General features: G+C 60.9%; 89 protein-coding genes, 1 tRNA gene and 1 pseudogene (1 of these 91 only partly in view). 50 read left to right on the forward strand and 41 right to left on the reverse strand.

The window, feature by feature from the left end; translation table 11 throughout:
* The 4 genes from pyk to TSA66_RS14415 form a co-directional block, all read right to left on the reverse strand.
* Nucleotides 1–1,198, reverse strand: the 5' portion of a protein-coding gene (gene pyk / locus TSA66_RS14400; protein WP_040040472.1) for a pyruvate kinase. It extends 236 nt beyond the left edge of the window; only the first 1,198 of its 1,434 coding nucleotides appear in the window; the start codon lies at nt 1,196–1,198; the stop codon falls past the left edge of the window.
* A gap of 62 nt (nt 1,199–1,260) precedes the next feature.
* Nucleotides 1,261–2,451 (reverse strand): phosphoglycerate kinase, encoded by a 1,191-nt coding sequence (locus TSA66_RS14405; protein WP_040040473.1) that lies wholly within the window; start codon nt 2,449–2,451, stop codon nt 1,261–1,263.
* Between the two features lie 75 nt (nt 2,452–2,526).
* Complete coding sequence (locus TSA66_RS14410) at nt 2,527–2,853, reverse strand: AzlD domain-containing protein (protein ID WP_040040474.1); 327 nt, start codon at nt 2,851–2,853, stop codon at nt 2,527–2,529.
* Complete coding sequence (locus tag TSA66_RS14415) at nt 2,850–3,593, reverse strand: AzlC family ABC transporter permease (RefSeq protein ID WP_040040475.1); 744 nt, start codon at nt 3,591–3,593, stop codon at nt 2,850–2,852. Before TSA66_RS14415 ends, TSA66_RS14410 begins: the two co-directional genes overlap by 4 nt.
* A gap of 180 nt (nt 3,594–3,773) precedes the next feature.
* On the opposite strand from TSA66_RS14415, the gene TSA66_RS14420 reads away from it, so the two are divergent.
* The 5 genes from TSA66_RS14420 to TSA66_RS14440 all read left to right on the forward strand — a co-directional run bounded on the left by TSA66_RS14420 (nt 3,774) and on the right by TSA66_RS14440 (nt 7,247).
* The gene (locus tag TSA66_RS14420; RefSeq protein WP_040040476.1) at nt 3,774–4,694 is read left to right on the forward strand and encodes a branched-chain amino acid transaminase; all 921 of its coding nucleotides are present in this window, start codon (nt 3,774–3,776) and stop codon (nt 4,692–4,694) included.
* 19 nt (nt 4,695–4,713) lie between these two features.
* On the forward strand, nt 4,714–4,914 hold the full coding sequence (locus TSA66_RS14425) for a zinc-finger domain-containing protein (protein WP_040040477.1): 201 nt from the start codon (nt 4,714–4,716) through the stop codon (nt 4,912–4,914).
* Between the two features lie 209 nt (nt 4,915–5,123).
* Entirely contained in the window at nt 5,124–5,555 is a 432-nt protein-coding gene (locus tag TSA66_RS14430) for a YybH family protein (protein WP_040040478.1), read from the forward strand.
* A 105-nt stretch (nt 5,556–5,660) separates the two neighbouring features.
* Nucleotides 5,661–6,611: a YheT family hydrolase gene (locus TSA66_RS14435; protein WP_040040479.1), complete on the forward strand. Its 951-nt coding sequence runs from the start codon at nt 5,661–5,663 to the stop codon at nt 6,609–6,611.
* Nucleotides 6,612–6,632: 21 nt separating this feature from the next.
* Nucleotides 6,633–7,247: a DUF2946 family protein gene (locus TSA66_RS14440; protein WP_040040480.1), complete on the forward strand. Its 615-nt coding sequence runs from the start codon at nt 6,633–6,635 to the stop codon at nt 7,245–7,247.
* Here TSA66_RS14440 and TSA66_RS14445 read toward each other — a convergent pair.
* A complete protein-coding gene (locus TSA66_RS14445) occupies nt 7,244–8,740 on the reverse strand; it encodes a beta-barrel assembly-enhancing protease (RefSeq protein WP_040040481.1) in 1,497 nt (498 codons plus the stop codon). The two genes, TSA66_RS14440 and TSA66_RS14445, sit on opposite strands and share 4 nt — an antisense overlap.
* Nucleotides 8,741–8,841: 101 nt before the next feature.
* On the opposite strand from TSA66_RS14445, the gene moaC reads away from it, so the two are divergent.
* Nucleotides 8,842–9,378 (forward strand): cyclic pyranopterin monophosphate synthase MoaC, encoded by a 537-nt coding sequence (gene moaC, locus TSA66_RS14450; protein WP_052452336.1) that lies wholly within the window; start codon nt 8,842–8,844, stop codon nt 9,376–9,378.
* Nucleotides 9,379–9,501: 123 nt separating this feature from the next.
* On the opposite strand, the gene TSA66_RS14455 is transcribed toward moaC, so the two are convergent.
* From TSA66_RS14455 to recA, 10 genes are all read right to left on the reverse strand, one after another.
* On the reverse strand, nt 9,502–10,263 hold the full coding sequence (locus TSA66_RS14455; protein WP_040040482.1) for a hypothetical protein: 762 nt from the start codon (nt 10,261–10,263) through the stop codon (nt 9,502–9,504).
* Nucleotides 10,264–10,465: 202 nt separating this feature from the next.
* Complete coding sequence (locus TSA66_RS28015; RefSeq protein WP_094299010.1) at nt 10,466–10,939, reverse strand: pilin; 474 nt, start codon at nt 10,937–10,939, stop codon at nt 10,466–10,468.
* A 219-nt stretch (nt 10,940–11,158) separates the two neighbouring features.
* On the reverse strand, nt 11,159–11,767 hold the full coding sequence (locus TSA66_RS14465; RefSeq protein ID WP_040040483.1) for an FHA domain-containing protein: 609 nt from the start codon (nt 11,765–11,767) through the stop codon (nt 11,159–11,161).
* Nucleotides 11,768–11,803: 36 nt separating this feature from the next.
* On the reverse strand, nt 11,804–12,628 hold the full coding sequence (locus TSA66_RS14470) for a Stp1/IreP family PP2C-type Ser/Thr phosphatase (protein WP_040040484.1): 825 nt from the start codon (nt 12,626–12,628) through the stop codon (nt 11,804–11,806).
* A gap of 21 nt (nt 12,629–12,649) precedes the next feature.
* Nucleotides 12,650–13,384, reverse strand: a complete 735-nt coding sequence (locus TSA66_RS14475) for a TerC family protein (protein ID WP_040040485.1) — start codon at nt 13,382–13,384, stop codon at nt 12,650–12,652.
* 99 nt (nt 13,385–13,483) lie between these two features.
* A complete protein-coding gene (gene sucD / locus TSA66_RS14480) occupies nt 13,484–14,365 on the reverse strand; it encodes a succinate--CoA ligase subunit alpha (RefSeq protein WP_040040486.1) in 882 nt (293 codons plus the stop codon).
* 14 nt (nt 14,366–14,379) lie between these two features.
* Entirely contained in the window at nt 14,380–15,546 is a 1,167-nt protein-coding gene (gene sucC / locus TSA66_RS14485) for an ADP-forming succinate--CoA ligase subunit beta (RefSeq protein ID WP_040040487.1), read from the reverse strand.
* 45 nt (nt 15,547–15,591) lie between these two features.
* Nucleotides 15,592–16,173, reverse strand: coding sequence for a DUF2889 domain-containing protein (locus TSA66_RS14490; protein WP_040040488.1), 582 nt, complete (start codon nt 16,171–16,173; stop codon nt 15,592–15,594).
* A 374-nt stretch (nt 16,174–16,547) separates the two neighbouring features.
* The gene (gene recX / locus TSA66_RS14495) at nt 16,548–17,003 is read right to left on the reverse strand and encodes a recombination regulator RecX (protein ID WP_040040489.1); all 456 of its coding nucleotides are present in this window, start codon (nt 17,001–17,003) and stop codon (nt 16,548–16,550) included.
* 56 nt (nt 17,004–17,059) lie between these two features.
* Nucleotides 17,060–18,103, reverse strand: coding sequence for a recombinase RecA (gene recA, locus TSA66_RS14500; protein ID WP_040040490.1), 1,044 nt, complete (start codon nt 18,101–18,103; stop codon nt 17,060–17,062).
* A gap of 240 nt (nt 18,104–18,343) precedes the next feature.
* On the opposite strand from recA, the gene TSA66_RS14505 reads away from it, so the two are divergent.
* Genes TSA66_RS14505 through TSA66_RS14540 form a run of 8 tightly spaced genes read left to right on the forward strand, consistent with a single transcriptional unit; the run spans nt 18,344 to nt 27,104 of the window.
* Nucleotides 18,344–19,051 carry a response regulator transcription factor gene (locus tag TSA66_RS14505; protein WP_040040491.1) on the forward strand — a complete coding sequence of 236 codons (708 nt, stop codon included), beginning with the start codon at nt 18,344–18,346 and terminating at the stop codon, nt 19,049–19,051.
* Nucleotides 19,048–20,601 (forward strand): sensor histidine kinase, encoded by a 1,554-nt coding sequence (locus TSA66_RS14510; protein WP_040040492.1) that lies wholly within the window; start codon nt 19,048–19,050, stop codon nt 20,599–20,601. Before TSA66_RS14505 ends, TSA66_RS14510 begins: the two co-directional genes overlap by 4 nt.
* A gap of 1 nt (nt 20,602) precedes the next feature.
* On the forward strand, nt 20,603–20,884 hold the full coding sequence (locus TSA66_RS14515) for a DUF4212 domain-containing protein (protein WP_040040493.1): 282 nt from the start codon (nt 20,603–20,605) through the stop codon (nt 20,882–20,884).
* On the forward strand, nt 20,874–22,910 hold the full coding sequence (locus TSA66_RS14520; RefSeq protein WP_040042608.1) for a sodium:solute symporter family protein: 2,037 nt from the start codon (nt 20,874–20,876) through the stop codon (nt 22,908–22,910). Before TSA66_RS14515 ends, TSA66_RS14520 begins: the two co-directional genes overlap by 11 nt.
* Before the next feature lie 60 nt (nt 22,911–22,970).
* Nucleotides 22,971–24,386, forward strand: coding sequence for a circularly permuted type 2 ATP-grasp protein (locus tag TSA66_RS14525; RefSeq protein ID WP_040040494.1), 1,416 nt, complete (start codon nt 22,971–22,973; stop codon nt 24,384–24,386).
* Between the two features lies 1 nt (nt 24,387).
* Nucleotides 24,388–25,350: an alpha-E domain-containing protein gene (locus tag TSA66_RS14530; protein WP_040040495.1), complete on the forward strand. Its 963-nt coding sequence runs from the start codon at nt 24,388–24,390 to the stop codon at nt 25,348–25,350.
* 11 nt (nt 25,351–25,361) lie between these two features.
* Nucleotides 25,362–26,165 carry a transglutaminase family protein gene (locus tag TSA66_RS14535; RefSeq protein ID WP_040040496.1) on the forward strand — a complete coding sequence of 268 codons (804 nt, stop codon included), beginning with the start codon at nt 25,362–25,364 and terminating at the stop codon, nt 26,163–26,165.
* Nucleotides 26,166–26,225: 60 nt separating this feature from the next.
* Nucleotides 26,226–27,104 (forward strand): peptidase, encoded by an 879-nt coding sequence (locus tag TSA66_RS14540; RefSeq protein ID WP_040040497.1) that lies wholly within the window; start codon nt 26,226–26,228, stop codon nt 27,102–27,104.
* Nucleotides 27,105–27,208: 104 nt separating this feature from the next.
* Here TSA66_RS14540 and purM read toward each other — a convergent pair whose 3' ends face one another.
* Nucleotides 27,209–28,252 (reverse strand): phosphoribosylformylglycinamidine cyclo-ligase, encoded by a 1,044-nt coding sequence (gene purM / locus TSA66_RS14545; protein ID WP_040040498.1) that lies wholly within the window; start codon nt 28,250–28,252, stop codon nt 27,209–27,211.
* A 101-nt stretch (nt 28,253–28,353) separates the two neighbouring features.
* On the opposite strand from purM, the gene TSA66_RS14550 reads away from it, so the two are divergent.
* The 8 genes from TSA66_RS14550 to panB are packed head-to-tail and all read left to right on the forward strand — an operon-like array spanning nt 28,354 to nt 34,448.
* Entirely contained in the window at nt 28,354–29,439 is a 1,086-nt protein-coding gene (locus TSA66_RS14550; protein WP_040040499.1) for an AI-2E family transporter, read from the forward strand.
* A complete protein-coding gene (gene hda / locus TSA66_RS14555; RefSeq protein ID WP_040040500.1) occupies nt 29,436–30,113 on the forward strand; it encodes a DnaA regulatory inactivator Hda in 678 nt (225 codons plus the stop codon). The genes TSA66_RS14550 and hda overlap by 4 nt, the downstream gene beginning before the upstream one ends.
* Nucleotides 30,110–30,781, forward strand: coding sequence for a histidinol-phosphatase (locus TSA66_RS14560; protein ID WP_040040501.1), 672 nt, complete (start codon nt 30,110–30,112; stop codon nt 30,779–30,781). Before hda ends, TSA66_RS14560 begins: the two co-directional genes overlap by 4 nt.
* Nucleotides 30,774–32,150, forward strand: coding sequence for a polynucleotide adenylyltransferase PcnB (gene pcnB / locus TSA66_RS14565; protein ID WP_040040502.1), 1,377 nt, complete (start codon nt 30,774–30,776; stop codon nt 32,148–32,150). Before TSA66_RS14560 ends, pcnB begins: the two co-directional genes overlap by 8 nt.
* A gap of 2 nt (nt 32,151–32,152) precedes the next feature.
* Nucleotides 32,153–32,626, forward strand: a complete 474-nt coding sequence (folK, locus tag TSA66_RS14570; RefSeq protein ID WP_408639506.1) for a 2-amino-4-hydroxy-6-hydroxymethyldihydropteridine diphosphokinase — start codon at nt 32,153–32,155, stop codon at nt 32,624–32,626.
* Between the two features lie 3 nt (nt 32,627–32,629).
* Nucleotides 32,630–32,977 carry a DMT family protein gene (locus TSA66_RS14575; RefSeq protein ID WP_040040504.1) on the forward strand — a complete coding sequence of 116 codons (348 nt, stop codon included), beginning with the start codon at nt 32,630–32,632 and terminating at the stop codon, nt 32,975–32,977.
* The gene (locus tag TSA66_RS14580) at nt 32,974–33,615 is read left to right on the forward strand and encodes a deoxynucleoside kinase (protein ID WP_040040505.1); all 642 of its coding nucleotides are present in this window, start codon (nt 32,974–32,976) and stop codon (nt 33,613–33,615) included. Before TSA66_RS14575 ends, TSA66_RS14580 begins: the two co-directional genes overlap by 4 nt.
* 2 nt (nt 33,616–33,617) lie before the next feature.
* Nucleotides 33,618–34,448, forward strand: a complete 831-nt coding sequence (gene panB / locus TSA66_RS14585) for a 3-methyl-2-oxobutanoate hydroxymethyltransferase (protein ID WP_040042609.1) — start codon at nt 33,618–33,620, stop codon at nt 34,446–34,448.
* 77 nt (nt 34,449–34,525) lie between these two features.
* Here the strand turns inward: panB and can are convergent, their stop codons facing one another.
* The 7 genes from can to TSA66_RS14620 all read right to left on the reverse strand — a co-directional run bounded on the left by can (nt 34,526) and on the right by TSA66_RS14620 (nt 43,542).
* Nucleotides 34,526–35,191, reverse strand: coding sequence for a carbonate dehydratase (gene can / locus TSA66_RS14590; protein WP_040040506.1), 666 nt, complete (start codon nt 35,189–35,191; stop codon nt 34,526–34,528).
* Between the two features lie 207 nt (nt 35,192–35,398).
* Nucleotides 35,399–36,535, reverse strand: coding sequence for a molecular chaperone DnaJ (gene dnaJ / locus TSA66_RS14595; protein ID WP_040040507.1), 1,137 nt, complete (start codon nt 36,533–36,535; stop codon nt 35,399–35,401).
* A 199-nt stretch (nt 36,536–36,734) separates the two neighbouring features.
* A complete protein-coding gene (gene dnaK, locus TSA66_RS14600; RefSeq protein WP_040040508.1) occupies nt 36,735–38,681 on the reverse strand; it encodes a molecular chaperone DnaK in 1,947 nt (648 codons plus the stop codon).
* An 87-nt stretch (nt 38,682–38,768) separates the two neighbouring features.
* Nucleotides 38,769–39,353, reverse strand: coding sequence for a nucleotide exchange factor GrpE (gene grpE, locus TSA66_RS14605; RefSeq protein ID WP_084200008.1), 585 nt, complete (start codon nt 39,351–39,353; stop codon nt 38,769–38,771).
* Between the two features lie 420 nt (nt 39,354–39,773).
* Entirely contained in the window at nt 39,774–40,871 is a 1,098-nt protein-coding gene (gene hemH / locus TSA66_RS14610) for a ferrochelatase (RefSeq protein ID WP_408639485.1), read from the reverse strand.
* A 73-nt stretch (nt 40,872–40,944) separates the two neighbouring features.
* Nucleotides 40,945–42,591 carry a DNA repair protein RecN gene (gene recN, locus TSA66_RS14615; RefSeq protein ID WP_040040510.1) on the reverse strand — a complete coding sequence of 549 codons (1,647 nt, stop codon included), beginning with the start codon at nt 42,589–42,591 and terminating at the stop codon, nt 40,945–40,947.
* 36 nt (nt 42,592–42,627) lie between these two features.
* Complete coding sequence (locus TSA66_RS14620) at nt 42,628–43,542, reverse strand: NAD kinase (protein WP_040040511.1); 915 nt, start codon at nt 43,540–43,542, stop codon at nt 42,628–42,630.
* Nucleotides 43,543–43,624: 82 nt separating this feature from the next.
* On the opposite strand from TSA66_RS14620, the gene TSA66_RS14625 reads away from it, so the two are divergent.
* The gene (locus TSA66_RS14625; protein WP_084200010.1) at nt 43,625–44,335 is read left to right on the forward strand and encodes an HAD family hydrolase; all 711 of its coding nucleotides are present in this window, start codon (nt 43,625–43,627) and stop codon (nt 44,333–44,335) included.
* Between the two features lie 74 nt (nt 44,336–44,409).
* Nucleotides 44,410–45,432, forward strand: coding sequence for a heat-inducible transcriptional repressor HrcA (gene hrcA / locus TSA66_RS14630; protein WP_040040513.1), 1,023 nt, complete (start codon nt 44,410–44,412; stop codon nt 45,430–45,432).
* A gap of 5 nt (nt 45,433–45,437) precedes the next feature.
* On the opposite strand, the gene TSA66_RS14635 is transcribed toward hrcA, so the two are convergent.
* Both TSA66_RS14635 and fur read right to left on the reverse strand, forming a co-directional pair.
* Nucleotides 45,438–45,809, reverse strand: coding sequence for a PilZ domain-containing protein (locus TSA66_RS14635; protein ID WP_157691701.1), 372 nt, complete (start codon nt 45,807–45,809; stop codon nt 45,438–45,440).
* Nucleotides 45,810–45,900: 91 nt separating this feature from the next.
* Entirely contained in the window at nt 45,901–46,332 is a 432-nt protein-coding gene (fur, locus tag TSA66_RS14640; RefSeq protein WP_040040515.1) for a ferric iron uptake transcriptional regulator, read from the reverse strand.
* Nucleotides 46,333–46,415: 83 nt separating this feature from the next.
* Here fur and TSA66_RS14645 point away from each other — a divergent pair, with 83 nt between their 5' ends.
* From TSA66_RS14645 to TSA66_RS14715, 15 genes are all read left to right on the forward strand, one after another.
* Nucleotides 46,416–46,979: an outer membrane protein assembly factor BamE gene (locus TSA66_RS14645; protein ID WP_040040516.1), complete on the forward strand. Its 564-nt coding sequence runs from the start codon at nt 46,416–46,418 to the stop codon at nt 46,977–46,979.
* A gap of 15 nt (nt 46,980–46,994) precedes the next feature.
* Nucleotides 46,995–47,801: a 4-hydroxy-tetrahydrodipicolinate reductase gene (gene dapB, locus TSA66_RS14650; RefSeq protein WP_040040517.1), complete on the forward strand. Its 807-nt coding sequence runs from the start codon at nt 46,995–46,997 to the stop codon at nt 47,799–47,801.
* Between the two features lie 44 nt (nt 47,802–47,845).
* A complete protein-coding gene (locus tag TSA66_RS28020) occupies nt 47,846–48,541 on the forward strand; it encodes an energy transducer TonB (RefSeq protein WP_052452337.1) in 696 nt (231 codons plus the stop codon).
* A 19-nt stretch (nt 48,542–48,560) separates the two neighbouring features.
* Entirely contained in the window at nt 48,561–49,238 is a 678-nt protein-coding gene (locus TSA66_RS14660; protein WP_040040518.1) for a MotA/TolQ/ExbB proton channel family protein, read from the forward strand.
* 18 nt (nt 49,239–49,256) lie between these two features.
* On the forward strand, nt 49,257–49,685 hold the full coding sequence (locus TSA66_RS14665; RefSeq protein WP_040040519.1) for an ExbD/TolR family protein: 429 nt from the start codon (nt 49,257–49,259) through the stop codon (nt 49,683–49,685).
* A gap of 3 nt (nt 49,686–49,688) precedes the next feature.
* The gene (locus TSA66_RS14670; RefSeq protein ID WP_040040520.1) at nt 49,689–50,015 is read left to right on the forward strand and encodes a barstar family protein; all 327 of its coding nucleotides are present in this window, start codon (nt 49,689–49,691) and stop codon (nt 50,013–50,015) included.
* Nucleotides 50,016–50,110: 95 nt separating this feature from the next.
* Entirely contained in the window at nt 50,111–52,750 is a 2,640-nt protein-coding gene (leuS, locus tag TSA66_RS14675) for a leucine--tRNA ligase (protein WP_040040521.1), read from the forward strand.
* A gap of 16 nt (nt 52,751–52,766) precedes the next feature.
* Nucleotides 52,767–53,267 (forward strand): LPS-assembly lipoprotein LptE, encoded by a 501-nt coding sequence (locus tag TSA66_RS14680; protein ID WP_040040522.1) that lies wholly within the window; start codon nt 52,767–52,769, stop codon nt 53,265–53,267.
* 24 nt (nt 53,268–53,291) lie between these two features.
* Nucleotides 53,292–54,305 carry a DNA polymerase III subunit delta gene (gene holA, locus TSA66_RS14685; protein WP_040040523.1) on the forward strand — a complete coding sequence of 338 codons (1,014 nt, stop codon included), beginning with the start codon at nt 53,292–53,294 and terminating at the stop codon, nt 54,303–54,305.
* 36 nt (nt 54,306–54,341) lie between these two features.
* Nucleotides 54,342–55,607 (forward strand): glutamate-5-semialdehyde dehydrogenase, encoded by a 1,266-nt coding sequence (locus TSA66_RS14690; protein WP_040040524.1) that lies wholly within the window; start codon nt 54,342–54,344, stop codon nt 55,605–55,607.
* Nucleotides 55,608–55,630: 23 nt separating this feature from the next.
* Nucleotides 55,631–56,056 (forward strand): CopD family protein, encoded by a 426-nt coding sequence (locus tag TSA66_RS14695; RefSeq protein ID WP_040040525.1) that lies wholly within the window; start codon nt 55,631–55,633, stop codon nt 56,054–56,056.
* A gap of 58 nt (nt 56,057–56,114) precedes the next feature.
* On the forward strand, nt 56,115–57,320 hold the full coding sequence (locus TSA66_RS14700) for a THUMP domain-containing class I SAM-dependent RNA methyltransferase (protein WP_040040526.1): 1,206 nt from the start codon (nt 56,115–56,117) through the stop codon (nt 57,318–57,320).
* 91 nt (nt 57,321–57,411) lie between these two features.
* Nucleotides 57,412–57,780 carry a VOC family protein gene (locus tag TSA66_RS14705; RefSeq protein ID WP_040042612.1) on the forward strand — a complete coding sequence of 123 codons (369 nt, stop codon included), beginning with the start codon at nt 57,412–57,414 and terminating at the stop codon, nt 57,778–57,780.
* 105 nt (nt 57,781–57,885) lie between these two features.
* Nucleotides 57,886–58,575 (forward strand): helix-turn-helix transcriptional regulator, encoded by a 690-nt coding sequence (locus TSA66_RS14710; RefSeq protein ID WP_040040527.1) that lies wholly within the window; start codon nt 57,886–57,888, stop codon nt 58,573–58,575.
* Between the two features lie 79 nt (nt 58,576–58,654).
* Nucleotides 58,655–60,133 (forward strand): NAD-dependent succinate-semialdehyde dehydrogenase, encoded by a 1,479-nt coding sequence (locus TSA66_RS14715; protein ID WP_040040528.1) that lies wholly within the window; start codon nt 58,655–58,657, stop codon nt 60,131–60,133.
* Between the two features lie 47 nt (nt 60,134–60,180).
* Here the strand turns inward: TSA66_RS14715 and TSA66_RS14720 are convergent, their stop codons facing one another.
* The gene (locus tag TSA66_RS14720) at nt 60,181–61,812 is read right to left on the reverse strand and encodes a DUF342 domain-containing protein (RefSeq protein WP_040040529.1); all 1,632 of its coding nucleotides are present in this window, start codon (nt 61,810–61,812) and stop codon (nt 60,181–60,183) included.
* 276 nt (nt 61,813–62,088) lie between these two features.
* Here TSA66_RS14720 and TSA66_RS14725 point away from each other — a divergent pair.
* Nucleotides 62,089–62,162: transfer RNA gene (locus TSA66_RS14725), tRNA-Gly, on the forward strand.
* A gap of 103 nt (nt 62,163–62,265) precedes the next feature.
* The gene (trmB, locus tag TSA66_RS14730; RefSeq protein WP_040042613.1) at nt 62,266–62,946 is read left to right on the forward strand and encodes a tRNA (guanosine(46)-N7)-methyltransferase TrmB; all 681 of its coding nucleotides are present in this window, start codon (nt 62,266–62,268) and stop codon (nt 62,944–62,946) included.
* Between the two features lie 38 nt (nt 62,947–62,984).
* Here the strand turns inward: trmB and recQ are convergent, their stop codons facing one another.
* From recQ to TSA66_RS25645, 7 genes are all read right to left on the reverse strand, one after another.
* Nucleotides 62,985–64,805 carry a DNA helicase RecQ gene (gene recQ, locus TSA66_RS14735; protein WP_040040530.1) on the reverse strand — a complete coding sequence of 607 codons (1,821 nt, stop codon included), beginning with the start codon at nt 64,803–64,805 and terminating at the stop codon, nt 62,985–62,987.
* Nucleotides 64,806–64,814: 9 nt separating this feature from the next.
* Nucleotides 64,815–65,648 (reverse strand): undecaprenyl-diphosphate phosphatase, encoded by an 834-nt coding sequence (locus tag TSA66_RS14740; RefSeq protein WP_040040531.1) that lies wholly within the window; start codon nt 65,646–65,648, stop codon nt 64,815–64,817.
* A gap of 77 nt (nt 65,649–65,725) precedes the next feature.
* Nucleotides 65,726–66,277, reverse strand: coding sequence for a DUF1439 domain-containing protein (locus TSA66_RS14745; protein ID WP_040042614.1), 552 nt, complete (start codon nt 66,275–66,277; stop codon nt 65,726–65,728).
* A 17-nt stretch (nt 66,278–66,294) separates the two neighbouring features.
* Entirely contained in the window at nt 66,295–66,552 is a 258-nt protein-coding gene (locus TSA66_RS14750; protein ID WP_040040532.1) for a YkgJ family cysteine cluster protein, read from the reverse strand.
* Nucleotides 66,545–67,777, reverse strand: a complete 1,233-nt coding sequence (locus TSA66_RS14755; RefSeq protein ID WP_040040533.1) for an ABC transporter permease — start codon at nt 67,775–67,777, stop codon at nt 66,545–66,547. The genes TSA66_RS14750 and TSA66_RS14755 overlap by 8 nt, the downstream gene beginning before the upstream one ends.
* Entirely contained in the window at nt 67,774–68,511 is a 738-nt protein-coding gene (locus TSA66_RS14760; RefSeq protein WP_040040534.1) for an ABC transporter ATP-binding protein, read from the reverse strand. The genes TSA66_RS14755 and TSA66_RS14760 overlap by 4 nt, the downstream gene beginning before the upstream one ends.
* Entirely contained in the window at nt 68,511–70,079 is a 1,569-nt protein-coding gene (locus tag TSA66_RS25645; RefSeq protein ID WP_052452339.1) for an efflux RND transporter periplasmic adaptor subunit, read from the reverse strand. Before TSA66_RS25645 ends, TSA66_RS14760 begins: the two co-directional genes overlap by 1 nt.
* A gap of 186 nt (nt 70,080–70,265) precedes the next feature.
* On the opposite strand from TSA66_RS25645, the gene TSA66_RS14770 reads away from it, so the two are divergent.
* The 6 genes from TSA66_RS14770 (at nt 70,266) to TSA66_RS14795 (ending at nt 77,823) form a co-directional block, all read left to right on the forward strand.
* Nucleotides 70,266–70,937, forward strand: coding sequence for a TetR/AcrR family transcriptional regulator (locus TSA66_RS14770; RefSeq protein ID WP_040040535.1), 672 nt, complete (start codon nt 70,266–70,268; stop codon nt 70,935–70,937).
* A 3-nt stretch (nt 70,938–70,940) separates the two neighbouring features.
* Entirely contained in the window at nt 70,941–72,116 is a 1,176-nt protein-coding gene (locus TSA66_RS14775) for an efflux RND transporter periplasmic adaptor subunit (RefSeq protein WP_052452340.1), read from the forward strand.
* Between the two features lie 83 nt (nt 72,117–72,199).
* Nucleotides 72,200–75,436 (forward strand): efflux RND transporter permease subunit, encoded by a 3,237-nt coding sequence (locus TSA66_RS14780; protein ID WP_040040536.1) that lies wholly within the window; start codon nt 72,200–72,202, stop codon nt 75,434–75,436.
* Between the two features lie 41 nt (nt 75,437–75,477).
* Nucleotides 75,478–76,140: a protein-L-isoaspartate O-methyltransferase family protein gene (locus tag TSA66_RS14785; protein WP_040040537.1), complete on the forward strand. Its 663-nt coding sequence runs from the start codon at nt 75,478–75,480 to the stop codon at nt 76,138–76,140.
* Between the two features lie 9 nt (nt 76,141–76,149).
* Nucleotides 76,150–76,473: a rhodanese-like domain-containing protein gene (locus TSA66_RS14790; protein ID WP_040040538.1), complete on the forward strand. Its 324-nt coding sequence runs from the start codon at nt 76,150–76,152 to the stop codon at nt 76,471–76,473.
* A 33-nt stretch (nt 76,474–76,506) separates the two neighbouring features.
* Nucleotides 76,507–77,823 carry a TolC family outer membrane protein gene (locus tag TSA66_RS14795; RefSeq protein ID WP_040040539.1) on the forward strand — a complete coding sequence of 439 codons (1,317 nt, stop codon included), beginning with the start codon at nt 76,507–76,509 and terminating at the stop codon, nt 77,821–77,823.
* Here the strand turns inward: TSA66_RS14795 and TSA66_RS14800 are convergent.
* From TSA66_RS14800 to TSA66_RS14815, 4 genes are all read right to left on the reverse strand, one after another.
* The gene (locus tag TSA66_RS14800) at nt 77,813–79,717 is read right to left on the reverse strand and encodes a putative bifunctional diguanylate cyclase/phosphodiesterase (RefSeq protein WP_052452341.1); all 1,905 of its coding nucleotides are present in this window, start codon (nt 79,715–79,717) and stop codon (nt 77,813–77,815) included. The genes TSA66_RS14795 and TSA66_RS14800 overlap by 11 nt on opposite strands.
* Nucleotides 79,714–80,208, reverse strand: a complete 495-nt coding sequence (locus TSA66_RS14805; protein WP_052452342.1) for a YfiR family protein — start codon at nt 80,206–80,208, stop codon at nt 79,714–79,716. Before TSA66_RS14805 ends, TSA66_RS14800 begins: the two co-directional genes overlap by 4 nt.
* 44 nt (nt 80,209–80,252) lie before the next feature.
* A complete protein-coding gene (locus TSA66_RS14810; protein ID WP_052452343.1) occupies nt 80,253–82,271 on the reverse strand; it encodes a TonB-dependent receptor plug domain-containing protein in 2,019 nt (672 codons plus the stop codon).
* 177 nt (nt 82,272–82,448) lie between these two features.
* Complete coding sequence (locus tag TSA66_RS14815) at nt 82,449–83,108, reverse strand: TetR family transcriptional regulator (protein ID WP_040040540.1); 660 nt, start codon at nt 83,106–83,108, stop codon at nt 82,449–82,451.
* Between the two features lie 224 nt (nt 83,109–83,332).
* On the opposite strand from TSA66_RS14815, the gene TSA66_RS14820 reads away from it, so the two are divergent.
* The 3 genes from TSA66_RS14820 to TSA66_RS14830 are packed head-to-tail and all read left to right on the forward strand — an operon-like array spanning nt 83,333 to nt 89,115.
* Nucleotides 83,333–84,535, forward strand: a complete 1,203-nt coding sequence (locus TSA66_RS14820) for an efflux RND transporter periplasmic adaptor subunit (protein ID WP_040040541.1) — start codon at nt 83,333–83,335, stop codon at nt 84,533–84,535.
* Nucleotides 84,536–84,551: 16 nt separating this feature from the next.
* Nucleotides 84,552–87,704 carry an efflux RND transporter permease subunit gene (locus TSA66_RS14825; protein ID WP_040040542.1) on the forward strand — a complete coding sequence of 1,051 codons (3,153 nt, stop codon included), beginning with the start codon at nt 84,552–84,554 and terminating at the stop codon, nt 87,702–87,704.
* Nucleotides 87,697–89,115 carry an efflux transporter outer membrane subunit gene (locus tag TSA66_RS14830; RefSeq protein WP_040040543.1) on the forward strand — a complete coding sequence of 473 codons (1,419 nt, stop codon included), beginning with the start codon at nt 87,697–87,699 and terminating at the stop codon, nt 89,113–89,115. Before TSA66_RS14825 ends, TSA66_RS14830 begins: the two co-directional genes overlap by 8 nt.
* Nucleotides 89,116–89,167: 52 nt before the next feature.
* On the opposite strand, the gene waaA is transcribed toward TSA66_RS14830, so the two are convergent.
* The 4 genes and pseudogenes from waaA to TSA66_RS27000 all read right to left on the reverse strand — a co-directional run.
* Nucleotides 89,168–90,433, reverse strand: a complete 1,266-nt coding sequence (gene waaA, locus TSA66_RS14835) for a lipid IV(A) 3-deoxy-D-manno-octulosonic acid transferase (RefSeq protein WP_040040544.1) — start codon at nt 90,431–90,433, stop codon at nt 89,168–89,170.
* Entirely contained in the window at nt 90,433–91,302 is an 870-nt protein-coding gene (locus TSA66_RS14840) for a Kdo hydroxylase family protein (RefSeq protein ID WP_040040545.1), read from the reverse strand. The genes waaA and TSA66_RS14840 overlap by 1 nt, the downstream gene beginning before the upstream one ends.
* Before the next feature lie 8 nt (nt 91,303–91,310).
* Nucleotides 91,311–92,321 (reverse strand): lipopolysaccharide heptosyltransferase I, encoded by a 1,011-nt coding sequence (gene waaC / locus TSA66_RS14845; RefSeq protein WP_040040546.1) that lies wholly within the window; start codon nt 92,319–92,321, stop codon nt 91,311–91,313.
* A 26-nt stretch (nt 92,322–92,347) separates the two neighbouring features.
* Nucleotides 92,348–92,499, reverse strand: a pseudogene (locus TSA66_RS27000) (phosphomannomutase/phosphoglucomutase); the annotation flags it as partial.

Genomic DNA, 92,499 nt, shown 5'->3' on the forward strand with positions numbered 1-92,499 from the left:
AGATCGGGATATCGATGTTGTGGCGGCTCATCCACAGCGCGGTCGAGCCGGACTCGGTAAGCGCAACGATCGCCTTGACGCGCAAGTGGTGGGCAGTGAATAACGCGCCGTATGCGATCGACTGGTCGATACGGGTAAAGGTCGCGTTGAGGAAATCCGCGTCCAGCTTCACCACGTCTGATTTTTCCGCTTCCAGGCAGATTGCCGCCATGGCTTCAACCGTTTCGACCGGATATTTACCGGAAGCGGTTTCCGCCGACGTCATCACCGCGTCGGTACCATCGAGAACCGCGTTGGCGACATCCGACACTTCGGCACGGGTCGGCACTGCATTGACGATCATCGACTCCATCATCTGGGTCGCGGTGATCGTCAGCTTGTTGGAGGCACGCGCCATCTTGATCATGCGCTTCTGCAAGGCCGGCACCGCCGCATTGCCGACTTCCACCGCCAAGTCGCCGCGCGCCACCATGATGCCGTCGGAAACGTCGAGGATTTCCTGCAATGCCGGAATCGCCTCTGCGCGCTCGATCTTCGCGATCATCTGCGGCTTGTGCCCGGTTTGCTCGCCAGCGATATTGGCTAGCTGACGCGCCATGATCATGTCGGACGCGTTCTTCGGGAACGACACCGCCACGTAATCGGCCTGGAAGCTCATCGCCGTCTTGATGTCTTCCATGTCCTTTGCCGTGAGCGCCGGCGCCGACAGGCCGCCACCTAAGCGGTTGATACCCTTGTTGTTCGACAGTTCGCCGCCGATCTTCACAGTCGTGTGAATCGCGCTGCCCACTACCTGGTCGACTACCAGCACGATCAGTCCGTCATTGAGCAGCAGCACGTCACGCGGCTTCAGGTCGCGCGGCAATTCCTTGTAGTCGAGCCCGACTTGCGCCTGGTTGCCGAGTTCACATGCTGCATCGAGCACGAACTTGCTGCCGCTTTCGAGGAAGATCTTGCCGTTTTCGAACTTGCCGATGCGGATCTTCGGTCCCTGCAAATCCGCCATGATCGCCACTTCGCGTCCGCACTTGGCTGCAGCCTGGCGCACGAGTGTGGCGCGGTCGATATGGTCTTGCGCCTTACCGTGCGAAAAATTCAACCGCACCACATTGACGCCCGCCTGAATCATGCGCGTGAGCGTATCCAGGTCGCTGGAAGCGGGGCCAATGGTGGAAACGATTTTTGTAGCTCTTTGCATGATCGAGAATCCTAGAGGAGCAATGCGGCGACACGCATTCCCTGCGTGTCGCCGCTCCGGCATTACTGTGCGCGTTGCATCAGAATGTCCACCGCAGGCAAGGTCTTCCCTTCCAGGAATTCCAGGAAAGCGCCGCCGCCGGTCGAAATATAGCCGACCTTGTCAGCAATATGGTACTTGGCGATGGCTGCGAGCGTATCGCCGCCGCCGGCAATCGAAAACGCCTTGGAATTTGCGATTGCCATTGCCAGCGTCTTGGTGCCTTCGCCGAACTGGTCGAATTCAAACACGCCCACCGGGCCGTTCCAGACGACCGTGCCGGCTTGCGCGATCTGCTGCGCCAGCTGTGCCGCCGTCTTCGGGCCGATGTCGAGGATCATGTCGTCGTCCGCCACGTCCTTCACGTCCTTGACGGTGGCAACGGCAGTGGCGGAAAACTCTTTCGCACACACCACGTCGACCGGGATCGGCACCGATGCGCCGCGCTTGGCCATCATATCGATGATGGCTTTCGCTTCGCTGACGAGGTCCGCTTCCGCGAGCGACTTGCCAATCTTCAGGCCGGCTGCCAGCATGAAGGTATTGGCGATGCCGCCGCCGACGATCAGGTTATCGACCTTCTCGGCCAGCGACTTCAGGATGGTCAGCTTGGTCGACACCTTGGAGCCGGCAACGATGGCGGCCAGCGGACGCGCGGGATCGCCCAGCGCCTTGCCCAGCGCATCGAGTTCCGCCGCGAGCAGCGGGCCGGCGCAGGCGATCGGCGCAAATTTTGCCAAGCCGTGGGTGGTCGCTTCGGCGCGGTGCGCGGTGCCGAAGGCGTCGTTCACATACACGTCGCACAGCTTCGCCATCTTCTGGGCGAGCTCGTCACTGTTCTTTTTCTCGCCCTTGTTGACACGGCAGTTTTCCAGCAACACGACCTGGCCCGGCTTCACGTCGACGCCATCGACCCAGTTCTGCTTCAGTTCGACCGGCTGGCCGAGCAATTCGGACAGGCGCTTGGCGATCGGCGCCAGCGAGTCTTCCGGCTTGAATTCGCCTTCGGTCGGACGGCCGAGATGCGACGTCACCATCACTGCGGCGCCGGCCTGCAGCGCCTGCTGGATCGCCGGCACGGAGGCACGGATGCGGGTGTCTTCGGTGATGTTGCCGGCGTCGTCTTGCGGCACATTGAGATCGGCGCGAATGAATACGCGTTTGCCCTGGAGTTGACTGCGTGCGATGAGGTCGCTCAAGCGGTTGAATTGCATGGCTGCCTGACAATTATAAGAATGGAAAAACGGCTATTTTACCGCAGCACACACCCCTGAAAAACCGTTTTCTGATTACAAGGTGATACGTAGCAAAGTGAACAAGAGCATGCCTGCGATGATCGTTCCAAGCAGATGCCGTGTTGTCAAAAACACCAAAACCGCGCCAAGCCCCGCCATCAGTTTCGGATTGCTCCAGGACATGGCAAGCTCGCCGTTCGCCAGCAGCAAGTCAGGCGCAACAATTGCCGCCAGTGCGGCAGCCGGCGCATAGCGCAACGCATGCTGCAGCTTCGGCGGCAGCCGCACCGCATGCCGCCCTAATAAAAAGAATGAACAACGCGTCAGGATTGTCGCCAGCGTCAGCCACAGGATGGCAAGCCAGGTATCAGCCGCATTCATGTTTTTTCCTTGTCGAGAAAGGTATCGACGATCATGGCCGCCGCCATGCCGAGGATTACGGCAAGCAGCAGCCCCAATCGGTACGGCAATCCGGCAGCGGCGACGGCGACCATGCTTGCGACGATCACCCCAACTAGCGCGGCACGATTGATGACGAGCGGTATCATCACGGCCAGCAAGGCGAGCGTGCCGGCAAAACCGATTCCCCAGTTCTGCGGAATCTGGCTGGCGAGCAGGATGCCGGCAACCGAACCTGCCTGCCAGGCACACCAGTTTGGATAGCCGATACCACTGAAAAAGCCGACCTTGCCTTCGCCGCGGAAAATCGTCTCGGCCGGGAAGCGCTGCGGGAACAGGCCCATCGTGATATCGGCATTGAAGTAGCCGAACCAGAGCCGCTTGTACCATGGCAGGTGCGCGAAATGCGGGCCGACCGCTGCGGCAAAAATGACAAAGCGCAGGTTCACCACCAGCGCCGTCAAAAACACCATCCAGATCGGCACGTTGGCCGCCATCAGCGGCACAGCCGCCAGTTGCGCCGAGCCGGCGAACACCAGAAAGGTCATGCCCAGCGCCTGCCACAGGGTCAGCCCCGATTTCATCATCGCCATGCCGGTAACCATGCCCCATGCAAAAATACCGGGCATGGTCGGCGCGCAGGCCTTCAATCCTTCGCTGAACGCACGCTTTTCCGGATCGACGGCAGCGCGGTCCAGCGCCTTGGAATCTGTATTGCTCATGTGTTCACAAAATGATGGATGCGACGAATGTCGGCGACGGGAAAGTGACAGATCGGAAAGAAAGGGCGCTGTGCGTGGAACGCCCATGAAAATGTGAACCCGATATTCTACCGATCAATTTTCTCCCTTGTTGGAGTGGGTTAAAATCGAGGCTTTGCGACAATTTTTGGAGAGCTCAACATGTCCATGGCCGACCGCGACGGAAAAATCTGGAAAGACGGCGAACTCATCGATTGGCGTGATGCCAAGGTCCACGTGCTCACCCACACGCTGCATTACGGCATGGGCGTGTTCGAAGGCGTGCGTGCTTACAAGACGCCGAAGGGAACCGCGATTTTCCGCCTGAAGGAACACACGCAGCGCCTGTTCAATTCGGCCAAGATATTCCAGATGCAAATCCCGTTCGACATGGAAACGGTGATGCAAGCGCAGCGCCAGGTCGTGCGCGAAAACAAGCTGGAATCGTGCTACATCCGCCCGCTGGTCTGGATCGGTTCTGAAAAGCTCGGCGTATCCGCCAAGGGCAACACGATCCACGTCGCCATCGCCGCCTGGCCGTGGGGCGCGTATCTCGGCGAAGATGGCCTGGCCAAGGGTATTCGCGTCAAGACTTCGTCATTCACGCGCCATCATGTGAATGTGTCGCTGGTGCGCGCCAAGGCATGCGGCTACTACATCAATTCGATCCTCGCAAATCAGGAAGCGACCGCCGACGGCTACGACGAAGCGCTGCTGCTCGACACCGACGGCTATGTCTCCGAAGGCTCCGGCGAAAACGTCTTTGTCGTCAAGAACGGCAAGATCTACACGCCCGATCTGGCTTCCTGCCTGGACGGCATCACGCGCGACGCGGTACTGACCATGGCGCGCGACCTCGGCATCGCCGTGATCGAAAAGCGCATTACACGCGACGAAATGTACTGCTGCGACGAAGCATTCTTTACCGGCACCGCTGCCGAGATCACGCCGATTCGCGAACTGGACAACCGCGTCATCGGCGAAGGCAAGCGCGGTCCGATCACGGAAAAACTGCAGACGCTGTTCTTTGACGTGGTTGCCGGCAAGGCGCCGCAGTATGAACACTGGCTCACCCTGGTTTAATCACCCTCACAAAGACATCATGACCCAAGCAAAACAAACGATGAGCTACGTCGAACTGGACGGCAAGGACTTGCCAGCGTTCTGCCCCAACCCGGCCATGCCGATCTGGTCGTCGCATCCGCGCGTCTATCTCGACCTCGGCCACGATGGCGAGGGCAAGTGCCCGTACTGCGGCACGATCTATCGCCTCAAGCCCGGCACCGTAGTCAAAGGCCATTGAACGCATAGGCCGCAAGCCGGCCTGAGCGACTTGCCAGCGCCGGCCATCCATTTCGGCAACGTCGTCGAACCCGCTCTTTGCAGCGGCTCGACGACGCCATCTCCCCGCTGCGCCAGGTGCATTGCACTATACTGTTCCATTCTTGCCAGGGCAGGCCACCAACAGGTCGGTCTGTGACTGTTCTGCATGGAAAGGAGATTCGACACACCATGCCCAAACTAAGCAAAATACTGGAAACACCCGAAGAGACCGAGGCGGCCTTCTATGATGCCATCAGCCGCGCCGATGTCGAGGGCGTAATGGCTTTGTGGGCGGACGAGGAAGAGATCGTCTGCATCCATCCCGGCGCGCCGCGGCTGGTGGGCCACGCGGCGATTCGCGCCGCATGGGAGTCGATTTTCGAACAAGGCGGCGTGCAAATCCGGCCGGTACAGCTGCATGTCACGCAGAACGTCATGACCTCGATACACAACATCATCGAGGAAGTGCACCGCAAGGTATCGCGTCAGCAAGACATTCATATTCTTGCCACCAATGTCTACATGAAAACGGCTGCAGGCTGGCGCATCGTCACGCATCACGCCTCGGTGGTCCCGGGAGAGGCGCCGCCGGAAACATCGGTCGCGACACTCCTGCATTGATTGCCGTTGCATTCCTGACTGCTGCCTCGATTCGCGGCAATGTTTCATCGGTCGATTTTGAGTTCACTCAATCAGCATCCCGAGGCTGCATAAGAAGATAGATTCATGAACTACCCAGCACCTCCATGGCTCCCCGGCGGGCACCTGCAGACCATTTATCCGGCGACCTGCATCGCCAAGCCGAAAGTTGCCTACCGCCGTGAACGCTGGGCCACGCCTGATGGCGATTTCATCGATGTCGATTTCGTCGATGGCAAGCCGGGGCGGCCTTTCATCGTGCTGTTCCACGGGCTGGAAGGCTCGTCCGACAGCCACTACGCGCGCGCCTTGATGGCGCATCTCGCGTCGCTCGGCTGGTCGGGCGCGGTGCCGCATTTTCGTGGCTGTTCCGGCGAGATGAACCAGGCGCCGCGCTTCTATCATTCGGGAGATGCGCAGGAAGTCGACTGGGTCATCCGGCGCCTGGTCGCTCAGGGGAAAAAGAACACTGCCTCGAAGTTTTATGCGGCCGGCGTTTCGCTCGGCGGCAACGCGCTGCTGCGCTGGCTCGGCGAATCGCAGCACGAGGCGGACATCGTCGACGCCGCATGCGCGATATCCGCGCCGCTGGACTTGGCCGGTGGCGGCGCGGCCTTGTCGCGCGGGCTGAACATGATCTATACGCGGGTGTTTTTGCAAACGCTGAAGCCGAAATGCCTGCAAAAGCTCAAGCAGTTTCCCGGACTGTTTGACTGCGACACCATGCTGCGCTCGCGTACCCTGTACGAGTTCGACAATATCGTCACCGCGCCCCTGCACGGTTATCGCAATACCGATGATTACTGGCACCGCGCCAGCGCCAAGCACGTGCTCAACGATATCACCGTGCGCACGCTGGTACTCAACGCCAGGAACGACCCCTTCCTGCCGCCCCACCACTTGCCGGCAACCGCATCGCGCCATGTCACGCTCGATTACCCCGCGCAAGGCGGCCATGTCGGCTTTGCCGTCGGCGGCCCGCCCGGGAAGATCGACTGGCTGCCCCAGCGCATACTCGGCTTCCTGGAAGCGAATTAACGTTCAGGCGATACTGTTCTCATGGATGACATAGTCAAACAAGCGATGGCCAAGTGGCCCAATGTGCCGCACTGCTACGGCTGGCTCGCGCTGGACGCACGCGGCGGCTGGCGCATGCGCGACGAACGCGCCCAAGCATTGAAGCTTGCCGGCGACAAGATCAGCAATCCGGCGCTGCTGTCGTTCATCAACCGCAATTACACCCGCGATGAAAAAGGCTGCTGGTATTTCCAGAACGGACCGCAACGGGTGTACGTCACGCTCGAAGTGGCTCCCTATGTGGCACACACTGATCCTGTGCAAGGCTTTGTGCTGCATACCGGCGAGCCGCTGGCCGGAATCGACGGTGCGTGGATGACCGATGCCGGTCAACTGCTGCTGAAGGATGGAGAAAAAATCGCGCTGGTCGACGATCGCGACATGGCGCAATGCCTGTCACAGCTCTACTTCGGCAACGAAGAAGCCGGCGACGAGCGGCTGATCGGCTGGCTCAGCCAGCCGGGCGGCAATGCAACCTTGAGCTTGGAACACGCCGGACGCCGGATTGAAGTGCAGCATATCGTGCGCGAGAAAATCGCGGATCAGTTCGGCTTCGTCGCCGAGCCGCACGCCGATGCCGACCGGGTAAACGCTTAACGGTTTTTCTGCGTTTCCTTCAGCTCATCCTGCCAGCGCGACTTGAGCTCGCGCTCGCGCGCATCGATTACCGCCTGATCATAAAACGACGCGTCCGGCGAGCGTCGGGCGATGCCCAGCTGATCGAGCGCCGCCGGCAGGCTGCCGTTCAAGGCATAGGATTCCGCCAGCGCCAGATGCTGTAACGCCTGCTTGCCTTGTACGGCATAAGCCTTGGCGAGCAAATCCTGCAGCTGCGGCTCTTGGCGGTACAGCCGTACCTGATCGCGCAAATAGGCCACCGCATCGTCATTGCGTCCCACCGCCAGCAAGCTCTCCGCATATTGCCTCGCGATGCCACGCGAAACCGGGAACTTTGCACGCGCCGCCTCTGCCTCCTTCAACGCTTCGGCCGCATGTCCGGCTGCCAGCTTGATGTCGATGCCCAGACTCGCCAGCACCGCATCCTGAATCGGTGGCGATGCGCCTTGCGCCGCTGCATATGCTTCCTGCAGCAACCCCTGCGCCTTGGCCGGAGAACCCTCCTTGAGCGCGATCAGCGCCAGCCCGTACTTCGCTGCCGCAGTCTGGACGCGCGACTTTTGCTCCAGCTGGTTTTCAAACGCGGTAGCCGCTTCCCGCAGCCCCATTTGCGTCGGATCCTGCATCAGTCGCACGCGTGCACGAATCAGGTGAAAATCGAGGCTGTCCGCGCGCTGCTTGTAGCGCTGGTCGCGCGTGCGCGCCTGAATGTCGGCAATCCGCTCGGTCGTCAGCGGGTGCGACCGCAAATAAACCGGTGCCGCATCCGTATAGGACCGGGTTGCCGCCTGCATGCGATTGAAGAACGAAATCATGCCGGTCGTGTCGTAGCCGGCATCCTTCAGGATCTGCAGTCCGACCCGGTCCGCCTCGCGTTCGGCATCGCGGCTGAAGTTGAGCTGCCGCTGCACGGCGGCGCCCTGCCCGCCCATGAGCAAGGCGCCTGCCGCATCCGAACTTGACCGCGCCGCCAATGCAGCCAGCACCATCGCTGCCAGTGGAATCAACGAATCCTGGCGCTGCTGGCCCAGCATGCGTGCGATGTGGCGCTGCGCCACGTGCCCGATTTCGTGCGCCATCACCGACGCCAATTCCGATTCGTTCTGCGCTGCCAGGATCAGCGCCGAATGCACACCGACGAAGCCGCCCGGAAGCGCAAACGCATTGAGCATCGGGTCGCGCACTGCAAAGAAGAAAAAGTCGTATCCCGCCTCGCCGCGCGCCTCCGGCCGCGCTGCCAGCAAGGTAGCGCCGAAATTGTTCAGATACTCAGTCAGCGGCGCATCGTCGAGATAGTCGCGGTCGCGCCGGATATCGCGCATGATCTGCTCGCCGAGCTTGCGCTCCATCAGTGGCGACAATTCTTCGCGATCGGTGTCGCCGAGGCTGGGCAGATTCTGGGCGGCAGCCAGCGACGGCGTAACAGCGGCCTGAACAACGGCGAGAGCCGAAAGAACGGCAGCAGCTATCAAGCGCTTTGCTGAATCACGGCGGAATAGGGGCGATTTCGATTTCACGGTGCTATGATAACCGGACCCTTGAATCGATCAAGACTTCATGGAATTTGTTACTGATGAGTACGAAGAAAATAAATGAAAACACGCCACAAGGACAAGGCGAACTCACTCACTTCGACGAGGCGGGCCAAGCGCATATGGTCGACGTCGGCACAAAGAGCGAAACGCATCGCATCGCTGTCGCCTGCGGAACGATCCGAATGAAGCCGGAAACTCTTGCGATCATCCAGTCGGGCACAGCGAAAAAGGGGGACGTGCTCGGAATTGCACGGATTGCGGCGATCATGGCCGCGAAGCGGACCGGTGACTTGATACCACTTTGTCATCCTCTCGCACTGACGCGTGTGGTGGTCAATTTTAATATTGATACATCAATATCAAGCGTTACCTGCACAGCACAAGTCGAAACATATGGGAAAACCGGAGTGGAAATGGAAGCATTGACGGCAGTACAGGTTGGATTACTGACGATTTACGACATGTGCAAGGCGGTGGATCGGAGGATGGTTATAATGAATGTGAAAGTCATGGAAAAATACGGTGGAAAATCCGGAGATTGGATTGCAGAACAAATTGAGTCATCCCCAGACTAGCGGCTTGACTGCCCCTCCAGCATTTCAACACTCCTGCCTGCTCTTCTGTTGGAAGTTACCGCGCATATTTGACACTGATGAGCTAGTTTTTGCATATTTTTGTACTCATTAATTGAAAAGTGTTTAGTTCGCGAACGGGTCAATGGGCAATACGCTCACAACGCTTGCGTTATCACGTCGAACAAGGACTGTCAAATTCGAATCTCGCTCCACCATTGGAATAACCGCAAGCTCATCATAGCGAAATCCGCTACGGACGACAGCATCATCAAGTATCGCTTTTGCTTCCACCGATTTTTCAGGTGGCAGACGCTTGAGCAACAAACCAAGAGGCCGCATTTTAGACTTGACGTCATTAACCATGGACTCATAAGGCACATGGTATTGCATCATTCGCGGCAAGTCCACGTGAGCATCAATCACTTCATCAATGTATTTTCTTCGCAGTTCCTTATCTTCAGGAATACGTGCTCCAACAAGTTTCGGCCCTGTTATGGGCAAGGACGGATCGTGCATCTTTTTCAATGCTGTTTCCGGAATCTGATATGCGGAGACAAGTGTAAAACCATTCTCATCAAAGACAATATAAACAGGGCGACCGACGAATATCGTCGTCGTACCGTATGCCAATGCAGATAATTGAAGGATTCCGATCAACATCAATTCGTATTTCAGCCACTTCTTAGCCGGATTGAATATAACAAGCGTTATGAGTGGACCAAGACATATATCGACCAATGCCAGTATGAATAGCAGTTTGTGAACCCCCATGATCTTGTAATAAGGATTGGGGTAACAGATCAACAAGACAAAAGCCAATACGCTCGAAACAAGGAAAAGGCTAATCAGCAAGTGCACCAAGCTTGCACGAAGTCTCTTTTGCATTGTTTAACGTTATAACAAATTAGGATTTATCTGCATGGGAACGACGGGTATGACAATTTAAGTATCACTTCTGTCGTCAACCGCAATAACAAGCAAACACGCACATCTTTCTTCAATATAAAAATAGGGCATCCAATGGATGCCCTATTTTTCAGCAGAATTCAGCACCTCTCAAGACACTGAATTTAGTGCAACAACCACATTATGGGCAATCACCTTGACCAGGCTTCATACCACGATTTGCATCACAAATCGTTCCAGTATTTGCCCAAGTGATAACTGCTGCACCGACAGTAGGAGTATCGGTAACGGTCAGGGCAGTGCCAGTACCAGAAGCAGTTGCTTTACTTGTCGTCGTAATTACGCCAGCACCCGAGACAGTTACACCACCTACCAAGTTAGCCGTAGTTTGAGAGGCCGGAACACCATTCTGACCATTAGCACAGTTTGTTACAGCAACTCCTGGTGCAATACCTTGCCCACTTATACAGTCATTAACTGCGGATTTATACGCAGCGACCTCACCCATCGTGGATGCCGCATAGGAGCGCGATGTGTAATTGCTATATTGAGGAATTGCAACAGCTGCCAAAATACCAACAATTGCCACCACGATCATCAATTCAATCAGAGTAAAACCCCTCTGCGTATGCTGAATCATTTTCATCGATTTCATCTTGATTCTCCCATTTGAAATTAGGCAGACCATCTGCCATACAGAATGTCTTGCAATGATCATGCCAATTGGAAATATTTAAAATCGACAGCTAATTGTTGCCAAATAAGCAGTTATTTTTGGCGACAGTGACAAGATTCGTCACTTGAATACGATTCCCAAAGGCCAGAAATCGTCAATCAACAAAAATTGTCAGCTTTCGGCTAAAAACCATCATTACTACAAGATAAATTGGGTCTGTATGCCAGCAACATCAATAATGTCGCCATGGAAAAGTGCTTGTGTGCTTGCGTCAATAGCATGATCATTTACCCGTGCCGGGATATCGCCTTCCACATGAGTAATGTAATACCCCTCGCAACGCCGGATGATGACAGCCACTTGTACGCCGGGGCGCCCTATTGTCGTGAGCGATTTGGACAAGAGTGTTTGCTTACCCGCATTCGCGCCATTGAGAATTTTGATCGACGCATGTCCCTCAATTCTGCCGGAAGGTTGGGGCATATTCTGAATTATGGGGTCGGGCATATTATCGATACCGGTATCCGGAAAATACTGGATCCGGTACTGCGCCAACTCAATGACGTCATTTTCCTGCAAAAAGTGCTTTTTAATCGGCTGGCCATTCACTTGGGTGCCGTTGGTGCTATTCAAATCTTCAAGAAACGAGTCATTGTTAATAGTGACAATGACGGCGTGCTCGGCGCTGACCGCTCGGTTGTCGATGACGAGGTCGTTGTGAGGGCTGCGCCCTATCCTAATCCGCTCTTTGGACAGCGCGACCTCCCGCAAAACCTCGTTATTCCTCGCAAGAATAATCTTCGCCATTTTCCCTCCGGTCACCTTCGCATTTTTATATAGCTGTTACGCGAACCAGTGCAAAACTCGATCAAGCAGGCTGCCTGCTTGCGGCGAGTCCAACAGAACGTTAATCAGAATGACAGAGATATTGTCACGGCCACCATTGTCATTCGCCTTCTGCACCAACATCCCGCAAGCGTTGTTGAGCGGTTGCCGTTTATTTTCCAATAAAATTTCGGATATTTCCTGCTCCGCCAGCATGTCTGACAACCCATCCGAACACAGCAGATAAAGATCTCCTGCTTCGACGTGGTGGTCACGCATTTCGACTTCCATATCGGGACCGACACCCACTGCCCGCGTTACCAGGTTCTTGATGGCCGAAAACCGAGCCCATTCCGGACTGATCAGGCCGGCGTCGAGCTGCTCCTGCAGCAGTGAGTGATCCTTGGTGATCTGCAGCAGATCGCCTTGCCGCAGTCGGTAAGCTCGCGAGTCGCCAACATGTGCAATCGTAACCGTATCGCCGCGAAACAATGCAGCTACTAGAGTCGTTCCCATGCCCTCGTAACGCGATTCGGTACGGGCCGCCTCGAGAATCGCGTTATTGGCCCTGTGGATGGCCTCATCCATCAACTGATGGACTTGCCCACTCCCTTGCAGATGTGGCCACTTGTCCGAAAGCCGCGCCAGCCCCTCTTCCAGCGACTTCTTCAGCACCGCTGTGGCAATCCCGCTCGCCACCTCTCCCGCTTGGTACCCACCCATGCCGTCGGCAAGAATGGCAAAACCATGCTCCGGACTGATCGCAACACAATCCTCGTTATGCGACCGGACCAGTCCGGTATCGGTTTTGGCAGCAAATTCAAGCCGGAGGTGATGTGCCATGCGACGGATTATAGGTGGAGATCAGGATTTTTCATGACGCGCTTCTTCCCGTTTCGCCATCCAGTTACCAACGATGATGACGACTGCGGCCGTAAGCAATCCAGGAATGCTCATGTGCACATCCAACACAGGCACGTCGATATCGAGCAGCGGCAGATGCGCGTCGACCCAGGGCGCGACACCGACATCGGTGACGACCATGCCGCCTGCCAGATAGCCAAGCAATCCCGCACCGAAGGTGACGATCCAGGGAAAGTGCTCCATCAATTTGAGAATCACGGTACTGCCCCAGATGATGATCGGGATGCTGACCAGAATACCGAAGGTCACCAGGACCAGTTGATTGTCGCCCCCGGTTTGTTCGGCCGCGCTGGCGACTGCAATGACATTGTCGATGCTCATGACCAAGTCAGCCATGATGATGGTTTTGATCGCAGTGAGCAGCCGTTCGCTGGCGTGCACGTCATCGTGCCCGTCGTCGCCTTCCGCAAGCAGCTTAATGCCAATCCAGAACAGCAGGATTCCGCCCACGATCTTCAGATACGGCACCTGCAACATCGTGACGGCGAAGGCGATCAGGATGATGCGTATTCCGATTGCACCGAACGTGCCCCACAGGATTCCCCGGATGCGATGCCGGCGCGGCAGGTTGCGGCACGCCATGGCGATCACGATCGCATTGTCGCCACCGAGCAGAATATCGATCAGGATGATCTGCCCAACGGCCAGCCAATTCAGGTTCAGGAGGAAATCCATAAAATTTCAGAATGGTAACGCATAAAACAAGACGGGGAGCCGAAGCTCCCCGTCTATGATGCCTGATCCGTCAGTTAATGACGAATCCATCCTGCCAAATTACAGCATCGCCTTGAGCAAACGCGCCATTTCCGACGGGTTCTTGGTCACTTTGATGCCGCAGGCTTCCATGATTTCCAGCTTGGCTTGCGCGGTGTCGGCACCGCCGGAGATCAACGCGCCGGCGTGGCCCATGCGCTTGCCCGGAGGCGCGGTGACGCCAGCGATGAAGCCGACCACCGGCTTCTTCATGTTGTCCTTGATCCAGTGAGCGGCATTGGCTTCGTCCGGACCGCCGATCTCGCCGATCATGATGACGGCATCGGTATCGGGATCGTCGTTGAACATCTTCATGACGTCGATGTGCTTCAGGCCGTTGATCGGGTCGCCGCCGATGCCGACTGCAGAAGATTGGCCCAGGCCAAGCGCGGTCAGCTGCGCCACGGCTTCATAGGTCAGCGTGCCGGAACGCGACACGACGCCGATGCGGCCTTTGCGGTGGATGTGACCCGGCATGATGCCGATCTTGATTTCGTCCGGCGTGATCAGGCCCGGGCAGTTCGGTCCGAGCAACAGGGTCTTGCTGCCGGCCTTCTTCATCTTGTCCTTCACTTCCAGCATGTCGCGAACCGGAATACCTTCAGTGATGCAGATCGCCAGGTCGAGCTCGGCTTCGACGGCTTCCCAGATTGCGGCGGCAGCGCCTGCGGGCGGCACGTAGATCACGGAAACGGTGGCGCCAGTCTTTTCCTTAGCGTCCTTCACGTTTGCGAAAATCGGAATGCCTTCGAAATCCTCGCCTGCCTTCTTCGGGTTCACGCCGGCGACGAAACAGTTCTTGCCGTTGGCGTAGTCGCGGCACATGCGGGTGTGGAACTGGCCGGTCTTACCGGTGATGCCTTGGGTGATGACTTTGGTGTCTTTATTGATCAGAATCGACATGTTTGTTTCCTCGATTATTTACCGTTGGCCGCGGCCACGACCTTTTGTGCTGCTTCTTCCATCGTATCGGCTGCGATGATCGGCAGGCCGGATTCGGCCAGCATCTTCTTGCCGAGGTCTTCGTTGGTGCCCTTCATGCGGACAACCAGCGGCACGGAGAGCGACACTGCCTTGGAGGCAGCGATCACGCCTTCGGCGATCACGTCGCAACGCATGATGCCGCCGAAGATGTTGACCAGGATGGCCTTCAGGTTCGGGTTCTTCAGCATCAGCTTGAAGGCTTCGGTCACTTTCTCGGTGGTGGCGCCGCCGCCGACGTCGAGGAAGTTGGCCGGTTCGCCGCCGAACAGCTTGATCGTGTCCATGGTCGCCATCGCCAAGCCGGCGCCATTCACCAGGCAACCGATGTTGCCGTCGAGGGAGATATAGGCGAGGTCGAACTTGGAAGCTTCGATTTCAGCCGGATCTTCTTCATCCAGGTCGCGCATCGCCACGATTTCCGGGTGACGGAACAGTGCGTTGGCGTCGAAGTTGAACTTGGCGTCGAGCGCAATCACCTTGCCGTCGCCAGTCAGGATCAGCGGGTTGATTTCGGCCAGCGATGCATCGGTTTCCCAGTACGCCTTGTACAGGCCTTGCAGATTCTTGCGTGCGTCAACTACGGATGCGGCCGGAATGCCGATCTTGGCGGCGATCGAATCGGCATCGGCGTCGGTCAGGCCGGTAGCCGGATCGATGATCACTTTGTGGATGAGTTCAGGATGCTTTTCGGCGACTTCTTCGATGTCCATGCCACCTTCGCTGGAAGCCATCAGCACGACGCGCTGGCTCAAACGGTCGGTGACGAAACTGACATACAGTTCCTTCTTGATGTCGGCGCCGTCTTCGATCAAGAGGCGGCGTACTTTCTGGCCTTCCGGGCCAGTCTGGTGCGTGACGAGCTGCATGCCCATGATGGCAGTTGCGTACTCCTTGACCTGGTCGAGCGATTTGGCGACTTTCACGCCGCCACCCTTGCCGCGACCACCAGCGTGGATCTGAGCCTTGACGACCCAGACCGGGCCTCCAAGAGTCTCGGCCGCCTTGACCGCTTCTTCAACGGAAAAGCACGGGATACCGCGCGGAACCGTCACTCCGAACTTACGGAGGATTTCTTTGCCCTGATACTCATGGATTTTCATGCGAGCTTCCCTTCAGACGCTTATTGAAAAAAACAAACTTGATAATTAACTGGATTCTGATACTGCTTGCGACTTAACCGCCCAGCGCGGGTAATACTTGGCGACCGCCGCGCCTTCGGAACGCAAGGCATGACAGCGGTCGAGTTGAAACGGTTTATGGGTTTGCTGTTCATCGTTCGCGCCGTCTCGCGTATCGAGCACGTCGCCGGCAAACGCCTGGATGACTGCGGTCGGCAGCACCATCGCCATTTCGGAAAGATGGGTACAGCCATTGATGCCGGACAGGCGCTGTTTGACGCCGTCGCGAAAGCCTTTGAGCAAATTGAGTCCGGCGAGCTTCTTGTAGGCGGGACCGATGGTGTCGCAATATCCTGGATAAGGGACGGCATCGGATGCCGCTTCCGCGTCAATGACATTCAGTTGGGTATCGACTGTCAGACGCAGCCAGAGATTGTGCAGCGCTTCGCCCGCCGGCCGTACGCCGGAAGCGAGCCTGGTGTCGCGGGTTTTGACGTCCGTAATGCGCGCGTCGATATCCCACAAGCCGTCATCGCGAGCAAATGCTTCGATCTGGATTGAGCGAGTGTGCTTGAGCGCACGGCGGGAAGTCGGCGGTGATAAGGGCATACGAAAAAATGCCGGTGAAGCGGCAAAAATAAAGCCGCATTTGCGTGTCGTCGCCGCAGCTTCTACGGCAACAGCCGCTCATGCGGCGCTGCAAAAACCCTAAAAGTGTAGCACAGGTAAGTACTGGATAACTACGGCGTTTCTTTTTCCACTGTTGGCGGGGGATGAAAAGGGCAAATTCCATCCGATCTATCCAGCCTTTTTGGAGGCGTTATCACCAGAAAAAATAACTGATATTGATTTCAGTGCCGTGACGTGCCGCAGGCGCGATCAATAACGGTCGTCACAAGTCTACGGAGGGGAAGTCGGGGATAAAGAATGCGTGCGCGAGGGGCACTGCCGTTGCGCCAGGGAGAAGTGGACAAGGAAGAATTTCAGTCTTCCACCTGATCGATCATACGCATGGCGCCTTGAATGGCACGCATTGAAAAGCCGCGTTGTTGTAAAAAACGCATTTGCTTTGCACGCTCGGCAGCGTCGGCGGGAGCTTGCCTGAATTTCTTTTTCCAGACTTCACGTGCGCGCGCGGTCTCATCCTGCCCGAGGTTCGCCTTAATTTCATCGAGTGCCTCGCCTTCAATACCATGGCTGAGCAGTTCAGACAGGATGCGACTGTTGCCGAAACGTGCGGCACGTCGGTGCACCAGCGACTCGGAAAAGCGTGACTGAGACAACAGCTTGGCCGCTTCCAATGAATCGAGCAAGGCTTCGATGTCATCGGCTTCCTGGGCATAGCGCGCAAGCTTGCGTGCCAATTCCAGCCGGCTATGTTCGCGGGCGGATAAATACTTCAGAGCCCGCGCCTTCAGACTTATTTGCAGCTTAGCCATCGAGCGCGGGCTCCCTCACGTGAAGTATTCGGGATGAAGGATTAAATAAAAGCGATTTACTCGGCTTCGGCAGCGACCGGCGGCAACTGGGGCACGCCGAGCGCGGCGCGTACCTTGTTTTCGATTTCGCGCGCGAGCTCCGGATGCTCTTTCAGGTAATTGCGGGCGTTGTCCTTGCCCTGGCCGATGCGTTCGCCGTTGTAGCTGTACCAAGCGCCGGATTTCTCGACGATCTTGGCGTCCGAACCGAGGTCGAGGATTTCACCTTCGCGCGAAGTGCCCTCGCCATACAGGATGTCGAAGTGCGCTTCCCTGAACGGGGGTGCTACCTTGTTCTTCACGACCTTGACCTTGGTTTCGTTGCCAATTACTTCTTCGCCCGACTTGATGGAGCCGGTGCGGCGGATATCGAGGCGAACCGATGCATAGAACTTGAGCGCATTGCCGCCGGTGGTCGTTTCGGGGTTGCCGAACATGACGCCGATCTTCATGCGAATCTGGTTAATGAAGATCACCAGCGTATTGGTGCGATTGATGCTGCCAGTCAGCTTGCGCAGCGCCTGCGACATCAGGCGCGCCTGCAGGCCGGGCAACGAGTCGCCCATGTCGCCTTCAATTTCGGCTTTCGGTGTCAACGCGGCGACCGAGTCGACCACCACCAGGTCGACGCTGCCGGAACGCACCAGCGCGTCGCAGATTTCGAGTGCCTGCTCGCCGGTATCGGGCTGGGAAACCAGCAAATCCGACAGATTGACGCCCAGTTTCTGGGCATACACCACGTCGAGTGCGTGTTCGGCGTCGATAAAGGCACAGGTGCCGCCCAGTTTTTGCATTTCTGCAATCGCTTGCAGGGTCAGCGTGGTTTTACCGGATGATTCCGGGCCGTAAATTTCCACCACACGACCACGCGGCAAGCCACCCACGCCCAGCGCGATGTCCAGTCCGAGCGAACCAGTCGATACCGTCTGCACCTCTTCGGCAACGGCGCCGTCAGCCATGCGCATCACGGAGCCCTTGCCGAACTGCTTTTCGATTTGCGCCAGCGCGGCCGCCAGTGCCTTGGCCTTGTCTGGGTTTTGCGCGGATTTCTTGTCGTCCATATCCAAATTCTTTCGACAGTTAGGTTATGCAGAGTCCAAAATAGGAAGTGCCGGACCCCGTACTGAATACTGCTTTCGACGTCACAGTGCATACTGTATAAAAAACCAGTGCTTTATGCAAGCCCGAATTTTACTTCTCGCGAAAAGTCTGCCGGTACGATGTCATGGCCTTGTTATCGTGTCTTGTGGTGGTTAATAAAAGACAATAGACTACCGTCCATCCGATTGCAGAGTCTGACAATGCGTATTTTGCTCGCCGAAGACGATAGTGTACTAGCCGATGGCCTGACCCGCTCGTTGCGGCAATCGGGTTATGCGACCGATTGCGTGAAGAACGGATTGGAGGCGGACACGGCGCTTTCGACCCAGGACTTCGATTTGCTGATCCTGGACCTGGGCCTGCCCAAGATGTCGGGATTGGAAGTGCTGCGGCGCCTGCGCGCACGCAACTCGCGCCTGCCGGTATTGATCTTGACCGCCAGCGACTCGGTCGAGCAGCGCGTCAAGGGTCTCGACCTGGGCGCAGACGACTACATGGCCAAGCCATTCGCGCTGTCCGAACTGGAAGCGCGGGTGCGCGCCCTGACCCGGCGCGGCGTCGGCGGCGGTCCCACCGTGATCAAGCACGGGCCGCTGTCCTATGATCAGGTGGGACGGATCGCCTACATGAATGACCAGATGCTGGACTTGTCGGCGCGCGAACTCGGCTTGCTCGAGGTGCTGCTGCAGCGTACCGGCCGTCTGGTGTCGAAGGAACAGCTGGTCGACCACTTGTGCGAATGGGGCGAGGAAGTCAGCAATAACGCGATCGAAGTCTATGTGCATCGCCTGCGCAAGAAGATCGAGGTCGGCGGCGTGCGCATCGCTACCGTGCGCGGCCTCGGATATTGCCTCGAGAAGTTTCCCGATAGTGCAGCCAGCAGCACTCCCCCTTCGACCAATCCATGAGTGATGCGCGCCACCCGGATGCAGATTCGTCCGCATCCGACCCTTCTCCCTCCCACATCACCTTCGATACCGTAGACACCCAGCCCGAGGAGCGCATCCAGCGCTCGCTGTTCGGCGAAATCCTGGACTGGATGCTGGTGCCGCTGCTGCTGCTGTGGCCGATGAGCATCGCGATCACCTACCTGGTGGCGAAGTCGATCGCCAACCATCCTTTCGATCGCGCGCTGGACGACAAGGTCACGGTGCTGGCGCAGCAAGTCAGGGAGGTCAACGGCAAGGTGGTGGCGCCAGTGCCCGGTGCGGCGCGCGACATCTTGCGCGCCGACGATGTCGACAATGTGTATTTCCAAGTGCTCGGCACCCGCGGCGAATTCATCGAAGGCGACCGCGATCTGCCGCCGCCGTCCGACGAGGATAAATTGCCGACGAACGCGGTGCAGTTTCACAATGAAACGGTCCACGGCAATGATGCCCGGATTGCCTATATCTATGTCGACCTGCGGCCCTACCGGCACGGCAAGGATGTATTGCGGGAGCCCTATCTGGCGCTGGTCCAGGTGGGCGAGACACTGGACAAGCGCGCGCATCTGGCCAACGAGATCATCAAGGGCGTGATCCTGCCGCAGTTCATCATCCTGCCGATTGCGCTGGCACTGGTCTGGTTTGCGCTCTCGCGCGGCTTGTCGCCGCTGGCCGAGCTGCAGCGCCGCATCCGGGCGCGCCGGCCGGACGACCTGAGCCCGATCGAGTCGGGCCAAGTGCCGGAAGAAATCTCGCCGCTGGTGCGCTCCTTCAACGACATGCTGGAGCGCCTGGCGCAAACCATCCAGATGCAGAAACGCTTCATCGCCGACGCGGCGCACCAGATGAAGACGCCGCTGGCGGGCATGCGCATGCAGTCCGAGCTCGCCCTGCGCGAGACCAACCAGGAAGAGATCCACCGCTCGCTGGAACAGCTCTCGAAAAGCTCCGAATCGGCCACGCGCCTGGTCAACCAGTTGCTGGCGCTGGCGCGCGCCGAAAACCAGACGCCGGAAGCCAAGCCCTTCGTGCCGCTGGAATTGACGGAGCTGGCGCGCAACGTGGTGCAGGACTGGGTGCAGGCATCGTTCACGCACCGCATCGACCTCGGCTTCGAACAGCCGGGGCATCCGATCATGGTCATCGGCAATCCGATGATGCTGCGCGAACTGCTGAGCAACCTGATCGACAACGCGCTGCACTATACGCCCGAAGGCGGCAGTGTCACGGTTCGGGTGCGCGCTGATGCCATGTCCGGCAAGGCGATCCTGGAAGTGGAAGACACCGGCCCCGGGATTCCGCCGGCCGAGCGACCTCATGTGTTCGAACGCTTCTACCGCATCCTTGGCAGCAACGCGGAAGGCAGCGGCCTGGGCCTGGCGATCGTGCGCGAGATCGCGCAACAGCACAATGCCGAGGTCGAGATCCTCAACAACCCGCACTGCCACGATCCGAAGCACCCGGGGTGCCTGTTCCGCGTCAGCCTGCGCATGGAGCATCGCCCCGAATTCATTGAAGACATAGGCTGACATGTCCCAAGAACCCCTATCGATCCGGCATCCGCGCGATGCCTACTGGCGGCGGGTGCGCCGGCTCACCGCCGCGTTGCTGGCCTCGTGGTTCCTGCTGACGTTCGGCGTGATTTTCTTCGCGCGCGAGCTGTCCGGCTTCACCCTGTTCGGCTGGCCGTTCCCGTTTTACATGGCGGCGCAAGGCCTCACGCTGCTGTACCTGGCGATTGTGGCCATTTACCTGATCCGCATGCGGCACCTGGACCGGCAACTGAAGAGCGATGCAACCGATGCCCGATAAATCCTTTTCCCGGCGCCTGGCCGGTTATTACAGCTGGTATACGGTCGGCTTCATCGTTTTCCTGCTGTCTCTCGCCGTTCTCGAGCGCGAGGGCTTCCCGCGCCTGTGGATCGGGTACATGTTCATGTTTTCGACCATCGTGCTCTATGCCGGCATCGGCGTCGTCAGCCGCACCTCGGACGTGCCGGAATATTACGTCGCCGGACGGCGCGTGCCGGCCCTGTTCAACGGCATGGCGACCGCCGCCGACTGGATGTCGGCAGCCAGCTTCATCAGCCTGGCTGGTGGCCTGTACCTGATGGGATTTGACGGGCTGGCCTACATCATCGGCTGGACTGGCGGCTTTTGCCTGGTGGCGCTGCTGATCGCGCCCTTCCTCAACAAATTCGGCCAGTACACCATTCCGGACTACCTCGCGATGCGCTATGCCGGGCCGAAGGGCTGCAACGCGGTGCGTCTGCTGGCGGTGATCGCTACCGTGCTGATTTCCTTCACTTATGTGGTGGCGCAGATCTATGGCGTCGGGCTGATCACCTCGCGCTTTACCGGCGTCGATTTTTCGGTCGGCATCTTCCTCGGGCTGGCCAGCATCCTGGTGTGCTCCTTCCTCGGCGGCATGCGTGCCATTACCTGGACCCAGGTAGCGCAATACATCATCATCATCATCGCCTACATGATTCCGGTGACGTGGCTGTCGGCCAAGCACACCGATTTCCCGATTCCGCAGATCGCGTACGGATCGGCCCTGTCCAAGCTGGGCGAGCGCGAGAAAGAGTTGAACAAGGACCCGAAGGAGCAGCAGGTGCGCGCGCTCTTCCGGCAACGTGCGGAGGAATACGACGTCAAGCTGAAGACGCTGCCGAAATCGTGGGAAGACGGCCGCATCGAGATGCGCCGTCAGGTCGACGAGCTCAAACGCGGCAACGCCTCGCTCATCGAGATCAAGGCCGCCATGCGCGAGATGGCAGCGTATCCACAGGATGCCGACGAGGCGCAGCGCAAGTGGACCGAGGCCAAGGCGCTCAACCTGACGCGCGCCGAACCGGTGACGCCGCACGCCGAGCCCTTCCCGGGCAAGGACAAGGCCACGTCCGACGCCAAGCGCAACAACTTCCTGGCACTGGCGTTCTGCCTGATGCTCGGCACCGCCGCCCTGCCGCACATCCTGGTGCGCTTCTACACCACGCCCGGCGTGAGGGAAACCAGGAAGTCGGTGTTCTGGACGCTGTTTTTCATCATGCTGCTCTACATCACCGTTCCGGCGCTGGCGGTGCTGGTGAAATACGACATCTACACGTCGCTGGTCGGCACGCCATTCTCCAAGCTGCCGGCATGGGTGTCGTACTGGGCCAGCGTCGACAAGATCAATCCGCTGGTCTCCATCACAGACCTCAACAAGGACGGCATCGTGCAGCTGGCCGAAATCGCGCTCGACGGCGATATCGTGGTGCTGGCCACGCCCGAGATCGCCGGCCTGCCGTACGTGATTTCCGGCCTGATCGCCGCCGGCGGGCTGGCCGCGGCATTGTCGACGGCCGACGGGCTGCTGCTGACGATTTCCAATGCGCTGTCGCACGACGTCTACTACAAGATCGTCGATCCGAGGGCCTCGACGCAAAAGCGGGTGACGATCTCCAAGCTGCTGCTGCTGGTGGTCGCGCTGGTCGCTGCCTACGCCGCCTCGCTCAAGCCCGGCGATATCCTGTCGATGGTGGGTGCGGCATTCTCGCTGGCGTCGTCGACGCTGTTCCCTGCACTGGTATTGGGCGTTTTCTGGAAGCGCGCGAACCAGCAAGGTGCAATCGCCGGCATGCTGGTCGGATTCGGCATGTGCATCTACTACATGCTGCGCACCAACCCGACGCTGGGCGGAACGGCCGTTAACCAGTGGTTCAGCATCGCGCCGATCTCGGCGGGCGTGTTCGGCGTGCCTGCCGGACTGCTGGCCATCGTCGTGGTCAGCCTGCTGACGGCTCCGCCGCAACAGCGCTCCTCGGCCCTGGTCGACCATATTCGGACACCCTGACTTACCGGTTGGCATGTTTCTTGATAGCCAGCAAAACGCCAACCTCGACAAGCCACTGCCATGCCTGACTTTTTCGACGAGATGTATGCGGATGCATCGTCCTCCGTGCGCGGACACTACCGGCAGTTTGCCGCCTGGCTGGAGACGCAGCCGCCGGAAGTCATCAATCGCAAGCGCGCCGAGTCCGACCTGATTTTTCGCCGGGTCGGCATCACCTTCGCGGTCTACGGCAACGATGCCGGAACCGAGCGCCTGATCCCGTTCGACATCATCCCGCGTATCATCCACGCCGCCGAATGGGCGCAACTGGAAGCCGGCCTGGTGCAGCGCGTACAGGCGCTGAACATGTTCATCCACGATGTCTACCATGAACAGGCGATCGTGAAAGCGGGAGTGATTCCGGCTGAGCAAATCTTCCGCAATGCCCAGTACCGCCCGGAGATGCAAGGCATCGCCGTCGCCTCCAATATCTATGCGCATATTGCTGGCGTCGATATCGTGCGCGCCGGCGAAGGCGATTTCTATGTACTCGAGGACAATCTTCGCGTGCCGTCCGGCGTGTCCTACATGCTGGAAAACCGCAAGATGATGATGCGGCTGTTTCCCGACTTGTTTGCCCGGCACAAGATCGCGCCGGTAGCGCATTATCCGGATTTACTGCTCGACAATCTGCGCTCTGTCGCTCCCTTGGGCATCGACGATCCCACGGTGGTTGTCATGACGCCTGGCATGTACAACTCGGCCTATTTCGAGCATGCATTCCTGGCGCAACAAATGGGCGTGGAACTGGTCGAAGGACAGGACCTGTTCGTCAACGACAACGCGGTATACATGCGCACCACGCGCGGCCCGAAGCGCGTCGACGTGATCTACCGCCGCATCGACGACGATTTTCTCGACCCGCTCGCATTCCGGGCCGATTCGTCGCTGGGCGTGCCGGGGCTGCTGTCGGTGTACCGCGCCGGCCGCGTCACATTGGCCAATGCGATCGGCACCGGCGTGGCCGACGACAAGTCGATCTATCCGTACGTGCCGGACATGATCAGGTTCTACCTGTCAGAGCAGCCCATCCTCAACAACGTGCCGACCTGGCAGTGCCGCAAGAAAGAGGATCTCGAGTACACGCTGGCGAATTTGTCGCAACTGGTGGTCAAGGAAGTGCACGGCGCGGGCGGCTACGGCATGCTGGTCGGGCCGGCGTCAAGCAAGGAAGAAATCGCGTTGTTCCGGCAGCGCGTGCTGGCTAGGCCCGACGGCTACATCGCGCAGCCGACGCTGGCCTTGTCCGCCTGCCCGACCTATGTCGAATCGGGCATTGCGCCGCGCCATATCGACCTGCGCCCCTTCGTGCTGTCGGGGAAAACGATTTCGATGGTGCGCGGTGGCCTGACGCGCGTGGCGCTGCAGGAAGGCTCGCTGGTGGTGAACTCGTCGCAGGGCGGCGGAACCAAAGACACTTGGGTATTGGAGAAATAGCATGCTCAGCCGCACCGCCGACCACTTGTTCTGGATGGCCCGCTATACCGAGCGCGCCGAAAACACTGCGCGCATGCTCGACGTGAACGTGCAGACCGCGCTGCTGCCGCAGTCCGCGCATGCCGCCGAACAAGGCTGGCGCGCGATGCTGGGCATTTCCGAACTGCTGGACGCCTTCGATGACAAGTATGGCTTGCTGGCCGCAAAAGACGTCATCGATTTCATGGTGCGCGATCCCGACAATCCGTCGTCGATCGCGGCCTGCCTCACCCAGGCGCGCGAAAATGCGCGTGCGGTGCGCGGCACGCTGACCACCGAAGTATGGGAAACGCACAATGCAACCTGGCTCGACTTGCAGGGCAAGCTCGACAGCGGCTTGCTGGAACGCGATCCGAGCGAATTCTTCGAATGGGTCAAGTACCGCTCCCACCTGTCGCGCGGCGTCACCATCGGCACCATGCTCAGGGATGAAGCGTTTTACTTCATCCGCCTCGGCACCCACCTGGAACGCGCCGACAACACCGCACGCATCCTCGATGTGAAGTTCCACGGCGCGGCCGTTTCCCCACATACGGACATCAATCCGGACAAGGAGCTGCAGCGCGACTTTTACTATTGGGCGGCGCTGCTGCGCTCGGTATCCGGCTTCGAAAACTACCGCAAGGTGTACCGCGACGTGATCACGCCGGAGCGCGTGGCGGAACTGCTGATCCTGCGCGCCGACATGCCACGCTCGCTGCTGGCGTGCGTGGAAGAAGTGGTTGCGAACTTGCAGCAGGTCCGCAACGACGTCTCCGCCGACACCGAACGCTTCGCCGGCAAGCTGCTCGCCGAACTCAAGTTCGGCAGCATCGAGGAAATCCTCGATGACGGCTTGCACGGCTTTCTGACGCAATTCTTCGAACGCATTTTTGAACTCGGCAATCGCGTCAGCCGCGACTTCCTGGTGCCGCTGGCGGCGTAGAAGAACTAGTCATGCAACTGTTCATTCGCCACGAAACGGTGTATCGCTACACCGCACCGCTGTCCTACACGATCCAGCAGCTGCGGCTGTCGCCGCGCGTGGAGGCGCATCAGCGTCCGGTGTCGTGGCAGATCGGCACGCCCGGGCGGCGCCATGAATTTGTCGATGCCTTCGGCAATATCAGCCACATGCTGACCATCACCGGCATGCATGACGAGGTGCGCATCGTCGCGACCGGCACCGTGGACGTGGCACCGCTCGAACGCGGCCGGCTGGCGGAGGCCGGTGTCCTGTCGCCGCTGGTGTTTACGGTGCCCACCCGGCTGGCGCAAGCCGATGCCGCGCTGGGCGAATTCGCGAACAGGCACCTGCGGCCGGGCGCGCGCAGCACAGGCCTGCTGGAGCTGGCCGACGCCATCCGCGGCACCGTCGCCTATCGCAGCGGTGCAACCGCCGTCACCACGCCCGCCGCCGACGCCTTGCGCCTCGGCCAGGGCGTCTGCCAGGATCACGCCCACCTGTTCATTGCCTGCTGCCATGTGCATGGCATCCCCGCTCGCTACGTCTCCGGCTATATCGATCCGGGCAACACCGCGCACGCCGAGAGCCACGCGTGGATCGATGCCTGGGTCGACGAGGCCGGCTTCTGCGGCTGGGTCAGCGTCGACGTGACCCATGGCAGATTTGCGAACGACTCGCACTGCCGGCTGGCCGTCGGACGCGACTACGATTCGGCCGCGCCGGTGCGCGGCGTGCGGCACGGCGGCGGCACCGAATCGCTCACCGTCGAGGTCGAGGTCGCGCAGGCCGGATAAGCGCGCCATGCCGCGAGCACCATCCTGTAGAATCGCCCTTTTGCATCCGGTATTGCGATCATGACTTACTGCGTCGCCATGCGCCTCGACACGGGGCTGGTTTTTCTGTCCGATTCGCGCACCAATGCCGGTGTCGATCAGGTCGGCACCTTCCGCAAAATGGCGGTGTACGAAAACCCGGGCGACCGCATGATGGTCCTGATGACCTCGGGAAATCTGTCGATTTCACAATCGATCCGGCAGATCATCGGCGAACGCACCGCAGCCAGCGGCAAGAGCGTGTGGACGGCGAACTCGATGTACGAAGCAGCCCAGATAGTCGGCGAAGCAATCCGCACGGTATACGAACGCGATGCGAAATCCTTGCGCGACTTCGGCATCGATTTCAACGTCAGCCTCATCTTCGGCGGCCAGATCAAGGGCGAGCGCTGTCGCCTGTTCCAGCTTTACGCCGCGGGCAATTTCATCGAAGCGCACAATGAGAACACGTATTTCCAGATCGGCGAGGCGAAATACGGCAAGCCGATCATCGACCGCGTGATCACGCCGGCCACGGCGCTTGACGAAGCCGCCAAGTGTGCCCTGATCTCGATGGATTCGACCCTGCGCTCGAACATCTCGGTCGGCTTGCCGCTCGACCTGCTGGTCTACGAAAGCGACAGGCTGGCCGTCACGCGCTTCGTGACGATCGATGAAAAGAACCGGTATTTCCAGATGATCCGCAATACCTGGGGCCAGCAATTGAAGAGCGTGTTCGAGAACCTGTCCGACCCGATCTGGAATGCGGTCCCCGATGTCGCAGCCAATGCCCTGTCAACTGCCGCCACGGCCAGCCAGCCAGTGCGCGTGCCACCGCCGCATAGCGTGGCCAACACTGTTCCGAATCCAGCGCCGATGCAGACAGTCGCGCAGCAACACGGCGGCAATGTCCAGCATTGAGTCTTTCTGACGGACCGCTTCACGCATTCCGCAAATCCCCAAAAAGACGAAAAAAATGGCTGCAGGAATCTGATCCTGCAGCCATTGTTCAGCAGCGCGACGACTTAAACGACGATCGTCTGCGCTTCGTTTCCTTGACGCTCGCGGATCTCGCCGATGCGACTGACCGTCTCGCCGGCCGCCTGCAATTGTGCGATTGCCGCATCCGCATTTTCCTTCGCCACGACCACCACCATGCCGATGCCGCAGTTGAACACGCGGTGCATTTCGGCGTCGGCCACGCCGCCGTGCTGCTGCAGCCAGGTAAACAGCGGCGGCATGGTCCACGCGTCGCGCTGCAGCACTGCCGTCAGGTTGTCGCGCAACACGCGCGGCACGTTTTCGACCAGGCCGCCGCCGGTGATGTGCGCCATGCCCTTGACTTCCAGCTTGTCGATCAAGGCCAGCAGCGGTTTCACATAAATATGGGTCGGCTCCAGCAGCACGTCGGCCAGGCGGCGGCCATGGAAGTCGGCGTTCAGGTCGGGCTGGGCGACCGAGATGATCTTGCGCACCAGCGAGTAGCCGTTGGAATGCGCGCCGGAAGATGCCAAGCCCAGCACCACGTCGCCCGGCACAATCTTGCTGCCGTCGATAATCTTCGATTTTTCGACCGCGCCGACGGCGAAACCGGCCAGGTCGTATTCGCCGTCCGGGTACATGCTCGGCATCTCGGCGGTTTCACCGCCGATCAGCGCACAGCCGGCCAGCTCGCAACCTTTGGCGACGCCCTTGATCACGTCAGTGGCCGACGCCACATCGAGCTTGCCACAGGCAAAATAATCGAGGAAGAACAGCGGCTCTGCGCCCTGCACCAGGATGTCGTTGACGCTCATGGCGACCAAGTCGATGCCGACCGTGTCGTGCTTGTTCAGGTGAAAAGCCAGCTTGAGCTTGGTGCCCACGCCGTCGGTGCCCGACACCAGCACCGGTTCCTTGTACTTCTTGCTGACCTCGAACAGGGCGCCGAAGCCGCCGATTCCGCCCAGCACGCCTTCGCGCATGGTGCGTTTGGCAAACGGCTTGATCGCTTCGACCAGGGCATCGCCTGCGTCGATGTCGACACCGGCATCGCGGTAGGAAAGGGAGACGTTAGAAGTGGAACTCATGATGTGATCGGTGATAGAGGCGGTAAAATAGGCAGTTTGAACCGAAAAAGTTCAAGCAAACCGCTATTTTAACAAACCGATCAGATCGCCCCAGCCTTTCCATGCCATTTTCTTTCAGTTCCGAGCAAAAACAGACGGTTTTATGGCTTGCGCTCGGGCTCGGCGTGGTTGCCTTATTGATAAAACTGGGGCCGATCCTGGCGCCGTTCGTTGCCGCAGCCATCATGGCGTATGCGCTCAACCCGGTCGTCGACTGGCTGTCGACCAAAGGCGTCAAGAAACTGGCGCTGCCGCGCCAGTTGGCAGTGCTAGCCGTGATCCTGCTGGTATTTGCAGTCCTGCTGGTCCTGGCGCTGATCGTGATTCCGGTCGTACAAAAGGAAATTCCGCTGCTGCAGGAACAGATTCCCAGCTTCCTCGCCAAGATCAACGCGGTCGTCGCCCCGAAGCTGCGCGAACTGGGCATCCATGTGCGGCTGGACGGCACCGGAGTCAAACGCATCCTGTCCCAGTATTTCAGTGCCAGCGGCGATGAAACCTGGAGCAAGCTGCTCGCATCGGTAAAGGTCGGCGGCGTTGCCCTGCTGGGCTGGCTGGTGACGCTGGCGCTGGTGCCGATTGCGCTGTTTTATCTGTTGCTGGATTGGCACGCCATCCTGCGACGGGTCGAAAACATGATTCCGCGCCGCTGGGCTACCCGGTCTGTCGGGCTGGCGCACGAAGTGGACCAGTTGCTGGCGCAATATTTGCGCGGGCAACTGGCGGTGATGCTGGTGCTGTGCATCTATTATTCGGTGTCGCTCGGCATTGCAGGCCTCGAAGTCGCCCTGCCGGTCGGGATCATCACCGGCCTGCTGATCTTCATTCCCTACATCGGTTTCGGCCTGGGCATGATCCTGGCGCTGATCGCCGCCGTGCTCCAGTTCGACGGCTTGCACGGGCTGGTGGTGGTGGCTACCGTCTATGGCATCGGCCAGGTCATCGAAGGCTTTTTCCTGACGCCGCGCCTGGTCGGCGAGCGCATCGGCCTGCATCCGCTGACCGTGATTTTCGCACTGCTCGCCTTCGGCCAGTTGTTCGGCTTTGTCGGCATCCTGCTCGCCCTGCCGGCGTCCGCCATTCTGGCGGTCGCATTCAAGCATGTGCGCATTCACTATTTCAACAGCAGCTTTTATCGTCAGTCATGAGGCAATTACTGCTCGACCTGGGCGCGGAAAAACCGCCGACCCTGGATTCCTTCGTCACCGGACAAAATGAAGAGCTGCTGCAGCTGCTGCGCCAGTTCAAGCAGCGCCACGACGCCATGCCGCGCGAGCGTTTCGTCTATCTGTGGGGCGAATCGGGCGCCGGGAAAACACACCTGCTGCGCGCGCTGGCCGGCACGCCGAACGCGCGCCTCGTTGCAGCCGACGCGCCCGATGCCGCATTTAACTACGATGCGCGCACCACGCTCTACCTGATCGACGATTGCGACCGCCTGCCGCCCGAATCACAGGTTTCGGCCTTCAACCTGTTCAACCAGGTGCGTGAAAACGGCGGCTTGCTGGTCACCGCCGGTTCCCTGCCGCCGGCCCGCCTGTCGCTGCGCGAAGACTTGCGCACGCGCCTCGGCTGGGGCCTGATCTATCAGGTACACGGCTTGACCGACGACGAGAAGATCGCCGCGCTTACCAAGGCCGCGCAGGGGCGCGGTTTATCGCTGTCGCCCGGCGTGTTACCCTATCTGATCACACATTACCGTCGGGACATGCAATCCTTGTCGACCATGCTCGACGCACTCGACCAATATTCGCTGGAGACCCAACGCCCGATCACGCTGCCGCTGCTGCGCAGCCTGTTGCAACTCGAAACCAAAGAATGAATCTCGCCTTATTCGATCTAGACCATACCTTATTGCCGCTCGATTCCGATTACGAGTGGGGCCAGTTCCTGGTGCGCATCGGTGCTGTGGATGGCGACGCGTTCGCCAGACGCAATGCCGACTTTTACGCACAATATGAAGCGGGCACGCTCGACCCGGTGGAATACCTGGAATTCGCGCTCGGCACGCTGGCGCAATTCCCGCGCAAGCAGCTCGACGACTGGCGCCTGCAGTTCATGGAGGAAGTCATCCAGCCGGCCATCCGCCCGGTGGCGCAGGACCTCGTCAAACGCCACCAGGATGCCGACGATCTCGTGGCCATCATCACTGCCACCAACAAGTTCGTCACCGCACCGATCGCGCAGGCATTCGGTGTGGCCAACCTGATCGCCGCCGAACCGGACGAGACCGGGGACGGCGAGATCACCGGCAAGCTGCGCGGCATTCCCACGTCGGGGCCGGGCAAGGTCATCCATACGCAGCAATGGCTCGCCGACAAGGGAAGGTCGCTGGACAGTTTTGCACGCAGCTACTTCTATAGCGACTCGCAAAACGACATCCCGCTTTTGTCCGTCGTCACCAACCCGATCGCCACCAATCCTAATGCCAAGCTGAAAGCCCATGCGCAGGCGCACGGCTGGCCCATCCTCACGCTATTTGATGATTAAAAAGTTCATTCGCCGCATTTTCGGCAGCAGCAAAAAGACGGATAGTCGCAACGAGCCCGTGATCCTCGGGCCGAAGGAACACGGCATCAATCCGCAACTGTTATCCCCCAACGCCGTGCGCGTCACGCAGACGCTACAGGAAGCCGGCTTCAAGGCATTCGTCGTCGGCGGCGCGGTGCGCGACCTGCTGCTCGGCGTGAAGCCGAAGGATTTCGACGTCGCCACCAACGCCACGCCGGAACAGGTCAAGCGCTTGTTCCGGCGCGCCTTCATCATCGGCAGGCGCTTCCAGATCGTGCACGTGATGTTTGGACAGGAACTGATCGAAGTCACCACCTTCCGCGGCGCGTCGGCGGACAGCGCCCCGAAGGACGAGCACGGCCGCGTATTGCGCGACAATACCTTCGGCGAGCAGCACGAAGACGCGGAGCGGCGCGACTTCACCATCAATGCGATGTACTACGATCCGGCCAGCCAGACCGTGCTCGACTACCACAACGGTATTGCCGACATCCGCAACAAGACGCTGCGCATCATTGGCGTGCCGGAAGCCCGGTTTCGCGAGGATCCGGTTCGCCTGTTGCGCGTGGTGCGCTTTGCCGCGAAGCTGAACTTCACCATCGATCCGGCTACCCGCGAACCTATCCAGGTGATGGCGCCACTGATCAACAACGTGCCGGCAGCGCGCGTGTTCGACGAGATGTTGAAGCTCCTGCTGTCCGGCCATGCTCTGGCCTGCCTGCGTCAATTGCGCCACGAAGGTCTGCATCATGGCTTGCTGCCGCTGCTCGACGTGGTTCTGGAGCAGCCGCTGGGCGCAAAATTCGTGACGCTAGCGCTGTCCGGCACCGACGAGCGGGTAAAGCACGGCAAGCCGGTATCGCCGGGATTCCTGTTCGCCTCGCTGCTATGGCACCAGGTACTGGAAAAATGGAACGCCTACAAGGCCGCCGGCGAATATCCGATCCCCGCACTGCATCTGGCGGCCGATGATGTGCTCAATGCCCAGACCGAGAAACTGGCGCTGCAGCGCAAGATCGCCTCCGACATGCGCGACATCTGGGCCATGCAGCCGCGCTTCGAGCGGCGCTCCGGCAAGTCGCCCTACAAGCTGCTGGAACACGTGCGCCTGCGCGCCGGCTACGACTTCCTGCTGTTGCGCTGCGCATCGGGTGAAATCGAGGCAGAAGTCGGCGAATGGTGGACCGCCTTCATCAATGGCGACGGCGCCGCCCGCGAAGAACTGCTGGCGAAAAAAATCAAGACAGAAGGCGAAAGCCACGCGCCGAAAAAGCGCCGCCGCCGCAGCGGACGCAGCAAGCATAAGGACGCATCGGCGGGCGCTCCGGCCGAGCGCAGCAACACATGAGCATGATCGCCTGCTACATCGGCATCGGCTCCAACCTGGGCGATGCGCAAGCGCAGGTGGAACGCGCCATCGCGCGCCTGGGACAATTGGATGACACCCGGCTGACGGCGCAGTCGAGCCTGTTTCGCACCGCGCCGGTCGATGCCGGCGGCGATGACTACATCAATGCGGTGGCGCGCATCGACACCCAGCTTGCGCCCGAACAGCTGCTGCGGGAACTGCAGGCCATCGAGCAGGACTTCGGCCGCGAGCGGCCTTATCGGAACGCGCCGCGTACGCTCGACCTCGACATCCTGCTGTACGGCGCGCAAGTCATCTCGTCCGCCGCGCTGCAGATCCCGCATCCGCGCATGACGCAACGCGCGTTCGTGCTGATCCCGCTGCTGCAGCTCGACCCGTTTCTCACCATACCCGGCCAGGGTCCGGCCCACGCCTTCGTGCCATCGGTAGCCGGTCAGGCCATCCGGAAACTCTGATTCATGCAAATTCCAGTCGTATATCAAACGGTCGGCTTGCTGACCTTGTCCAACGTGTTCATGACGGTTGCCTGGTACGGCCACCTGAAAAACCTGGCCGGCAAGGCGTGGTGGATCGCCGCACTGGTAAGCTGGTCGATCGCGCTGTTCGAATACCTGCTGCAGGTGCCGGCCAATCGCATCGGCTACACTGAATTGAGCCTGGCGCAGCTGAAGATCATGCAGGAAGCGATTACACTGGCCGTCTTCGTGCCGTTCGCGATGATTTACATGAACCAGCCATTCAAGCTCGACTACATCTGGGCCGGCTTGTGCCTGGTCGGCGCCGTCTATTTCATTTTCCGCACATGAGCCTTGATAAGTACAAATACGTGGTTGTCGAAGGCCCGATCGGCGTCGGCAAAACCACGCTGGCGCAGAAGCTGGCCGCGAACCTGCAGGCGCAACCGCTACTGGAACAGCCGCAGGAAAACCCGTTCCTCGAGAAGTTCTATCGCGATGCGACGCGCTACGCGCTGCCGACCCAGATGTTTTTCCTGTTCCAGCGCGTAAACCAGTTGCGCGACCTGGCGCAAACCGACCTGTTCGACGCACGTGTGGTATCGGATTTCTTGCTCGACAAGGATCCGCTCTTTGCGCGCCTGACCCTGGATGACGATGAACTGAATTTGTACCAGCAGCTGTATGCCCAGCTGCGCCCGCAGAGCGCAGTGCCGGACCTGGTGATTTACCTGCAGGCGCAGCCCGAAACCCTGATAGAGCGTGTCAGGAAGCGTGGCCTGTCGATGGAGTCCGGTCTGTCCGAGGTGTACCTTTACCGGTTGTGTGAAAGTTACAGCCGTTTCTTTTATCATTACGACGCTTCGCCGCTGCTGATCGTCAATACCGAACACCTGAACCCGATCGAGCGCGACGACGACTTCACCCTGCTGCTGAACCATATCGGCAACATGCGCGGCAAGCGGGAATTTTTTAATCTTGGGGAATGACCATGGCGGGATATTTGCAAGAAAGCGAACCAACGATTCGCACCAAGGCAGTCACCGTGACATCGCTACAAGCGATGCGCAACAGCGGTGAAAAAATCGCGATGCTCACCTGCTACGACGCCAGCTTCGCGGCGCTGATGGACCGCTGCGGCGTGGAAGTGCTGCTGATCGGCGATTCGCTCGGCATGGTGTGTCAGGGGCACGATTCGACTCTGCCGGTAACGCTCGACGACATCGCCTATCACACGGCAAGCGTTGCGCGCGGCAACCAGACGGCGTTTCTTGTGGCCGACATGCCATTCGGCAGCTATGCAACCAGAGAAGATGCGTTCAGGAACGCCGTCAAGCTGATGCAGGCCGGTGCCCAGATGGTCAAGCTCGAAGGCGGTACCTGGCTTGCGGAGACGGTACGCTTCCTGACCGAGCGCGCGATTCCGGTGTGCGCCCACATCGGGCTGACACCGCAATCGGTACACCAGTTCGGCGGCTACAAAGTACAGGGAAAGACCGTCGAAGCGGCTGACCAGCTGAAGGCCGATGCATTGGCGCTGCAGGCGGCCGGCGCGGCGCTGGTCGTGCTGGAAGCGATTCCTTCGGCGCTGGGCAAGGAAGTCACCGAACTGCTGACGATGCCGACCATCGGCATCGGTGCCGGCCCGGATTGCGCCGGCCAGGTACTGGTCATGCACGACATGCTCGGTGTTTTCCCTGGACGCAAGGCGCGCTTCGTGAAGAATTTCATGGAAGGCCAAAACAGCATCGAGGCGGCCATACGCGCCTACGTAGCCGAGGTCAAGAAACAATCGTTCCCGGGCCCGGAGCACTGCTTCTAAAGGTGGGTGCGCCCTGCACGGGGCGCGGTGCTTTCATAGCGCAATCAGACAGCGTGCGTTCCGCGCACGCTGACAGCTCACTCATATCGCGCAAAGCAGACTGGCAACTTGGCAGCCAGTTCCTCGGCATTGCGTACCGTAAGCCCGAGGTCGGTCAACATGCCATCCTTCAAGCCGTAAATCCAGCTGTGAATGGTTAGTGCCTGGCCGCGTTCCCACGCGTCCTGCACGATCGTGGTCTGGCATACGTTCACCACCTGCTCCAGCACGTTCAGTTCGCACAGGCGGTCCTGCTTGAGCTTGGTCGGCAGCGTGTCGCCCAGATAACGCTCATGCTTGCTATGCACGTCCTGCACATGGCGCAACCAGTTGTCGGCCAGGCCAATACGGCGGCGCGCCAAGGCCGCGTGTACGCCCGAGCATCCGTAATGCCCGCACACGATTACGTGTTTGACGCCGAGAACGTCGATGGCGAACTGCAATACGGACAGGCAGTTCAGATCGGTATGCACCACGACATTGGCGATATTGCGATGAACAAACAGCTCGCCGGGCAGCAGGTTGACAATTTCATTGGCCGGCACGCGGCTGTCGGCGCAGCCGATCCACAGATATTCGGGCGACTGCTGGGCGGCGAGTTTTTTAAAGAAGCCGGCGTCCTGCGCCACCATGGATGCCGCCCACTCGCGGTTATTCTGGAACAGTTGCTCCAGCATTGCGCCGTCTTTGTTTTGCTCAGTCATATTCTTTAGTCCGGAAAAACGCTCCCTGGCATGTGCCTCCATCGAGCAGCAATGCCACCGCCCGCAATTCTATAGAATCCGGGCGCACTTATTTCTGCATGAATAACTTTCAACCGACATCGCGGAAATAAAAAAGCCGTCGACCTTGCAGGCCGGCGGCTTTTCCTCATTCCATTGGAACCTGCACAGCGGGGCCCCCGATTCACATTACTCGAAAAACTCCTTGACCTTGTCCTTCCAGGACTTGCTGTGCGGGCTATGCTTGGAACCGCCCGCCGTGGTCAGCTGTTCGAATTCCTGCAGCAATTCCTTCTGACGATCGGTCAGCTTGACCGGCGTCTCGACCACCACATGGCAGAACAGATCGCCAGCGTAGCCCGAACGCACGCCCTTGATGCCCTTGCTGCGCAAACGGAAGGTCTTGCCGGACTGCGTCCCTTCGGGAAGCGTGAAGGATGCCTTGCCATTCAGCGTCGGCACTTCAACCTCGCCACCCAGCGCCGCCTTCGCAAACGAAATCGGAATTTCGCAATGCAGGTCGTCGCCATCGCGCTGGAACACCGGATGCTGCTTGATGCGCACCTCGACATACAAATCGCCCGGCGGCCCGCCATTCATGCCCGGTTCGCCATTGCCGGACGAACGGATGCGCATGCCGTCGTCGATACCAGCCGGGATCTTGACTTCCAGCGTCTTGTTTTTCTTGATCCGCCCGGTGCCGCTGCACGAGGTGCAGGGCGTCGGAATGATCTTGCCGGTGCCGTGGCACTTCGGGCAGGTTTGCTGAATGCTGAAGAAACCCTGCTGCATGCGCACTTGGCCATGCCCGCCGCAGGTGCCGCAAGTCGTCGGCGAAGTGCCGGGCTTGGCGCCGGAACCGTGGCAGGTTTCGCACTCGCTCCATGACGGCACGCGGATGGTCGTATCGAAACCGTGCGCCGCCTGTTCCAGCGTGATCTCGAGGTTGTAGCGCAAATCGGCACCGCGGTACACCTGCGGTCCGCCGCGTCCACCGCGCGCGCTCTGTCCGAAGATGTCGCCGAAGATATCGCCGAACGCATCGGAAAAGCCGCCGAAGCCGCCGGCGCCCGCGCCGAAACCGCCCCCTCCCATGTTCGGGTCCACCCCTGCATGGCCGTAGCGGTCATAGGCTTCGCGCTTGCCCGCATCGGACAGCATTTCGTAAGCTTCCTTGACTTCCTTGAACTTTTCTTCCGCACCTTTGCTGTCCGGGTTGCGGTCCGGATGGTATTTCATCGCGAGCTTGCGATACGCCTTCTTGATCTCTTCATCAGAAGCGTTTTTCGCTACGCCCAGTATTTCGTAAAAGTCACGCTTTGCCATCTTCTCGGCATCCTGTCCGCTGTTATTACAGTCCGATCAATCATTTTCAACCGGCCTCTGTTCTCATCCCTCCCTCGGGAGAGAGGGCCGATGTGGCGATGCGGCTTGCCGCATCATAAACACAAACGCCGAGCGAGGATCGCATAACGATCGCAGCGGCTCGGCGGATCATCGCGGCGAATGCCGCGATGCAGGCATGTTACTTGTCTTTGACTTCCTTGAAGTCGGCGTCGACGACGTCCTCTTCCTTCGGCTTGGATTCGGATGCGCCCGCACCGCCTGCGGCACCGGCAGCCGCACCCGCAGCGCCTGCCTGCTGCGCCTGCATGTCGGCATACATCTTCTCGCCAAGCTTCTGCGAAGCAGTCGACAGCGCGGCGACCTTGGCGTCGATGTCGGCCTTGTCGTTGCCCTTCAGGGCTTCTTCCAGGTCCTTGATCGATGCTTCGATCTTTTCCTTCTCGCCGGAGTCCAGCTTGTCGCCGTACTCGGTCAGCGCCTTGCGGGTCGAGTGCACCAGCGCGTCACCCTGGTTGCGGGCATCGGCCAGTTCCTTCAGTTTCTTGTCCTCGTCCGCGTACAGCTCGGCGTCCTTCACCATCTTCTGGATTTCCTCTTCGGTCAGACCGGAGTTGGCCTTGATGGTGATCTTGTTTTCCTTGCCGGATGCCTTGTCCTTCGCGCCGACGTGCAGGATACCGTTGGCGTCGATGTCAAAGGTCACCTCGATCTGCGGCACGCCGCGCGGCGACGGCGGAATGCCTTCGAGGTTGAACTCGCCCAGCAGCTTGTTACCGGAAGCCATTTCACGCTCGCCCTGGTAAACCTTGATGGTCACGGCCGGCTGATTGTCGTCGGCAGTCGAGAACACCTGGCTGAACTTGGTCGGAATCGTGGTGTTCTTCTGGATCATCTTGGTCATCACGCCGCCCAGGGTTTCGATACCCAGCGACAGCGGAGTCACGTCCAACAACAGCAAGTCCTTGCGGTCGCCCGACAGCACAGAACCCTGGATTGCGGCGCCGACGGCCACGGCTTCATCCGGGTTGACGTCCTTGCGCGGATCGCGGCCGAAGAATTCCTTCACCTTTTCTTGTACCTTCGGCATGCGGGTCATACCGCCGACCAGGATCACGTCCTGAATGTCGGAGACCTTGACGCCGGCGTCCTTGATCGCGATGCGGCACGGCTCGATGGTGCGCGTGATCAGCTCCTCGACCAGCGATTCCAGCTTGGCACGGGTGATCTTCATGTTCAGGTGCACCGGAGCGCCATTGGCCATCGCGATGTACGGCTCGTTGATCTCAGTTTGCTGCGACGACGACAGCTCGATCTTGGCGCGCTCGGCGGATGCCTTGATGCGCTGCAGCGCGATCGCGTCCTTCGACAGGTCGAGGCCGTTGATCTTCTTGAACTCGTCAATGATGTAATCGATGATGCGCTGGTCGAAGTCTTCGCCGCCGAGGAAGGTGTCGCCGTTGGTCGACAGCACTTCGAACTGCATTTCGCCTTCGACGTCGGCGATTTCGATGATCGAGATATCGAAGGTGCCGCCGCCCAGATCATACACAGCAATCTTGCGGTCGCCCTTGCCACTCTTGTCCAGGCCGAAGGCGAGAGCCGCCGCGGTCGGCTCATTGATGATGCGCTTCACATCGAGGCCAGCGATACGGCCGGCATCCTTGGTTGCCTGGCGCTGCGCGTCGTTGAAGTATGCCGGAACGGTAATGACGGCTTCGGTCACTTCCTCGCCGAGGTAATCTTCGGCGGTCTTCTTCATCTTGCGCAGCACTTCTGCCGACACCTGCTGTGCCGCCAGCTTCTTGTCGCGCACCTGCACCCAGGCGTCGCCGTTGTCGGCCTTGACGATCTGGTACGGCATCAGGTTGATATCCTTCTGCACTTCCTTCTCGTCGAACTTGCGGCCGATCAGGCGCTTGACTGCGTACAGCGTGTTCTTCGGGTTAGTGACCGCCTGGCGCTTGGCCGGCGCGCCGACCAGGATCTCGCCGTCATCCTGATAGGCGACGACGGAAGGCGTAGTGCGCGAACCTTCGGAGTTTTCGATAACCTTCGGCTGGCCGCCTTCCATGATGGCGACGCAGGAGTTGGTGGTACCCAAGTCAATGCCAATGATCTTGCCCATGTTTGTATTCCTTTAAATAAGCTGGATGTCTGATGTGTTGTATATGTGGAACAAAGCGCCGGTTTCAAGCACTTTCAAACCTTATTTTTATTGCGCTACCGTGACCAAGGCTGGACGCAACAGACGGTCGGCAATCGTGTACCCCTTCTGTAGCACATTGACGATGGTGTTCGCTTCCTGCTGGGCCGGCACCATGGAGATCGCCTGGTGCTTCATCGGGTCCAGCTTCTCGCCGGGCGTCGGATTAATTTCAAGCAGGCGGTTGCGTTCGAACGCGGTCGACAGCTGCTTGAGCGTCATCTCCACGCCTTCTTTCAGCGATTCCACGGACGGCGTGTCGAGCTTGAGCGCCATTTCCAGGCTGTCCTTGACAGGCACCAGGGCTTCGGCGAAGTTTTCAATTGCGAACTTGTGCGCCTTAGCAATATCGTCCTGCGCGCGACGGCGGATATTTTCAGTATCGGCCTTGGCGCGCAAATAGGCATCCTGCATTTCAGCTGCCTTTGCTTCAGCGGCTGCCAGCTTCTCTTCCCAGCTGGAACCGGACGACGGCTGCGCGCCCCCCTCGGTATCGCCCTGCTTCGGCTGCTCGGTTTTCTGTTGTTCAGCCTGTGGCTGTGCAGTCTGTTCCTGCGCCTGCTGTGCTTGCGCCTGATCAACTTGATCCTGCATTTTCTCTTGGTCTTGCATCACAAAAAATCCCCCAGCAATCAATAACTTAGCGTTAACTAACGCCTCAAATGGGGTTACTCCTCTCTTTTTCAAGGGGAATAATGTATTTATTGGCAGGATTTTGGCCCGTGCCGGGTCGACCGGAAGCGTAAATTCTTGTTACATCCTTTACGCGTTCCGGGGATCGCATTCTGCTTGGAACGAACTAAGATGTACTTAACAGGGCGGCAATTTTTTATTGCTCTGTAGCAAGGAGTGCATCATGCGGCTACATCTTATCGCGGCGTCGATCGTCGCCTATACCTTGCTCGCCACCGCCTGGATTTGCCAAGCCAATCTGGTACCGCTGTACTGAAGAAGCAGGCGCGTGTTCATCCGGGCACAAAGACATTCGTGAGGCGCGATGCGCGCCCGGACTGTCTATTTGCCTGCGCCCAGCAGCCTAGCCCGCTCGCGCGACGCTTCCGCCGCCATCTTTGCCTCTTCGCGCATCATCGGCGTCAGCATGGTTGGCCATCCGACGAGGTGCTGCTCGGCGATTTCCGCCAGGGCCGTGATCCACGCGGGCGTCTCGTTCAGGCAAGGAATGTAGTGAAATTCCTTGCCGCCGGCGGTCAGGAAGTCCTGCTTGGCTTCCATCGCAATTTCTTCCAGTGTTTCCAGGCAGTCGCTGGTAAATCCGGGGCACAGCACATCGACGCGCCGCACGCCATCCTTCGCCAGCTTGACGAGCGTCGGCGCGGTATACGGTTGCAGCCACTCCGCCTTGCCGAAGCGCGACTGGAACGTCACGATGTACTGGTCCAGGCCCAGCTTCAATTCGGCCGCAAGCAAGCGGGCCGTTTTGTGGCACTCGCAATGATACGGGTCGCCCAGCATCAGGGTCCGCTTCGGCACGCCGTGAAAGCTCATCACCAGCTTGTCCGGGCGCGCGTGCATCTCCCAGTAGGCGAGCACCGACTTCTTGAGCGCCTGGATATAAGCTTCGTGGTCGTGGTAATGCTTCACCAGGCGCAGCTCAGGGATATTCCGGATGTTCGTGTAGTGGCTGAATACCGCGTCGAAGATGGATGCCGTAGTCGTGCCCGAATATTGCGGATAGGCCGGCAGGATCAGTATGCGGTCGCAGCCATCGGCCTTCAGTTTTGCCAGCACATCCGGCAGCGCCGGAGTGCCGTAACGCATCGCATATGCAACCTGCACGTCGTGGCCGCGCTCGCCCATGTAGCCGCGCAACAGCACGGCCTGTTTTTCGGTGTGGAGCTTGAGCGGCGATCCTTCGCTGGTCCAGATCGATGCATATTTTGCTGCGGATTTGCGCGAGCGCAGCGGCAAGATGATGCCATTGAGGATGAACCACCAAGCCGCCCTGGGAATTTCAACCACGCGGGGGTCGGACAGGAATTGCTTCAGGTAGCGCCGCACGGCCGAGGCGGTCGGCGCATCCGGGGTGCCGAGATTGACCAGCACGACCGCGGTCTTGGCCACGGCGCCGTGGGTATACGTGGGTTCCTGCATGGGACGCATTGCGTTTGCCTATCCTTTCCTGCCGATATATCGAATCATGAAGCCGGTAGGCTTCCTGCGTGGTTTAGGATGCCAGCAACTCCCGCGCATGCTTGCGCGTGGTCGCCGTGATTTCGAGGCCGCCGAGCATGCGCGCAATCTCTTCGATGCGCTCCTTGCTGTCCAACGGTTCGATGCTCGATACCGTGCGGCCGTCGACGTTGCGCTTGGCAACTTGGAAATGCTGATTTGCCTGGCTCGCCACCTGCGGCAAGTGCGTCACGCACAATACCTGCCGTTCCTGCCCCAGCCTTTTCAGCAAACGTCCAACGACTTCCGCGACGCCGCCGCCGATGCCGCTGTCGACCTCGTCGAAAATCAGGGTCGGCGTGGTGGTCGCGCTGGAAGTAATTACGGAAATGGCCAGGGAAATCCGTGCCAGTTCACCGCCCGAGGCAATCTTCGCCAGCGGACGCGCACTGGTGCCGGCGTGCCCGGCCACCATGAACTCCACCTGTTCCAGCCCATGAGCGGCAGGCTCGCAATGGTTGAGCGCGACTTCGAAGCGCCCGCCCGCCATGCTCAACTCCTGCATGGCGGCTGTCACCGCATCGCTCAATGTCCTAGCTGCCGCGGCACGCGCCTTGGACAATTTTTGCGCGGCAGTCATGTAAGCCGCCTTGAGCTTGTCTTCCTGAACACGCATAGCGTCCAGATCGCTGGCGTCGGCCAGTTGCCGCAACTGCGCCGACAGCGTTGCAAATTCCTGCGGCAAGTCGTCAGGGGCGACACGGAACTTGCGGGCGGTGGAATGAATCGCTTCCAGGCGCGCCTCCACTGCCTGCAGGCGTTCCGGATCGAGCTCGACGCGGCCGAGATAATCGTTGAGCGAATACACCGCTTCCTGCAGCTGGATGCGCGCCGGCTCCAGCGCTTCGAGCACCGGCTTGAGCGCCGCATCGACATCGGCCAGCTTGCCCAGCTTCTGGGTCAGCGCGGACAACTGCGACAGCATCGGGTTGTCGGCTTCGGAGATCGCGTTCAGCGCTTCCTGCGCGCCCTCGATCAGGCTGGCGGCATGCGACAGGCGGCTGTGTTCGTTGCTGATGTCGGTCCACTCGCCCGGCTTGACCGCGAGCTTTTCCAGCTCGCCGACCTGCCACTCGAGGCGCTCGCGCTCCAGCATGACATTCCTGGCATTGACCTCGAATTCTTCGCGCTGCTTGGCCAGCGCGCGCCATGCCTTGTACGCGGTGCCGACGGCCTTTGCCTCATCCAGCAGACCGGCCTGGCTGTCGAGCAGCACGCGCTGCGCATCGGCTTTGAGCAGCGACTGGTGGGCGTGCTGACCATGGATATCGACCAGCATTTCGCCCAGCTCGCGCAATTGCGCCGCCGTGGCGCTGATGCCGTTGATGAAGGCCTTGGAGCGGCCGGAATTGTCGATCACGCGGCGCAGCAGCACGCCGCCGTCGTCGTTGCCGAATTCATTGTCGGCGAGCCAGGAGTCGACTTCTCCGTGCGTGGAAAACTCGGCGGTGATGTCGGCTTTCGCTGCGCCTTCTCGCACCACGCTGGCATCGCCGCGGCCGCCCAATGTGAGTGCAAGCGCATCGATCAGGATCGATTTGCCGGCGCCGGTCTCGCCGGTGAGAACCGTGAATCCGGGCGCGAACTCAAGCTCGAGGGAATCGACGATCACAAAATCGCGAATGGAAAGTGTGCGCAGCATGTGGAGTGCTTATTCGATGTGGCGAAAACAAACCCGCTATTTTAACTGCCCTGCCACGGACGGGTACTCGTTCCAGTGAAGCTTTTCCCGTAGGGTATGGTAATAACTCCAGCCTTGCGGATGCAGGAAGGTAATGGTGTGAGCCGAACGCCGCACCACGATGCGATCGTGGTGCTGCAGGCTGGCGAGCGACTGCATGTCGAAATTAACACTGATGTCGCGCCCTCCCATGATCTCGATCACGATCGAACTGGAGTCGGGCACGACGATGGGACGATTGGACAAGGCATGCGGCGCAATCGGCACCAGCACGATGCCGGAAAGACTGGGATGCAGCAAGGGGCCGCCGGCCGACAATGCATAAGCGGTGGAACCGGTTGGCGTGGAAACAATCAGGCCATCCGAACGCTGGTTGTACATGAAGCGTCCATCGACCTCGACTTGCAATTCCGCCATGCCGGAAGTGGCGCCGCGCGACACGACGACATCATTGAACGCCAGCGCATGAAAAATCATTTCACCATTGCGCAGCACGGAGCCTTCCAGCAAGGCGCGCTGCTCCGACTCCAGCTTACCTTCAAGCATATCGGCCAGCAGCGGGATCATGCCTTCCTGGGAAATATCGGTCATGAAGCCAAGCCTGCCCTGATTAATGCCGATCAAGGGCACATTGTATGGCGCAAGCTGGCGCGCGATGCCGAGCATGGTACCGTCGCCACCGAGCACGATGGCCACATCCGCGTGTTTCCCAATCTCGGCAGGCGTCATCGCGACGGCATTGCTCAGCCCGACAGTTTGTGCGGTAGCAGCCTCAAAAACAACATCGTGTCCCGATGCAACGAGAAAGGCGGCAACCTCCGACAAGGATTCGGCAATACCTGCCATATACTTGCCGACGATGGCGATGGTCTTGAAGGCAGCAGGCGGAGCAAGTGGCTTGGAAGGCAACATGCAGCAGATTAGACCATAAATTGGCTGACTGTTACACAAGCCTCTCGTTGAAACGAATCATTTAGTACCAATATGGATGCATATGCCTGCTATCAAAGCCGTTCTGTTTGATCTCGACGATACGCTGTGGCCGATCGTTCCGGTCATCGAGCGCGCGGAGCACATCCTGTTCGATTGGCTGGCCGATCATGCCCCCGCCATCGCCAGCCAGTTTTCGATCGAGAGCCTGCGTGCGCGACGCCAGCAACTGATGGCAACCGACCCGGTTTACCAACTGGATTTGCGCCGCCTGCGCCATGCCGGATTAACCGAAGCATTTCTGAATGCCGGCGAGGATGTGGCACTGGTCGACAAGGCGATGGAAATCTTCTCGCACGCGCGAAATCAGGTGACGCCGTTCGACGACGTCCTGCCGACGCTGGCGCGACTGCGCGGCTTGGTGCCGCTGGGATCGGTGTCGAATGGGGTGGCCGACCTCGAAGCGATCGGTATTGCGCATTATTTCCATGCATCTCTGGCAGCGTACCGGATTGGCTGCGCCAAGCCCGACACCGCCATTTTTCACGCAGCCTGCGAAGCGATGGGCGTGGCACCGCAGGAAGCGGTGTACGTGGGCGACGATCCCTTGCTTGACGTACAAGGCGCACAACAAGCCGGGTTGCAAGGCATCTGGATTAACCGCCCGGAACTGGCACCGGCGCGAAAGCTACCCGCCCATGTGTGCCCGGACGCCATCTGCAATAGCTTTATTGAGCTGGAACAATGGATATACAAGCGGATAATAGAAGTCTAACAACAATCGAGCCTGAATCAGGCTTGATTGCAACAACACTGGTTCCCACTGCAGCGGCTCGCTAAAATAACGATATGCAACTCGATTCTCGTGCACAAACATTACTTAAGGCATTGGTTGAACGGTATATTGCCGACGGCCAGCCGGTCGGTTCGCGTGCGCTATCGAAAATCTCCGGCCTAGACCTGTCGCCGGCCACGATTCGCAACATCATGGCGGATCTGGAAGAAATGGGATTCGTCGCCAGTCCGCACACGTCCGCCGGCCGCGTGCCGACTCCGCGCGGCTACCGGGTGTTCGTCGACACCCTGCTGACCGTGCAGCAGATCGATGAAACCACCGTCGAATCGAAGCTGCAGCCGCGCCTGCATACCGCCTCGCAGCAAAAGATCATTGCCAATGCCGCGCAGGTCCTGTCATCGCTGTCCCAGTTCGCCGGCGTCGTGATGACGCCACGCCATGAATCGGTGTTCCAGCAGATCGAATTCCTGCGCCTGTCCGAAAAGCGCATCCTGCTGGTGATCGTCGCCCCCAACGGCGATGTGCAGAACCGACTGCTGCTGACCGACGTCGACTACACGCCGGCACAGCTGGTTCAGGCAGCCAACTACATCAACCAGCACTACGCCGGGGCCAGCTTCGACGACGTGCGCGCCCGCCTCCAAGGCGAGCTGCGCCAGCTGCGCGACGACATGACGCGCCTGATGCAGGCTGCAGTCGAGGCCGGCAGTGACGCGATGGCTGAGAGTTCCGACGACGTGGTGATTTCCGGCGAACGCAATCTATTGAGCGTGACGGATCTCGCATCCAACATGACATCGCTGCGCAAGCTGTTCGACCTGTTCGAGCAAAAAACCAGCCTGATGCAGTTGCTCGACGTATCGAGCAAGGCAAGCGGCGTGCAGATTTTCATCGGTGGCGAATCCCAGCTGGTGCCGGTCGATGAAATGAGCGTGGTGACGGCACCGTATGAGGTGAACGGCAGGATCGTCGGCACGCTTGGCGTGATCGGGCCGACCCGCATGGCGTACGAGCGCGTGATCCCGATCGTCGATATCACGGCCAAACTTCTGTCGAGCGCGCTAAGCCACTCCTAGAAGTGTTACGCCATCAGTTCGGCAATGATCTTTTCATTTGCCGCATCAAGCTGCATGAACTGAACTCCCGTTCTGAAGCCGTCCGTGCCGCTCAAGATACTGTAGATAACTTTTGCGCCTAACACGACCGGCACGTGCTTTCCAGTCAACGGCGCTTCAAACGCCACGGTACATGCCTGCCCCGCCTTCAGCTGCTCGGAAAAGAACAGGCTCAAGCCGCTGAGCGAAAGATCCATGGTGCGGCATGACAGCGGCGACCGCCCCGGCAGGATGAGCTTGGCGTGGCACCGGAATATCTTGCGCGGCAAACTTCTTGCTTCGATTTTCATTATCAAATTGCAAATATTATTTTTGTTCGGGACGCGCGAGCCCTTCAATACTACCGCCTAGCATCGGTGCAATGCCGGATGGAGCGCTGGCGAGGCCTTTGGCTGAACACCGTTGGAAAACGGCGAGTAAAGCGAGCGCTTAACGGTTGCGATGCGGGCAGTCAGTCTTGATGCAATGCCCGTACAGCGCCAATGCATGTTCGGCGATGTCAAAGCCGCGTTCCTTGGCTACGCGCTGCTGGCGCTTTTCGATTTCGTCGTCGAAGAATTCTTCGACGCGGCCGCAGTCCAGGCAAACCAGATGGTCGTGGTGCGAGCCTTCATTCAGTTCAAACACCGCCTTGCCGGTTTCAAAGTGATTTCGATGTAACAAACCCGCCTGTTCGAACTGGGTAAGCACGCGATAAACCGTCGCCAGGCCGACGTCCATATTTTCGGTCAACAAGATCTTGTAAACGTCTTCGGCGCTCAGATGACGTACCTGACTGTTCTGGAATATCTCAAGAATCTTCAGTCTCGGAAGGGTCGCCTTGAGGCCACTGGCTTTCAGCTCGGAAGGATTGCTAGGCATGTTGTTGGTCGGATTTCAGATATCTGCTTTATCATATAGTGTTTTGGCCCAATTGCTCAACGAATTGAGAATCCTTTAGAAGAATGAATTTCTCCCGCATTGATCGTACACCAGCCCTCGCCGGCGCGCTTTGCCTGGTTGCCGCCTGCCTGGCCGGGTGCGCATCGAAAAATCCCTTGATCGATGAGCCGGCCATTGCCAGCAAGGCGCCCGAACAGCAAGCGCAGAAAACCGAGGCAAAACCTGCCGACGACACTGCCGCCGTGACTACCGGCACGCCAACAGGAATCCGTCGCTTCCTCGGCATCTTCACGCCGTATCGGGTCGACGTCCAGCAAGGCAACTTCGTCTCGCGCGAAATGGTGACCCAGCTCAAGGAAGGCATGCAGCGCAAGGAAGCGATTACGCGCGAGCAAGTACGCTTCGCATTGGGTACGCCCTTGCTGACCGACATCTTTCACGCCGACCGCTGGGATTACGTCTTCCGTCTGAAAAAGCGCAGCGGCGAAATCATTTCGAGCCGCGTCACCGTCTTTTTCAAGGATAACCGGCTGGTACGCATCGAGGGCGGACTGCTCCCCACCGAGCAGGAATACCTGGCATTGATCGCGGGGTCCGCACCAGGCGCGACCCAACAAGGAAAATAATTCAACGGGCAGCACATGACTCAATTAAAAATCGCCGTAGCAGGTGCATCCGGCCGCATGGGCCGCATGCTGATCGAAGCCATTCAAAACGCCGAGGATGTCACTTTGGCTGGCGCACTCGACGTCGCCGCCGCGCCCAGCCTTGGCAGCGACGCCGCAGCCTTTCTCGGCAAGCCTGCCGGAGTCCCGATCGAAGCGGACCTAGGCAAGGGATTGGCCAACGCCGATTACCTGATCGACTTCACCCGTCCGGAAGGCACGCTGAAGCATCTGGCATACTGTGCGGCGCACGGTATCAAGATGATTATCGGCACCACCGGATTCGATGAGGCAGGCAAGGCCGCCATCGCTGCCGCAGCCCAAAAAACCGCAATCGTGTTCGCTCCCAACATGAGCGTCGGGGTGAACGTCACGATGAAATTGCTGGAACTGGCGGCGAAGAGTTTTTCGCACGGCTACGACATCGAAATCATCGAGGCGCACCATCGGCACAAGGTCGACGCACCGTCCGGCACCGCGCTCAAGATGGGCGAAGTCATCGCCGACGCTCTCGGTCGCGACCTGATGGATGTCGCCGTCTACGCGCGCGAAGGCGTAACCGGCGAGCGCGATCCGTCGTCGATCGGCTTTGCGACGATTCGCGGCGGCGACATCGTGGGCGACCATACCGTCCTGTTCGCCGGCATCGGCGAGCGCATCGAGATTTCGCACAAGTCGTCCAGCCGGGTCAGCTATGCGCTCGGCAGCCTGCGTGCGACACGCTTCCTCGCGGACAAGAAAACCGGCCTGTTCGACATGCAGGACGTACTGGGTCTGAAATAATACTGGGCCTGAAATATCATGCATGAGCGGGGCGATCAAGCGGCATGAAACCCGCCTCTTCATCGCTATTTGCCTTGGCCGCGGCAGCACTGCACGCGGCATTGATCGCTCTCGCAATCAATGGCCTGCGCGCGGGTCAACACAACGTACCACCGCGCAGGCCTGCCCAGGTACAGGTGCAGCTATTGCGAGAACAGCCCAAGGCCGCAGAAAAGTCACCCGCCACTCCGGTGCAACCGGAGCCACTACCGCAAAGGCCGGTGCACGAGCACAAACCCCGGACGATCCCTAAGCCAAAACCGCAACCGCGCGAGCAGCCGGCCGCCCCAGCCAAGACGCCGGAAGCCCCCGCACCGACGGCGCAACCGAGTCCAGATGCAGCACCGGCACCCGCGCGCTCCAATAACACTGCGCCACCAGCACCCGCGGCAACTGCGCCGGCCGCGCCCGTCAAACGCGGCGTTTTCGTCGATCCTACCTACCTGGCCACCGAAACGGAAAAGTGGTATCCGCGCCAGGCAAAGCGATACGGAGACCAGGGCACTGTCCTGCTTCATGTCACCGTATCACCGGCAGGCCGCGCCGAGAAGGTAGAATTAAAAAAGGGCAGCGGCTACCCGCTGCTCGATACGGCTGCGATCGACCTTGCGAAGTCGATCACCTATCGGCCGGCGACACTGGACGGCAAGCCGGTGTCCGACTCGTTCAACTTGCCGGTCACATTTCAATTACACGATTAGGATCAAGGCTCAAACAACCATGAACCAAACTCTCGGATTCGCGCATTACTGGGCTCAGGGCGATGTCGTCACGCACTCGGTCGCCTACCTGCTGCTGTCGATGTCGGTGGTCAGCTGGTATTACATTTTTTCGAAGGCGTGGAGCTCGTGGCGCATCCGCAGGAGCGCGGGCGCGCTCGAAGGCTTCTGGAAGGCGCCCACGCTCGATGATGCGATCGCCGTGGTCAAGAACGCCGACAGCGAGAACGTCTACACGCCGCTCGCCGCGCAAAGCGTGCAAGCGGCCAACGTGCGGTCCCAGGCCGGCTCGCTCAATGCGAACGTCGACCAGGGTGAACTGATCACCCGTACGCTGCGCCAGGAAATCAACCGCGTGTCCTCGCGCCTGGAAAGCGGATTGACGCTGCTGGCCTCGGTCGGCTCGACCGCCCCATTCGTTGGATTGTTCGGCACGGTGTGGGGCATTTATCATGCGCTGGTGGCGGTGTCGACTGCCGGCACGGTGCAGATCGACAAGGTGGCCGGCCCGGTCGGCGAAGCGCTGATCATGACTGCGCTCGGCCTGGTGGTCGCGATTCCCGCGGTGCTCGCCTATAACGCATTCACCCGTGTCAACCGCGTGACGCTGGCGGAACTGGACGCGTTCGCGCACGACTTGCACGCCTACCTAACAACCGGCGCGCGCGTCGGCAAATAATCAATCCGGAGCAAAATCATGGCATTCGGCGGATTCAACAACGACAAACAGGGCGCCCCGATGGCGGACATCAACGTCACGCCGATGGTGGACGTAATGCTGGTGCTGCTGGTGATTTTCATCATCACCGCGCCACTGTTTACGCACGCGATCAAGCTGGATCTGCCGGCGGCGCAATCGGCACCGGCGCCGGAAAAACCGGAGACGATTTCGCTATCGATCAACGGCGAAGGCAGGATCTTCTGGAACAACGATCCGATCGAGCAAAAGGATCTCGATGCCAAGCTGGGGGACGCGGCAAAGAAGCAGCCGCAGCCGGAATTGCAGCTGCGTGCCGACAAGGCGACGCGCTATGAAATCATTGCCCAGGTCATGTCTGCGGCGCAGACCAACGGCATGACCAAGATGGGATTCGTGACCGACTCGAAAGAAGCGCCGAAAAAGTAAGCGATGCCGACCGCGCGCCTGAACGGGATGGAGATCCGCAACTGGCAAGACTTTCATCGTGAAAGCCAGTCGGCGTTCGGTTTTCCCGAGTTTTACGGACGTAACATGGATGCCTGGATCGACTGCCTGAGTACCCTACGCGACGGCGACGGCATGTCCCAGTTGATGCTGGGACCGGACGAGGCGCTCGACGTCGAGGTGCTCTGTGCCGGCATTCTGCGGCGCCAAGCACCTGAAATCCTTGACGCGCTGATCGACTGCGTCGCCGCCGTCAACGAGCGTTACGCGGAAAACGGCGAAAAACCGGCACTCAGCCTCCTTCTTCGTTGATTTTTCGACGAATTTCAGCCCTGCCACGGCGGTAACAGCCGGTGCCGAACCAGTATAATGGCGGGTTCAAATCCACTTTCTCAGCCTCATCCGTCATGCAAGAAAAATATCTCCCCGCCGACGTCGAAAAAGCGGCGCAAGACCACTGGCGCGCCATCGACGCGTACAAGACCGTCGAACACGCGAAAGACAAGAACGGCCGCGACAAGAAGAAATTCTATGCTTGCTCGATGCTGCCCTACCCTTCGGGCAAGCTGCACATGGGGCATGTGCGCAATTACACGATCAACGACATGTTGACGCGCTTTCTGCGCATGAATGGCTACAACGTCCTGATGCCGATGGGCTGGGACGCATTCGGCCTGCCCGCCGAAAATGCAGCGCTGAAGAACAAAGTACCGCCGGCACAGTGGACATACGACAACATCGCCTACATGAAGAAACAGATGCAGGCGATGGGTCTAGCGATCGACTGGTCGCGCGAAGTTGCCACCTGCGATCCAAGCTACTACAAGTGGAACCAGTGGCTGTTCCTGAAGATGCTGAAAAAAGGCATTGCCTACCGCAAGACCCAGATCGTGAACTGGGACCCGGTCGATCAGACCGTGCTCGCCAATGAACAGGTGATCGACGGCCGCGGCTGGCGCACCGGCGCGCTGGTCGAAAAGCGCGAAATCCCGGGCTACTACCTGAAGATCACCGATTACGCCGAAGAACTGCTCGACTGCGTCGCCAACAAGCTGCCCGGCTGGCCGGAGCGCGTGCGCCTGATGCAGGAAAACTGGATCGGCAAGAGCGAAGGCGTGCGCTTCGCCTTCTCGCACGACATCAAGGATGGCGAAGGCAAGCTGATCCAGGAAGGCAAGATGTTCGTCTTCACGACGCGCGCCGACACCATCATGGGCGTGACCTTCTGCGCCGTGGCGCCGGAGCATCCGCTCGCCACGCATGCGGCAGCCTCGAACCCGAAGCTGGCCGCCTTCATCGAGGAATGCAAGAAAGGCGGCACCACCGAAGCCGAACTCGCGCTGCGCGAGAAGGAAGGCATGCCGACCGGACTGTTCGTCACCCATCCGCTGACCGGTGCGCAAGTCGAAGTCTGGGTCGGCAACTACGTGCTGATGAGTTACGGCGACGGCGCCGTGATGGGCGTGCCGGCGCACGACGAGCGCGATTTTGCGTTCGCGAAAAAGTACAACCTGCCGATCAAGCAAGTCATCGCGGTGGAAGGAGAAAGCTATTCGACCGACGCCTGGCAGGAATGGTATGGCGACAAGCAGCGTGGCGTGACGGTCAACTCCGGCGCGTATGACGGCCTGAGCTACAAGGCCGCCGTCGACAAGATCGCTGCCGACCTGGCCGTCAAGGGTAACGGCGAGAAGAAGACTACCTGGCGCCTGCGCGACTGGGGCATCTCCCGCCAGCGCTACTGGGGCACGCCGATTCCGATCATCCACTGCGACGATTGCGGTTCCGTCCCGGTGCCGGAAAAGGACTTGCCGGTCGTGCTGCCGCAGGATTGCGTACCGGACGGCACCGGCAATCCGCTCAACAAGCGCGAGGATTTCCTGAAAGTCGACTGCCCGTGCTGCGGCAAGCCGGCGCGGCGCGAGACCGACACCATGGATACCTTCGTCGATTCGTCGTGGTATTTCATGCGCTACTGTGATCCGACCAACAACGAAAAGATGGTCGCCGGCGGCACCGATTACTGGATGCCGATGGACCAGTACATCGGCGGCATCGAGCATGCGATCCTGCACCTGCTGTATGCGCGCTTCTGGACCAAGGTCATGCGCGACCTGGCGCTGGTGAAGATCGACGAACCCTTCGTCAACCTGCTCACGCAGGGCATGGTGTTGAAAGGCGCGTTTTTCCACAAGCCGGCCGACGCCGGCAAGAACTACTACTGGGAACATGAAGTCGACGTCATCACCAACGAGCACGGCCAGATCGTCGGCGGCAAGCTGAAGAAGGACGGCACGCCGCTCGAATACGAAATGACGACGATGTCGAAGTCGAAGAACAACGGCGTCGATCCGCAGGAGCTGATCGACCAGTACGGCGCCGACACCGCGCGCCTGTTCGTGATGTTCGCCTCGCCGCCGGAGCAGACGCTGGAATGGAACGACGCCGGCGTGGAAGGCGCGCACCGCTTCCTGCGCCGCGTCTGGACCTACGCGCATGCGCAGTCGGTCCGCATTGCGGCAGCCGGCGCGCTCGACGCCTCCGCCTTGAACGAGCAGCAGAAGGCGTTGCGGCGCGAAGTGTACAAGATCCTGCAACAAGCCGAGCACGACTATAAGCGCCTGCAGTACAACACTGTCGTGTCGGCCTGCATGAAGATGCTCAACACGCTGGAAGACGCCAAGCTCGACGATTCGGGCGCGGCCGTCGCCAGCGAAGCATTGTCCATCTTCCTGCGACTGCTCAGCCCGGTGGCGCCGCACATCACTTCCGTGCTGTGGAACGAACTCGGCTTTGCCAAAGTACACGGCGACATCCTCGATGCGCCATGGCCGCAAGTCGACGCAGGCGCGCTCGAACAGGCGGAAATCGAACTGGTGGTCCAGGTCAACGGCAAGCTGCGCGGCAGCGTGAAGGTGCCGAAAGCAGCCGACAAGGCCGCGATCGAAGCCGCTGCGCTGGCAAATGAAAACGTAAAGAAATTTGTCGAAGGCACACCGAAGAAAGTGATCATCGTGCCCGGCAAGCTCGTCAACATCGTAGCCTGATCGAATCGGAATGCCCATGATACGTCGCGCAGCTTGTATTCTTGCCCTGGCAACGCCACTGATGCTGTCTGCATGCGGTTTCCAGCTGCGCGGCTCGGGCGATACGGCACTTCCGTTCAAGAGCATTTATGTCGGGTTGCCGGAAAACTCGGCGCTCGGCTCCGAGCTGAAGCGTTATATAAGGGCGGACGACCACACCCAGGTGGTCAGCGACCCGAAGGCGGCGCAAGTCATACTCGATGTCCTGTCCGAGTCGCGGGAAAAAGCCATCCTGTCGCTGAACACGCAAGGACGCATCCGCGAGTACACGCTTTACTACAAGCTGCGTTTTCGCGTGCGGGACGGCCAGAACAAGGAATTGATCGCGCCCACCGATATCACCTTGAAGCGGGACATCAGCTTTAACGAATCGGCCGTGATGGCAAAGGAAAACGAGGAAGCGCTGCTGTATCGCGACATGCAGAGCGACCTGGTGCAGCAGCTGCTGCGGCGCCTGCACGCGATCAAATCGGCGTGATGCAAACCACGGCAAGGAAGACGGATGCAACTGCGGCTTGACGCTCTGGACGCGCACCTGGCGAAGTCGCTCGCGCCGCTCTATGTCATCACCAGCGACGAGCACCTGCTTGCGCTGGAAGCCGCCGACAAGATCCGCAAGGCGGCGCGCGCGCAAGGGCTTTCCGAGCGCGAGGTATTGGTGGTCGAGCGCAGCTTCAAGTGGGGCGAGCTGCTTGCCGCCAACCAGTCGCAGTCCCTGTTCGGCGACCGCAAGCTGATCGAGCTGCGCATCCCAACCGGAAAACCAGGCAAGGACGGCGGACAGGCGCTGCAGGAATACGTGGCGAACCTGAACCCGGATAACGTGACGCTGATCACGTTGCCCAAGCTGGATTGGGCAACGCAGAAAAGCGCGTGGGTGGCAGCCTTGCAGCAGGCCGGCATGTATCTCGACATTCCCCTGGTGGAGCGCGCACAGCTGCCGGGCTGGATCGGCAACCGCCTCGCCGCGCAAAGGCAGAGCGTCGATCGCCAGAGCATCGATTTCATCGCCGATCGCGTGGAGGGCAACCTGCTGGCCGCGCACCAGGAAATCCAGAAGCTCGCCCTGCTCTACCCGGAAGGCAAACTGAGCTTCGAGCAGGTGCAGGACGCAGTGCTCAACGTCGCCCGCTACGACGTATTCAAGCTGAACGAGGCCATGCTGGCGGGCGACGTGGCGCGCCTGGTGCGCATGATCGAAGGCTTGAAGGGCGAAGGCGAGGCGCTGCCGCTGGTGCTGTGGGCGATGACCGAGGAAATCCGCACCCTGCTGCGGCTGAAGGCGGGCGTCGCGCAAGGCAAGGCGCTCGGCGTGCTGATGAAGGAGTCCCGCATCTGGGGGCCGCGCGAGAGGCTGATGGAACCGGCGCTGCGGCGCCTGAAGCAGCCGGCGCTGGAAGCGGCACTGCAGGAAGCGGCGCAAATCGATAAGATGGTCAAGGGATTGCGGGCGAAGGCTTTTGCCGGCGACGCATGGGATGCATTGCTGCAGCTCGGTCTGAAGGTCGCGCGGTAGCATTTAAGAACAGTTATCAAGCAGGCTCATCGAAAAATGGACATCAAGCTCTACATGAACGAGGTCGGCCAGCGCGCGCGCAAGGCATCGCGCGCCATGGCCAAGGCGGATACCGCAGCGAAGAACCGGGCGCTGGCATTGATTGCCGCAGCCATCCGGCGCGATGCCGATGCGCTGCGCGCCGCCAACCAGAAGGATCTGGAAGCGGCCCGCGCCAACGGCCTGGCGCCAGCCATGCTGGACCGCCTGACCCTGTCGGACAAGGCGATCGCCACCATGGCCGAAGGCCTGGAGCAGATCGTGTCCCTGCCGGACCCGATCGGCGAAATCTCGAACATGAAGTACCGTCCGACCGGCATCCAGGTCGGCCAGATGCGCGTGCCGCTCGGTGTGATCGGCATCATTTACGAAGCGCGTCCGAATGTGACAGTAGACGCTGCCGGCCTGTGCATCAAGAGTGGCAATGCGACGATTTTGCGCGGCGGCTCGGAAGCGATCCACTGCAACCAGGCGCTGGCGAAGCTGGTGAAGGAAGGACTGGCCGGCGCCGGCTTGCCGCAGGACGCAGTGCAGATCGTCGAGACCACCGACCGCGCCGCCGTGGGCGAAATGATCACGATGCCGCAATATGTGGACGTGATCGTGCCGCGCGGCGGCAAGGGTTTGATCGAGCGCCTGATGAAGGAATCGACGGTGCCGATGATCAAGCACCTGGACGGCATTTGCCATGTCTACATTGATGACCGCGCCGATATCGAGAAGGCGCTGAAAATTTCATTCAACGCGAAATGTCATCGCTACGGCACCTGCAACACCATGGAAACGCTGCTGGTGGCGCGCGCCATTGCCCCGCAAGTGCTGCCGAAGCTGGCCGAGCTGTACGGCACCAAGGATGTCGAACTGCGCGCCGACGATGAAGCGCGCGCTATTCTCGCCGGCTATCCGCACCTCGCCGCCGCCACCGAGGAAGATTGGCGCACCGAGTATCTGGCCGCGATCCTGGCGGTGAAACTCGTCGACGGCATTGACCAGGCGATCGAACACATCAACACCTATTCGTCGCAGCATACCGACGCCATCGTCACCGAAGACTACAGCCGCGCGATGCGCTTTTTGCGCGAAGTCGACTCGGCGTCCGTCATGGTCAATGCCTCGACGCGCTTTGCCGACGGATTCGAATACGGGCTCGGTGCGGAAATCGGCATTTCGAACGACAAGCTGCATGCGCGCGGTCCGGTCGGCCTGGAAGGACTGACGTCGCTGAAGTACGTGGTGTTCGGGCATGGCGAAGTGCGCGAATAATCTCTCACAAGAACGGAAAATTCATGTACCTCTGGGTAAAAGCGCTGCACATCATTTTTGTCGCCTCCTGGTTCGCGGGGCTGTTTTACCTGCCGCGCATCTACGTCAACCTGGCCATGGAAAGCGACCAGAAAGCGTCGGCGCGCCTACTGCTGATGGCACGCAAGCTGTACCGCTTCATGACGGTCCTGATGATCCCGACGCTGATCTTCGGACTGTGGCTGTGGCTCGGTTACGGCATCGGCAAGGGCCCGGGCAATGCGTGGATGCACGTCAAGCTGGCTATCGTCGTGCTGCTGGTCGGCTACCATCATGCGTGCGGCTCGCTGCTGAAGAAGTTCGAAAAGGGCGCAAACACGCGCAGCCACGTCTGGTATCGCTGGTTCAACGAAGTGCCGACCATCGGGCTATTCATCGCCGTCATCATGGTCGTGGTCAAGCCGTTCTGATTTTCCTCATCGCCGGGCGAGCGCCGCCCGGTCATTTTTCACGGATAAAGGGTTCCCCATGTCGCATTCATTTTTCTGCCCCTGCCCGCGCGGCCTCGAAGCCGCTCTCGCCGAGGAAATCGGCGAAATCGCGCAACACAGCCGCACGCTCAAGGTTCACAACCAGGTGCCGGGCGGCGTGCATTGCTCAGGCGTGCTCGCCGACTCCTATCGCATCAATCTGCACTCCCGCATCGCCTCGCGCGTGCTGCTGCGCATCGCGCACGGCAGCTACACCAACGAAAACGACATCTATGACCTGGCGCTGGCCGCGCCGTGGGAGGAATGGTTCGATGTGGACCACACCATCCGGGTCGACCTCACCGCGATCAAGTCGCCGCTGAAAAGTCTGGAATTCACCACGCTCAAAATCAAGGATGCGGTGTGCGACCGCTTCCGCGACCTGTATTCGAAGCGGCCCTCGGTCAACACGCGCACGCCCGACATGCGCATCGTCGGCTTCCTCGATGCGCGCACCTTTACGCTGTACCTTGATACGTCGGGCGAGGCACTGTTCAAGCGCGGCTGGCGCCAGGAAACGGGCGACGCGCCGCTGCGCGAAAACCTGGCGGCCGGACTGCTGCGCGTGTCGGGCTGGAAGCCGGGCACGGTACTGTTTGATCCGATGTGCGGCTCCGGCACGATCCTGGTCGAAGCGGCCCAAATCCTCTCCGGCATTCCGCCCGGCGCGCGCCGCCATTTTGCATTCGAAAAGTTCCACGATTTCAATGCCGAGGAATGGCTGGCCATCAAAGGCAGTTTCAAGCCGGCTCCGTTGCCGACCGCACCGTCCATCTTCGGCAGCGACATCTCGGGCGACATGATCGTCATGACCCGCAACAATCTCCACAATGCCGGCATCCAGTTCGAGGTGCCGTTAAAGCAGATCGAAGCGCAGGAAGTCAAACCACCGACTGAACAAGCGGGCATCCTCCTGACCAACCCGCCCTACGGCGAGCGCATCGGCGTGCGCGGCGACCGTTCGCAAGAACCGGACGAGATGGCGGCATCCTTCTACAGTGCGTTCAGCACCACGCTGAAGCAGCGCTTTGCCGGCTGGCAGGTTTTCCTGTTTACCGCCGATCTCGGCTTGCCCAAGATGCTGCGCCTGAAGGAATCGCGCAAGACGCCGTTCTTCAATGGCGCACTGGAGTGCCGGTTGTTCCGCTTCGAGATGGTGGCGGGATTTAACCGGCGCGAAGAAGCGAAGCCGAAGCAAGCATAAGGTGTTGCACCGCTCCTGACACAATGCTGTCAGGAGCCCTCCTGCATGATGCATCCATGCCATGTGGCATACCACTTTCAAGGAGCGCATCATGCAAACGAAAATCAATTGGTTCGAAATCCCCTCCACCGACTTCTCCCGCGCCATCAGCTTCTATGAGCGCATCTTCGATACCAAGCTGAGAATGGAGCAGTTCGGGGAAGTCCCGATGGGGATTTTCACTGCGCACGACGGCGACGGCGTGGGCTGCGTCGTGCACGGCGAACATTTCATTCCGAATGAAAACGGCCCGATCCTGTATCTCGATGCGGACTCCGGCCTCGACAAGATTTTGGCGCGCATCGAATCCGCCGGCGGGCGCATCCTGATGGAGAAAATGGCATTGCCGCGCAACCTCGGCTATATCGCGCACTTCATGGATACCGAAGGCAACCGGCTGGCGCTGCATGCGGAGCAATGAGCGGTCGCTGGACGGGGCAGGACGCCTTTGCCAAAATGACGCAATGCAAGCGTACTGTCCATTCATCATCCGCAACCTCGAACCGCCGCGAGGAGCCCGGCTCTAATGCGCCGCGCCGACCGCCTATTTCAGATCGCCCAGTATCTGCGCGGCCGGCGCCTGACGACTGCCAGACAGCTGGCAGACTGGCTAGCCGTGTCGGAGCGCACGATCTACCGCGACATCCGCGATTTGTCTCTGTCCGGCGTGCCGGTCGAAGGCGAAGCCGGGGTCGGCTATCGCATCAAGGCTGGATTCGACTTGCAACCGCTCATGTTTTCTCCCGACGAAATCGATGCCCTCGTGATCGGCATGCGCATGGTGCAGGCGTGGGGCGGCCCGCAACTGGGGGCGTCGGCCGCCGCCGCGCTGGCCAAGATCACGCTGGCCTTGCCCAAGGATAAGCGCAGCTTCGTCGAGGCCTCCGCGCTGTTCGCCCCGGCCTTCCATATCGATCCCTTGCACGGCGAACGGCTGGAAGCCATCCGCAAGGCGATCGCACAGCAGCGCAAATTGCAGCTGGAATATGCCGACGTCGAAGCGAAGGTGTCGCGTCGCGTGATCTGGCCGCTGGCGCTCTACTTTTTCGGGGGCACCTGGCTGATCGCGGCCTGGTGCGAGCTGCGTTGCGACTTCCGCTCGTTTCGCCTGGATCGCGTGCAGCTGCTCGCCACGGCGGAAGCCTATCCCAGCATCGAAGGAAGGCGGCTCGCCGACTTCGTTCGCACGGTGCAACGCAATCGCCCACGCAGCTGAGCGTCGCGCAAACTCCGGAGGTTTGCGCTATTCTTGACTCTTTGCTTATCCCCATTCGCGACCGGCAAGGAGAGGAATCATGCTGCAACATGTCAAAGGTCTGCCCAAGCTGAACGATGGCGCGCTGCTGCGCAATCAGGCCTATCTGAACGGCGCCTGGGTCGGTGCCGAAACCACTTTCGAAGTGACCAATCCGGCCGACGGTGCAACCATCGCCTCCGTGCCGAACATGGGTGCGGAAGAAACCAGGATGGCGATCGACGCCGCCCATGCCGCCTTCCCCGCGTGGGCGGCGAAGACTGCCAAGGAGCGCGCCGCCGTCATGCGCAAGTGGTTCGAGCTGATGCTGCTGCACGCGAACGACCTCGGCATCCTGATGACGGCCGAACAAGGCAAGCCGCTGGCCGAAGCCAAGGGCGAGGTCATGTATGGCGCCAGCTTCGTCGAATGGTTCGCGGAAGAAGCCAAGCGCGTGGCGGGCGACGTGATGGCATCCACCTGGAGCGACAAGCGCATGCTGGTGCTCAAGCAGCCGATCGGCGTGTGCGCGGCGATCACGCCGTGGAACTTCCCGATTGCGATGATTACCCGCAAGGTCGCCCCCGCGATTGCCGCGGGCTGCACCATCATCATCAAGCCCGCCGAACAGACGCCGCTGTCGGCGCTCGCGCTGGCGGAGCTGGCGCACCGCGCGGGCCTGCCGCCGGGTGTGATGAATGTCGTGACGGCGGATGCGCAGCGCTCGATCGAAGCCGGCAAGGTGCTGTGCGACAGCCCGATCGTGCGCCATCTCTCTTTTACCGGCTCGACACCGGTCGGCCGCATCCTGATGCAGCAGAGCGCACCGACCGTCAAGAAGCTGGCGTTGGAACTGGGCGGCCATGCGCCGTTCATCGTGTTCGATGATGCCGACCTGGACGCGGCGGTGGAAGGCGCGCTGATCTCGAAATACCGCAATGCCGGCCAGACTTGCGTATGCACCAACCGTTTCTATGCGCACGAATCGATCTACGATGCGTTCGTCGAAAAGCTCGCGGCCGGGGCCGCCAAGATCATGGTGGGCAACGGCTTCGCGCAAGGCGTCACGCAAGGACCGCTGATTGACGAGCAGGCGGTGGCCAAGGTGGAGGAGCATGTGGCCGATGCGGTGGCCAAAGGCGCGAAAGTGCTTGCTGGCGGCAAGCTGCATGCGCTGGGCGGCAAGTTCTACGAGCCGACTGTGCTCGGCGGCGTCACCGCCGACATGAAGGTCATGCGCGAGGAGACTTTCGGCCCGGTCGCGGCGGTAACGAAGTTCAAAACGGAGGAAGAAGCGGTTGCCGCTGCCAACAATACCGAATTCGGCCTAGCAAGCTACTTCTATTCGCGCGATATCGGCCGTATCTGGCGCGTCGCGGAAAAACTGGAATACGGGATGGTCGGCATCAACACCGGCATCATTTCGAATGAGGTGGCGCCGTTCGGCGGCGTCAAGCAATCCGGCCTGGGCCGTGAAGGATCGAAATACGGGATCGATGAATACCTAGAGATGAAGTACCTGTGCATGGGCGGCATTTAAGTTTCACTCGGCCGGGGTGAACTCATCATCCCCGGCCGGGCACCGGATCATTTGCTGGCCACGATCCTGCCGCCCTGCAGTTCGAGTTTTGCGCCACCCATATCATCCGGCACCTGCCAGCACTGCTGCCCGATCCGGACTTCCACGCCGTAGAAGATCTCGCTCGCCACTTCCACGGTCGCCTGTTCGGCCAGTTCCACTTTCGCGCGCAGCGCCTTCAGCTCCGAGGTCAAGTGGTCGATTTCGGCAAGCAGCTGGCGGCGCGTCGCCTCCACCTTTTCCGCCACGCCGCCGGCGCCCTTCTGCGGATTTTGCTTGAAGTAGGCTAGAAGCTTGACGACACGGTCGACTTCATCGCACTTGCGCTTGAATTCGAGCTCCTTGCCGGCAATCTGCTTTTCCAGGTACGGATCGATGCCGACCTGCACACAGGTTTTCATGCCAGTCGACGCGCCGAGCGAACCGGTGGCGACCCGCATGGTTGCCTGCGTCTGCCCGCCCATGATCTGCCCCGAGCGCGAGCCCGCCTTGCCGACCACAATCTCTTCGCCGGCAATCAGCTCGCATTGTCGTGCGCTGCGTCCGATCAGGATCGACTTGGCCGCCTCGGCATGCACGTTCTCCATGAACAGCGCCTGGATCGTGCCGCCGGCGTAGATTCGCGCTGTCGTTTCCGGCAATGCGTGCGAGCCGGGCCGCGAATCCGGATGCCCCATGACGCCGCCACGCACCGCCACATTGCCGCCGGCATGGATCTGTGCGGCCTCCACCACGCCGTTGACGATGACGTCGCCCGACACCTTGATGTGCATGCCCGCCTTGATGTCGCCGCCGACATGCAGCGTTCCTTCGAACGCAATGCTGCCGGTGCTCAGGTCCACATCGAGCACTTCGATCACCGGGTTGACCATCACGCCATCGTTTAGCGGCATTGGCTGGCCGCCGGATGTCGCCACCAGCAGGTTGGGGTTGCTCTGGTCGGGGCAGGCGCCTTGCAGCTCCGCCCGAAACGGGACATCGGGCGTGGACCGCGGAAGGATCGGCTGCCCCTTGATATTGGTGCCGTTCTTTCCCGGGACGGCCGGCTCGCGACGCATCAGCTTGTCCCCGGGCTGGACCAGCTGCAGATGGCACAGGTCGGCATACTTGATGCGCTCGCGGTCGTCCTCGTCGGACGGCTGCTGTTCCTTGTTGTACAGCGGTTCGAAATGGGTCTGGATGCCTTCCTGCGGCGGGATGCCGCGCGCGATCGCGACCCGGTTGCAGTAGCCGGCAGAGAACGCCGCGGCCAGCTGGTCGGGCAGGATGCCGAAGATGATGCCTTGCCGGCGCAGGTCGTCTTCCACTTCCTCGCGCGCGACCGCCTTGCCGCCTTGCGGCGGCACCAGCGTAAACCAGGCAGTCATCAGGTCGCTATCGACGGTCAGCGAATACTCGCCGTCGCGCCGCGCGCCGATGACGCACTCGACCTGCTCCTTCGCGTCACGGCAGCTGGCGACAAAGTCGTCGATCGCCTTGTCATCCAGGTAAAAGCCGCCCCAGCCGCCATCGCTCAGGGCCTGCTTGACCGATGCAGCATCCGCCACCGGCACGCCAGATGCCGGATTAAACCATACATGCAATTCGCCCTTTTCCTCATTCAGGGAAAACAGCAGCGATTGCGAGTTCATGTCAGCCATGGGCTCGACTCCTCAATCAAGCGAAGAACGCGGGTGCCGCGTAGCCGTCCCGTGTTGCGGCGACGGAGCCTACGGTCTTTTGTTGATTAATAGTAACAGAGACAATTGACAAATAACATCTTTATGGTAGATGCGCCTTGGCCACATATTTCCAAAAATGAAACGTATCCTTGGGTTGTGCCGGATGCAGCGCAGGCCCTGTCTTCCTCCATTTGTCCCGCCAGGTGTCGACGCATTTGCCTCACCTGCGCAATCCCGCGTAGAATTGCGGTTCTCGCGGGTGTAGCTCAATGGTAGAGCAGAAGCTTCCCAAGCTTACGACGAGGGTTCGATTCCCTTCACCCGCTCCAGATCGAACAGGCACCGAAGTCAGGTGCCTTTTTTATTGGCCCCGAACCGTCCTCATCGTCCAGAGTCATCATGTCCGACAATCAAGCCGCCGACAGCAAGCCGATGCTGTACGACCCGACCGAGCACCGCATCCGCAGCTTCGTGACACGCGCCGGCCGCCTGTCGACTGCACAGGCCAGGGCAATCGAGACGCTCGCGCCGCAATTCTGCATTCCTTACGTGAAGGCGCCTTTCGATTTCAGCCAGGCTTTCGGGCGCAGTGCGCCGACCATCCTCGAAATCGGCTTCGGCATGGGCGACACCACGGCGAAGATTGCCGCTGGCATGCCGGAGAAAAACTTCATCGGCGTGGAAGTCCATACGCCTGGCGTGGGCAGCCTGCTCAAGCTGATCGGCGAGCAGAACCTCGCCAACCTGCGCATCATCCAGCACGATGCGTTCGAGGTGATCACGCACATGATTGCCCCCGAATCGCTGGCGGGCGTGCACATTTTCTTCCCCGACCCCTGGCACAAGGCGCGCCACAACAAGCGGCGCCTTATTCAGTCACCGTTCGTCGAGCTGCTGTGTTCGCGGATCACCTCCGGGGGGTACCTGCACTGCGCCACCGACTGGCAGGACTACGCGGAGCAGATGCTGCAAGTGCTGGGCGCGGAACCATCCTTGCGCAACACCGCAGAGACGTATGCCCCCCGTCCGGCCTACCGGCCGGTGACCAAGTTCGAGAACCGCGGCCTGCGGCTCGGGCATGGGGTGTGGGATCTGGTATTTGAAAAGCGCTGAGGGCCGGTTTTAAATCCGGCCCTGAGAACCAGCCTGGATCAGGTCAGTTCCACAATCAGGGATACGATTTCTTCGCCATACGTCTCGAGCTTTTTCTCGCCGACGCCCGAGACGTTGCGTAATTCGTCAAGCGTACCCGGTTTGACCTTTGCGATTTCGCGCATCGTCGCGTCGTGGAAGATCACGTAGGCCGGCACATTGTGCTTGCGCGCGGTTTCGACGCGCCACCAGCGCAGCTTGTCGAAAATAACCTGCTCCTCTACCGACAAGTCGGCTTCGACATAGCCCTTGGGCTTGGCGGCCTGCCGCTTCTGCTTCACCGGTTTCTGATACTGCCGCAGCTGCACCGGGCGTTCCCCGCGCAGCACCGGGCGGGCTTCTTCCGTCAGCTTGAGCGAGCCGTAGGCATCGTGATCGACCACCACCAGGCCCAATGCGATCGCCTGGCGCAGAATGGCGCGCCACTCCGCCTCGCTGATGTCGCTGCCAATGCCGAAGGTAGTCAGCTTTTCATGCCGCCACTGCTTCACTTTCTCTGAATCGGTACCGCGCAACACATCGATCACATGGCCGGCACCGAAGCGCTGCTCGACCCGGTAAATCGCCGACAGCAGCTTTTGTACGGAAACAGTGCCGTCGAAGGAGACCGGCGGATTGAGGCAAGTATCGCAATTGCCGCACGGGTCCGACTGTTGGCCAAAGTAGTCCAGCAGACGCACGCGGCGGCAGTTGAGCGTTTCGCACAGGCCGAGCATGGCGTCGAGCTTGCCGGTCTGCACGCGCTTGAAGCTTTCGTCCGCTTCGGACTCGTCGATCATGCGGCGCTGCTGCACCACGTCCTGCAAGCCATATGCCATCCATGCATCGGCGGGCAAGCCGTCACGTCCGGCACGGCCGGTTTCTTGGTAATAGCCCTCAATACTCTTTGGCAAATCGAGATGCGCGACGAAGCGTACATCCGGCTTGTCGATGCCCATCCCGAAAGCGATGGTTGCCACCATCACGATGGCGTCTTCGCGTAGGAAGCGCGCCTGGTTCGACGTGCGCGTCGCGATATCCATGCCGGCGTGATAAGGCAAGGCCGACACGCCGTGAGCGTTGAGGAATTCTGCCGTTTCCTCGACCTTCTTGCGCGACAGGCAATACACGATGCCCGCTTCGCCCACATGCTCGTCCTGGATGAAGTCGAGCACCTGCTTGCGGCCATTGCTCTTTTCGACGATCTGGTAACGGATATTGGGTCGGTCGAACGAGGACACGAATTGCATCGCGTCCTCGAGCTGCAGTCGGTGCGCGATTTCGGCACGCGTCTGGGGATCGGCTGTCGCCGTCAGCGCGATGCGCGGCACGTCGGGATAGCGTTCGTGCAGCACCGACAGCTTCATGTATTCGGGCCGGAAGTCGTGGCCCCACTGCGACACGCAATGCGCTTCGTCGATCGCAAACAGCGCCAGCTTCGACGCGTCCAGCAGTTCCAGGCAGCGCTGCGTGAGCAGGCGCTCCGGAGCGACGTACAGCAAGTCGAGTTCACCGTTGCGTACCTTGCGTTCGGTGCGCATCGCTTCGTCGAAGGTCTGAGTAGAATTGAGGAATGCCGCGCGCACGCCGACTTCTGCCAGCGCATCGACCTGATCCTGCATCAGTGCGATCAGTGGCGACACGACGACGCCGACGCCGGGGCGCAGCAAGGCAGGAATCTGGTAGCACAGCGACTTGCCGCCCCCCGTCGGCATCAGCACCAGGGCATCACCGCCGCGCGCAACCTGCCCTACAATCTGCGCCTGCTGCCCGCGAAAGGATGGATAACCGAAGATGGTTTGCAGTACATCCAGTGCCTTGCTGTCAATCTGGTCAAGCATCCTCGTATTCTAGTCCACCCACGCCACCATGCCGCTATAGGCGGTGGCAAGGATAATCACGCCGAACACGATGCGGTACCAGGCGAACGCGGTAAAGTCGTGCGAGCTGATGTAGCGCAACAGCCAGCGCACGCAAAAGAAAGCCGACACGAAGGCGGCGATGGTGCCGACGCCAAACAGCGGAAAATCGGCGGCCGACAGCAGCGCGCGCTCCTTGTACAGCGAATAGAAGGTGGCCGCGAACAGGGTCGGGATGGCGAGGAAGAACGAGAATTCGGTGGCGGCCTGGCGCGACAGCCCGAACAGCATGCCGCCGATAATGGTGGCGCCGGAGCGGCTGGTGCCGGGGATCAGCGCAAACGCCTGCGCGCAGCCGACCTTGAACGCATCGAGCGCGGTCATTTCATCCACCGAGTAAATGCGCGCGGCAGTCTTCGCATTGCCGTTGCGGCGCTCGACCCACAGGATGATTAGGCCGCCGACGATGAAGGCAGCCGCTACCGGAATCGGGGCAAACAGGACTGCCTTGATTTTCTTGTTGAGCAAAAAGCCCAACACGGCCGCCGGCAAGAAGGCAATCGCCAGGTTGATCGCGAATTTCTGCGCCTTGGCATCGCTGAATAGCCCGGCAAGCACGTTGGCGATCCGGGTGCGGTATTCCCAGCACACGGCGAGCATGGCGCCGGCCTGGATGGCGATTTCGAATACCTTGATCTTTTCACCGGTGAAATTGAGCAGGCTGCCTGCCAGGATCAGGTGTCCGGTCGAGGAAATCGGCAAGAACTCCGTCAAGCCTTCCACGATACCCATGATGAGCGCTTTGAGCGCGAGAATGCCATCCATGTTTGATGCGTTGATAACTATTGAGGAAAACAATAAAAACCCGCCGGTTACGCGGGTCGTGGGCCGCAAGGAAGTCCTTATCTGGCGGGCTCAAAGGTTACCACGAGACCATTCGGCTTGGTGGTGATTTTCGTCGGGAAGAAGTTGGTGCCGCCGTAACGGAAGTCGTTTGGTTGAAAGGTGTACAAGGGCATGTCCGCGAGCAGTTGCTCGGCCACCAAGGCACCGACGCGCACGATCTTATTGGCAAACGGCGAATCGAGTCCATTCACTGCGAAATTTTCCACGCGCGGCTCGGCCAGCACCAGCGCGTTGCGCGACGGATCCACCCGCAATTGCCCGGAAATCGCCAGGCTGCCGGTCCACGCCTGGTTCGAGAAAGGCGGCGCAATCGAGGTATCCATGCTGGTCAGGATGCGGTTGGTGTTCGGCTGCAGCGAAACGCGCGGATTGGTAACGCGCACGTCGAGCAGTTCAAGATAGCGATTGTTGAAAGGGAAACGGTTGGCAATCGCATCCTGCAATTTCGCCAATGGAATTTCGACATCGCGCTGGCCCACCAGCGAAGCACAGGAGGTCAGCATCAGCAGCGCGGCCAGCCACAGCCATGGCACAAATCTTCTTTTCATGTTCAGCTCCAAACGGTTCAAGTCGAAGTCAGCTTTTCCAGCCGCTCCAGGAAAAACATGGCGTGCTCCCGCGAGTTGCCGCACATCTCAGGCGATGGCTGTAGACTCTCGCATACCGCCGGGCGCCCCGGCTTGCCGAAAATCAGGCATTGATTGGCATCGTCGAGCTGGATGCAACGCACGCCGGCAGGCTTCCCTTCCGGCATGCCTGGAATTGCGGAGGAAATCGAGGGCGCGATGCAGCAGGCACCGCATCCGGAACGGCAATCACTCATAACGCAAGGCCTGGATAGGCAGCATCGACGCTGCCTTGTGGGCCGGAAAATAACCAAAGAAGATGCCGATGGCGGCAGAAAACCCGACCGCCAGCACCACCGATTCCGGCGACAGGCGTGTCGACCAGCCGGCGAAGGCCCCGACCAGCCAGGAGCCGCCCACCCCCAGCACGATGCCGAAAAAGCCGCCGATCAGCGACAGCGTGACGGCTTCGACCAGGAATTGGGTCAGGATATCCCGGCCCTTGGCGCCGACCGCCATGCGCAGGCCGATTTCGCGGGTGCGCTCGGTGACCGACACGAGCATGATGTTCATGATGCCGATGCCGCCGACCAGGAGCGACACCGATGCCACCGCCGCCAACAGCAGCGTCATCACGCGCGACGAGGCTTCCTGCGCCTGCAGGATTTCGGTCAGGTTGCGGATCGTGAATGCATCTTCCTGCCCCGGCTGGGTGCGCTGGCGCTGGCGCAGCAGTTCGCGGATATGGTCTTCCGCATCCTTCATGTTGGCGCCTTCCCGCACCTTCACCTGGATGGTGCCGACGCGGCGCAGCTTGCCCTGGGTATTGCCGAACAGGCGGTTGCGCGCGGTCGACAGCGGCACCATGATCACATCGTCCTGGTCCTGGCCGAGCATGCTCTGGCCCTTGCGTTCCAACAGGCCGATCACGACAAACGGTACGTTGCGGATGCGGATCGACTGGTCCACCGGGTCCATGTCGCCAAACAGCTGGCGTGCCACGGTCTGCCCGATCAGCGCCACCTTGGCCGAGCCCGACAGCTCGGCCGGCTCGAACATGCGGCCTTGCGCCAGCGGCCATTCGCGCGCCTCGAAGTAGTCGGGCGTGACGCCGTAGATCTGGGTCGACCAGTTGTTGTTGCCGGACACGACCTGGCCGCTGCCGCGATTGGTGGGAGCGGCAACCTGCACTTCAGGCACTTCTTTTGCGATCGCGAGCGCGTCGTCCTCGGTCAGGTTCTGGTTCGCGCCGGCGCCAAGCCGCACGCCCGACGCCATGGTGGAGCCGGGAATGATGATCATCAGGTTGGAGCCCAAGCTCTTGATCTGCTCCTCCACGCGCGCCTGCGCGCCTGCGCCGACGGCGATCATCGTGATCACCGCCCCCACCCCGATAATGATGCCAAGCATGGTCAGGATGGAGCGCAGCTTGTTGACGCGCAGTGCATGGAGCGCAATGCGAAACGTGGCAAGCAGATTCATGCGGTTTCTCCGACGCCGCCCATGCCCGTCAGCTGCGCCTGCGCGTCCTGCGGCGGATTGGACACGTCACTGATCACGGCGCCATCGCGAAAGGTAATGATGCGCGACGCGAAGGCGGCGACATCAGGCTCGTGCGTGACGATCACGATGGTCATGCCTTGCCGGTTCAGCCGCTGCAGCAAGGCCATGATTTCGATGCTGGTGCGCGAGTCGAGCGCACCGGTCGGCTCGTCCGCGAGAATCAGCGCCGGATTGTTGGCGAGCGCGCGCGCAATCGCGACCCGCTGCTGCTGGCCGCCGGACAATTGCGCCGGATGGTGATCCATGCGCTCGCCAAGACCCACTTCGCGCAGGCACTGCATCGCGCGCGCCTTGCGCTCGGCGGCGGGCAGGCCGGCGTACAGCAGCGGCAATTCGACATTGTCCAACGCGCTGGTGCGCGGCAGCAGGTTGAATTGCTGGAACACGAAACCGATGCGTCTGTTGCGGATCACTGCCAGTTCGTCGGCAGGCAGGGCCGAGATGTTCTCGCCGGCCAGCAGGTACTCGCCGGCGCTCGGCGAATCGAGGCATCCCAGCAGGTTCATGAAGGTCGACTTGCCCGAGCCGGAGGCGCCCATGATGGCCACGAATTCGCCTTCATCGATCGTGACAGACACGCCGCGCAATGCGCGCACCGTGGTGGCGCCCATCACGTATTCCTTCGTCAGGCCGGCGGTCTGGATCAGGTGCATCAGAACATCCTCGGCCCGGGCACCTGTTGCAGTCGCGCCGCGCCCGCGGATTGGACCGTGCCGGTAACGATTTCCATGCCTTCTTTCACTTCCGGCGAGATCACTTCCGTCGCGCTGCCATCGGTCAGGCCGAGGCGCACATTCAGCGCGCGCGGCTGCCGGTGTTCGTCAAGCGTATAGATACGTCCGCGTACGCCGCCGCTGCGACGCTCGTCGCTTTCGGCAATGATCTCTTCATATTTCTTTTTCTGCTCGGGCGTGAGCATTTCCATGATTTGCGCGCGCATTTCGCCCCGGTTGCGCTCGGCCAATTTCTGGCGTTCGCCATCCGGCGCGTCGCGCAGCGCGGCGAACTTGTCGCGCATGCCGGCAAAAATCGCGTCCAGCCTGCTCTTCTGCGCGTCGGTGAGCTGCAAGTCCTTCTCGAGCCGTTCGCGCAGCGCGCGCAACTGGCCGCCACCCGCCTGCGCAGTGTTCGCATTGCGCGGCGCTTCCGCAGATTGCGCCGGCTTGTCGTTCGCGCCGGCCGGCTTGAAGCGCAGCGCGGCATTGGGGACCTTGAGCACATCGTTGCGGGTGTCGGTGATGATCCGCACATTCGCCGTCATGCCCGGCAATAACACCTTATTCGGATTCGATGCGCTGATTACCACCGTGTAGGTGATGACGTTGGACACGTTCTGCGCCGACTTGCGGATCTGCTTGACGCTGCCCTCAAAGCTTCGCCCGGGGAAGGCGTCGACGGTAAACGTCGCCTTTTGTCCGGGGCGCACGCGGCCGATCTCGGCTTCGTCGATGGCGGCGTCGACCTGCATGTCGGCCAGGTTTTCGGCGATGACGAACAGTTCCGGCGCCTGCAGGCTGGCGGCGACCGTTTGTCCCCGTTCGACGCTGCGCTTGATCACCACGCCGTTGACCGGCGCCTTGATCGCGGTGCGTTCCAGGTCGATCCTGGCCTGTGCCAGCGCCGCTTCGCGCTGCTTGACCACGGCTTGCGCATTACGCGCATTGGCGACGGCCACGGCAGCCTGGGCGCGCGCCGTATTCACCTGCTGGGCCAGGGCATTGAAGGTGGCTTGCGCCTTGTCCCGGTCGGCGGAAGCGATAAAGCCTTTCTCGACCAGCTGCTGCTTGCGTTCCAGGTCGCGCTTCGCGTCAGCCATGTTGACTTCCGCTCGCGTCACTTCGGCGCGCTGCGCCTCGATGTTTGCCTGCTGGGTCAGCACCTGCGAGCGGGCCGCGTCGACGTCGGCCTGCGCCTGCCGCACCCTGTACTCGAAGGTCTCCGGATCGATGCGCGCAATAAGCTGCCCCTGCTTCACTTCGGAATTGAAGTCGACCAGGATCTCTTTCAGCTGGCCGGAAACCTGGGAGCCGACCTGCACCGACACCACCGGGTTGAGCGTGCCGGAGGCGGAAACGGCTGCCGTGATGCTGCCCTTTTCGATCTTCGCGGTCTTGTATTCCGGCGCTGCGTTCGTCTGCGACCACATGCGCATGCCGAATCCCGCAAGCACCACCACTGCGGCGGCGGCCAGCCAGATCCACCACTTTCTTATAAAATTCATAACAAACCGGAGTAGATTGACGAACCGGTCGATTCTACTGGTTATCGCCGGTAACTATTTATCAATTTGTAGCAACACAAGCGTACCCGCCGCCTTGTGTTGCTTTGTCTCTCGTCTTGACGCTGCGGAAATTGGCGCATATATTACTGACTCGTCAGTAAGTTATTTACGCTAAATTACCCCCACATGACCTGTCCCTTCAAGAGCAAACCGCGCTGGACGCGGCGCAAGGATGCACGCCCGCAGGAACTGTTGGCGGCGGCGCTGGATTTATTCGTCGAGCGCGGCTACGCGGCTACCCGCCTGGAGGATGTGGCGGCGCGCGCCGGCGTTTCCAAGGGAACGCTGTATTTATACTTCACCAATAAGGAAGAGCTGTTCAAGGCGGTGGTGCGCGAGAACGTGGTGCCGGTGCTGGGAGAAGCGGAAGGAATGATCAGCAGTTTCGAGGGTTCTACCGTCGAACTGTTTCGTGAAATCATACTTGGCTGGTGGGATCGCATAGGCAACACCAAGTTGTCGGGCATCAGCAAGCTGATGATGGCGGAATCCTGCAACTTCCCGGAAGTAACGCAGTTTTATCACGATGAAGTGATTTCACGCGGAAATGCAATGATCGCGCGCATGCTGGAGCGCGGCATCGAGCGCGGCGAGTTCCGCGACATCGACGTGACCCAAGCCACCAGCGTGGTATGCGCGCCGATGCTGATGCTCATGCTATGGAAGCATTCCTTCAGCGCTTGCCGGATTGAGCCGCTCTCGCCGGAAAGTTACCTGAACAGCTTCATTGACCTGTTGTTGCACGGCCTGCGCAAGGATATCCAGGCGTCGGCCCCTGCTCCTCAATCGAACGGATAACCCATGCTGAAACGCCGTGCTTTCTGGATCATTCTTGTCGTGTGCCTGGCAGTGGCCGGGGTGGCCGGCGCCATACTGAAAAAGCAGCGTCAACAGAATGCCGCTCCGCAGTCCGCGGCTTCTGCGGGCAACGTGCTGGAATTTCTGCCGACCGACGTGACCCAGGCGAAGAGCCACGACCTGCGCCAGCTGCTACCGTTGTCGGGCGCGCTGCGCGCAGTCAACCAGGCTGCGGTCAAGGCCAAGGTCGCAGGCGAAGTGCGCGAAGTGCTGGTGCGCGAAGGCGAGCCGGTCAAGGCCGGCCAGGTACTGATCAAGATGGATGTCGCGGACTACCAGGCGCGCGTCGACCAGGCCAGGGGCGCCTTGATGGCAGCGCGCGGCCAGCTCGACATCGCCGCCAAGACGCGCGACAACAACAAGGCCTTGCTCGGCAAGGGCTTCATTTCCAAGAACGCGTTCGACAACGCGGAAAGCCAGTATGAAATCGCGCGCGCCAACGTCGAGTCGGCCCGGGGCGCGCTCGACGTCGCCCAGAAGGCGCTGACCGATACCGTCATTCGCGCACCGATTTCCGGCCTGGTCAGCAGCCGTACCGTCCAGCCGGGTGAAAAAGTGTCTGCCGACAATCGCCTGCTCGACGTCGTCGACCTGAGCCAGATGGAACTGGAAGCGGCAGTCCCCGCTGCCGACATCATGAATGTCGCGCCCGGCCAGGAAGTTCAGGTCAGGATCGAGGGCATGCCGCAGCGGCTGGTCGGCAAGGTGGCGCGCATCAACCCCGCGACCCAGGCAGGATCGCGCTCAATCATGGTCTACGTGAAGATCGACAATCCGCAGAATGTGCTGCGCGTGGGCATGTTCGGCGAAGCGCAGCTGACCGTCTCGAAAAAGGAAAACGTCTTGACGGTGCCGCAGGCAGCGGTCCAAAACGACGCCGGCAGCACCTATGTGTACGCCATCGAAAACGGCAAGCTGGCGCAAAAACCGGTCACGCTCGGCGCCCGCGGCGACGACGGCGAAGGCGCCGCCGTCGAGGTGTTGAACGGACTGCAGGACGGCGCGCAGATCATCAAGACCAACCTCGGCAGCCTGCGCTCCGGCGCAACGGTCAGGTTCACCCAGACCGGCAATCCGGCCGCGCCGGTAACAGCAGCCGTGAACGACGCGGCGCACTAGATCGACACGCCAGCGCGATAGCCGTCTCACGACGATAAACAGAGCACTCAAGATACGCGCGCAAGCGCCGGAGAAAAATCAGCATGTGGTTTACCCGCATCAGTATCGGCAATCCCGTCCTCGCCACCATGATGATGCTGGCCTTCGTGGTGCTGGGCTTGTTCTCTTACAAGCGCCTGCAGGTCGACCAGTTCCCGGACGTGACGTTTCCTGTGGTGGTGGTGCAGACCGACTATCCGGGCGCATCGCCCGAGACGGTCGAATCCGACATCACGCGCAAGGTCGAGGAAGCGGTCAACACCATCAGCGGCATCAACAGCCTGACCTCGCGCTCCTATGAAGGTTCGTCGGTGGTCATCATCGAATTCGTGCTGACCGTCGATCCGGCGCAGGCCGCGCAGGACGTGCGCGAGAAGGTGGCGCTGATCAAATCCGCCTTCCGCAAGGAAGTCAAGGAACCGCGCGTCACGCGCTACGATCCGGCCAGCCAGCCGATCTTCTCGATTTCGGTCAGCAACGATCCCAAAGCCAAGCAACGCAGCATCCGCGAACTGACCACGATCGCCGACCAGGTCGTCAAGAAGCGCCTGGAGAACGTGCGCGGCGTGGGCTCGGTAACGCTGGTGGGCGGCGTCAAGCGCGAAGTCGACATTTACGTCAAGCCGAACGAAATGGAAGCGCTCGGCATCGGCATCGATCAAGTGATCAATGCGGTGCGCAACGAAAACCTGGAGCTGCCGAGCGGCGCGATCCGTTCCTCGGCCAATGAGCAGGTGGTGCAGATCCAGGGCCGGGTGAAAAACCCCGAGGATTTCGGCCGCATCATCGTCACCCGCCGCGGCGGCCAGCCGGTCACCCTGTCGCAGATCGCCACCGTGGTCGACGGCCAGGAAGAACAGGAAAGCCTAGCGCTGTTCAACGGCCAGCGCACGCTGGCGCTCAACATCCTTAAGGCGCAAGGCGAAAACACAATCGCCGTGGCCGACGGCATGCAGGCGGCCATGAAGGAGCTCGAGCCGACCCTGAAGGCGCTCTACCCGGGCGTGAAGCTGGACGTCATCCGCGACAGCTCTCGCCAGATCCGCGTTGGCGTCGAGAACGTGCGCCGCACCCTGATCGAGGGCGCGCTCTTGACCGTGCTGATCGTTTTCCTGTTCCTCAATTCCTGGCGCTCGACGGTCATTACCGGCCTGACGCTGCCGGTGGCGCTGATCGGCACCTTTCTGTTCATGTACGTGTTCGGCTTCACCATCAACATGATCACGCTGATGGCGCTGTCGCTGTGCGTGGGCCTGTTGATCGACGATGCGATCGTGGTGCGCGAAAACATCGTGCGCCATGCCGGCATGAAGGTGCATGGGCGCTACAAGGATCACAAGACGGCTGCGCTGGAAGGCACCGCCGAGATCGGCCTGGCGGTGATGGCGACGACCTTCTCCATCGTCGCCGTGTTCCTGCCGGTCGGCTTTATGGGCGGCATCATCGGGCGCTTCTTCCACCAGTTCGGCGTGACGGTCACCGCGGCGGTGCTGATCTCGATGTTCGTGTCGTTTACGCTGGACCCGATGCTGTCGTCGATCTGGCCGGACCCGGATGCGCACGGCGCCGGCCATCGCCGCAACACCTTGTACGGCAAGACCATCGGCCGCGTGCTGGAGCAGTTCGAGCGACTGGTGCAATGGCTGTCGGATGTTTATCAGGTGTTGCTGAAATGGTCGCTCAAGCATCGCGGCAAGACGCTCGGCATCGCGCTGGCGACCTTCGTCGGCGGCTGCGCCATTCCGATGACCGGCCTGATCGGCTCCGAGTTCGTGCCGCAGGCGGATTACTCGGAAACGGGCGTCATGTACTACACCCCGGTCGGGTCATCGCTTGAATTCACCGAGAGCAAGGCGCGCCAGGTGGAAGCGGTGCTGCGCGAATTCCCGGAAGTACGCGACCTGTACACCTCGATCAACACCGGCACGGTGCAAGGCAAGAATTACGCAACGACCTACGTGCGGCTGGTGCCGCGCGCCGAACGCAAGCGCAACACCTACGAAATGGGCATTCCGCTGCGCAATCGCCTCGCGCAAATCGCCGGCATCACTGTCACCCATATCGGCTCGCTGGAAGGCGTCGGCGGCGACAATAAGCAGATCCGCCTGTCCCTGCTCGGCACCGATCTCGACCAGCTGGCCAAGCTGTCGGCCGAGGCGCAGCGAAAGATCCGCGCCATTCCCGGCGTAGTCGACCTCGATTCCAGCCTGAAGCCGAACAAGCCGACCATTTCGGTCACGCCCAAGCGCGACCTGGGCGGTGACCTGGGCGTGGGTGTGGCGCAAATCGGAGGCGCGCTGCGTCCGCTGTTGGCGGGCGAAGCGGCCAGTTCCTGGCGCGCGCCGGATGACGAAAACTACGACGTCAACGTGCGCCTGGCGCCGAGCGACCGCAGCGGCATCGACGACTTGTCGCGCCTGATGCTGTCGAGCAGCCAGACCAATACCGACGGCACGCCGAAGATGGTACCGCTGCGCCAGGTTGCGAACATTGAGCCGTCCACCGGCGCCAACCAGATCAACCGGCGCGATCTGCGGCGCGAGGTCGAACTGTCGGCCAACGTGGTCGGACGTTCCGCCGGACAGGTCAGCGCCGACATCAAGGCCGCGCTCGACGCCATGAACTGGCAGCCCGGCTACCGCTACCAGATCGGCGGATCGGCCAAGAACATGCAGGAGTCCTTCGGCTATGCGCTGTCGGCGCTGGCGCTGGCGATCATCTTCATCTACATGATCCTGGCCTCGCAGTTCTCCAGCTTCCTGCAGCCGGTTGCGATCATGTCGTCGCTGCCGCTGACGCTGATCGGCGTGTTCCTGGCGCTGATGTTCTTCCGCTCCACGCTGAACCTGTTCTCGATCATCGGTTTCATCATGCTGATGGGTCTGGTGACGAAGAACGCGATCCTGCTGGTCGATTTCGCGAACCAGGCCAGAAAGGCCGGCGCCGAGCGCGCCGCCGCGCTCCTGGAAGCGGCGCACGTGCGCTTGCGCCCGATCCTGATGACCACGCTGGCGATGGTGTTTGGCATGGTGCCGCTGGCGTTCGGGATGGCCGAAGGCTCCGAACAGCGCGCGCCGATGGGCCAGGCGGTGATCGGCGGGATTATCACTTCGTCAGTACTGACGCTGGTGGTGGTGCCGGTGATGTACACCTATCTTGACGATTTTGCAGCATGGGCGCGCCGCAAATGGCGTGGCAAAGGGCACAACAGTGAGCTTGATCCGGGTCATGGCGGTCAGGTAATTGCAATGCCACAAAGCAAGAACAACGAGTCCGTTTGATAAAATACCGGGTTTGTTCCCTTAACCCGTTGAGTGCCGAAATGAATATCGAAAAAGCCCGTTTCAATATGATCGAACAGCAGATCCGTCCGTGGGACGTGCTGGACCCGGAGGTTCTGGAACTGCTGGTGGTGGTCAAGCGCGAGGCCTTCGTGCCGCAGGAGCACAGGAACCTGGCGTTCATGGATACCGAGATCCCGCTGCCGGGCGGAGAATGCATGTTCACGCCGAAGCTCGAAGCGCGCATCCTCCAGGAGATCGGCGCCAAGAGGCACGAGCACGTGCTGGAAATCGGTGCCGGTTCGGGCTATATGGCAGCGCTGCTGGCGCACAAGGCACGCCATGTAACGACCGTCGAGATCTCCCCGGAGCTGAAGGCGATGGCACAGAAAAACCTGGCCTCCTACGGCGTGACCAATGTCGACGTCGTGCTCGGCAACGGCGCGCAGGGCTGGACCAATCCGGGTACCAAGGAACCGTACGACGCCATCGTGATTTCCGGATCGCTGCCGGTGCTGCCGGATAGCTTCCTCAAGCAGATCAAGGTTGGCGGCCGCATCTTCGCCATCATCGGCGAGCCGCCCGTGATGTCCGCGCAGCTCATCACCCGCACTTCGGAGACCGCGTACAACACCATCAAGATTTTCGAAACCAACGTCAAGCCGCTGCGCGAAGCGCTGGCCCCGTCCCATTTCGTGTTTTAAGGATTAGGCATGCAAACGTTGACAGCACCGGAACTGGCCGCTTGGCTCGCCGATAAATCGCGCGACAAGCCGGTGCTGCTCGACGTGCGCGAGCCGTGGGAATTCCAGACCTGCCATATCGCGGGATCGCTGCCGATCCCGATGCACTCCATTCCGGAGCGAATGCAGGAGCTGGACGAGGATGCGACTGTTGTCTGCATCTGCCACCACGGCGCGCGCAGCATGTCGGTGGCCGCCTTCCTGGAACGGAACGGCTTCACCAATGTGATCAACCTGACTGGCGGCGTCCACGCTTGGGCGCTGCAAGTGGACAGCTCGATGCCGACGTATTAACCCTTTCAAACAACACTCCAACGGAGAACCCTGATGCGCAAATCCCTTGTCGCCACGCTCATTGCTGGCACTTTCCTGACGCTGAATGCACATGCAACCGATTTGCTGCAGGTGTACCAGGAAGCGCTTGCCAACGACGCGCAGTACGCCAGCGCGCGCGCGGCACTGGCTGCCGGCCAGGAAAAGACGACGCAGGGACGCGCCGGGCTGCTGCCGACGATTGGTGCGTCCGGCAGCTATGGCCGTACCGGAGTGGATGCCAATGTCGGCGGAGTCGACCGGCCGCACACCAACTTCACCAGCAGCGGCTATACCGTGGCACTGTCGCAACCGCTGTTCCGGGTGGCGAATTGGGAGCAATACCAGCAGGGCAAGCTGCTGGTGGCGGTCAGCGAGGCTCAGTTCGGGCAGGTGCAGCAGGACCTGATCGTGCGCGTGGCGCAGGCCTACTTCGATGTTTTGGCGGCGCAGGATGCACTGGGATCGGTGCAGGCCCAGAAGACGGCCATTACCGAGCAGCTGGCGGCAGCCAAGCGCAACTTCGAGGTCGGCACTGCCACCATCACGGATACCCATGAGGCGCAGGCGCGATTCGACCTGGTCGTGGCGCAGGAAATCGCAGCGCAGAACGACCTGGAAATCAAGCGCACCGCACTGCAGCAGATCATCGGCAAACCGGCGGCCGACTTGGCGCCGCTGCCGGCCAGCGTAAAACTGAACGCGCCGGAGCCGGTCAGCATCGACAAATGGGTTGACAGCGCGGAGCGCCAAAACTACGGCGTGGTCGGGCAGCAGCTCGCGCTGGAAGTCGCCCAGCGTGAAATCAAACGCAACCGGGCCGGCCATTACCCGACCGTCGACTTGGTGGCGAGCCGCAATCACAGCAACAACGCCTCGCCCACCACCCTTGGCACCGTCAGCAACAGCAACACCGTTGGCGTGCAGTGGGCGATTCCGCTGTTTGCCGGCTTTGCCGTCGACAGCAAGGTGCGTGAATCGATCGCGCTCGAAGACAAGGCGCGCGCCGACCTGGAAAACGCCCGCCGCGTTGCCGTCCAAGGTGCGCGCCAGGCTTTCCTCGGTGTGAACGCGGGGCTAGCCCAAGTCAAAGCGCTGGAAGCGGCGGAAGTGTCCAGCAAGTCGGCACTGGAATCGAATCGCCTCGGCTATCAGGTTGGCGTGCGCATTAACATCGATGTGCTGAACGCGCAGCAGCAGCTGTATTCGACCCAGCGGGACTTGTCGAAGGCGCGCTACGACACCATCGTCAACAGCCTGCGCCTGAAATCCGCCGCCGGCACGCTCGGCGAAGACGACCTCGTCCAGATCAATTCGCTGCTCAAGCACTGATTCGCGCCGTGCCCTCCTGCGTAACGCTGTTGCGCAGGAATGCCGCAATGCGCTCGGGCGTGCCCGGTTCGGCGAAGTAATAACCCTGCATGATGTCGCAGCCGGCCTTGCGCAGGAAATCGAGCTGCTGCTCGGTTTCCACCCCCTCCGCCACCACCGACAGGCCCAGGCTGTGCGCCATTGCGATGATGGCGGTGGTGATCGCTTCGTCGTCGCCGTCGCCGGGAATGTCGCGCACGAAGGTGCGGTCGATCTTCACCTGATCGATCGGGAAACGCTTCAGATACGCCATCGATGAATAGCCGGTGCCGAAGTCGTCGATCGACAGCCGGATGCCTTCGGTCTGCAGGTTCTGCAGCAGTTCGACGTTGGCGTGGACGTTTTCCATCAGCACGGTTTCGGTAATTTCCAGCTCGAGCTGGCCGGGCGACATGCCGGCCTCGCGCAAGGCGTCGATGATGTCCTTGATCAGCTGGCCGTCCTTGGTCTGCCGCGCCGACAAGTTCACCGATACATGCACATCTCCCAGCCCCGCCGCGCGCCATGCCGCCACCTGCCTGCAAGCCTCGCGCAGGGCCCAGCGCCCGATCGGCACGATCAGCCCGCTCTCCTCCGCTACCGGGATGAATTCTGCCGGGCTGATCAGGCCGAGCTCCGGGTGGTTCCAGCGCAGCAGCGTTTCCAGGCCGACCAGGCGGCCATCCTTTAGGCTGAACTGGGGCTGGTAATACAGCATCAGCTCGCCCCGCTCCAGCGCCTTGCGCAGATTGACTTCCAGCGACAGGCGCTTTTGCACCCGCTGGTCGAGCTCCGGACGGAACAGCTCGAATGCATTCTTGCCCCCGTTCTTGGCCTGGTACATCGCGGTATCGGCGTTGCGGATGAGCGTCTCGATGTCGCGCCCGTCCTGCGGATAGGAGCTGATGCCGATACTGGCGGTGACGTAGATGTCATGCACGTCGACATCGAAGGGCTCGGCCAGGGCGGCGAGAATTTTCGCCGAGATGACGGCGCCTTGCGCTCCGGCGTCCGACTCGAGGATCACGGCGAATTCGTCGCCGCCGATGCGGCAGATCACATCGACGCTGCGCAGGCACGCGATCAGGCGCTGCGCGACCAGCTTGAGCAGCCTGTCGCCGCATTGATGCCCCAGCGTGTCGTTGACGATCTTGAAATTATCGAGGTCGAGCAGCAGCAGGCCGACACTGCCCCCCGCCTGGTCGACGCGCGACAGCGCGGACAGCAGGCGTTCGTTGAAGGCGTGCCGGTTCGGCAGGCCAGTGACCGGGTCGACATGCGCCAGATAGTGCAAATGTGCCTCGGCACTCTTGACCCGGCGCCGCATGCGCCGCACCAACAGGTAGGCCGCGGCAAGCGAGCTGAGCGCGATCGACAGAGTCAGCACGACATAGCCGACCAGCCGCGCGTACAGCCGCTCCAGCCCGGCACGCACCACGACATAACCGATATGGATGTCCTGGGAATCCACATACCGCACCAGTTCCAGGCGGCTGAAGCCAAACCGGTGGCCAGCCTCCAGCAAGGCGGGCGATGGCGGTGCCACCGGCGCGGCGCGGCCGCGCGTATATGAAGCCAGCTGCCGCCCACCAAGGGTAAATATTCCGGCCGCCTGGACGCTGGGCGACGCGGCCAGCGCATCCAGCGTTTCCGTCCCCGCCCTGCCGTCGTTGAACAGCAGCGCCGCGACGCTGTTGTCGCTGACGATATGTGCCTGCACGCCGAGATCCTCGACCATCGCACTGCGCAGCAACAGGAACTGGAACACGATCAGCAGTACGCTTGCCACCAGCAGCGCCGTGGCAGCGCTGGCGAGGTTGGACAGCGTCAGCCAGCGTCCCAGACCGGCGGTGGCGATTGTCTCTGGCGTTTTCATCGCACCATGCGCGCCAGGCGCAGCAATTTGGAACTCAACACCAGCCCGGCCTGCCGGGCCGCACGCGTGTCGATATCGAACACAACCCGGTTGCCGTCCATTGACAGCGCGATGACAACCTTGTCCCGATCGATCTCTTCATCATCCGCAATGGTAAGCACGCCGCTGCCCAATCCTTTCTTGATAGTCGCCCAGCGCTCCTTGTCTGCAACGTCGAGAAACACCACATGGCAAGTTCGCAGGTTGCCCCCAGCGGCAAGGCTGCGCACCGCGATCTTGCGGCCCCTGATAGATCGGTCGCTCATGCCGATCAGGGGCGCCCGCAGCGCGCTGCCGGGATTGACGCAGATATTGAGCGTGCCGCCCTCGTAGGACGTATCCGCCGGCCAGTCAGTAAACAATGCGAAGTTATACACGAATGCCGCCTTCAGATCATATTCCTGCACCGTCTGCGCTGCGGCCGACCCGATCGGCAGCAACAGCGCTGCCATGAAGCACCGTATGATCCGCCATCTCGTCCACAATGCCATGGGCATCAGAAAGCCGCGCACAGCTTGAGGCGAAAGCTGCGGCCGTCCTGCCGGATCGCGTCCTGCGCATGTTCCACGGAGCCGGGGTCGGCATAGCCGCGGTCGAACAGGTTGTAGACGCTGACGGAGACTTCCATCCCGCGCGCCAGCCGCAGCGATGACAGGGTCAGGTTGGCCAGCCAGTAGCCGCCGGCCGAGCCTTGCCGGGTCAGGCGGCGGCCAACGTACTGCGCTTCCGCGCCGGCCCACCAGGCAGTGCTCGGCAGCGGCGCGGCTAGATTGAACTTGGCCAGATGGCGCGGCGAATTGACCAGGGTTGCGCCGGTCGAATCGTCCTGCGCCTGCTGCCAGCTATAGCTGGTGCGCAGCTTGGCCCCGCCGCCCCATGCCTTTTCCAGCTCCAGCTCCAGCCCGCGCGCAGTGGCCTGGTCAACGTTGCGGAACACTGCCAGGTTGTCAGCCGGATCGATGGTCTGGGAAATCAGGTCGCTGACGCTGTTATGGAAAGCCGATGCGGTAATGCGCGTATCGGCGTTCAGGTAATGCTCGACAATCAGTTCTCGCGTGCGGATGTTCTCCGCCTTCAGCGCGGGGTTTGCCTTTTGCCCGCCTTCTCCCTGCACCTGGTAGTACAGCTCGTAGGCATTGGGCGCGCGGTAAGCCGTGCCGTACACCGTCTTGACCGTGGTCGAGGGCGCCAGCTTGTACATCAGCGCAAGGCGCGGATTGTAGGCGCCGCCTGCGGTGGAATGGTGGTCGTAGCGCAAACCGGCGTTGAGCAGCAGGTCGTCACGCAGGATGATTTCATCTTCCAGGTAGACCCCGGCACGGATGCCGCTGCGGCGGTCGTCGAGGTTCAGCGCATACGGCTCGACATTGAAGTTGTACTGATCGCGCCGGTAGTCGCGCTGGTATTCCGCTCCCGCCACCAGCTTGTGGCGCGCAAAATGGGTGCTGACCAGCTTCGCCTCGCCGCCCCACCAGCGCGCACGCGCACCGTCGCGGTTCACCGTCAGCGGCGGGTAATCGTAGATGTAATCGCCCTGGTAGCTGCTGCTCCCCCAATACACTCGCGACGACAGCTCCGCCTGTTCGGATAGCGCTCCGGCATAGTTCGCGTCGACGGCACTTTGGGTGTCGACGGTGTGCGATCGTGGATCATTGAACACTTGGGAAAACGATGCGGTCGGGATGCCCTTGCTGCGTTCGCCGTGCGACGCGGTGATGCGGATCGCGCCGACCGATCCCTTCGCAAACACGCTTTGCACGCGGTCGAAGTCGAGCCTTCTTGCGACGCCGTTGTTCTGGGCGGGCGTATCGAATTCGGGAAAGTACAGGTCTTGACCATCGGCGCGGTAGGAGCTTGCCGACAGCAAGAACTCCCTGTCGTCGTCATGCCAGCCATAGCTTGCGCGCGCCTTGCGCGCGCCATAGCTGCCGGCCTCGACGGCGCCGCGCGCCCCGCTCATGTTGCGGCCGCTCTTGGTGATGACATTGATCACCCCGAAAAAGGCATTGGAGCCGTAGATCGATGAGCCGGGGCCGGGAACGAATTCGACGCGCTCGATCAGGTCGACATCGAGCGTGAATTCAGTGCCGATGGCCGCCTGGTCGTACACCACGTCGTTGGCACGATAGCCATCCACCAGCAGCAGGAAGCGTGTGTTGTAGTCGCCGGGGCGCAAAAAGCCGCGTGCGCCGAGATAGCTGTAGTTGCGGTCGTTGTTCAAGTACAGCCCGCGCATGCTGCGCAGGATGTCGGCCAGCGTGCGCCAGCCGAAGACCCGGATATCCGAGGCGGTGACCACCGACACTGCCGATGGCGCATCGCTGACCTTTTGCACGAATTTCGACGCGCTGTAGACTTCGAGCGTGAGGAGCTGCTCCATCGGCAGCGAGGCGAGGTCGTGGTCGTCGACCGCGGCGCCGGCAGGCGAGCACATGTACAGGCCGAGCGCCAGGGCGCAGCAACGGGCGACATCCCGCTTGATCCGCTTCGCGCAACAGATAGATTTGCCCGCCATGTCGACGACCCTAGCTCGGTATGGCGATCGTCCCCTGCTCCCAGGGCGCCATGAATGAATGACAAGATGCACATCAAAAAGATGTCTATTGGCAACATTCTACCCAAGCTGGGAAGCCAAGCGGCTGATTTTTTAGCTGCGCCGCACAACGCGCGGGGCGCAACCGGCGCAGCTCGCTCAGGCGCGCGTCACGGGCGTACGTGGTTGCTTGCGCAAGGAAGGGGCGTAACGCAGGGTGTCGAAACAGGCGTCGATCAGCCTTTCGGCATTGCCGTCGAGGTTGAAGCTGTCGGGCGCGAACAACCAGTTGTTGAGCAATCCATCCACCGCCGCATGCAGTGTCACGCCTGCCAGGCGCACATCGAGGTCGGCGGGAAGCTGCTCCCTTGCGATCGCGTTGCGCAATATGCGCTCGATATTTTCCATTCCCTGCAGGTGGCACTCGCGCTGCCGGATCACGATCGGGTCGCTTTCGTCGACGAATTCGCACTTGTGGAAAATGATGTCGAACACCTTGCGCGAATGCGGATTGCGCACGGCTTCATGAAGCACGAATAAGCAGGTATCGCGCAGCTTGCCCAGCGGGTCGGGCTCGACATCCTCCGCGCCGGCTTCCACCATCGATTCCATCGGCAGCCGCACCCGCTCGCACATGGCGTCGAATAAATCGCTCTTGTTCTTGAAATGCCAGTAGATCGCGCCCCGCGTCACGTTCGCTGCCTGCGCCACTTCGGCCAGCGAGGTTTGCACCACGCCTTGTGCGTGAAACACGTTTTCCGCAGCGTCGAGAATCCGGTTGCGTGTTTCGAGCGCTTCTTCCTTGGTAGATCGGGCCATGATAAATCGTTGCGAATGTGAAAACGGTCAAACTACGGTAGAGTCATATTCCCGTGGAGGGGGGCATCCAACATACATCCATGCATGTATGTATAATACCAGCCTTCCTCCTTCAAGAAGAATAGAGCTGCATTAAGCGCCGCGTCCGGAGTTGCCCGCTCCCGTGCCTGTTGCGTTGCCATGCCGCCCGATCGCGACCCGATTCAATTACTGTGCGAGATACCATGAGTTCAATTCGTCCTATTCCCCATATTGCCGCAGCCACCCTGATGCTGGCATCGCTGGCTGCGTGCGGCGACAAGATCCCGAATGCGCAAGCCCAGGGCGCCGGTATGCCGCCGCCGGAAGTATCGGTGACGACCGTGCAGCCGGAGCGCATCGTGGTCACCAACGAATTGCCAGGACGGGTCGAGGCCACGCGCATCGCGCAAGTGCGCGCGCGCGTGCCCGGCATCGTGCTCAAGCGCGTTTTCCAGGAAGGCAGCGAGGTCAAGGCCGGCGACGTGCTGTACCGGATCGACCCGGCACCGTTCCGGGCGACGTACAACAGCGCGGAGGCGGCCCTGGCCAAGGCGCAGGCAAACCTGGCGCAGGCCACGCTGAAGATTCAGCGCTACAAGCCGCTGGTCGAAACCAACGCCATCAGCAAGCAGGAATACGACGACGCCCTGACGGCGCAAAAGCAGGCAACCGCCGACGTCGCCGCCGCCAAGGCAGCGCAGGAGACCGCCCGCCTCAACCTTGGCTATGCGACCGTCAACGCCCCCATTTCCGGGCGCATCGGCCGCGCCCAGGTGACCGAAGGCGCACTTGTCGGCCAGGGCGAAGCGACCCCGCTGGCCACCATCCAGCAGCTCGACCCGATCTACGTGACGCTCTCGCAGTCCAGCGCCGAACTGCTGCGCCTGAAGCAGGCGATGGCAAACGGCCAGCTGAAAAGCGTCGGCAAGGACCGCGCGACGGTCACGCTGGTCACCGACGACGGCCGCGCCTATCCGCATCCGGGCAAGCTGCTGTTTTCCGACGTATCGGTAGATGAAACGACGGGCGCGGTGTCGCTACGCGCGATCTTCCCCAATCCCGACCGTTTCCTGCTGCCCGGGATGTACGCGCGCGCGCGCATCGAACAGGCAGTCGACGAACAGGCGCTGACCGTGCCCCAGCAGGCCGTGACACGCTCGGCAGATGGTTCGGCGGTACTCGTCGTGGGCCAGGACGGCAAGGTCATGGCGCAGCCGGTGAAGACCGGCGGAGTGCAAGACAACAAGTGGATCATCACCGACGGCTTGAAAGCCGGCGACCGCGTGATCGTGGAAGGCCTGCAGAAAGCCAAGCCGGGCGCAACCGTCAAGCCGATGCCATGGAAAGCACCGGCCGCAGCCGGCCAGGCCGGAAGCGCGCCTGCCTCTGCAGCGCAAAAGTCCTGATTAAGGAAGGCAACAGATGGCCAAATTCTTTATCGACCGCCCGGTATTTGCCTGGGTGATCGCACTCTTCATCCTCCTGGCCGGCGCGCTGTCGATCACGAAGCTGCCGGTGGCGCAATATCCGACCATCGCTCCGCCGTCGGTGGTCGTCACCGCCGTCTACCCGGGTGCATCGGCCCAGACGCTGGACGACAGCGTGGTCAGCTTGATCGAACAGGAAATGAACGGCGCCGACGGCCTCTTGTACATGGAGTCGCAAAGCGAGGCGAACGGCCAGGCAACCATCACCATCACCTTCCAGGCCGGCACCAATCCCGATCTGGCGGCAGTGGACGTGCAGAACCGCTTGAAGCGCGCCGAACCGCGCTTGCCGCAGGCCGTCACGCAGCAAGGCGTGCAGGTCACCAAGGCACGCAGCAACGTGCTGCTGTTTACCACGCTGTCGTCGACCGACGGTCGGCTCGACCCGGTTGCACTGGGCGATTATCTGTCGCGCAACGTGTTGAATGAGATCCGCCGCGTGCCCGGCGTCGGCCAGGCGCAGCTGTTCGGCACCGAGCGCGCCATGCGCATCTGGATCGACCCGGCCAAGCTGGTCGGCCTGAAACTGACACCCGGCGACGTCGCCGCCGCCATCCGCGCCCAGAATGCGCAAGTGGCTTCCGGCACCCTCGGCGACTTGCCCACCACCGGCTCGCAGCAAATCGCCGCCCAAGTCGTGGTGACAGGCCAACTGGCCACGCCGCAGGAATTCGGCAACATCGTGTTGCGCGCCAACCCCAACGGCTCGACCGTGCGCCTGCGCGACGTCGCCCGAGTCGAAATCGGCGGGCAGTCCTATGCCACCTCGGCGCGACTGAACGGCAAGCCGACGGCCGCCATCGGCGTCATGCTGTCGCCGACGGCCAACGCGCTCCAGACCGCCAAGGCGGTGCGCGCCAAAATGGATGAGCTGTCGCGCTACTTCCCGACCGGCGTGAAGTACGACATCCCGTACGACACCTCGCTGTTCGTGCAGATCTCGATCGAGGAAGTGGTCAAGACCCTGCTGGAAGCCGTGGTGCTGGTGTTCCTGGTGATGTACCTGTTCCTGCAGAACATGCGCTATACGCTGATCCCGACCATCGTGGTGCCCGTCGCCTTGATGGGCACCTTCGCCGCCATGTCGGCCTTCGGCTTCTCGATCAACGTGCTGACCATGTTCGGCATGGTGCTGGCCATCGGTATCCTGGTCGACGACGCGATCGTGGTGGTGGAAAACGTCGAGCGCATCATGAGCGAAGAAGGCCTGTCTCCGCGTGACGCCACGCGCAAGGCGATGGGGCAGATCACCGGCGCGATCATCGGCATCACGCTGGTACTGGTCGCCGTGTTCATCCCGATGGCCTTCTTCGGCGGCGCGGTTGGCGCAATCTACCGCCAGTTCTCGCTGTCGATGGTGTCGTCCATGCTGTTCTCGGCGCTGATGGCCTTGTCGCTCACGCCGGCGCTGTGCGCCACGCTGCTCAAGCCGGTCGAGGCCGGCCACCATCATGAGAAGACAGGTTTCTTCGGCTGGTTCAACCGCAGCTTTCACCGTACCGCCACCGGCTACCAGGGATTTATCGCGAAGATCCTCGGCAAGACCGGGCGTTACATGGTGATTTACGGCGTCATCATTGCCTGCGTCGCGCTGCTGTATGTACGCCTGCCCTCCTCCTTCCTGCCGATCGAAGACCAGGGCTACCTGATCACCAACGTGCAGCTGCCGCCGGGCGCGAGCGTCAATCGCACCAAGGCCGTCATCGAGCAGGTCGAGCAGTACTACCTGAAGCAGCCGAGCATCGCGCGCACCGTTGCCGTGTCCGGCTTTTCCTTCTCCGGCAGCGGGCAGAATGCCGGCCTGGTATTTACCCCGCTCAAGGACTGGAGCGAGCGCGGCAAGGGCGAGTCTGCCACCGAGATCGCGGGACGCGCGTTCGGCGCGCTGTCGCAGATCCGCGACGCGATCATCTTCCCGGTCAATCCACCGCCGATCCGCGAACTCGGCAACGCCACCGGCTTTACCCTGCGACTGCAGGACCGCGGCGGCAACGGCCACGATGCATTGCTCGCCGCGCGCAACCAGCTGCTCGGCATGGCTTCCAAGAGCCAGGTGGTCAAGGGCGTGCGACCGGAAGGACTGGAAGACACGCCGCAGCTGCAGCTCGACATCGACCGTGACAAGGCGAATGCGCTTGGCGTGTCGTTTGCCGACATCAACAGCGCGCTGTCTAACGCGATTGGCTCTGCTTACCTGAACGACTTCCCGAATCAGGGCCGCCAGCAGCGCGTTATCCTGCAGGCGGATGCCCCGCAGCGCCTGCAGCCGGAAGACCTGCTGCAGCTGTACGTGCGCAATGTCCAGGGCAACATGGTGCCGTTCTCCTCGTTCGCCAGTTCGCACTGGAATACGGGGCCGGTGCAGCTGGTGCGTTACAACGGCTACCCGGCGATGAAGATTTCGGGCGATGCCGCGCCGGGGTACAGTACCGGCGAAGCGATGGCAGAGATGGAAAAACTGGTGGCGCAGCTGCCGGCCGGTTTCGGCTACGAATGGACCGGCGGCTCGCTGGAGGAAAAAACTTCCGGCTCGCAGGCACCGGCGCTGTTTGCGCTGTCGCTGGTCGCCGTCTTCCTGGTGCTGGCAGCGCTCTATGAAAGCACCTCGATCCCGTTGTCGGTGCTGCTGGTGGTGCCGCTCGGCGTGCTTGGCGCGCTGCTCGGCGCCACGCTGCGCGGCATGCCGGACGACGTGTACTTCAAGGTCGGCCTGATCGCGATCATCGGCCTGTCGGCCAAGAACGCGATCCTGATCATCGAGTTCGCGAAGGACTTGCAGGCGCAAGGCAGGAGCCTGATCGACGCCACGCTGGAAGCGGTGCACCTGCGCTTCCGCCCGATTATCATGACCTCGCTCGCATTCATCCTCGGCGTGCTGCCGCTGGTGATCGCATCCGGCGCCGGCTCGGCCAGCCAACGTGCCATCGGCACGGGCGTAATGGGCGGCATGATTACCGCCACCGTGCTGGCGGTGTTCCTGGTACCGGTGTTCTTCGTGGTGGTGCGCAGGATCTTCAAAGGCAGCGAACGCCAGCAGCGCATGTATGCGGCGCACTTGCAACAAATCGAGGAAGGCAAGCATGACTAAACAACTGACATTGGCGCTGCTTGCGGCCGGCGTGCTGAGCGCCTGCTCGCTCGCGCCGAAGTACGAACGCCCGCAAGCGCCGGTGGCATCGGCCTACCCGACGCAGGCTGGCGAACGCAACGGCGACGCGACGGCCATCGGCTGGCGCGAATTCTTCCCGGACCAGCGGCTGCAGTCGCTCATTGCTACCGCGCTGGAAAACAATCGCGACCTGCGCATCGCCGCGCTGCGCATCGCGGAAGCGCGCGCGTTGTACAACATCCAGTCGGCCGACCTGTGGCCGAGCCTGAATGCCACGGCAAGCGGCACGCGTGCGCGCACGCCCGCCAGCCTGTCGTCGACGGGTAGCGCGATCGTGGGCAGCAGTTATCAGGTCGGCTTGAGCCTTGCCTCGTTCGAACTGGATTTCTTCGGTCGCGTGCGCAACCTCGACAATGCTGCACTGGCGCAGTACCTGGCCACCGAAGAAGCCGCGCGCTCGGCACGCATTTCGCTGGTGGCGGAAGTCGCCAAAGCCTACCTCACCGAGCAATCGCTTGCGGAACAGCTTGACCTGGCGCGCAAGACCATGGAAAGCCGGGATACCGGCTACAAGCTGGCCAAGCAGCGCTTCGACGTTGGCGCCTCGTCCGCGCTCGACCTGCGCCAAAACGAGATCCTCGTTCAATCAGCGCGCGCATCGCTCGCCACTCTGACGCGGCAGCGGGCGCAGGCAACGAATGCGCTAACGCTGTTGGTCGGCAAGCCGCTGGGGGACCTGCCGCAGGAAAAGACGCTGGCGGAACAGACTATCGTCACCGATATCCCGGCCGGCCTGCCTTCGGACCTGCTGGCGCGGCGCCCCGATATCCGGGCGGCGGAACAGCGCCTGAAAGCAGCCAACGCCAACATCGGCGCGGCACGCGCGGCATTCTTCCCGCGTATCTCGCTCACGGCAGGCATCGGCACCGCCAGCCGGGAATTGTCGGGCCTGTTCGACTCCGGTTCGCAAACATGGTCGTTCGCGCCACAGCTGGTGCTGCCGCTGTTCGATGCCGGCCGCAACAGGGCCAACCTGTCGCTGGCGGAGGTGCGCAACAACGTCGCCGTAGCCGACTATGAAAAATCGATCCAGATCGCGTTCCGCGAAGTCGCCGACGCCTTGGCGGCGCGTGCCACGCTGGACGAGCTGATCGATGCCCAGCGCCTGGTCGCCGAGGCGCAGTCCGCGCGGCTGAAACTGGCCGATCAGCGCTATCAGAATGGCGTCGCCAGCTCGCTCGACGTGCTGGATGCGCAGCGCGAACTGTTTTCGGCACAGCAGACGCTGATTCAGGCGCGCCAGTTGAAGCTGACGAATGCGATCGACCTGTATCGCGCCTTGGGCGGCGGATTGAAGGAAACCTCAGAGGGACCGGCAGCGGCGCAATAAGGCTGGCGAAAGAAGGGGCGGCACGGGGCGATGATTTCGCCCGCGTTGCGTGCTAGTGCAGCAGAGGCGCAACGAGTGCCATCGTCCGCGCAGTCGCGCCGCGATGCTGCTGCGCGAACGCCAGCGCCTGCCGCCCCATACGCACACGTTCGGCGTCGTCTCGCAGTAGCTTGCGGGCGCAATCGATCATTGTCGGCGCATCGTCCAGCCGCAGGGCCGCGCCGGCTTCGATCGCATCGTCGCTGACTGCGCTGAAATTGAAGGTATGCGGCCCGACCAGCACCGGCTTGCCGACGGCGCAGGCCTCGATCAGGTTCTGCCCTCCCAGCGGCAGCAGGCTCCCCCCAATGAATGCCACGTCGCACGCTTCGTAATAGGCGAACATTTCCCCCATCGAATCCCCCAGCAGGATTTGCACGTCCGGGGCAACCGCTTTATCGCCTAATGCCGAACGCCGCTGCAATTTGAAGCCGTGCGACGCAATCATGCTGGCGACTTCGTCGAAACGTTGCGGATGGCGCGGCACGATCACGACCAGCCCATTGTCCGCGTCGGCGCCGCCCAGTGCATCGAGTATCAGCGTCTCTTCCCCTTCGCGCGTACTGGCGCACAACAGCACTTTGCGCTGTCCCATCCGAGCACGCAACAGCGCGCCTTGCGCGATCATTTCCGGCGGCGGCGTTACATCGAACTTGATGCTGCCGGTAACCTGCACAAGGGGCGCACCAAGCTTCCGTATGCGCGCGGCGTCGGCTTCGGTCTGCGCCGCAACGCAAGTCAGGCTGCGCGCCGCTTCCGTCATCAATGCGGCAAGCCGCTTGGCCTTGCCCAGGGAACGCTCTGACAGGCGCGCATTGGCCAGCATAACCGGAACGCGGTAACGTGCACATTGCGCCATCACGTTCGGCCACACTTCCGTTTCCATCAGTACGCACAGCCGCGGAGAAAAGTGGCGCAGAAACCGGCCGACCATCCAGCCGGTATCGTACGGCAGATAGCTCTGCATAACGCGCGCACCATGCTTGCCGAAGAGCGTGTGCCCTGTTTCCCGCCCAGTCGCCGTCATGTGCGTGAGCAAAATGCCGTGCGCCGGGTAGGCATGAAGCAGTGCCTCGATCAAGGGCTGGGCGGCACGCGTCTCGCCGACCGACACTGCATGGATCCAGATCAGCGGCATCGTCGTGGTGCGCTTGCCGTAGAACCCGAAGCGCTCGGCCATGTGCTGCCGATAACCGGGCTCCTTGCGCCCACGCCACCACAGGCGCGCGAGCACGATCGGCAGCGCCAGCCACCAAGCGACGGAATAGAGAAAACGCATCAGATCAGCGAGCGGCCAGTCAGCCGCGAAAGGATGGCGAGCGGGCTGGCGTCGGGGTTGTATTGCTGCGCAACCGGCAGGTGGAAAGTCTGCTCCATCATGTACTGCCCCGAGGTCACCGCGTGCGAGGTCTGGTCGGAAAAGCATACCCACACCGAGCCGGGCGGGAATGGCACTTCGACTTGCGGCGCTTCTTTTTGATATTGCAAATCGGATTTCATGCCGTCATGCAGCTGCAGCCTCAAATGATCGTATTCGCTGCGCAGCGCCTTGGTGACGTGCAATGCGTGGAGCGCCTTCGCCTGCCAGCGGGAATATGGTTTGCTGCGCGGGAGGAAACGCTTGGCGACCGCTTCAAAAGGTTCGCCGACGCGCCACACGCGCGCTGCACCGTTGGGATTGATATTGGTAAAGACACGCAAAATGCGCTCGCCATGATTCGGGCGTGACGGGAAAGCATCGACATGCAGGCGTCGGTCATCGGCACGCCACGACTGGCTTCGCGATTCGACTTGGGATGGCCGGTAGCTTGTCGGCGCCAAGCGCAACGCGCTCGTATAGCGCGGCAGCAGCGAATGAATCAATATCTGCGCCTGCGCGCGAAAGCGTCCGATCATTGCCGCCAATTCTTTTTGTGCTGTGGCGTCGCCTGTCGCGCCTTTGAGGCTGCCGTTGGCATCGAGACTGATATTACGCGTGTTCGGATCGCGGATTTCCGGCGTGAGGAAACGTTTTTCCGCGTCCGTCAATTGGAATCCAAGGCGTGGAAAATACAAAACCTTGCCGGCCTCCAGTGCATGAATCCATGCATCCTGCGGCGCAGCGATCCGCCATTCGGCACTATCGATTTCAATGATTTGCTGTTCCATGACCGCTATTATGCCGTGCCGGCGGGAGCGGAGACATGTGCAGGGCCAAGCAGGCGGTCGACAGCTTCCTGGACTTGCTCAACGGTTGGCGGCATGCCAAGGTCGCCCAGATTGACGATGTTGGAAGACCAGTTTCCTTCCGTCTTCCAGCGTGGAGAATCGCAATACAGCTCAATGGTCGGCCGGTTAAACGCAGCGGCAATATGGGTGAGGCCGGTATCGACGCCGACCGCGAGTGCAGCGCGTTGTGCGAGGATAACGGCATCCATCATCGGCAGCTTCGGCAAGACCACTGCATTTTCCATCTGGGCAGCCAGTTGCTGCGCCACTTGCCTCTCCTGTTCGTTCCCCCAGGGAAGCAACACGGGTAAGCCGCGCGCGTTCAAGCCGCGCGCAATCCGGACCCAGCTGGCGTTGTCCCAACGCTTTGCGTCGCGCGCCGTACCATGAAAAAACACGGCATAAGGCCGGGCTGGCAGCCATGCTGCATGTGAGGCATCCGGAGCCTGCAGATTGAAGTCGGCTGCGGTGTCGACCTTGTATCCCAGTGCTGCGGCAGCAACCAGACGTGCCCGCTGCACTGCATGCGTGCGCGGGTCGAGTTGGATGCTCGAGGTATGAAAAATGCGCGATATGCCTTCGTAGCCAGAGCCTTCGGTGGCATTTGCCAGGCCGATGCGTCGGCCTGCCGGAGCAAGTTGTGCCATGCCCATCACCATGCCGGTCTTGAACAACCCCTGGGTATCGAACACCAGGTCGTAGGATTCGGCACGTAATGCATGATAAAACGCGCGCATTTCCGCGCGCGTTTTATTGGAAAGCAAGCTCTTGCGCCAGCGGCGCAACGCGAATGGAATGATGTTATGCACACCGCGGTTCAAGCGCACCAGGCTGGCATACGCCTCTTCCACCACCCAGTCGATCCGTGCATCTGGATAATGGCGCAGGATATCGGCCAGCATCGGCATGTTGTGCACGACGTCGCCCAGCGACGATACCCGTACGATCAGAATTTTCACTACAAATCAGCTTTCATCAACCGCTTTTAGAATGGCAGCGCCGCATCCGGTTTCGCAGCCAGTAGCGCAGTTCGGAATTCATTCTGGATTCGCCTGAGCGCCTCTTCCGACTCGCCTTCGAAGCGCATCACGACCACCGGCGTGGTATTGGACGAGCGCGCCAGCCCGAAGCCGTCCG

It is taken from the genome of Noviherbaspirillum autotrophicum (assembly GCF_000818395.1).
GTDB classification, from domain to species: Bacteria; Pseudomonadota; Gammaproteobacteria; order Burkholderiales; family Burkholderiaceae_D; genus Noviherbaspirillum; species Noviherbaspirillum autotrophicum.

Excerpts from the sequence above, each read along its gene's own strand:
- TSA66_RS14405 (WP_040040473.1), bottom strand. The coding sequence starts at position 2,451 with ATGCAATTCAACCGCTTGAGCGACCTCATCGCACGCAGTCAACTCCAG.
- TSA66_RS14410 (WP_040040474.1), bottom strand. The coding sequence starts at position 2,853 with ATGAATGCGGCTGATACCTGGCTTGCCATCCTGTGGCTGACGCTGGCG.
- TSA66_RS14415 (WP_040040475.1), bottom strand. The coding sequence starts at position 3,593 with ATGAGCAATACAGATTCCAAGGCGCTGGACCGCGCTGCCGTCGATCCG.
- TSA66_RS14420 (WP_040040476.1), top strand. The coding sequence starts at position 3,774 with ATGTCCATGGCCGACCGCGACGGAAAAATCTGGAAAGACGGCGAACTC.
- TSA66_RS14425 (WP_040040477.1), top strand. The coding sequence starts at position 4,714 with ATGACCCAAGCAAAACAAACGATGAGCTACGTCGAACTGGACGGCAAG.
- TSA66_RS14430 (WP_040040478.1), top strand. The coding sequence starts at position 5,124 with ATGCCCAAACTAAGCAAAATACTGGAAACACCCGAAGAGACCGAGGCG.
- TSA66_RS14435 (WP_040040479.1), top strand. The coding sequence starts at position 5,661 with ATGAACTACCCAGCACCTCCATGGCTCCCCGGCGGGCACCTGCAGACC.
- TSA66_RS14440 (WP_040040480.1), top strand. The coding sequence starts at position 6,633 with ATGGATGACATAGTCAAACAAGCGATGGCCAAGTGGCCCAATGTGCCG.
- moaC (WP_052452336.1), top strand. The coding sequence starts at position 8,842 with ATGAGTACGAAGAAAATAAATGAAAACACGCCACAAGGACAAGGCGAA.
- TSA66_RS14455 (WP_040040482.1), bottom strand. The coding sequence starts at position 10,263 with ATGCAAAAGAGACTTCGTGCAAGCTTGGTGCACTTGCTGATTAGCCTT.
- TSA66_RS28015 (WP_094299010.1), bottom strand. The coding sequence starts at position 10,939 with ATGAAATCGATGAAAATGATTCAGCATACGCAGAGGGGTTTTACTCTG.
- TSA66_RS14465 (WP_040040483.1), bottom strand. The coding sequence starts at position 11,767 with ATGGCGAAGATTATTCTTGCGAGGAATAACGAGGTTTTGCGGGAGGTC.
- TSA66_RS14470 (WP_040040484.1), bottom strand. The coding sequence starts at position 12,628 with ATGGCACATCACCTCCGGCTTGAATTTGCTGCCAAAACCGATACCGGA.
- TSA66_RS14475 (WP_040040485.1), bottom strand. The coding sequence starts at position 13,384 with ATGGATTTCCTCCTGAACCTGAATTGGCTGGCCGTTGGGCAGATCATC.
- sucD (WP_040040486.1), bottom strand. The coding sequence starts at position 14,365 with ATGTCGATTCTGATCAATAAAGACACCAAAGTCATCACCCAAGGCATC.
- sucC (WP_040040487.1), bottom strand. The coding sequence starts at position 15,546 with ATGAAAATCCATGAGTATCAGGGCAAAGAAATCCTCCGTAAGTTCGGA.
- TSA66_RS14490 (WP_040040488.1), bottom strand. The coding sequence starts at position 16,173 with ATGCCCTTATCACCGCCGACTTCCCGCCGTGCGCTCAAGCACACTCGC.
- recX (WP_040040489.1), bottom strand. The coding sequence starts at position 17,003 with ATGGCTAAGCTGCAAATAAGTCTGAAGGCGCGGGCTCTGAAGTATTTA.
- recA (WP_040040490.1), bottom strand. The coding sequence starts at position 18,103 with ATGGACGACAAGAAATCCGCGCAAAACCCAGACAAGGCCAAGGCACTG.
- TSA66_RS14505 (WP_040040491.1), top strand. The coding sequence starts at position 18,344 with ATGCGTATTTTGCTCGCCGAAGACGATAGTGTACTAGCCGATGGCCTG.
- TSA66_RS14510 (WP_040040492.1), top strand. The coding sequence starts at position 19,048 with ATGAGTGATGCGCGCCACCCGGATGCAGATTCGTCCGCATCCGACCCT.
- TSA66_RS14515 (WP_040040493.1), top strand. The coding sequence starts at position 20,603 with ATGTCCCAAGAACCCCTATCGATCCGGCATCCGCGCGATGCCTACTGG.
- TSA66_RS14520 (WP_040042608.1), top strand. The coding sequence starts at position 20,874 with ATGCCCGATAAATCCTTTTCCCGGCGCCTGGCCGGTTATTACAGCTGG.
- TSA66_RS14525 (WP_040040494.1), top strand. The coding sequence starts at position 22,971 with ATGCCTGACTTTTTCGACGAGATGTATGCGGATGCATCGTCCTCCGTG.
- TSA66_RS14530 (WP_040040495.1), top strand. The coding sequence starts at position 24,388 with ATGCTCAGCCGCACCGCCGACCACTTGTTCTGGATGGCCCGCTATACC.
- TSA66_RS14535 (WP_040040496.1), top strand. The coding sequence starts at position 25,362 with ATGCAACTGTTCATTCGCCACGAAACGGTGTATCGCTACACCGCACCG.
- TSA66_RS14540 (WP_040040497.1), top strand. The coding sequence starts at position 26,226 with ATGACTTACTGCGTCGCCATGCGCCTCGACACGGGGCTGGTTTTTCTG.
- purM (WP_040040498.1), bottom strand. The coding sequence starts at position 28,252 with ATGAGTTCCACTTCTAACGTCTCCCTTTCCTACCGCGATGCCGGTGTC.
- TSA66_RS14550 (WP_040040499.1), top strand. The coding sequence starts at position 28,354 with ATGCCATTTTCTTTCAGTTCCGAGCAAAAACAGACGGTTTTATGGCTT.
- hda (WP_040040500.1), top strand. The coding sequence starts at position 29,436 with ATGAGGCAATTACTGCTCGACCTGGGCGCGGAAAAACCGCCGACCCTG.
- TSA66_RS14560 (WP_040040501.1), top strand. The coding sequence starts at position 30,110 with ATGAATCTCGCCTTATTCGATCTAGACCATACCTTATTGCCGCTCGAT.
- pcnB (WP_040040502.1), top strand. The coding sequence starts at position 30,774 with ATGATTAAAAAGTTCATTCGCCGCATTTTCGGCAGCAGCAAAAAGACG.
- folK (WP_408639506.1), top strand. The coding sequence starts at position 32,153 with ATGATCGCCTGCTACATCGGCATCGGCTCCAACCTGGGCGATGCGCAA.
- TSA66_RS14575 (WP_040040504.1), top strand. The coding sequence starts at position 32,630 with ATGCAAATTCCAGTCGTATATCAAACGGTCGGCTTGCTGACCTTGTCC.
- TSA66_RS14580 (WP_040040505.1), top strand. The coding sequence starts at position 32,974 with ATGAGCCTTGATAAGTACAAATACGTGGTTGTCGAAGGCCCGATCGGC.
- panB (WP_040042609.1), top strand. The coding sequence starts at position 33,618 with ATGGCGGGATATTTGCAAGAAAGCGAACCAACGATTCGCACCAAGGCA.
- can (WP_040040506.1), bottom strand. The coding sequence starts at position 35,191 with ATGACTGAGCAAAACAAAGACGGCGCAATGCTGGAGCAACTGTTCCAG.
- dnaJ (WP_040040507.1), bottom strand. The coding sequence starts at position 36,535 with ATGGCAAAGCGTGACTTTTACGAAATACTGGGCGTAGCGAAAAACGCT.
- dnaK (WP_040040508.1), bottom strand. The coding sequence starts at position 38,681 with ATGGGCAAGATCATTGGCATTGACTTGGGTACCACCAACTCCTGCGTC.
- grpE (WP_084200008.1), bottom strand. The coding sequence starts at position 39,353 with ATGCAGGATCAAGTTGATCAGGCGCAAGCACAGCAGGCGCAGGAACAG.
- hemH (WP_408639485.1), bottom strand. The coding sequence starts at position 40,871 with ATGCAGGAACCCACGTATACCCACGGCGCCGTGGCCAAGACCGCGGTC.
- recN (WP_040040510.1), bottom strand. The coding sequence starts at position 42,591 with ATGCTGCGCACACTTTCCATTCGCGATTTTGTGATCGTCGATTCCCTC.
- TSA66_RS14620 (WP_040040511.1), bottom strand. The coding sequence starts at position 43,542 with ATGTTGCCTTCCAAGCCACTTGCTCCGCCTGCTGCCTTCAAGACCATC.
- TSA66_RS14625 (WP_084200010.1), top strand. The coding sequence starts at position 43,625 with ATGCCTGCTATCAAAGCCGTTCTGTTTGATCTCGACGATACGCTGTGG.
- hrcA (WP_040040513.1), top strand. The coding sequence starts at position 44,410 with ATGCAACTCGATTCTCGTGCACAAACATTACTTAAGGCATTGGTTGAA.
- fur (WP_040040515.1), bottom strand. The coding sequence starts at position 46,332 with ATGCCTAGCAATCCTTCCGAGCTGAAAGCCAGTGGCCTCAAGGCGACC.
- TSA66_RS14645 (WP_040040516.1), top strand. The coding sequence starts at position 46,416 with ATGAATTTCTCCCGCATTGATCGTACACCAGCCCTCGCCGGCGCGCTT.
- dapB (WP_040040517.1), top strand. The coding sequence starts at position 46,995 with ATGACTCAATTAAAAATCGCCGTAGCAGGTGCATCCGGCCGCATGGGC.
- TSA66_RS28020 (WP_052452337.1), top strand. The coding sequence starts at position 47,846 with ATGAAACCCGCCTCTTCATCGCTATTTGCCTTGGCCGCGGCAGCACTG.
- TSA66_RS14660 (WP_040040518.1), top strand. The coding sequence starts at position 48,561 with ATGAACCAAACTCTCGGATTCGCGCATTACTGGGCTCAGGGCGATGTC.
- TSA66_RS14665 (WP_040040519.1), top strand. The coding sequence starts at position 49,257 with ATGGCATTCGGCGGATTCAACAACGACAAACAGGGCGCCCCGATGGCG.
- TSA66_RS14670 (WP_040040520.1), top strand. The coding sequence starts at position 49,689 with ATGCCGACCGCGCGCCTGAACGGGATGGAGATCCGCAACTGGCAAGAC.
- leuS (WP_040040521.1), top strand. The coding sequence starts at position 50,111 with ATGCAAGAAAAATATCTCCCCGCCGACGTCGAAAAAGCGGCGCAAGAC.
- TSA66_RS14680 (WP_040040522.1), top strand. The coding sequence starts at position 52,767 with ATGATACGTCGCGCAGCTTGTATTCTTGCCCTGGCAACGCCACTGATG.
- holA (WP_040040523.1), top strand. The coding sequence starts at position 53,292 with ATGCAACTGCGGCTTGACGCTCTGGACGCGCACCTGGCGAAGTCGCTC.
- TSA66_RS14690 (WP_040040524.1), top strand. The coding sequence starts at position 54,342 with ATGGACATCAAGCTCTACATGAACGAGGTCGGCCAGCGCGCGCGCAAG.
- TSA66_RS14695 (WP_040040525.1), top strand. The coding sequence starts at position 55,631 with ATGTACCTCTGGGTAAAAGCGCTGCACATCATTTTTGTCGCCTCCTGG.
- TSA66_RS14700 (WP_040040526.1), top strand. The coding sequence starts at position 56,115 with ATGTCGCATTCATTTTTCTGCCCCTGCCCGCGCGGCCTCGAAGCCGCT.
- TSA66_RS14705 (WP_040042612.1), top strand. The coding sequence starts at position 57,412 with ATGCAAACGAAAATCAATTGGTTCGAAATCCCCTCCACCGACTTCTCC.
- TSA66_RS14710 (WP_040040527.1), top strand. The coding sequence starts at position 57,886 with ATGCGCCGCGCCGACCGCCTATTTCAGATCGCCCAGTATCTGCGCGGC.
- TSA66_RS14715 (WP_040040528.1), top strand. The coding sequence starts at position 58,655 with ATGCTGCAACATGTCAAAGGTCTGCCCAAGCTGAACGATGGCGCGCTG.
- TSA66_RS14720 (WP_040040529.1), bottom strand. The coding sequence starts at position 61,812 with ATGGCTGACATGAACTCGCAATCGCTGCTGTTTTCCCTGAATGAGGAA.
- trmB (WP_040042613.1), top strand. The coding sequence starts at position 62,266 with ATGCTGTACGACCCGACCGAGCACCGCATCCGCAGCTTCGTGACACGC.
- recQ (WP_040040530.1), bottom strand. The coding sequence starts at position 64,805 with ATGCTTGACCAGATTGACAGCAAGGCACTGGATGTACTGCAAACCATC.
- TSA66_RS14740 (WP_040040531.1), bottom strand. The coding sequence starts at position 65,648 with ATGGATGGCATTCTCGCGCTCAAAGCGCTCATCATGGGTATCGTGGAA.
- TSA66_RS14745 (WP_040042614.1), bottom strand. The coding sequence starts at position 66,277 with ATGAAAAGAAGATTTGTGCCATGGCTGTGGCTGGCCGCGCTGCTGATG.
- TSA66_RS14750 (WP_040040532.1), bottom strand. The coding sequence starts at position 66,552 with ATGAGTGATTGCCGTTCCGGATGCGGTGCCTGCTGCATCGCGCCCTCG.
- TSA66_RS14755 (WP_040040533.1), bottom strand. The coding sequence starts at position 67,777 with ATGAATCTGCTTGCCACGTTTCGCATTGCGCTCCATGCACTGCGCGTC.
- TSA66_RS14760 (WP_040040534.1), bottom strand. The coding sequence starts at position 68,511 with ATGCACCTGATCCAGACCGCCGGCCTGACGAAGGAATACGTGATGGGC.
- TSA66_RS25645 (WP_052452339.1), bottom strand. The coding sequence starts at position 70,079 with ATGAATTTTATAAGAAAGTGGTGGATCTGGCTGGCCGCCGCCGCAGTG.
- TSA66_RS14770 (WP_040040535.1), top strand. The coding sequence starts at position 70,266 with ATGACCTGTCCCTTCAAGAGCAAACCGCGCTGGACGCGGCGCAAGGAT.
- TSA66_RS14775 (WP_052452340.1), top strand. The coding sequence starts at position 70,941 with ATGCTGAAACGCCGTGCTTTCTGGATCATTCTTGTCGTGTGCCTGGCA.
- TSA66_RS14780 (WP_040040536.1), top strand. The coding sequence starts at position 72,200 with ATGTGGTTTACCCGCATCAGTATCGGCAATCCCGTCCTCGCCACCATG.
- TSA66_RS14785 (WP_040040537.1), top strand. The coding sequence starts at position 75,478 with ATGAATATCGAAAAAGCCCGTTTCAATATGATCGAACAGCAGATCCGT.
- TSA66_RS14790 (WP_040040538.1), top strand. The coding sequence starts at position 76,150 with ATGCAAACGTTGACAGCACCGGAACTGGCCGCTTGGCTCGCCGATAAA.
- TSA66_RS14795 (WP_040040539.1), top strand. The coding sequence starts at position 76,507 with ATGCGCAAATCCCTTGTCGCCACGCTCATTGCTGGCACTTTCCTGACG.
- TSA66_RS14800 (WP_052452341.1), bottom strand. The coding sequence starts at position 79,717 with ATGAAAACGCCAGAGACAATCGCCACCGCCGGTCTGGGACGCTGGCTG.
- TSA66_RS14805 (WP_052452342.1), bottom strand. The coding sequence starts at position 80,208 with ATGGCAGCGCTGTTGCTGCCGATCGGGTCGGCCGCAGCGCAGACGGTG.
- TSA66_RS14810 (WP_052452343.1), bottom strand. The coding sequence starts at position 82,271 with ATGGCGGGCAAATCTATCTGTTGCGCGAAGCGGATCAAGCGGGATGTC.
- TSA66_RS14815 (WP_040040540.1), bottom strand. The coding sequence starts at position 83,108 with ATGGCCCGATCTACCAAGGAAGAAGCGCTCGAAACACGCAACCGGATT.
- TSA66_RS14820 (WP_040040541.1), top strand. The coding sequence starts at position 83,333 with ATGAGTTCAATTCGTCCTATTCCCCATATTGCCGCAGCCACCCTGATG.
- TSA66_RS14825 (WP_040040542.1), top strand. The coding sequence starts at position 84,552 with ATGGCCAAATTCTTTATCGACCGCCCGGTATTTGCCTGGGTGATCGCA.
- TSA66_RS14830 (WP_040040543.1), top strand. The coding sequence starts at position 87,697 with ATGACTAAACAACTGACATTGGCGCTGCTTGCGGCCGGCGTGCTGAGC.
- waaA (WP_040040544.1), bottom strand. The coding sequence starts at position 90,433 with ATGCGTTTTCTCTATTCCGTCGCTTGGTGGCTGGCGCTGCCGATCGTG.
- TSA66_RS14840 (WP_040040545.1), bottom strand. The coding sequence starts at position 91,302 with ATGGAACAGCAAATCATTGAAATCGATAGTGCCGAATGGCGGATCGCT.